This window comes from Brenneria izbisi, from assembly GCF_025840185.1.
In the GTDB taxonomy this organism is placed as follows: Bacteria; Pseudomonadota; Gammaproteobacteria; order Enterobacterales; family Enterobacteriaceae; genus Brenneria; species Brenneria izbisi.
Genome location: NZ_JAMPJU010000010.1, coordinates 1 through 115343 on the forward strand (window position 1 = coordinate 1; position 115343 = coordinate 115343).

101 protein-coding genes, 1 tRNA gene and 2 pseudogenes are annotated in these 115343 nt (G+C 52.5%); 59 read left to right on the forward strand and 45 right to left on the reverse strand.

The genetic code is table 11. The features are described from left to right. Positions 1 to 115 precede the first annotated feature (115 nt). Positions 116 to 637, reverse strand: a complete 522-nt coding sequence (gene mobB, locus NC856_RS12920; protein WP_264090844.1) for a molybdopterin-guanine dinucleotide biosynthesis protein MobB — start codon at positions 635 to 637, stop codon at positions 116 to 118. Beyond that, the gene (gene mobA, locus NC856_RS12925) at positions 627 to 1205 is read right to left on the reverse strand and encodes a molybdenum cofactor guanylyltransferase MobA (RefSeq protein WP_264090845.1); all 579 of its coding nucleotides are present in this window, start codon (positions 1203 to 1205) and stop codon (positions 627 to 629) included. Before mobA ends, mobB begins: the two co-directional genes overlap by 11 nt. A 122-nt stretch (positions 1206 to 1327) precedes the next feature. On the opposite strand from mobA, the gene NC856_RS12930 reads away from it, so the two are divergent. From NC856_RS12930 to NC856_RS17885, 5 genes are all read left to right on the forward strand, one after another. Then, positions 1328 to 1597 carry a YihD family protein gene (locus NC856_RS12930; RefSeq protein ID WP_264090846.1) on the forward strand — a complete coding sequence of 90 codons (270 nt, stop codon included), beginning with the start codon at positions 1328 to 1330 and terminating at the stop codon, positions 1595 to 1597. Between the two features lie 57 nt (positions 1598 to 1654). Further along, positions 1655 to 2641, forward strand: coding sequence for a serine/threonine protein kinase (locus NC856_RS12935; protein ID WP_264090847.1), 987 nt, complete (start codon positions 1655 to 1657; stop codon positions 2639 to 2641). A gap of 24 nt (positions 2642 to 2665) precedes the next feature. Continuing rightward, positions 2666 to 3289, forward strand: coding sequence for a thiol:disulfide interchange protein DsbA (dsbA, locus tag NC856_RS12940; protein WP_264090848.1), 624 nt, complete (start codon positions 2666 to 2668; stop codon positions 3287 to 3289). Positions 3290 to 3667: 378 nt separating this feature from the next. Continuing rightward, positions 3668 to 6451 carry a DNA polymerase I gene (gene polA, locus NC856_RS12945; RefSeq protein WP_264090849.1) on the forward strand — a complete coding sequence of 928 codons (2784 nt, stop codon included), beginning with the start codon at positions 3668 to 3670 and terminating at the stop codon, positions 6449 to 6451. 164 nt (positions 6452 to 6615) lie between these two features. Further along, positions 6616 to 6663 carry a spot 42 RNA, inhibition of DNA synthesis gene (locus tag NC856_RS17885; RefSeq protein WP_071892919.1) on the forward strand — a complete coding sequence of 16 codons (48 nt, stop codon included), beginning with the start codon at positions 6616 to 6618 and terminating at the stop codon, positions 6661 to 6663. A 100-nt stretch (positions 6664 to 6763) separates the two neighbouring features. Here the strand turns inward: NC856_RS17885 and yihA are convergent, their stop codons facing one another. Continuing rightward, the gene (yihA, locus tag NC856_RS12950) at positions 6764 to 7381 is read right to left on the reverse strand and encodes a ribosome biogenesis GTP-binding protein YihA/YsxC (protein ID WP_404802330.1); all 618 of its coding nucleotides are present in this window, start codon (positions 7379 to 7381) and stop codon (positions 6764 to 6766) included. Between the two features lie 297 nt (positions 7382 to 7678). Here yihA and yihI point away from each other — a divergent pair, with 297 nt between their 5' ends. Together yihI and hemN are read left to right on the forward strand one after the other, a co-directional pair. Continuing rightward, on the forward strand, positions 7679 to 8203 hold the full coding sequence (gene yihI, locus NC856_RS12955; RefSeq protein ID WP_264090850.1) for a Der GTPase-activating protein YihI: 525 nt from the start codon (positions 7679 to 7681) through the stop codon (positions 8201 to 8203). Between the two features lie 251 nt (positions 8204 to 8454). Then, positions 8455 to 9828, forward strand: a complete 1374-nt coding sequence (gene hemN / locus NC856_RS12960; protein WP_264090851.1) for an oxygen-independent coproporphyrinogen III oxidase — start codon at positions 8455 to 8457, stop codon at positions 9826 to 9828. 96 nt (positions 9829 to 9924) lie between these two features. On the opposite strand, the gene NC856_RS12965 is transcribed toward hemN, so the two are convergent. From NC856_RS12965 to glnA, 4 genes are all read right to left on the reverse strand, one after another. Further along, entirely contained in the window at positions 9925 to 10047 is a 123-nt protein-coding gene (locus NC856_RS12965; RefSeq protein WP_264090852.1) for a YshB family small membrane protein, read from the reverse strand. Between the two features lie 144 nt (positions 10048 to 10191). Further along, complete coding sequence (gene glnG / locus NC856_RS12970) at positions 10192 to 11604, reverse strand: nitrogen regulation protein NR(I) (RefSeq protein WP_264090853.1); 1413 nt, start codon at positions 11602 to 11604, stop codon at positions 10192 to 10194. 8 nt (positions 11605 to 11612) lie between these two features. Next, complete coding sequence (gene glnL, locus NC856_RS12975; protein ID WP_113868935.1) at positions 11613 to 12662, reverse strand: nitrogen regulation protein NR(II); 1050 nt, start codon at positions 12660 to 12662, stop codon at positions 11613 to 11615. A gap of 272 nt (positions 12663 to 12934) precedes the next feature. Further along, entirely contained in the window at positions 12935 to 14344 is a 1410-nt protein-coding gene (gene glnA, locus NC856_RS12980; protein WP_264090854.1) for a glutamate--ammonia ligase, read from the reverse strand. Between the two features lie 369 nt (positions 14345 to 14713). Between glnA and typA the strand changes: the two genes are divergently transcribed. The 4 genes from typA to fabY all read left to right on the forward strand — a co-directional run bounded on the left by typA (position 14714) and on the right by fabY (position 18846). Further along, the gene (gene typA / locus NC856_RS12985; RefSeq protein ID WP_264090855.1) at positions 14714 to 16537 is read left to right on the forward strand and encodes a ribosome-dependent GTPase TypA; all 1824 of its coding nucleotides are present in this window, start codon (positions 14714 to 14716) and stop codon (positions 16535 to 16537) included. Positions 16538 to 16720: 183 nt separating this feature from the next. Then, the gene (gene yihX, locus NC856_RS12990; RefSeq protein WP_264090856.1) at positions 16721 to 17332 is read left to right on the forward strand and encodes a glucose-1-phosphatase; all 612 of its coding nucleotides are present in this window, start codon (positions 16721 to 16723) and stop codon (positions 17330 to 17332) included. 78 nt (positions 17333 to 17410) lie between these two features. Next, on the forward strand, positions 17411 to 17848 hold the full coding sequence (dtd, locus tag NC856_RS12995; RefSeq protein ID WP_264090857.1) for a D-aminoacyl-tRNA deacylase: 438 nt from the start codon (positions 17411 to 17413) through the stop codon (positions 17846 to 17848). A gap of 56 nt (positions 17849 to 17904) precedes the next feature. Continuing rightward, positions 17905 to 18846, forward strand: a complete 942-nt coding sequence (gene fabY, locus NC856_RS13000; RefSeq protein WP_264090858.1) for a fatty acid biosynthesis protein FabY — start codon at positions 17905 to 17907, stop codon at positions 18844 to 18846. Between the two features lie 32 nt (positions 18847 to 18878). Here fabY and NC856_RS13005 read toward each other — a convergent pair whose 3' ends face one another. The 7 genes from NC856_RS13005 to gmk form a co-directional block, all read right to left on the reverse strand. Continuing rightward, on the reverse strand, positions 18879 to 20576 hold the full coding sequence (locus NC856_RS13005; protein ID WP_264090859.1) for an AsmA family protein: 1698 nt from the start codon (positions 20574 to 20576) through the stop codon (positions 18879 to 18881). 148 nt (positions 20577 to 20724) lie between these two features. Continuing rightward, positions 20725 to 22113 (reverse strand): nucleobase:cation symporter-2 family protein, encoded by a 1389-nt coding sequence (locus tag NC856_RS13010; RefSeq protein WP_264090860.1) that lies wholly within the window; start codon positions 22111 to 22113, stop codon positions 20725 to 20727. A gap of 151 nt (positions 22114 to 22264) precedes the next feature. Beyond that, the gene (recG, locus tag NC856_RS13015) at positions 22265 to 24346 is read right to left on the reverse strand and encodes an ATP-dependent DNA helicase RecG (protein WP_264090957.1); all 2082 of its coding nucleotides are present in this window, start codon (positions 24344 to 24346) and stop codon (positions 22265 to 22267) included. Beyond that, positions 24346 to 25038 carry a tRNA (guanosine(18)-2'-O)-methyltransferase TrmH gene (gene trmH, locus NC856_RS13020; RefSeq protein WP_264090861.1) on the reverse strand — a complete coding sequence of 231 codons (693 nt, stop codon included), beginning with the start codon at positions 25036 to 25038 and terminating at the stop codon, positions 24346 to 24348. Before trmH ends, recG begins: the two co-directional genes overlap by 1 nt. Before the next feature lie 5 nt (positions 25039 to 25043). Next, positions 25044 to 27143: a bifunctional GTP diphosphokinase/guanosine-3',5'-bis pyrophosphate 3'-pyrophosphohydrolase gene (gene spoT / locus NC856_RS13025; RefSeq protein WP_264090862.1), complete on the reverse strand. Its 2100-nt coding sequence runs from the start codon at positions 27141 to 27143 to the stop codon at positions 25044 to 25046. A gap of 18 nt (positions 27144 to 27161) precedes the next feature. Beyond that, positions 27162 to 27437 (reverse strand): DNA-directed RNA polymerase subunit omega, encoded by a 276-nt coding sequence (gene rpoZ / locus NC856_RS13030; RefSeq protein ID WP_113868913.1) that lies wholly within the window; start codon positions 27435 to 27437, stop codon positions 27162 to 27164. 54 nt (positions 27438 to 27491) lie between these two features. After that, positions 27492 to 28115 (reverse strand): guanylate kinase, encoded by a 624-nt coding sequence (gene gmk / locus NC856_RS13035; RefSeq protein ID WP_264090863.1) that lies wholly within the window; start codon positions 28113 to 28115, stop codon positions 27492 to 27494. A gap of 363 nt (positions 28116 to 28478) precedes the next feature. Between gmk and ligB the strand changes: the two genes are divergently transcribed. The 3 genes from ligB to NC856_RS13050 all read left to right on the forward strand — a co-directional run bounded on the left by ligB (position 28479) and on the right by NC856_RS13050 (position 32370). Continuing rightward, positions 28479 to 30176, forward strand: coding sequence for an NAD-dependent DNA ligase LigB (ligB, locus tag NC856_RS13040; protein ID WP_264090864.1), 1698 nt, complete (start codon positions 28479 to 28481; stop codon positions 30174 to 30176). Positions 30177 to 30483: 307 nt separating this feature from the next. After that, positions 30484 to 32163 (forward strand): kdo(2)-lipid A phosphoethanolamine 7''-transferase, encoded by a 1680-nt coding sequence (eptB, locus tag NC856_RS13045; RefSeq protein ID WP_264090865.1) that lies wholly within the window; start codon positions 30484 to 30486, stop codon positions 32161 to 32163. 130 nt (positions 32164 to 32293) lie between these two features. Continuing rightward, positions 32294 to 32370: transfer RNA gene (locus NC856_RS13050), tRNA-Pro, on the forward strand. A gap of 267 nt (positions 32371 to 32637) precedes the next feature. Here NC856_RS13050 and NC856_RS13055 read toward each other — a convergent pair. Both NC856_RS13055 and NC856_RS13060 read right to left on the reverse strand, forming a co-directional pair. Continuing rightward, positions 32638 to 34236 (reverse strand): EAL domain-containing protein, encoded by a 1599-nt coding sequence (locus NC856_RS13055; RefSeq protein WP_264090866.1) that lies wholly within the window; start codon positions 34234 to 34236, stop codon positions 32638 to 32640. Between the two features lie 298 nt (positions 34237 to 34534). Further along, a complete protein-coding gene (locus NC856_RS13060; protein WP_264090867.1) occupies positions 34535 to 35746 on the reverse strand; it encodes a BaiN/RdsA family NAD(P)/FAD-dependent oxidoreductase in 1212 nt (403 codons plus the stop codon). Positions 35747 to 36019: 273 nt separating this feature from the next. Between NC856_RS13060 and pitA the strand changes: the two genes are divergently transcribed. Further along, the gene (pitA, locus tag NC856_RS13065) at positions 36020 to 37525 is read left to right on the forward strand and encodes an inorganic phosphate transporter PitA (protein ID WP_264090868.1); all 1506 of its coding nucleotides are present in this window, start codon (positions 36020 to 36022) and stop codon (positions 37523 to 37525) included. 93 nt (positions 37526 to 37618) lie between these two features. Here pitA and uspB read toward each other — a convergent pair whose 3' ends face one another. Beyond that, positions 37619 to 37954: a universal stress protein UspB gene (gene uspB, locus NC856_RS13070; RefSeq protein WP_113869514.1), complete on the reverse strand. Its 336-nt coding sequence runs from the start codon at positions 37952 to 37954 to the stop codon at positions 37619 to 37621. 521 nt (positions 37955 to 38475) lie between these two features. Here uspB and uspA point away from each other — a divergent pair. Next, positions 38476 to 38913, forward strand: a complete 438-nt coding sequence (uspA, locus tag NC856_RS13075) for a universal stress protein UspA (protein WP_264090869.1) — start codon at positions 38476 to 38478, stop codon at positions 38911 to 38913. 118 nt (positions 38914 to 39031) lie between these two features. Here uspA and rsmJ read toward each other — a convergent pair whose 3' ends face one another. After that, the gene (rsmJ, locus tag NC856_RS13080; RefSeq protein ID WP_264090870.1) at positions 39032 to 39787 is read right to left on the reverse strand and encodes a 16S rRNA (guanine(1516)-N(2))-methyltransferase RsmJ; all 756 of its coding nucleotides are present in this window, start codon (positions 39785 to 39787) and stop codon (positions 39032 to 39034) included. Beyond that, a complete protein-coding gene (prlC, locus tag NC856_RS13085) occupies positions 39784 to 41826 on the reverse strand; it encodes an oligopeptidase A (protein WP_264090871.1) in 2043 nt (680 codons plus the stop codon). Before prlC ends, rsmJ begins: the two co-directional genes overlap by 4 nt. 243 nt (positions 41827 to 42069) lie before the next feature. Between prlC and NC856_RS13090 the strand changes: the two genes are divergently transcribed. The 6 genes from NC856_RS13090 (at position 42070) to NC856_RS13115 (ending at position 49370) form a co-directional block, all read left to right on the forward strand. Next, positions 42070 to 43251, forward strand: coding sequence for a uroporphyrinogen decarboxylase/cobalamine-independent methonine synthase family protein (locus NC856_RS13090; protein ID WP_264090872.1), 1182 nt, complete (start codon positions 42070 to 42072; stop codon positions 43249 to 43251). Between the two features lie 158 nt (positions 43252 to 43409). Next, the gene (locus NC856_RS13095) at positions 43410 to 44252 is read left to right on the forward strand and encodes a 23S rRNA (adenine(2030)-N(6))-methyltransferase RlmJ (RefSeq protein ID WP_264090873.1); all 843 of its coding nucleotides are present in this window, start codon (positions 43410 to 43412) and stop codon (positions 44250 to 44252) included. Positions 44253 to 44381: 129 nt separating this feature from the next. Then, complete coding sequence (gorA, locus tag NC856_RS13100; protein ID WP_264090874.1) at positions 44382 to 45734, forward strand: glutathione-disulfide reductase; 1353 nt, start codon at positions 44382 to 44384, stop codon at positions 45732 to 45734. A gap of 653 nt (positions 45735 to 46387) precedes the next feature. Continuing rightward, positions 46388 to 47299 (forward strand): EamA family transporter, encoded by a 912-nt coding sequence (locus NC856_RS13105; protein WP_264090875.1) that lies wholly within the window; start codon positions 46388 to 46390, stop codon positions 47297 to 47299. Between the two features lie 34 nt (positions 47300 to 47333). After that, positions 47334 to 49097, forward strand: coding sequence for a gamma-glutamyltransferase (gene ggt, locus NC856_RS13110; RefSeq protein WP_264090876.1), 1764 nt, complete (start codon positions 47334 to 47336; stop codon positions 49095 to 49097). A gap of 120 nt (positions 49098 to 49217) precedes the next feature. Further along, a complete protein-coding gene (locus NC856_RS13115; RefSeq protein WP_264090877.1) occupies positions 49218 to 49370 on the forward strand; it encodes a hypothetical protein in 153 nt (50 codons plus the stop codon). A gap of 87 nt (positions 49371 to 49457) precedes the next feature. On the opposite strand, the pseudogene NC856_RS13120 reads toward NC856_RS13115, so the two are convergent. Beyond that, positions 49458 to 49615 (reverse strand): annotated as a pseudogene (locus NC856_RS13120) (amino acid ABC transporter ATP-binding protein); the annotation flags it as partial. 323 nt (positions 49616 to 49938) lie between these two features. Here NC856_RS13120 and NC856_RS13125 point away from each other — a divergent pair. The 4 genes from NC856_RS13125 to NC856_RS13140 all read left to right on the forward strand — a co-directional run bounded on the left by NC856_RS13125 (position 49939) and on the right by NC856_RS13140 (position 54755). Then, the gene (locus NC856_RS13125; RefSeq protein ID WP_264090878.1) at positions 49939 to 51084 is read left to right on the forward strand and encodes a HAMP domain-containing protein; all 1146 of its coding nucleotides are present in this window, start codon (positions 49939 to 49941) and stop codon (positions 51082 to 51084) included. A 324-nt stretch (positions 51085 to 51408) separates the two neighbouring features. Then, positions 51409 to 52701 carry a dicarboxylate/amino acid:cation symporter gene (locus NC856_RS13130; RefSeq protein ID WP_264090879.1) on the forward strand — a complete coding sequence of 431 codons (1293 nt, stop codon included), beginning with the start codon at positions 51409 to 51411 and terminating at the stop codon, positions 52699 to 52701. A gap of 349 nt (positions 52702 to 53050) precedes the next feature. Beyond that, on the forward strand, positions 53051 to 54550 hold the full coding sequence (locus NC856_RS13135) for a M16 family metallopeptidase (protein ID WP_264090880.1): 1500 nt from the start codon (positions 53051 to 53053) through the stop codon (positions 54548 to 54550). A 64-nt stretch (positions 54551 to 54614) separates the two neighbouring features. Then, the gene (locus NC856_RS13140; protein ID WP_264090881.1) at positions 54615 to 54755 is read left to right on the forward strand and encodes a hypothetical protein; all 141 of its coding nucleotides are present in this window, start codon (positions 54615 to 54617) and stop codon (positions 54753 to 54755) included. A 93-nt stretch (positions 54756 to 54848) separates the two neighbouring features. Here NC856_RS13140 and NC856_RS13145 read toward each other — a convergent pair whose 3' ends face one another. Then, positions 54849 to 55172: a type II toxin-antitoxin system RelE/ParE family toxin gene (locus NC856_RS13145; protein WP_264090882.1), complete on the reverse strand. Its 324-nt coding sequence runs from the start codon at positions 55170 to 55172 to the stop codon at positions 54849 to 54851. Here NC856_RS13145 and NC856_RS17850 point away from each other — a divergent pair. Next, complete coding sequence (locus NC856_RS17850) at positions 55171 to 55371, forward strand: transposase (RefSeq protein ID WP_404802331.1); 201 nt, start codon at positions 55171 to 55173, stop codon at positions 55369 to 55371. The two genes, NC856_RS13145 and NC856_RS17850, sit on opposite strands and share 2 nt — an antisense overlap. A gap of 21 nt (positions 55372 to 55392) precedes the next feature. Then, positions 55393 to 55698 carry a DDE-type integrase/transposase/recombinase gene (locus NC856_RS17855; RefSeq protein ID WP_404802329.1) on the forward strand — a complete coding sequence of 102 codons (306 nt, stop codon included), beginning with the start codon at positions 55393 to 55395 and terminating at the stop codon, positions 55696 to 55698. A gap of 73 nt (positions 55699 to 55771) precedes the next feature. Here the strand turns inward: NC856_RS17855 and NC856_RS13155 are convergent, their stop codons facing one another. The 8 genes from NC856_RS13155 to yhjD form a co-directional block, all read right to left on the reverse strand. Continuing rightward, positions 55772 to 56167, reverse strand: coding sequence for a RhsIA family immunity protein (locus NC856_RS13155; protein ID WP_264090883.1), 396 nt, complete (start codon positions 56165 to 56167; stop codon positions 55772 to 55774). 2 nt (positions 56168 to 56169) lie between these two features. Next, positions 56170 to 60504: an RHS repeat-associated core domain-containing protein gene (locus tag NC856_RS13160; protein WP_264090884.1), complete on the reverse strand. Its 4335-nt coding sequence runs from the start codon at positions 60502 to 60504 to the stop codon at positions 56170 to 56172. 11 nt (positions 60505 to 60515) lie between these two features. Beyond that, positions 60516 to 60923, reverse strand: coding sequence for a DUF1795 domain-containing protein (locus NC856_RS13165; protein ID WP_264090885.1), 408 nt, complete (start codon positions 60921 to 60923; stop codon positions 60516 to 60518). Between the two features lie 10 nt (positions 60924 to 60933). Further along, entirely contained in the window at positions 60934 to 62787 is a 1854-nt protein-coding gene (gene tssI, locus NC856_RS13170; RefSeq protein WP_264090886.1) for a type VI secretion system Vgr family protein, read from the reverse strand. Between the two features lie 161 nt (positions 62788 to 62948). Further along, positions 62949 to 63467, reverse strand: a complete 519-nt coding sequence (locus NC856_RS13175; protein WP_264089050.1) for an Hcp family type VI secretion system effector — start codon at positions 63465 to 63467, stop codon at positions 62949 to 62951. A 377-nt stretch (positions 63468 to 63844) separates the two neighbouring features. Continuing rightward, positions 63845 to 64777, reverse strand: coding sequence for a 2-dehydro-3-deoxygluconokinase (locus tag NC856_RS13180; RefSeq protein WP_264090887.1), 933 nt, complete (start codon positions 64775 to 64777; stop codon positions 63845 to 63847). Between the two features lie 163 nt (positions 64778 to 64940). Then, the gene (locus NC856_RS13185; protein WP_264090888.1) at positions 64941 to 65138 is read right to left on the reverse strand and encodes a 4-oxalocrotonate tautomerase family protein; all 198 of its coding nucleotides are present in this window, start codon (positions 65136 to 65138) and stop codon (positions 64941 to 64943) included. A gap of 69 nt (positions 65139 to 65207) precedes the next feature. After that, on the reverse strand, positions 65208 to 66233 hold the full coding sequence (gene yhjD / locus NC856_RS13190) for an inner membrane protein YhjD (RefSeq protein WP_264090889.1): 1026 nt from the start codon (positions 66231 to 66233) through the stop codon (positions 65208 to 65210). A 246-nt stretch (positions 66234 to 66479) separates the two neighbouring features. Here yhjD and NC856_RS13195 point away from each other — a divergent pair, with 246 nt between their 5' ends. Together NC856_RS13195 and NC856_RS13200 are read left to right on the forward strand one after the other, a co-directional pair. Further along, positions 66480 to 67679 (forward strand): MFS transporter, encoded by a 1200-nt coding sequence (locus NC856_RS13195; RefSeq protein ID WP_264090890.1) that lies wholly within the window; start codon positions 66480 to 66482, stop codon positions 67677 to 67679. A gap of 217 nt (positions 67680 to 67896) precedes the next feature. Next, entirely contained in the window at positions 67897 to 69426 is a 1530-nt protein-coding gene (locus tag NC856_RS13200) for a flavocytochrome c (RefSeq protein ID WP_264090891.1), read from the forward strand. Between the two features lie 69 nt (positions 69427 to 69495). On the opposite strand, the gene NC856_RS13205 is transcribed toward NC856_RS13200, so the two are convergent. Beyond that, positions 69496 to 70062 (reverse strand): DcrB family lipoprotein, encoded by a 567-nt coding sequence (locus NC856_RS13205; RefSeq protein WP_264090892.1) that lies wholly within the window; start codon positions 70060 to 70062, stop codon positions 69496 to 69498. Positions 70063 to 70224: 162 nt separating this feature from the next. Next, on the reverse strand, positions 70225 to 70902 hold the full coding sequence (locus NC856_RS13210) for a 7-cyano-7-deazaguanine/7-aminomethyl-7-deazaguanine transporter (protein ID WP_264090893.1): 678 nt from the start codon (positions 70900 to 70902) through the stop codon (positions 70225 to 70227). Positions 70903 to 71170: 268 nt separating this feature from the next. Between NC856_RS13210 and tusA the strand changes: the two genes are divergently transcribed. Further along, positions 71171 to 71434, forward strand: a complete 264-nt coding sequence (gene tusA, locus NC856_RS13215; RefSeq protein ID WP_264090894.1) for a sulfurtransferase TusA — start codon at positions 71171 to 71173, stop codon at positions 71432 to 71434. A gap of 35 nt (positions 71435 to 71469) precedes the next feature. Here the strand turns inward: tusA and NC856_RS13220 are convergent, their stop codons facing one another. Together NC856_RS13220 and NC856_RS13225 are read right to left on the reverse strand one after the other, a co-directional pair. After that, on the reverse strand, positions 71470 to 73794 hold the full coding sequence (locus tag NC856_RS13220; RefSeq protein WP_264090895.1) for a zinc/cadmium/mercury/lead-transporting ATPase: 2325 nt from the start codon (positions 73792 to 73794) through the stop codon (positions 71470 to 71472). A gap of 91 nt (positions 73795 to 73885) precedes the next feature. Next, on the reverse strand, positions 73886 to 74515 hold the full coding sequence (locus NC856_RS13225) for a lysoplasmalogenase (protein ID WP_264090896.1): 630 nt from the start codon (positions 74513 to 74515) through the stop codon (positions 73886 to 73888). Positions 74516 to 74669: 154 nt separating this feature from the next. Between NC856_RS13225 and NC856_RS13230 the strand changes: the two genes are divergently transcribed. Further along, the gene (locus tag NC856_RS13230) at positions 74670 to 74990 is read left to right on the forward strand and encodes a DUF1820 family protein (RefSeq protein WP_264090897.1); all 321 of its coding nucleotides are present in this window, start codon (positions 74670 to 74672) and stop codon (positions 74988 to 74990) included. Between the two features lie 58 nt (positions 74991 to 75048). Here the strand turns inward: NC856_RS13230 and NC856_RS13235 are convergent, their stop codons facing one another. Both NC856_RS13235 and rsmD read right to left on the reverse strand, forming a co-directional pair. After that, the gene (locus NC856_RS13235) at positions 75049 to 75327 is read right to left on the reverse strand and encodes a DUF1145 family protein (protein WP_264090958.1); all 279 of its coding nucleotides are present in this window, start codon (positions 75325 to 75327) and stop codon (positions 75049 to 75051) included. Between the two features lie 43 nt (positions 75328 to 75370). Next, a complete protein-coding gene (rsmD, locus tag NC856_RS13240) occupies positions 75371 to 75946 on the reverse strand; it encodes a 16S rRNA (guanine(966)-N(2))-methyltransferase (protein ID WP_264090899.1) in 576 nt (191 codons plus the stop codon). Between the two features lie 253 nt (positions 75947 to 76199). Here rsmD and ftsY point away from each other — a divergent pair, with 253 nt between their 5' ends. The 4 genes from ftsY (at position 76200) to rpoH (ending at position 80185) form a co-directional block, all read left to right on the forward strand. Next, positions 76200 to 77450, forward strand: a complete 1251-nt coding sequence (gene ftsY / locus NC856_RS13245; RefSeq protein WP_264090900.1) for a signal recognition particle-docking protein FtsY — start codon at positions 76200 to 76202, stop codon at positions 77448 to 77450. A gap of 5 nt (positions 77451 to 77455) precedes the next feature. Further along, a complete protein-coding gene (gene ftsE / locus NC856_RS13250) occupies positions 77456 to 78127 on the forward strand; it encodes a cell division ATP-binding protein FtsE (protein WP_264090901.1) in 672 nt (223 codons plus the stop codon). Continuing rightward, entirely contained in the window at positions 78117 to 79085 is a 969-nt protein-coding gene (gene ftsX / locus NC856_RS13255; RefSeq protein WP_264090902.1) for a permease-like cell division protein FtsX, read from the forward strand. The genes ftsE and ftsX overlap by 11 nt, the downstream gene beginning before the upstream one ends. 242 nt (positions 79086 to 79327) lie before the next feature. Further along, positions 79328 to 80185, forward strand: a complete 858-nt coding sequence (gene rpoH / locus NC856_RS13260; RefSeq protein ID WP_264090903.1) for an RNA polymerase sigma factor RpoH — start codon at positions 79328 to 79330, stop codon at positions 80183 to 80185. A 110-nt stretch (positions 80186 to 80295) separates the two neighbouring features. On the opposite strand, the gene panM is transcribed toward rpoH, so the two are convergent. Continuing rightward, complete coding sequence (panM, locus tag NC856_RS13265) at positions 80296 to 80703, reverse strand: aspartate 1-decarboxylase autocleavage activator PanM (RefSeq protein ID WP_264090904.1); 408 nt, start codon at positions 80701 to 80703, stop codon at positions 80296 to 80298. A gap of 465 nt (positions 80704 to 81168) precedes the next feature. On the opposite strand from panM, the gene NC856_RS13270 reads away from it, so the two are divergent. The 6 genes from NC856_RS13270 (at position 81169) to NC856_RS13295 (ending at position 87316) form a co-directional block, all read left to right on the forward strand. Beyond that, positions 81169 to 82281: a branched-chain amino acid ABC transporter substrate-binding protein gene (locus tag NC856_RS13270; RefSeq protein ID WP_264090905.1), complete on the forward strand. Its 1113-nt coding sequence runs from the start codon at positions 81169 to 81171 to the stop codon at positions 82279 to 82281. Between the two features lie 124 nt (positions 82282 to 82405). Continuing rightward, positions 82406 to 83332 (forward strand): high-affinity branched-chain amino acid ABC transporter permease LivH, encoded by a 927-nt coding sequence (livH, locus tag NC856_RS13275; RefSeq protein WP_264090906.1) that lies wholly within the window; start codon positions 82406 to 82408, stop codon positions 83330 to 83332. Further along, a complete protein-coding gene (locus NC856_RS13280; RefSeq protein WP_264090907.1) occupies positions 83329 to 84600 on the forward strand; it encodes a high-affinity branched-chain amino acid ABC transporter permease LivM in 1272 nt (423 codons plus the stop codon). Before livH ends, NC856_RS13280 begins: the two co-directional genes overlap by 4 nt. Next, on the forward strand, positions 84597 to 85370 hold the full coding sequence (gene livG / locus NC856_RS13285) for a high-affinity branched-chain amino acid ABC transporter ATP-binding protein LivG (protein ID WP_264090908.1): 774 nt from the start codon (positions 84597 to 84599) through the stop codon (positions 85368 to 85370). The genes NC856_RS13280 and livG overlap by 4 nt, the downstream gene beginning before the upstream one ends. A 4-nt stretch (positions 85371 to 85374) precedes the next feature. Further along, positions 85375 to 86076 carry a high-affinity branched-chain amino acid ABC transporter ATP-binding protein LivF gene (livF, locus tag NC856_RS13290; protein WP_264090909.1) on the forward strand — a complete coding sequence of 234 codons (702 nt, stop codon included), beginning with the start codon at positions 85375 to 85377 and terminating at the stop codon, positions 86074 to 86076. A gap of 52 nt (positions 86077 to 86128) precedes the next feature. Further along, positions 86129 to 87316, forward strand: a complete 1188-nt coding sequence (locus NC856_RS13295) for an aminotransferase-like domain-containing protein (RefSeq protein ID WP_264090910.1) — start codon at positions 86129 to 86131, stop codon at positions 87314 to 87316. Positions 87317 to 87402: 86 nt separating this feature from the next. On the opposite strand, the gene NC856_RS13300 is transcribed toward NC856_RS13295, so the two are convergent. Further along, the gene (locus tag NC856_RS13300) at positions 87403 to 89067 is read right to left on the reverse strand and encodes a methyl-accepting chemotaxis protein (RefSeq protein WP_264090911.1); all 1665 of its coding nucleotides are present in this window, start codon (positions 89065 to 89067) and stop codon (positions 87403 to 87405) included. A 422-nt stretch (positions 89068 to 89489) separates the two neighbouring features. Next, positions 89490 to 91145, reverse strand: a complete 1656-nt coding sequence (locus NC856_RS13305; protein ID WP_264090912.1) for a methyl-accepting chemotaxis protein — start codon at positions 91143 to 91145, stop codon at positions 89490 to 89492. A 651-nt stretch (positions 91146 to 91796) separates the two neighbouring features. Between NC856_RS13305 and ugpB the strand changes: the two genes are divergently transcribed. From ugpB to NC856_RS13335, 6 genes are all read left to right on the forward strand, one after another. Further along, positions 91797 to 93116 carry a sn-glycerol-3-phosphate ABC transporter substrate-binding protein UgpB gene (gene ugpB / locus NC856_RS13310; RefSeq protein WP_264090913.1) on the forward strand — a complete coding sequence of 440 codons (1320 nt, stop codon included), beginning with the start codon at positions 91797 to 91799 and terminating at the stop codon, positions 93114 to 93116. A 63-nt stretch (positions 93117 to 93179) separates the two neighbouring features. Beyond that, complete coding sequence (gene ugpA, locus NC856_RS13315) at positions 93180 to 94067, forward strand: sn-glycerol-3-phosphate ABC transporter permease UgpA (RefSeq protein ID WP_264090914.1); 888 nt, start codon at positions 93180 to 93182, stop codon at positions 94065 to 94067. Further along, positions 94064 to 94909 (forward strand): sn-glycerol-3-phosphate ABC transporter permease UgpE, encoded by an 846-nt coding sequence (gene ugpE / locus NC856_RS13320; protein WP_264090915.1) that lies wholly within the window; start codon positions 94064 to 94066, stop codon positions 94907 to 94909. The genes ugpA and ugpE overlap by 4 nt, the downstream gene beginning before the upstream one ends. A 60-nt stretch (positions 94910 to 94969) precedes the next feature. Then, complete coding sequence (locus NC856_RS13325; RefSeq protein WP_264090916.1) at positions 94970 to 96043, forward strand: sn-glycerol-3-phosphate import ATP-binding protein UgpC; 1074 nt, start codon at positions 94970 to 94972, stop codon at positions 96041 to 96043. After that, entirely contained in the window at positions 96043 to 96792 is a 750-nt protein-coding gene (gene ugpQ / locus NC856_RS13330; protein WP_264090917.1) for a glycerophosphodiester phosphodiesterase, read from the forward strand. Before NC856_RS13325 ends, ugpQ begins: the two co-directional genes overlap by 1 nt. 115 nt (positions 96793 to 96907) lie before the next feature. Then, positions 96908 to 97864, forward strand: coding sequence for an AEC family transporter (locus tag NC856_RS13335; protein ID WP_264090918.1), 957 nt, complete (start codon positions 96908 to 96910; stop codon positions 97862 to 97864). Between the two features lie 6 nt (positions 97865 to 97870). Here the strand turns inward: NC856_RS13335 and NC856_RS13340 are convergent, their stop codons facing one another. After that, the gene (locus NC856_RS13340; RefSeq protein WP_264090919.1) at positions 97871 to 98176 is read right to left on the reverse strand and encodes a hypothetical protein; all 306 of its coding nucleotides are present in this window, start codon (positions 98174 to 98176) and stop codon (positions 97871 to 97873) included. A gap of 213 nt (positions 98177 to 98389) precedes the next feature. On the opposite strand from NC856_RS13340, the gene NC856_RS13345 reads away from it, so the two are divergent. Further along, positions 98390 to 98854 carry a tRNA (cytidine(34)-2'-O)-methyltransferase gene (locus NC856_RS13345; RefSeq protein WP_113865718.1) on the forward strand — a complete coding sequence of 155 codons (465 nt, stop codon included), beginning with the start codon at positions 98390 to 98392 and terminating at the stop codon, positions 98852 to 98854. A gap of 31 nt (positions 98855 to 98885) precedes the next feature. Here the strand turns inward: NC856_RS13345 and NC856_RS13350 are convergent, their stop codons facing one another. From NC856_RS13350 to cpxR, 4 genes are all read right to left on the reverse strand, one after another. Continuing rightward, on the reverse strand, positions 98886 to 99617 hold the full coding sequence (locus NC856_RS13350) for a DUF3142 domain-containing protein (protein WP_264090920.1): 732 nt from the start codon (positions 99615 to 99617) through the stop codon (positions 98886 to 98888). Next, on the reverse strand, positions 99587 to 101746 hold the full coding sequence (locus NC856_RS13355; protein ID WP_264090921.1) for a hypothetical protein: 2160 nt from the start codon (positions 101744 to 101746) through the stop codon (positions 99587 to 99589). Before NC856_RS13355 ends, NC856_RS13350 begins: the two co-directional genes overlap by 31 nt. 209 nt (positions 101747 to 101955) lie before the next feature. Continuing rightward, entirely contained in the window at positions 101956 to 103326 is a 1371-nt protein-coding gene (gene cpxA / locus NC856_RS13360; protein ID WP_113865715.1) for an envelope stress sensor histidine kinase CpxA, read from the reverse strand. Further along, positions 103323 to 104021, reverse strand: coding sequence for an envelope stress response regulator transcription factor CpxR (gene cpxR / locus NC856_RS13365; RefSeq protein WP_264090922.1), 699 nt, complete (start codon positions 104019 to 104021; stop codon positions 103323 to 103325). The genes cpxA and cpxR overlap by 4 nt, the downstream gene beginning before the upstream one ends. Before the next feature lie 152 nt (positions 104022 to 104173). On the opposite strand from cpxR, the gene cpxP reads away from it, so the two are divergent. From cpxP to aguA, 10 genes and pseudogenes are all read left to right on the forward strand, one after another. Continuing rightward, complete coding sequence (gene cpxP, locus NC856_RS13370; protein WP_264090923.1) at positions 104174 to 104656, forward strand: cell-envelope stress modulator CpxP; 483 nt, start codon at positions 104174 to 104176, stop codon at positions 104654 to 104656. Between the two features lie 247 nt (positions 104657 to 104903). Further along, positions 104904 to 105071 carry a hypothetical protein gene (locus NC856_RS13375; RefSeq protein WP_264090924.1) on the forward strand — a complete coding sequence of 56 codons (168 nt, stop codon included), beginning with the start codon at positions 104904 to 104906 and terminating at the stop codon, positions 105069 to 105071. Between the two features lie 152 nt (positions 105072 to 105223). Then, entirely contained in the window at positions 105224 to 105814 is a 591-nt protein-coding gene (locus NC856_RS13380; protein ID WP_264090925.1) for a HupE/UreJ family protein, read from the forward strand. A gap of 351 nt (positions 105815 to 106165) precedes the next feature. Beyond that, entirely contained in the window at positions 106166 to 107350 is a 1185-nt protein-coding gene (locus tag NC856_RS13385) for a sugar transporter (RefSeq protein WP_264090926.1), read from the forward strand. 46 nt (positions 107351 to 107396) lie between these two features. After that, positions 107397 to 108304, forward strand: a pseudogene (gene fieF / locus NC856_RS13390) (CDF family cation-efflux transporter FieF). A gap of 215 nt (positions 108305 to 108519) precedes the next feature. Beyond that, a complete protein-coding gene (gene pfkA / locus NC856_RS13395) occupies positions 108520 to 109482 on the forward strand; it encodes a 6-phosphofructokinase (RefSeq protein WP_264090927.1) in 963 nt (320 codons plus the stop codon). 196 nt (positions 109483 to 109678) lie between these two features. Further along, complete coding sequence (locus NC856_RS13400) at positions 109679 to 110176, forward strand: CesT family type III secretion system chaperone (RefSeq protein ID WP_264090928.1); 498 nt, start codon at positions 109679 to 109681, stop codon at positions 110174 to 110176. 42 nt (positions 110177 to 110218) lie between these two features. Next, the gene (locus tag NC856_RS13405; RefSeq protein ID WP_264090929.1) at positions 110219 to 111232 is read left to right on the forward strand and encodes a YopT-type cysteine protease domain-containing protein; all 1014 of its coding nucleotides are present in this window, start codon (positions 110219 to 110221) and stop codon (positions 111230 to 111232) included. Between the two features lie 303 nt (positions 111233 to 111535). Next, on the forward strand, positions 111536 to 112420 hold the full coding sequence (gene aguB, locus NC856_RS13410) for an N-carbamoylputrescine amidase (RefSeq protein ID WP_264090930.1): 885 nt from the start codon (positions 111536 to 111538) through the stop codon (positions 112418 to 112420). 3 nt (positions 112421 to 112423) lie between these two features. Next, a complete protein-coding gene (gene aguA, locus NC856_RS13415; RefSeq protein WP_264090931.1) occupies positions 112424 to 113512 on the forward strand; it encodes an agmatine deiminase in 1089 nt (362 codons plus the stop codon). A gap of 173 nt (positions 113513 to 113685) precedes the next feature. Here aguA and tpiA read toward each other — a convergent pair whose 3' ends face one another. Beyond that, on the reverse strand, positions 113686 to 114453 hold the full coding sequence (gene tpiA / locus NC856_RS13420) for a triose-phosphate isomerase (RefSeq protein ID WP_264090932.1): 768 nt from the start codon (positions 114451 to 114453) through the stop codon (positions 113686 to 113688). A 126-nt stretch (positions 114454 to 114579) separates the two neighbouring features. After that, positions 114580 to 115170, reverse strand: coding sequence for a YiiQ family protein (locus tag NC856_RS13425; RefSeq protein WP_264090933.1), 591 nt, complete (start codon positions 115168 to 115170; stop codon positions 114580 to 114582). Positions 115171 to 115343: the final 173 nt, after the last annotated feature.

Consider the following 115343-nt stretch of genomic DNA (forward strand, 5'->3'; position numbering starts at 1 on the left):
GGTCTCCCCATGTGAGAGTAGGGAACTGCCAGGCATCAACTAAGTGGAAAGCCCCATGCGACAGCATGGGGCTTTTTACGTTGTGACGGAATGAAATAAGATTTGGTTGTCTGATCTATTTTTTCTGTAACAACCACAGAGCTATAAACTGGGCTACTTGTTGAGGTTGATTGATATCTAACCTTGGAAGAGGGGCTGTTTCTATTTCTGTGTCTGAAGCAATAGCAATTACATATTCATCAAGTAAATCAGCAAGCTCTCTACCTAAAGATTGACGAAACAAGACGATCTTGCTGATCTCTTCATGTTTGAATCCTTCGACCAGGACAAGATCAAGCACTGAGGTATCCATTTTACTGGCTAATTCATGTAGATCAGGTGATTTCTGTTCCGCCGTTTCTGTCATCAATGCCCATCGTTGGTTACTTGCCACAATGGTTTGTGTCGCCCCCGCCTTGCGTAATTCATAGCTATCCTTGCCTGGCGTATCAATATCCATTTGATGATGCGTATGCTTGATTAGGCCCACTTTAATCCCGCGTTTTACCAGTTGTGGGATGACTTCTTTGAGCAACGTGGTTTTTCCTGTACCGCTATAGGCTGCGATGGCAAGCAGAGTTGGGGTATTAATATTCATTATGATGCCTCTGCCAGTTGAATAAGTCTTCCTGTGAGTTCAGGTTGAGGAAGGCATTGGGTTGATCGGCAAATGAAACTGCTTTGGCGCCTATCTGTTCGATAAAAAGCATCAATTTACGATCTCCATTATGAAGATAGGCTTTTAGTGGTTCGATGAGGCATCGATTGATTAGCAATAGTGTCGGATGATCCCGATGCCCATCGGTTACATAGACTGCGTTATTTCCCTCTTTCGCTTCACAGAGTCGACGGACAAGATCCAAGGGTAGGCCTGGAACGTCACAAGGAACAAACACAATCCATTCAGATGTCGCCGCCTGCATTCCGGTCAGGATACCGGCCAATGGACCGGCAAAGCCCTTATCAATGTCGCTGATGACTGGATATCCACTTTGCCGATAAGTAGAAAGATTACGATTGGCGCTGATGATGATGTCATCAACCTGATTTTTTAGTCGGCTCAGGACATGCTGGTATAGCGGTATGCCATGGAGCTCCATCAGTCCCTTGTCATTACCGCCCATTCGTGTTGACTGTCCACCAGCCAGAATGACACCCGTGATCATTTTTTGCCCCTGTAACCTGAGTTATATGTCATTTTCTGAAAACTTTTACGGAAGACCAAGTTCTTTCCACATATCGCCAAGACTGTTATTTTTGTCATAGTTTTACTTTCTGAGGATAAAAAATGAAATGCCATCGCGTTAATGAACTGGTCGAACTGCTGCACCCTGCCTGGCAAAAAGAGCCTGATTTAAATCTTATTCAATTTTTACAAAAACTTGCACAGGAGGCGGGGTTTGAGGGGCAGTTAAATGAGCTAACTGATGATATCCTTATTTACCATCTGAAAATGCGTGATTCAGATAAAGAACAGGTGATTCCTGGTTTGAAAAAGGATTATGAAGAAGATTTCAAAACAGCATTACTTCGTGCACGTGGCGTCATTAAAGATTAACAGACGACAGGTGCAGATAGTGCTCATATTTATCTTACATACTGATATGTGGTTGTTATGAACAGCTCGGTTTTTAATTTTCAAACGTTGTTCCCTGAATTAATCATGGATGCATTGCTGAACGCCGGATTGCGTGTCGATTCAGGTTTGACCGCTTTAAACAGCTATGAAAACCGGGTATATCAGTTTACAGATGAAGAACGGAAACGTTATGTAGTGAAGTTTTACCGCCCGGAGCGGTGGACGGAAGCGCAAATTCTTGAAGAACATGTGTTTGCCCAGGAACTTGCTGAAGATGAAGTCCCGGTTGTGGCTCCGTTAACGTTAAATGGCCGTACTTTGCATCTTTATGAAGGATTCCATTTTGCGGTGTTTCCCAGTGTTGGCGGGCGGCAATATGAAATGGATAATGAAGAACAGTTGGAATGGGTTGGCCGATTCTTAGGTAGAATTCATCAGACGGGCAGTAAATGTTCCTTTTCCGTGCGACCAACTATCGGGTTGAATGAGTATTTGTATGAGCCCTATCAGTTGTTGCAGCATTGTCCATTAATACCGAAAATGCAGCGAAATACTTTTTTACAGGCAACCAGTGGACTCATTGATATTGTTGAGTCTTATTGGCGTACTGATTGGCATTCGCTGCGTTTGCATGGTGATTGTCATCCGGGCAATATTTTGTGGCGCGACGGCCCGCTGTTTGTGGATTTGGATGATGCGCGTAATGGCCCGGCAATACAGGACTTATGGATGTTGCTGCATGGCGAGCGCCAGGAACAACGTAGACAACTGGATATTTTGTTGGAGGCTTACAGTGAGTTTGCTGAATTTCAGGGTGATCAGTTGGCATTAATCGAACCTTTACGCGCGATGAGACAGGTTTATTATCTGGCCTGGGTTGCTCGCCGTTGGGAAGATCCCGCTTTTCCCCGAAATTTCCCCTGGATGACTGATGCTGATTTTTGGCTTAAGCAGACATCAATATTTACCGAACAGGCTAAGCTGCTACAGGATCCCCCCTTGCAGTTAATGCCGATGTACTGAAATTAAATGGAGAGAGTATATTTTATGAAAAAACTATGGCTTGCGCTGATTGGTATTGTTCTGTCATTCAGCGCTTCGGCGGCTGAGTTTTCCAATGGCAAACAATTTGTCGAATTGGATAAACCGGCAACTCAGGAACCTCAGGTTCTTGAGTTCTTCTCATTCTATTGCCCGCACTGTTATCAATTTGCGCAGGTTTATCATATACCGGAAGCAGTGAAGAAAGCGCTGCCGGAAGGGACAAAAATGACTCGCTATCATGTTGATTTTTTGGGTCCTCTGGGTAAAAATCTGACGCAAGCCTGGGCTGTGGCCATCGCATTGGGCGTGGAAGATAAAATTACCCCGCCAATGTTTGACGCGGTTCAGAAAACACAAACTGTAAAAACGCCTGACGATATTCGTAAGATTTTTATCGACGCGGGCGTCAGTGCGGAAGAATTTGATGGTGCGCTAAATAGTTTTGTTGTGAAATCTTTGGTTGCTCAGCAAGAAAAAGCGGCGGCAGATTTACAATTACGTGGTGTTCCAGCCATGTTTGTTAATGGCAAATATATGATTAAGAATGATGGTTTGGACACCAGTTCAATGGAGGCGTATGTGAAACAGTATGCCGATGTTGCTAAATTCCTCATCGATAAAAAATAAGCGATAAATAAACCACGCCAGTTAAATTGGCGTGGTTTTATTCTGTGCTTTCTGCTTTTTTATCTCTCAATAACCCCCTTAGCTGCAATAATATTTTATTAAAGCAATTTTATATCCACAAAATGGATTGTCTTTTATCGATGCCTGCAAATAATCAAAATTATTTTAACTTTATGAATGATAGGGATATAAAGAGAATCACCTTTCCGAGCCAGTCGGTTGATAATTAATTTTGACATTTTATTCACAAACTTATCCACAAGCCTATCTTGCGATGAGCCATGAAAAAATGAGCAATATCTGACGTTAAGGATCGTCTCTTTCCTTCAGCTATGGCATGCTTAGCGTCATGACAGATGACAAAGATTACAGCAGGCTATGGCTCAGATTGCAGAAAACCCATTCATTCTGGTAGACGGCTCATCCTATTTGTACCGTGCTTATCATGCGTTCCCGCCATTAACTAATAGCGCAGGGGAACCAACCGGCGCGATGTATGGCGTATTAAACATGCTGCGCAGTTTGCTGGTGCAATATCGTCCCAGCCATGTTGCTGTGGTGTTTGATGCCAAAGGCAAAACGTTCCGTGATGAATTGTTCGAGAACTATAAGGCTCATCGTCCACCAATGCCGGATGATTTGCGTGAACAGATTGAACCCTTGCACCAGATGGTGAAAGCCATGGGATTACCCTTGCTTGCCGTTTCCGGCGTGGAAGCTGACGATGTAATTGGTACGCTGGCTTTGCAGGCTGAAAAAGCCGGAAAATCAGTATTGATTAGTACCGGTGATAAAGACATGGCGCAGTTGGTTACGCCCAATGTTACGCTTATCAACACCATGAACAACACTATCCTCGGTCCGCAGGAAGTGTGTGAGAAATACGGTATTCCGCCTGAATTGATTATCGATTTCCTGGCGTTAATGGGAGACTCATCCGACAATATTCCCGGCGTTCCCGGTATCGGGGAGAAGACTGCACAAGCGTTATTACAGGGTATCGGCGGTCTGGATAGGTTATACGCCAATCTGGATAAGATTGCGGGGCTTTCATTCCGCGGCGCTAAAACCATGGCGCCCAAGCTTGAGCTAAATAAAGAGGTTGCGTACCTTTCCTATCAGCTTGCCACCATTAAAACTGATGTTGAGCTTGAACTGAGTTGTGAGCAGTTAACGGTCAATGAGCCGGATATTGATGAACTGCATCGTTTATTTTCCCGTTATGAATTCAAACGCTGGTTAGCGGATATTGAATCCGGTACATGGTTGCAGGATAAAAAAGGTAATACTCCTGTGCCACAAGCGTTCAAGGCGACAGAGAAACGCGTCGACGAAGCCGTACCTGTTCTTTCTGCTGATGGCTATGTCACCATCCTGGATGAAAAAACGCTGTTGGAATGGATTGAGCGTTTAAAAAATGCCGAGGTTTTTGCCTTTGACACCGAAACTGATGGGTTGGATACGTTGACAGCCAATCTTATCGGGCTTTCATTTGCGGTAAAAACTGGAGAGGCGGCTTATCTTCCATTAGCTCACGATTATCTTGATGCGCCGGAGCAGTTGGATCGCACGCGAGTATTGGCGTTACTCAAACCTTTGTTGGAAGATGAAAAATGCCTGAAGGTTGGTCAGAATCTTAAATTTGATAAAGGCGTGATGAATCGCTATGACATCGAATTGAGGGGGATCGCATTTGATACCATGCTTGAGTCTTATGTTCTGGACAGTGTTGCCGGGCGTCATGATATGGATAGCCTCGCTGAACGTCACTTGCAGCATAAAACGATCACCTTTGAAGAGATTGCCGGTAAAGGCAAGAATCAACTGACATTTAATCAGATTGCGTTGGAGCAGGCTGGCCCCTATGCGGCGGAGGATGCGGATGTCACATTGCATCTGCATCAGAAACTGTGGGCGCAATTACAGCAGCATCCTGAACTCCGTCAGGTGTTCCAGACCATTGATATGCCGCTGGTGCCGGTGTTGTCCAGAATGGAGCGGACTGGCGTATTGATTGATCCCGGTATTCTGTCTGAGCACTCTAAAGAGCTTACGGTTCGTCTGGCTGAGTTGGAAACCCAAGCCTACGAGTTGGCTGGTGAAGAATTTAATTTGTCATCGACAAAACAGCTTCAAGGTATTCTGTACGAAAAGCAAAAGCTGCCAATCCTGAAAAAAACGCCAAAAGGCGCGCCCTCCACCAATGAAGAAGTGCTGGCGGAACTGGCATTGGATTATCCTCTGCCGAAACTGATCCTTGAATATCGCGGGCTGGCGAAACTGAAGTCTACCTATACCGATAAGCTACCGCTGATGATTAACCCGGCAACCCGGCGTGTGCATACTTCTTATCATCAGGCGGTAACCGCTACCGGTCGTTTGTCTTCCAGCGATCCCAACCTGCAAAACATTCCGGTGCGTAATGAAGAAGGGCGTCGTATTCGTCAGGCTTTTATTGCACCGAAGGGATACAGCATTGTGGCGGCGGACTACTCGCAGATTGAACTACGCATTATGGCGCATCTTTCCGGCGATAAAGGTTTGTTGAAAGCGTTCTCTGATGGGTTGGATATCCACCGCGCGACCGCTTCGGAGGTTTTTGGTATTGCGTTGGATAAAGTAACGTCTGAACAGCGTCGTAGCGCAAAGGCGATTAACTTTGGCTTGATATACGGTATGAGTGCATTTGGGCTGTCGCGGCAATTGAATATTCCCCGCTATGAATCGCAGAAATATATGAATCTGTATTTCGAACGTTACCCCGGGGTTCAGGAATATATGGAGCGTACCCGCCAACAGGCTGCGGAGCAGGGCTATGTTTCCACGCTGGATGGGCGTCGTCTTTACCTGCCGGATATTCATTCGCGTAACGCTATGGCGCGTAAGGCGGCGGAGCGCGCGGCTATTAACGCCCCTATGCAGGGCACTGCCGCGGATATTATCAAGAAAGCGATGATCGCGATTGATAGTTGGTTACAGCAGGATAAACCGCTCGTGAATATGATAATGCAGGTTCACGATGAACTGGTTTTTGAGATCCATGATGCGGCTCTGGAAGCATCGCAGAACAAAATCAGAGAGTTAATGGAAGGCTGCATGCGACTTAGTGTACCGCTGCGAGTGGATATTGGCACCGGCATGAACTGGGATGAAGCACATTAAACCAATATTTGGATCATAATTTTTTGTAATAAAATAACAGGATAGTGTGACCTGGTTTAACTTTGTGTAAATGGTCGCCGATTTTCGTGAAAGTAAACAACAAAAAAAACTTTGTTCCGATGAAAAAATAGGGTAGAGTTAAAGACGTAGGGTACAGAGGTAAGATGTTCTATCTTTCAGACCTTTTACTTCACGTAATCGGATTTGGCTGAATATTAGCTGCCCCGGTCATTTTTTGACTGGGGCGTTTTTTATTGGTGTTTAGTGACGGCTTAAGTCGCGGATGAGGCGTTACCCACCACAGATACGAAACTACTTACTTTCCTGTCCCTCTGTCTCTTCGGCCTGCGGCAGCGTGCTGAACCAGTTATCGAGTTTCTGACGTAATTTATCGACGCCCAGCTTCTTCAGTGAAGAAAAGGCTTCTACCTGAATATCACCCATGATTGGCAGTACCGCTTCACGTACCATATTGAGTTGGGCTTTACGAGCGCCAGATGCCAATTTATCTGCTTTGGTCAGCAGAACCAGCACCGGGATCTGTGCATCAACCGCCCATAGCAGCATTTGTTGATCGAGATCTTTCAGCGGGTGGCGGATATCCATCAGAACGATCAACCCTTTCAGGCTATTACGTTTCTGGAGATATTCGCCCAACGAACGTTGCCACTTGAGCTTCATGGCTTCCGGTACGTCGGCGTAGCCATACCCCGGTAAGTCCACCAGACGAATGCCTTCTGCCACTTCAAACAGGTTGATAAGCTGCGTTCTTCCCGGCGTTTTACTGGTGCGCGCCAGGCTTTTTTGATTGGTTAGCGTATTCAACGCACTGGATTTTCCGGCGTTAGAGCGCCCAGCAAAGGCAACTTCAATACCGCTATCTGTTGCCAGGTGGCGAATATCCGGGGCGCTGATGACAAACCGCGTCATGTGGTAGTTATATTGCTGGGTCACAATGATTATCTCTGTTTGGATCGATGTCTGGTTGGCGATTATACCTGTAACTGACCATAAAGGCGGTTTTATTGTGTTGGCTCGCTTTGTGGTGTGACGGGAGAGTCGTTGACTGGACGCCCTCCTTGCACCTTGAAAGACAATAGGTATAGCCTGTATCCATATCTGAAATTATGAAAATCAGGATCGGTACGGGCGAGTACTTTTTTATTGTCGGGCTTTCTGCTAGATTCCGCCGCAATTACCTTCACCTGTGTATCTGAGAACAACATTATGAGCCAAACAGTTAAAGGGTCTGCTAAACCCAAAATCAAAAGAAAAACCCGCGAAGAACTGGATCGGGAAGCACGTAATCGCAAGCGCCAGAAAAAACACCGTGGTCATGTTGCGGGTAGCCGTGCTCAGGATAAAGGCACATCAAACGAAACGAACGGACAGCGTAAAGCCGTTGATCCGCGTATTGGCAGCAAAAAACCGATTCCGTTGGGGATTAAGGAAACCGTCGCACCGAAACCGAGAACTATCGTCCATACTGATAAAGAGACGGCTAAGCTCGCCATTATGTCGCCTGAAGAAGAATTGGCGCTGCTGGAGAATGATGCCCGTCTGGATGCATTGCTGGATCGTATGGATAACGGCGAAACACTGAGTGCCAAAGAGCAATCATGGGTTGATGAAACGCTGGATCGTATTGATGCGTTGATGGAGCAGCTTGGTATCGAACTGGATGATGACGAAGAAGAACAGGAAGATATGCTACAACTTCTGAAGCGTAATAACCCGAAAGATGCATTCTAATTGATGAAAATACTGGTTTTGTCATTGTCGCTGCTGGTTACGTTTTATCTGTTTTGCCTGTTAGCTAAACTAGGGTTGTTGTCCAGGCGGAAAAGTCGATTGCAACGTACGGTCCGGCGCCCGCGGGCGCAGCAGGTTATCGCTCCGATCAGACCAAAACGCCGCACGCCGCTTTAGCTTGATACCGTAATGATTCGAAAAAGGAGAGCAGGGATTGCACACCAATAAAAATACCGGGAGGAGTGAGCAGCATGTCCGAACAAACCGTTGATTGGGATTTAGCCCTGATTCAGAAATATAACTATTCCGGGCCGCGCTATACCTCTTATCCCACCGCGCTGGAGTTTAGTGAACACTATGATGAGCCAGCTTTTCAGCAGGCGATTGCGCGTTATCCACAGCGAGCGCTGTCGCTCTATATTCATATCCCTTTTTGCCACCGACTATGTTACTTCTGCGGTTGTAATAAACTGGTCACGCGTCAGCAGCATAAAGCAGATGAATATCTTGATGTGCTGGAGCAGGAGATCCGCCAGCGTGCGATGCTGTTCGTTGGGAGGACAGTGACGCAAATGCATTGGGGCGGCGGTACGCCGACCTACCTGAACAAAGCGCAAATCAGTCGTTTGATGAGGTTATTGCGTGAGCAATTTTCTTTTTCGCATCAGGCTGAATTGTCGCTGGAAATCGATCCACGGGAAATTGAACTGGATGTTCTCGATCATCTGCGTGTCGAAGGATTTAATCGCCTGAGCATGGGGGTGCAGGATTTCAATAAAGACGTACAAAAGTTGGTAAACCGCGAGCAGGATGAAGATTTCATTTTTGCATTAATCGCACGCGCGAAATCCCTGGGATTCACGTCAACCAATATTGATCTGATTTACGGCTTGCCAAAGCAGACGTCAGAAAGTTTCGCTTTTACGTTGCAGCGAGTCGCTGAACTCAGCCCACACCGGCTCAGTGTGTTCAACTATGCGCATTTACCCAGCTTGTTTGCGGCTCAGCGGAAAATCAAAGAAGCTGATTTGCCGGATGCGGAACAGAAGCTGGAAATTTTGCAGCAGACGATCAGTACGCTGACGCAATCCGGTTACCAGTTTATCGGTATGGATCACTTTGCTCGCCCGGATGATGAACTGGCGATGGCGCAACGGGCAGGAAAATTGCATCGTAATTTTCAGGGTTATACCACGCAAGGCGATGGTGATCTGCTGGGAATGGGGGTATCAGCGATCAGTATGATCGGTGATAGTTATGCGCAAAACCAGAAGGAACTTAAGCGTTATTACGCTCAAATCCGAGACTCTGGCAATGCGTTATGGCGCGGGTTACGGTTGACGCAGGATGATTGTATCCGGCGTGATGTCATCAAGACGCTGATTTGTAATTTCCAGTTAGGCTACCACCAGATTGAAGCGGACTACGGTATCGATTTTCAGTCCTATTTTGCGCAGGATTTGCAGCAGTTGGCGCCATTAGCGGCGGATGGGCTGGTGGACATTCAAGAAGATGGTATTGTGGTCACAGCCAAAGGTCGTTTGCTGATCCGTAATATCTGTATGTGTTTCGATAAATACCTGCGAAACAAGGCGCAGACGCAGCAATTCTCGCGGGTAATTTAGTAAAAAAACCACCAGTCAGTTTTAACAGGACTGGTGGTTTTTTATGGTGAAACCTCTTTAATGAGGATTCCGATCATCATTCATATGAACGGCGGATTAACTAAAAAAGTTAATCAGAGCGGCACACAGGACAGCGGCGATAGCTGTTTGCGGTGAATGGCTCGCAGCGGAGCTTATTTCAGCGCTGTGTGACACGACGGAAATTAATGAATCCAGCATGGTACTCCTCCCGAATCAGCGACACGATCATACTGCTGGTCAGCGGTAAGTAAAGAACAAATTCGTGACAATTTCGTGCGCCAGATTGTATTTTTATCACCCGATTTGGTGTCGAACAATTGAGCAATAAAGGGGTAACCGATGCTACTCCATTCCCAGTTCTTTCAGCTTACGCGTCAGGGTATTTCTTCCCCAGCCCAATAAACGGGCCGCTTCCTGCTTGTGTCCCTGAGTATGCCGTAATGCGGTGGTAAGCAAGGTTCTTTCCATTTCGGGTTGCGCTTCTGCCAACAGGTTTTGATGACCGGAACGCAGCGCCCGATCTGCCCATTGCGCCAACAAGGTTGCCCAGCTGTCTGGCAACATCTGTACGGTGGAGTCGGGAGCCGTGGTTTCAAACAGTTCCGGCGGCAGATCCTGAATCAGTACTTCCTGACCGGCGGCCATCACCGTCAGCCAGCGACAGGTGTTTTCAAGTTGGCGCACATTGCCCGGCCAGGGCAGGCGGGTAAGTGCCGTTTCTGTTTCGGGATGCAGATTTTTCGGCTCAACGCCCAACTCTTTAGCCGTTGCCTGCAAAAAGTAACGCGCCAGACGGGGAATATCTTCGCGGCGTTCACGTAAAGGTGGCAGGTGTACACGAATGACATTCAGACGATGGAACAAGTCTTCTCGGAATTTCCCTTCCTGTACTCGTAGTTCAAGGTTCTGATGCGTCGCTGCGATAATTCGCACATCCACTTTAACCGCGGCATAACCGCCAACCCGATAAAACTGACCATCAGCCAGTACGCGCAATAAACGGGTCTGAACATCCAGCGGCATATCGCCGATTTCATCCAGAAACAGCGTGCCGCCATCCGCCTGCTCAAAGCGTCCCTGGCGAATTTGATTAGCGCCGGTAAACGCACCTTTCTCGTGACCGAACAGTTCTGACTCGATTAAATCTTTTGGAATAGCCGCCATGTTCAAAGCGATAAATGGAGCTTTGGCGCGCGGGCTATGGCGATGCAGCGCATGTGCCACCAGTTCTTTACCAGTGCCGGATTCACCGTTAATCAGCACACTGATGGAGGAGCGCGACAGACGACCAATGATGCGAAACACATCCTGCATGGCAGGGGCTTCGCCGATGATATCCGTTGTCGGGCCGCTGATCGGCTGGCTACGGACAGGCTGTTGCTGCTCCAGATAATGGCTGATGGCGCGTTCGACCAACGCAACAGCCTCATCAATATCGAAAGGCTTTGGCAGATAATCAAATGCGCCTTGCTGATAAGCGCTGACGGCGGCATCCAGATCGGAGTGCGCGGTCATAATGATGACCGGTAGCATCGGATGGCGCTGTTTTATCTGTTGCAGTAAAGCCAGCCCGTCCATTCCCGGCATACGGATATCGGACAATAGTACGTCTGGCGTTTGTGTCGCCAACGCATGCAGAGCCTGGTTTCCGTTATCAAACGTCGCACAGGTTAAGCCCGCTCCAGTGAGCGCACGTTCGAGCACCCAACGGATGGAGCTATCGTCATCGACAATCCAGACTATCCCTCGTTGCATTGTGAACCTCACTGGCGAATGGGCAGGTACACCGAAAATTCGGTATGGCCTGGCCAACTGTTAAATTCAATTTTACCGGAGTGCTGATCGATAAGACTGCGCGCAATAGACAACCCTAACCCCGTGCCTCCTTCCCGACCGCTCACCATTGGATAGAACAAGGTATCCTGTAGTTGGGCTGGTACACCTGGACCGTCATCTTCAATGTCAATACGCGCAGCAAGGCGATAACGCACACCATGTAAGGTAAGTTGAAATGCGGTGCGGGTGCGCAGCGTAATAGTGCCGCCTTCTTGACCTAACGCCTGCAACGCATTACGCGTGATGTTCAGCAAAACCTGTTCAATCTGATCCGGGTCGTGCGTAAGTTCAGGCAAGCTGGGATCATAATCCCTCACCAACGTCACGTTGTCCGGTTTTTCCAGAGAAACGAGCTTACATACTCGCTCTGCAACCTGATGAATGCTCTGGGTGACGTGCAGGCCGGGTTGCTGAGGGCCGAGCAGACGGTCAACCAGATTACGCAGGCGATCCGCCTGTTCGATGATCACTTTGGTGTATTCGGTCAGCGCAGGGTCGGGTAACGCCTTGGAGAGCAACTGCGCCGCGCCGCGTAATCCACCTAGCGGATTTTTTATCTCATGCGCCAACCCTCTGACCAGATCGCGCGCGGCCTGCTGTTGAGCATGTTGAAGCTGTTCCTGGCTAAGACGTCGTTGATTATCCATCGGCGCCATTTCCAGCAGAATGAAGTTATCCTGTACCCGTTGCGCGGTAAGCGACATGATATGCGCTTTGCCATCCACGACGATCGTCACTTCGTTATCCGTAAAACCTTGCCCTGAATCCAGACTCTCAAGCATCAAATCTATATTCAGAGAAAAATATCCCAACAGTTCAGGCAACGGTGTGCCTGATAATTTACGCGAGCTTTGTGCCAGTAATTGTTGTGCTGCCGGGTTGGAATAATGAATCGCCAGATCGTTATCCAGCAATAAAATGCTGTTTATCAAAGAATTTAGGATCTGCCCAGCATCGGGCAGCGTGCCTGTTGCCATAACGCAGACTCCCGCACTATCTTAGTGCATTGTAGTGTATATGATAGAAACGATGTAGCAACTTCAGTGCTCGTGGAGAAAAAAGCCCATCATGAGATGGGCTGAAAAGTTTCCACGGCAACAAAAAATTTTCAGGAAAATTTTTAATAACGCAAAGCGTTAGTCCATCGGCCCTTCCTTGGATAACAGGCATGGATAACCCATCACAAAAACAGACTTACGATTGACTGTCAGCAGCCCAAACGTCAGCACGAATGGGCCGCGGGTTACTATTACACGCTATAGTACAGTTCAAACTCAACCGGGTGCGGAGTCATGCGAACACGGTCATTCTCTGCTTTACGCAGTTCGATGTAAGCATCGATAGCGTCGTCAGTGAATACGCCGCCACGCGTCAGGAACTCGCGGTCTGCATCCAGTGCGTTCAGTGCCTCTTCCAGAGAACCTGCAACCGTTGGGATTTCTTTCGCTTCTTCCGGCGGCAGATCGTACAAGTTTTTATCCATGGCATCGCCAGGATGGATTTTGTTGATAACACCATCCAGACCGGCCATCAGCAATGCAGCGAAGCACAGGTACGGGTTAGCGCCCGGATCAGGGAAGCGAACTTCAATACGACGCGCTTTCGGGCTTGCCACAACTGGAATACGGATAGACGCAGAACGGTTGCGGGCGGAGTAAGCCAGCATAACCGGCGCTTCGTAACCAGGAACCAGACGTTTGTAAGAGTTGGTGGTCGGGTTGGACAAGGCGTTGATCGCTTTAGCGTGTTTGATGATACCGCCGATGTAGAACAGAGCCGTTTCGGACAGACCGCCGTATTTGTCGCCAGAGAACAGGTTTGTGCCATCTTTGGACAGAGACATATGGCAGTGCATACCGGAGCCGTTATCACCGAACATCGGTTTCGGCATGAACGTTGCGGTTTTACCGAAGGCATGGGCAACGTTATGTACGACGTATTTGTAAATCTGAATTTCGTCCGCTTTTTTGGTCATGGAGTTGAAGCGGGTTGCCACTTCGTTCTGACCAGCGGTTGCCACTTCATGGTGATGCGCTTCAACAACCAGTCCCATTTCTTCCATGGTCAGACACATGGTGGAACGGATGTCCTGTGATGAATCAACCGGAGGAACCGGGAAGTAACCGCCTTTGATCCCCGGACGGTGACCTTTGTTGCCGCCTTCATATTCTTTGCTTGAATTCCACGCGCCTTCAATGTCATCAATCGTGACATGGGAACCGGAGATGCTGCTGCCGAAACGAACGTCGTCAAACAGGAAAAATTCCGGCTCAGGCCCAAACAATACGGTGTCGGCAATGCCGGAAGAACGCAGAAAATCCTCAGCACGCTTAGAGATAGAACGCGGATCGCGGTCATAACCCTGCATGGTGCCTGGCTCCAGAATGTCACAGCGGATGATCAGCGTGGTTTCTTCATAGAAAGGATCAAGGACTGCGGTGCTGGCATCTGGCATCAATACCATGTCGGATTCGTTAATACCTTTCCAGCCGCCAATCGAGGAGCCATCAAACATTTTGCCTTCTTCGAAGAAGTCTGCGTCGACTTGATGAGCCGGAATGGTGACGTGCTGTTCTTTGCCTTTGGTGTCGGTGAAGCGTAAATCAACGAACTTCACTTCATGTTCATTCAGCATCGTCAAAACGTGTTCTGCGGACATACTTGATTCTCCCGATTGGTCATTTTTCGTCGTGGAACGAATATCGTTGTGGATTGATGTTGTTAGCGTGAGTAGACTAAAGCTAAAAGTGTGCCAACTTTTTAAATGTGTGCAATGTGTTGCTCTTCGGGGCTTTCCGTCGGAAGGCAACTGCACCATTATAGTTTGATGCACCATTAAGGTGCTTTATTGGTGAATTATAGCACCTTAATGGTGCATTGATTCACGCTTATCGCGCTTTTGCACCGTGAAAGGGATCACAAAGCAGGCAGCAGTAGGTTGTTTATCATAGATTCTTGTGATCTTGTTTAGTCCCTCGATTAATACGTGTACAATAGCGCGCTATTTCTAAATGCCTGAGGCAAAGCTGTGATCGAAAATTTGCGTAACATCGCCATTATTGCGCACGTTGACCATGGGAAAACCACCCTGGTCGATAAGTTGTTGCAACAATCCGGAACTTTCGGAGAACGTACTGAAGCAACCGAACGTGTAATGGACTCCAACGATTTGGAGAAAGAGCGTGGAATTACCATCCTCGCCAAAAATACCGCCATTAATTGGAAAGACTACCGCATTAACATCGTGGATACCCCTGGACACGCCGACTTCGGCGGTGAGGTAGAGCGTGTAATGTCGATGGTTGACTCGGTGCTGTTAGTTGTCGACGCAATGGATGGTCCGATGCCGCAGACCCGTTTCGTGACCAAGAAAGCATTTGCCAATGGTCTGAAGCCAATTGTGGTAATCAACAAGGTTGACCGTCCTGGCGCGCGTCCTGACTGGGTTGTCGATCAGGTGTTCGACCTGTTCGTGAACCTGGATGCGACAGACGAGCAACTGGATTTCCCTATCATTTATGCGTCCGCGCTCAATGGTATCGCAGGTAATGACCACACGGATATGGCGGAAGATATGACTCCGTTGTATCAGGCGATCGTCGATCATGTTTCTGCGCCAAAAGTAGAACTTGATGCGCCGTTCCAGATGCAGATCTCCCAGTTGGACTATAACAACTATGTCGGCGTTATCGGCATTGGCCGTATCAAACGCGGTAAAGTCAAGCCTAACCAACAGGTCTCCATCATTGATAGCGAAGGCAAAACCCGCAACGGTAAAGTCGGTAAAGTTCTGACCCATATGGGGCTGGAGCGTATCGAAGCTGCCGTGGCTGAAGCGGGCGATATCATCGCGATTACTGGTCTGGGCGAACTGAACATCTCTGATACGATCTGTGATGTGAACGCGGTTGAAGCGTTACCGCCACTGACGGTTGATGAACCGACCGTAACCATGTACTTCAACGTCAACACCTCTCCGTTCTGCGGTAAAGAGGGCAAATATGTGACGTCACGTCAGATCCTTGAACGCCTGAACAAGGAACTGGTGCATAACGTCGCACTGCGCGTAGAAGAAACCGAAGATGCCGATGCGTTCCGCGTTTCAGGCCGTGGTGAGCTTCACCTGTCGGTTCTGATCGAAAACATGCGTCGTGAAGGCTTCGAGTTGGCGGTTTCCCGCCCGAAGGTTATCAATCGCAAAATCGATGGCCGTATGCAAGAGCCGTTCGAAAACGTGACGCTGGATATCGAAGAACAGCATCAGGGCGCCGTTATGCAAGCCATGGGCGAGCGCAAGGGTGATGTCAAGGACATGATCCCGGATGGCAAAGGCCGTATCCGTCTGGATTACCTGATCCCGGCACGCGGTCTGATCGGTTTCCGTACCGAGTTTATGACCATGACGTCGGGTACAGGTCTGCTCTACTCCACCTTCAGCCATTATGATGACGTGCGTGCGGGCGAAATCGGTCAACGCCAGAATGGGGTTCTGATCTCCAACGGTCAGGGTAAAGCGGTGGCATTTGCTTTGTTCAGCTTACAAGATCGCGGCAAGCTGTTCCTGGGCCACGGCGCTGAAGTGTATGAAGGCCAGATTATTGGTATTCACTCACGCTCCAACGATCTGACGGTAAACTGTCTGACCGGTAAGAAACTGACCAACATGCGTGCTTCCGGTACGGATGAAGCCACCACATTGGTTCCGCCGATCAAAATGTCGCTGGAACAAGCGCTGGAGTTCATTGATGATGATGAACTGGTTGAAGTTACGCCTCTGTCCGTGCGTATTCGTAAGCGTCATCTGACGGAAAACGATCGTAAACGCGCTAACCGTGGTCCGAAAGAAGGCTGATTTTCATCTGCTATTTCTTTTGTGCGAAAGGGCATCTTCGGATGCCTTTTTTACGTGCATCGTTCTCTCGCCATCGTCTTTATCTACATCTCTGCTTGCATTTTTTCCTGCTCATCTTCCCTGTTCAGGTTTGCGATTTCCCGCTACAGTGAAAAACCAACGGTTACATCAGGAGGAGAGGCCATGCTTTATATCTTTGATTTAGGCAACGTCGTCATCGATATTGATTTCAACCGGGTGTTAGGCGTCTGGAGCAATCTTAGCAGTACGCCGCTGGCGACGCTGAAAGCGCGTTTTGTCATGGGCGAGGTATTTGAACAGCATGAACGCGGCGAAATCAGTGATGAAGCGTTTGCTGAGCAGTTGTGCCTTGATATGGGGATTTCGTTGAGCTTCGAGCAGTTTTCCGCCGGATGGCAAGCTGTATTTGTGGCGCTGCGGCCTGAAGTGATCGCGATCATGCGGCAACTGCGCAATGACGGACACCGCGTTGTGATCCTTTCCAATACCAACCGCTTGCACTGCGGTCATTGGCCGACGCTATATCCTGAGGTAGAGGACGCCGCCGATCGTCTTTATCTGTCACAGGACATCGGTTTGCGCAAGCCTGAGATGGCTATCTATCAGCATGTGCTGACTCAGGAAAGCGTCACGCCGGAACAAGCGGTCTTCTTTGATGATAACCCTGCCAATGTGACGGCGGCCCAAACGCTGGGGATCCGCAGTATTCTGGTAGCAGACCGTCAGGTAATCCCGGATTTTTTCGCCACTCAGTCAGCCTCCGTCAGTATGTGAGCCATTGTTTAGCCGACGCATCGCACATTTTTGCGATGAATTCGGCCAACATGATGAAAACAGGAGTAAAAACCTTCTATGATCGCGTTAATTCAGCGGGTTTCCAGCGCCAGCGTCACCGTTGACAATGAGATTGTTGGTGAAATCGGGCAAGGGTTGCTGGTTTTGCTGGGCGTTGAGCAAGGCGATGATGAACAACAGGCCGAACGGCTTTGCGAACGGGTTTTGGGTTACCGAATTTTCGGTGATGAAAATGGCAAAATGAACTTGAATGTCAGTCAGGTCGGCGGCGGCGTACTCGTCGTGTCGCAATTTACGCTGGTGGCCGATACCCAGAGAGGAATGCGCCCCGGCTTTTCTCGTGGCGCGACGCCAGCGGAAGCTGATCGCCTCTATCAATATTTTGTCGGACAGTGCCGTGAACGGGCCATTCATACGGAAACCGGACGTTTTGCCGCGGACATGAAAGTCGCATTGGTTAACGATGGGCCGGTGACATTCTGGTTACAGGTATAGCGTATTGTTCAGTGAGGTCTGGGTCTAAAGAGAACCGGGTTTAAAGAGGAATTGTCATGTATCACCTGAGAGTGCCTGAAAGCGCGGAAGAACTTGATGCGTATTATCAATTCCGCTGGGAGATGCTGCGTAAACCGCTGCATCAGCCGCTTGGCTCTGAGCGAGACGCCTATGATGCGCTGGCGCATCATCAGACTGTGGTTGATGAGCAAGGGCGGCTGGTGGCGATTGGCCGCCTCTCCATTAATGCAGATAATGAAGCGGCAATCCGGTTTTTAGCGGTGCATCCTCAGGTCAGGGGTAAAGGGTTGGGGACACTGCTGGCAATGACCCTGGAATCGGTGGCGCGTCAGGAAGGCGCGAAACGGGTGGTGTGTAGCGCGCGTGAGGATGCCATGGATTTCTTCGCCAAGCTGGGTTTTGTCAATGAAGGGGAAATCACCGCGCCCCAGACTACGCCGATACGCCATTTTCTGATGATTAAGCCGATAGCGACGCTGGATGATATTTTGCATCGCCCGGATTGGTGCGGGCAGTTGCAGCAGGCCTGGTACGAGCACATTCCGCTGAGTGAAAAAATGGGCGTGCGTATCAGCCAGTACACCGGGCAGAAGTTTATTACCACCATGCCGGAAACGGGTAATCAGAATCCTCATCACACCTTGTTTGCCGGGAGTATGTTCTCGCTTGCCACGCTGACCGGTTGGGGATTGATCTGGCTGTTATTGCGGGAGAGGCGCCTGGGGGGAACGATTATTCTGGCCGATGCGCATATTCGTTACAGCACGCCGGTGGCGGGCAGACCAAGCGCGATTGCCGATCTTGGTTCACTGAGCGGGGATTTGGATCGCCTCGCCCGTGGACGCAAAGCCAGAGTGCAGTTGAATGTAGACCTGTTTGGCGACGACAAGAAAGGCGCGTTATTTGAGGGTATTTATATCGTTTTACCTGCACATCCCGAAGAACCGCTGGAGCAACGTGGATCGACATTGCAGTGAGTGATGGCGTTAGCCATCACTCATGATAAGGCTTACTGCGCGTGGTGAGTCGTTAATGCGCCTTGTTGCATTTGCTGATTGATGGGCTGTCCGTTGCTGTCTGTGCCTTGCAGCGCACCGTTTAAGGTCGGCTTTAACGGTGTATCGGCAGCGAGTCGCCCGTGAAGCTGTAATTGCAGGTTCGCATTGCCTGGCGGGGTTGAGGACGGCGTCGGCCATCCCCAACGCGTCAGGATATCCATCGGGACGGAACGTCCGCTCATCGTCAATGAAAACGCGCGATCCGGTTGTTGGCTGATAGTGGCCTTAGCCTCCAGCAGACCGGTTTGGGTAAACGTACTGAGATCGGTGATGGAAATCTGGTTGTCATTGGCCGTCAATGCCAACGAAGGACGGCGGATATCCACCTTATTGAAGGTGGCATCGCTGGCGTTCAGATTCAGACTGCCGGCCCAAACTCCCCATTCATGGTTGCGCGCCAGCCGCAAATCGCTGCCGTATCCATCCAGTGCGGTAAGCTGGAATGGAAAATCCGGGTTGATATCAATCAGCAGATTGCGATTCGCGGTGAATTTTCGCACATTCACTTCCGCCAACCAGTCGGGCAGCGACGTTTGCCAGCGTTGACGCCAGTTGCCCGGCAGCGTGTATTCCATGCCTGCCACAACAAATTCATTCAATTCTAAGCGATGGTTATTACGCTGCCAGCTACCGTTGGTACGCAGTAAGCCACCTTCCCAGCGGGTAGTGAACTGTTTGATCTCCACGCCGTTCGGCGAGAGCGCCAACTCTACGATAGGATCGATGAGGTGCATGCCGCCGTTGACGATATCGGTGGCGTTAAAGGATAACTCGCCGTCCTCGCTTTCCCAGTCGCCTTTGGTAAAGGTGACATCCTGTAGCGTGACATCAAGATCGATAAACGCCCAGCCCGGCCCTTCAATACGGGCATTAATCAAATCGAAGCGATTGACCGCCACGGACGAAATAGCGATTATCGGCTGCCAGAAATCCTTTATAGCCCGTGGGGTTTGAAGACGAACATTGCTGAGCCGCAGGTTATCAATTTGCCAACTGCCATCTTCCCCACGGCTGGCGTTACCGGTGAGTTGGCCTTGTGCTACATTGGCGCCGAAATTACTGAGAATAAGCTGATTCTGGTTGATTTCACCCTGCATCAGCACCTGACTGGCGGGAATATCATTAATCCGCATCGAGCGGGCGCTAAGCTGGAAACGGCTCTGTTTACCCAGCAAATACCCCGCTTCTGGTCGCCAGGGCATAATCCCGCCGTTGATGACCTGACCATTCAAACGCCAGTCGCTGTCCTGCGCCTGTAACGCCATCGAACGTAATTGTAAAACGTCTGCTTCAATGGGCAGTTTAACAGCCGCAGACGACAGATTCAGCGTGCCGCCTGCCAGTTCCAGGCTGGAAAAGTGGCGCGGCGAGATGATCTGGCGCACGCTGAGTCCCGCCGAGACGGTGGGTGCGGAGAGCGTCGGGGGCTGATCCTTGTGACCGAAGATGACATCTTTGAGCTGAATACGGCTGGGAGAAGACCAGTCATGACTGATTTTACCTAACGAAAGCTGGTAATTGGTGTTTTGGTTTACCCAATTGCTGATCCAGCTTGTCGCCCATGCTGTTTGCAGTAATACGTACAGAATAACCAGCGCCAGTAACGCCAGCAGGAATACCGTCAGCAATAATTTCCCGAGAAATCTCATCGTATCTGTCCATGCCTATCGTCAGGGATACTGAGTTTATGCCGTAATTACCTATAAGGCTCAATAGATAATGTCGTTACAGATAGTAAAAAGCGACCCGTGTTGCATCACGTGTCGCTTTTGTTGGCACCGGTCAGACGTATCGGTATTATTTTTCTTCCTGGGGGAAAACCAGGTTCAGTACGATGGCGGTGATACCGCCTGCCGCAATACCGGAAGAAAGCAGGGTTTTCATCCATTCAGGCGCGAATTGCAGAATCAATGGCTGCTGTGATACGCCCAGTCCGACGGCCAGTGAAAGCGCAATAATCATGATCGCGCGGCGATTCAACGGTTCGCGAGACACAATCCGAACGCCGGATGCGGCGATCGTACCGAACATGACGATGGTCGCGCCGCCCAGCACTGGCTCTGGAATGTGTTGTACAAAGCCGCTGACCGCCGGGAACAGGCCCAGAACAATCAACATCAACGCAACCACGAATCCGACATAGCGGCTGGCGACGCCGGTAAGCTGAATAACACCATTGTTCTGCCCAAAGCAGGAATTCGGAAAGGTATTGAAGATTGCGGATAGACAGGAGTTCAGGCCGTTTGCCAATACGCCGCCTTTCAAGCGCTTCATGTACAACGGCCCGCTGACCGGCTGTTCTGATACGTCGGAAGTGGCGGTAATATCCCCAATGGTTTCTAGCGAGGTTACCATAAAGACCAGCATCAGCGGGATAAGCAGGTTCCAGTCAAATCCCAGACCATAGTACAACGGCGTTGGCACCATGATGAGCGCGCTTTCTGCCGTTGACGAGCTATCCGGCAGCATCCCCATCGCCCATGCGACCAGATAACCTACCGCCATGGCAATCACCAGCGACGCCACGCGCAGATAGGGGTTACGTTGGCGGTTCAGAATGATGATCACCACCAGAACAACACCCGCCAGCAACAGGTTTTTCGGCGCGCCGAACGTGTTGTCGTTCATGGCGGCATAGCCGCCGCCGATCGATGTCAAGCCAACCTGAATGAGCGACAGGCCGATAATCATCACCACAATGCCTGACACCAGCGGCGTGATAATCCGGCGCGCGAGGTGCAAAAAGCGGGACAGAATGATTTCTGCGCAGGAGGCGACCATCAGCGTCCCAAACAGGGCTGCCATCATGGTGGGAACATCCGCCCCCCCGTTTTTCAGCGCTAACCCGCCCATGATCAATGGCGTAACGAAATTAAAGCTGGTGCCCTGGATAGACAGCAGGCCGGACCCTACGGGACCCCAGGTTTTAATCTGTAAAATGGAAGCAAGGCCAGAGGCAAAAAGCGACATGCTGATGATATGCTGCGTATCTTGCGCCGGTAGCCCCAATGCCTGACAGATCAGCATGGCGGGCGTGATTACCGCGACAAACATCGCCAGCAGATGCTGACAGGCTGCAAACAGGGTTTGTGGCAGAGGAGGCCGGTCTTCCAGTCGGTAGATTAATTCGCTGCGCTTAGGCATCGACGTCAGATCTGGCTGAGGAATATCCGTGGTGGTGGTCATAGTAATTGGCGTATCTGAAATGACAAAGAGGGCATTTTAATGATCTGTCTGGTAAAAGCAAACGTTTGCGGAACACGGTTTCATTTGCCGCCAGAGAAAACATTATTATAAGCATGGTTATCTGACGCGAGGTTCTATCACGACGTGAAAATTAAGCATTGGTATAACGGGTTCGCTCCGGTAGCCACCGCTCAATCAATGCCTTGGCGTGTTCTGGGTAGTGTTGATGAAGGTGGCGGGCAACGCGTTGTATCTGCGGGATTAACGCTTGATCGCGTAATAGATCCGCGACTTTGAATTCAGCATTGCCTGTCTGACGCGTACCCAACAACTCACCGGGGCCGCGAATTTCCAAATCACGTTGCGCAATAACAAATCCATCGTTGCTGTCACGTAATACCTGAAGCCGTTTCTGCGCCGTTTTGCTGAGCGGGGTTTTATAAAGCAGCACGCAGTGTGAGGCGACCGCGCCACGACCAACCCGGCCCCGTAGCTGATGAAGTTGCGCCAGACCTAGTCGCTCTGGATTTTCAATAATCATCAGGCTGGCATTCGGGACGTCAACGCCAACCTCAATAACGGTCGTGGCGACTAACAGTTGTAATTTACCCTGCTTGAAAGCCAGCATAACAGACTGTTTTTCCTGTGCTTTCATTCGGCCATGCACCAGACCGACAGCAAGATCGGGCAGCGCCGCTTTTAACTCCGTCCAGGTGGCTTCAGCGGCCTGGGCTTCCAGAAGCTCGGATTCTTCTATCAGCGTACAAACCCAATAGGCTTGCCGCCCTTCCTGCTGACAGGCGTTGTTGACGCGCTGAATAACGTCATGACGGCGTGAATCGGGGATAGCCACGGTGGTTACGGGCGTTCTCCCCGGCGGCAGTTCGTCAATAACCGAGGTATCCAGATCGGCATAGGCTGTCATGGCCAGTGTCCTGGGGATCGGCGTGGCGGTCATGATTAACTGATGAGGGTGAAATCCCTGCTCTTCGCCTTTTTCCCACAGCGCCAGACGTTGGTGCACGCCGAAACGGTGTTGTTCATCAATAATCACCAGCGCCAAGCCATTGAATTTTACCTGTTGCTGGAAAATGGCATGGGTTCCCACCACCATGGAGACCTGACCGCTGGCAATGGCGTCTTGCTGTGTCTGACGGGCTTTTCCCTTTTGTTTGCCGGCCAGCCAGCCCACCTCAATTTCCAAGGGTTCAAACCACTGACGAAAGTTATGCGCGTGCTGTTCCGCCAGTAGTTCGGTAGGCGCCATGAGCGCCACTTGCTTGCCGTTCGCAATGGCGCGTAGCGCCGCGAGCGCGGCAACCAGTGTTTTGCCTGAGCCAACATCGCCTTGCACCAGCCGCATCATGGGAAAGTCTTTGGCCATGTCCGCTTCAATTTCGCTGACGACCCGCGCTTGCGCCGTAGTTGGGGAGAAGGGCAGGCTGGCAAGCAGGCGCTGTTTAAGATGGTCGTTGGCTGGCAGAGATAATGCCTGATAACGCTGCGCGCCAGCGCGAACCGCCAGCATACTCAGGTTATGCGAAAGTAACTCTTCCATAATCAGCCGCTGCTGCGCCGGGTGTTTGCCCTGTTCAAGTTCGCTGAGTTGCATATCGGGCGGCGGACGATGCAGGGTATGCAAGGCTTCCGGCAAACTGAGAAGCGTTCGACTCAGTTCTTCCGGCAACAGTTCATCAATGGGATTGGCATCCAGCAAAGCCAGAGCCTGATCGGTTAATTTGCGTAATGTGGCCTGACGAACGCCTTCCGTGGTGGGGTAAACCGGCGTCAGTGATTCCTGCAATTCAACCTGGGTGTTATCCCCTTGCAGCCGGTATTCTGGGTGGATAATTTCAGCGCCAATTTTACCACGCTTGATCTCACCATAGGCGGTGACGCGCTGGCCCGGCGCCAGACTGTTCTTCATTGCGGCATTGAAATTGAAAAAGCGCATGGTCAGCATGCCGCTGCCATCACTGATTTGGCAGGTGAGCATACGGCGACGGCCAGAGGTGATGTCATGACGCAAGACTTCGCCTTCCACGGTGGCGTACATCCCCGGCAGCAGATCGCCGATAGCATAAAGGCGGGTTCGATCTTCGTAGCGCAGCGGCAAGTGAAGCAATAAATCCTGAACGGTTTCCAGCCCAAGTCGAGCCAGTTTCGCGACCTGACTGGCACCCACGCCAGTCAGCGTACTCAGCGGTTGGGTATGCAGCAGGCGGCCTTGCATCAGGACGCCGACGTCTGCATCGCGGCCCACCAGGGGGCATCGGCCACAATTTGACCGTTATTATCGATATAAGGGCGGGGCAACCCTTTACGTTTAGCCACACGCGCCAGCACCGGATAGCCGCCTTCAAACAACAGGCGCTGTTGTTCTTCCTCTTCCAGCGGACTATTTTCGCGCTGGTACATGCCTGCCATCTGACGTTGCCGCTGAGCTTCATACAAAATCAAGGCGGATGCGACCGAGACATTCAACGATTGCACCATGCCCGTCATAGGAATGATGATATCCCGGTCAGCCAGTTTTAGCGCTTCCGCTGTAATACCGGTTTTTTCCTGTCCCAGCAGAATGCAGGTTGGACGCGTGTAATCAATGTCACGAAAATCAACCGCTTGTTCGGACAGGTGGGTTGCCAGCACTTGCATGCCTGCCGATTTGAGATGGCTGACGGCATCATGGATGGTGCGATGGGTTTTGACTTCGACCCAACTGTTGCTGCCCGCCGCGGAAGAAACCAGTGTTTTCATGCGGTTGGTGGGCCATACGGCGTGGACCTGATGAACGCCCACCGCATCGGCGGTACGGATAACGGCGGAAATGTTATGAGGCTTATGCACCTGCTCCATGCAAAGCGTCAGATCGGGCTGACGACAGGTCAGCATCTCTCTTATGCGTGCATAACGTTGAGGGGTCATAACAGTTAATTTCGGTTACGGTTAACTTTTATTACATCCGGCATTACGCGGATCTTACGCATAATATTCGCCAGATGAACGCGATCGAGCGTAGTGAGGCGGATAAACGCGCTATATACGCGCCCGTCTCTTTCTTCCGTATTGATGCTTTGAATATTGGAATTCGCGGCGTTGATCGCCGCAGTCAGGTTAGCCAATGCGCCCTGATGGTTAAACATATCCACTTTGATTTCGGCAATAAACTCTTGCTCGGTCGCTTTATCCCATTCAACCGCCATGAACTTCTCCGGTTCTTTCTGGTAACCGCGGATGTTACGACAGGATTCGTGGTGGATCACCAGCCCCTTGCCGGGGCTGACGTGGGCGATAATCGGATCGCCGGGGATGGGACGGCAGCATTTCGCGAAGGAAATCATCACGCCATCTGCGCCTTTAATTGGCAATTTGCGCAGCCCGGTAGTCCCTGTCGGCGATTGTTCATTGAGCAGGTTTTTCGCCACCACCACACTCATGGCATTACCCATGCCGATTTCCGCCATCAGATCATCCAGCGTCGCAAGTTTCATTCTGTCCAATTCCAACTGAATGCTCTTTTGTGGAATATCCGACAGTTTATGGCCGCTACCCAGTGCGTGACTTAGCAAACGTCGTCCCAGACTGACGGAGTCATCGCGTTTGAGGTTTTTCAGCATTTGCCTGATTTTGGCACGCGCACGGGAACTGACGACGAAATTCAGCCAGGCGGCATTCGGTCTTGCGCCCGGCGCGGTAATAATTTCAACGGTTTGTCCGCTGGTCAGCGATTGAGATAATGGATAGGGCTGCCGATCGACTCTGGCCCCGACGCAGGCATGGCCAATATCCGTGTGTACGGCATAAGCGAAATCCACCGGCGTCGCGCCTGCTGGCAATTCCACAATCCGGCCTTCCGGCGTGAACACATACATTTCGTCTGGAAACAGATCAGACTTAACGCTTTCGATAAACTCAAAGGAGCTACCCGCGCTCTGCTGTAATTCCAGCAGGCTTTGCATCCAGCGTTGCGCACGAACCTGCGCGGTGGTGCTGCTTTCGCCTTCCTTGTAAGCCCAATGCGCCGCCACGCCCATTTCCGCCATTTGATCCATATCATCGGTACGGATTTGTACTTCCACCGGCACGCCATGCGGACCAATTAGTGAGGTGTGCAGCGATTGGTAACCATTGGCTTTGGGGATGGCGATATAGTCTTTTACTCGTCCGGGACGCGGTTTATACAGACTGTGTACCTGGCCCAACACGCGATAACAGGTATCCACTTCTTTAACGATCACCCGAAAGGCGTAAATATCCATAATCGAATGGAAACGCTGTTCTTTCAGGTGCATTTTGCAGTAGATCGAGTACAGGTGCTTTTCACGACCGCTGACGCGACAGGTGATCCCGGCTTCGGTCAGGCGCCCCTCAATCTCGGCGAGGATTTTCTGGATCATCTCTTTACGGTTACCGCGGGCCGCTTTGACGACTTCTTTAATCACGCGGTAACGGTTGGGATAGAGCGCTTCAAAACCCAGTTCTTCCAACTCGGTTTTTAGATGATGAATACCCAGACGGTGCGCCAGCGGGCTATATATTTCCAGCGTTTCGCGGGCAATACGGCGCCGTTTGTCCGGGCGCAGTGAACCCAGCGTGCGCATGTTGTGGGTACGGTCAGCCAGTTTGATCAGAATGACGCGGATATCCTGCACCATCGCCATGATCATTTTGCGAAAGTTTTCAGCCTGCGCTTCTTTCTTATCGCGGAACTTCAGCTTATCCAGCTTGGAAACGCCCTCCACCAGTTCAGCAACGCTTTTACCAAAAAGCTGTTCCATATCCTGATAGGTGGCGGGTGTGTCCTCTATCACATCATGTAATAACGCGGCCATCAGCGTTTCATAGTCGAGACGCATCTCGGCCAGGATACAGGCCACCGCGACCGGATGAGTGATGTAGGGTTCACCGCTGGAGCGAGTCTGCCCCTCGTGAGCATCACGTGCGACGAGATAAGCCTGCTGTAAACGTTTTATCTGGTCTTCCGGCAGATAACGTTGAATCAGCAGATTAAGGCTTTCAAAAATGTACAAAGGCGACTCGTGGTCTAATTAACGACGGCCTTCAGCAATTGCGGTAACCGCCTGAATTTCCGCGGCTTCCTGCTCTTGCTGTTCCTGACGGTCACGAACGTCCAGAATCTGGGCGTTGATCAGACCTTCTTCGATCTCGCGCAACGCGATCACGGTGTACTTATCGTTTTCTTCCGGGACCAGCGGTTCTTTACCGCCAGTTTGGATCTGACGGGCGCGACGAGCAGCGACCAACACCAGGTCAAAACGGTTACCAATTTTCTCTACAGCGTCTTGAACAGTTACGCGTGCCATAAATGTGCTACTCCACAGGAAATAAAATGACTGCGCATCATACTGAAAGAGGCGTCAGTCTGCCAATAGTTTGGTGATTAATGCATCATGCCGTATTTTTTGTCTGCCTAAACGCAGACGTTCAGCGCGAATAATGGTTTTCAGATCCAGCAAAGCCAGATCGAAATCGTCATTCACAATTAAATAATCATACTCGCCGTAGTGCGTCATTTCAGCCACCGCCTGCGCCATGCGGCGGGCGATCACGTCTTCGCTATCCTGACCACGGCCACGCAGTCGGCGCGCCAGTTCCTCTTTTGACGGCGGCAGAATGAAAACACTGCGCGCTTGCGGCATCTGGGCGCGAATTTGCTCAGCACCTTGCCAGTCAATATCCAGGAAAACGTCTACGCCTGTCGCGAGTATCTGTTCAATGGCAAGCCGTGATGTTCCGTAGTAATTGCCGAAAACTTCAGCATATTCCAGGAATTCGTTCGCCTGAATCATACGCCTGAATTCATCAGCCGAGACAAAGAAATAGTGCTCGCCGTGATTCTCTCCCGGCCTTTGGGCGCGAGTGGTATGTGAAATCGATACCTGCGTGTCATAAAGCGGCTGCGTTTTTAATAGCGCCTGAATCAAACTTGATTTTCCGGCCCCACTGGGAGCGGAAACGATATATAACGTTCCTTGAGCCATAGTGACGTTTTGTTACTTGCGATTAGTGGAATATACCCATCAACTTTCAGGCTGACGATGAGCAGCACATTGAAATATATTGGATACAGATGCGACGGGACGCGCATTTCTCATATTATACACACCGGGACGCCCCCAGTCGCGCTGCGATAAATCTCATCGCCCAATGTTTTTCTTTTATGCCACCTGATTTCCTTTCTGCCAACAGGTTTACTTCGATTTGCGTGGCGGATTCCGGTGATTTTCCCCTTGTTTGCAAGCCATAAATCATCTTGCGAGGCGCTTTGCATTTTTCCTTTTTCGCGCTCGTTTTACCTTTATCACTGCGTTTTACTACGGCTCTTTCTTACGGAGGTGTATGTGATGCGTTGCTGGCTCAGGCAGTTATTCCTTTTCGTGTTGTCCGGTTTTACCAGTTGCGCCCTGGTCGCCGCCCCGGTTTGCCCGGATTGGCCGACGGCGCGAGTGGATAACGAAATCGATGCATTGCGCAAGCAGTTGGAACGCTGGGATGACGCTTACTACCGGTTGGGCCAGAGCCAGGTTGAGGATGAGATCTATGACCAACTCAGAAAGCGGTTGAACCATTGGCAAATCTGTTTTCAACCTGATGCCGAGGCCGCTCGTATCACCCTGCCCGATAACGGTAAACAAGTTCATCCGGTGGCGCATACCGGTTTGAAAAAGCTGTCCGAACGCGGACAACTGACGCAATGGATACAACAACGTAAGGAGGATGTCTGGATCCAGCCAAAAATAGACGGTGTGGCGGTAACGCTGGTTTATCGGCAGGGAATACTGCTATCAGCCATTAGCCGGGGAAATGGCCTGCAAGGTGAGGACTGGACAGCCAAAGTGCGTGATATTCCAGATATTCCGCAAACGCTGGAAAACTCGCCTGAGTCAATGGTGCTGCAAGGTGAGCTTTTTCTTAAGGCGACTGATCATAGACAACAAATACAAGGCGGAATTAATGCCCGCTCGTTGGTCGCCGGAGAAATGCGGCGACGTCAACCCTCGCCGATACGATCGCGCATCGGCGTTTTTATCTGGGAATGGCCGGATGGCCCGCCGACGTTGCCTGATCGTTTAGCAGGGTTACGCGTCATGGGATTTGGCATGGCTGCCGGCTATACCCATCGCATTTCATCATTCAGGGAGGCTGAGAAATGGCGGGATGTCTGGTATCGCAGTCCCTTGCCTTTTGTGACCGACGGCGTGGTGATGCGGCAGGGCAAGACGCCGGAGGGACGCGCTTGGCGCGATACGCCAGGCGATTGGGCCATAGCCTGGAAATATCCGCTGGTGCAGCGGGTGGCTGAGGTAAATGGCGTGACATTCTCGGTTGGCCGGACAGGGAAAATTACCGTGGTGCTGAAACTTAATCCGTTGCAATTGGATGACAAGTCTGTGCGCCGGGTCAATGTGGGTTCTCTATCGCGCTGGAGGCAATGGGATGTGTTGCCGGGAGATCAGGTCACGGTGAGTTTGGCAGGACACGGGATCCCCCGCCTGGATGGTGTGGTCTGGCGAACCGTGGAACGCCAGACCATTATCCCGCCGACAGAAAGTGATTTTCATCCCTTCAGTTGCTTTCATTACAGCAGGGGGTGCCAGGCGCAGATGATTGCCCGGCTATCCTGGCTGAGTGGTGATCATGGGCTCAATCTTGGCGGTATCAGCGCGGGCATATGGCAGCATCTGGTACAACAAGGCATGCTGAGCGATGTTTTATCCTGGCTCAAGCTGACGTCAGAACAACTCAAATCAGTGGCGGGAATGGGGAACAAGCGGGCTGATGACATTTATGAGCGTCTGCAAATGGCTCGTCGCCAACCGCTGTCACGCTGGTTATTGGCGCTGGGAATACCTGTACCGAAATCCGCCGGAAAAGCGCTGGAAAATGCCAGTTGGTTGCAGTTACAACAGCGTACTGTATCGCAATGGCAGCAGTTTTCAGGTATCGGCGCCAAGCGTGCTGAAGAGATCATGGCTTTTTTGCGGCATCCGATCATTGTTGAACTTATTGCACGTTTGCGTCGTGAAGGGATCAAAACATAGCGTGTTAATGATGAGCAATAGCGCTTGTTAAAGGAAGTGAAATGGGGGTCAGCGTTTTAACGTCAGGAGAGTAGAGTTTTGAAACCAAAAATAGCGGTGTGCGAGTCATCCCCCGACGTTATCCCTTTATGGATTTTAATTCTGACAATTAAAAACTTTGTTTTGCTATTATCTAATATTTTATTTTTTTATGGTTAATTATTCTATGTAAAGAAAAAATTCCTCTTTTGATGGTGTGAACTCCAGAATAGTGCCGCTGTCCTATAGCTTCAGATAATAAAAGAAGTTTACTGGAGCGCTTGCTGCAATGAAGTTTGTTCACTCTTTATCACACCAGAAGCTATCAATTGTACTGGCAATTTATATCGGCTTTTTCCTTAACCTTTCTGTTTTTTATCGGCGGTTTGACGTTTTTTCCATTTCGGCGGGTAAAACGCTCCCGATGTTTATTCCCGCTCTGATAGAACTGACCGCCTGTATATTGTTCACCTTTTTTCTGATGCGCATCCTTTCTCTTGGCGGACGCTCTTTTTATCGTGTGGTCGCATCGCTGTTGGTATTGATTTCTGTTGCCGCCAGCTATTACATGACGTTTTTCAATGTCGTTATTGGCTACGGTATTATCGCTGCGGTAATGACAACTGATATTGACCTCTCGAAAGAAGTGGTTGGATTAGATTTTGTGCTGTGGATGGTCGCGGTCAGCGCGTTGCCGATGTTTCTGATCTGGAAGAATGGATTGCGTCATACGTTGATTGAGCAACTGGCTTCGCCCGGAAAACGCCTGATGCCAGTGGTGGTTTTGGCGGTGGTGGTGGCGCTTGTCTGGTTGCCAATTCGCTATATGGACAAGGTTCAGTCGATATCGGAAAAACTCGCCAATGTTGATCTCCCCAGTTACGGTGGAGTGGTGGCTCACTCTTATCTTCCTTCCAACTGGATATCGGCATTAGGTTTGTTCGCCTACACCAAATATGACGAAACGCAGGACTCTTCAAACCTTTTCGATCCTGCTAAGAATTTTACGTACATTCCGCCCAAAGGGATTGAGGATACCTACGTGGTTTTCATCATTGGTGAAACAACCCGCTGGGATCATATGGGGTTACTAGGATACGAACGGGATACGACACCCCAGTTATCCAAGGAGCGGAATCTGGTCGCTTTCCGCGGTAAGTCTTGTGATACCTCAACCAAACTTTCCATGCGCTGTATGTTCGTGCGCGAAGGGGGGGCGGAAGATAACCAGCAGCGGACGTTGAAAGAGCAAAATATTTTTGCCGTACTGAAAGAACTGGGGTTCTCCTCTGAGCTTTTCGCGATGCAAAGTGAAGTGTGGTTCTACAACAGTATTGAGGCGGATAACTACTCTTTCCGCGAAATGATTGCGTCTGAAAAGCAGAATGACGGAAAATCCGTGGATGATATGTTGCTGGTGGATGAAGTAAAAGAGTCACTGGCGCGCTATCCGAAAGGTAAGCACCTGATTGTGTTGCATACCAAGGGTTCTCATTATCTTTACTCCATGCGTTATCCCCGCAGTTATGCGCGCTATCAGCCGGAATGTATGGGCGTGGATGCGTCATGTACGCGTGAACAGTTGATTAATGCATTTGATAACAGCGTGCTGTATACCGATAACTTTATTAAGCAAGTCCTCGATCAGGTCAGGGATAAAAAAGCGTTGGTATTTTATGCCGCCGATCACGGTGAATCCATTGATGACAATTACCACCTGCATGGTACGCCGCGTGATATGGCGCCACCGGAGCAGTTCCGTTCGCCGATGATGGTATGGGCATCAGACAAGTTTCTGGCTGAATCCGATAATATGCGTGCCTTTGATCAACTGAAGGCTCAGCAACGGATTGGTAAAATTCATCGGCACGAAGAGTTGTTTGATACCATTTTGGGATGCCTGGGATATACCTCGCCTGATGGTGGTATCAACCCGAAAAATAACTGGTGCAGCAGACCATCCCGTTGATGATATCCTCGACAGGGATGTCGGTTTAACGCGGATAGCGGGCGGCGTGAACACTTAATAAACAGGCATAATCCTTTTTCTAAAAAGGGATTGACGCTTCAATAGGGTAGCAGTAATATGCGCCCGCACTCGGTGAGTGGCGCAGCCTGGTAGCGCACTTCGTTCGGGACGAAGGGGTCGGAGGTTCGAATCCTCTCTCACCGACCAAATCGACTTTCGGTAGGTATCAGATACCACCGGAAAGTACCAAGAAACCCGCATCCTGTCTGGATTGGCGGGTTTTTTATTGCCTGTTATCTATCGGTGTACCTCGTTTACCGCCGGAAAGTTTAGTTATACGCGTCTATGATGATGCGATGAAACGATTACGCTAATCCATCCCTTATCATGGCTGGCCCCTCTTATTGTTTCCATGATATTCCAGCATGTATGGGGTGGCGGGTTATTATCCTCCCGCCCTTTGTAATCAGCGGGTTAGCGTTGTTGATCGTCGGGGGGATTTTTCATTATCAACGCTTCAAGCGGCTTATGACCGTTGTAATGCAGCCAGACGTTCAACGAGTCGTTATCCATAGGTTTGGCATACAGAAATCCCTGCATGTAAACGACGCCGCGTTGCCTCAGATAAGCCAACTGCTGGAGGGTTTCCACCCCTTCGGCGAAAATTTTAAGATCCATGCGATGGCTCAGGTTGATGATGGCGTCAAGTATCGGCGCTTCCTCGTCCAGCGAGGAAATCGCACTGATAAAACCACGATCGACTTTCAGATAATCCAGCGGAAAATTTTGCAGATAAGAGAGGGAGCAGTGTCCGGTGCCAAAATCATCAATCGCTATCATGAATCCGTTCGCCTGCAATTGATGCAGTCGCTGGATAACCTCAGGACCATTGCTGATAAGACTCCGTTCCGTCAGTTCCAGCGTAATGCTGAGTTGATGGCTGGAAACCGTTTCTTTGAAGGCGTTTACATCTGCAATAAAGTCAGGATGTTGTAAGTGCTCTGCGGCGACATTCAGGCCCAGGTGAAAGCCGGGCGTGACGCACCAACGGGTGACGTCTGCGGCAACCAGTTTAAATAAATGCCGGGTTATAGGAATGATCATCCCTTCTGTTTCGGCGGCGGCAATAAAAATATCCGGTTTTATCCATTGTCCATTACTGCGTCGCCAGCGCATCAGCGCTTCGACGCCAATACAGGATTGCGACGTTATGTCGTAAATCGGCTGGTAGTAAACCGAAAACTCGCCTTTGTCGATACCCTTACGAATTTCGTCGCGAAAAAGAAGTTTTCGTTTTTGCCGATACCAGATGGTAGCGGTAAAAAATAGCGAAAGCATGAGCGCCATGGGCAGGAAGGTGGAAAACGTCCGTTTCCAGGAGCGAACGGATTCTGTCTTTGGCGCCACAACTCGGATGGAAATGGGAAATTGCTCCGACTGCATTTCAAGTTCGGAAGTGGAAAACACGCCGGACTCCAACGGGATAGTGGGGCCAGCCTGTATCGGATAGCCGTTATCCACCGTTAGGGTGATCTGGTAGCCCCGTGCATCGCCAACCGCCAGCATCAGGTCAATCATATACTGGGCATCAATCATCACGTAGGCGCCGTAACCAGTGGACGGCATTTGAGCGAAAAGCACCCCCGGTCGGTTTACCGTATTGGCTATCGACATGCTCCATTTCTCTGGTCGTGTTGTCGGTAGGGGATATTGCAGCAATGTCGCCATTGATGTGTTCACATCGCCAAAAGTCGATGAACAGTAAATGTTGGTATCCTTAATAACGCCAATGGAGCGAAAGTAGGAAAATGTGGCGTCTAGGCGTTGTAGCTTTATACCTATTTGATCACAGCTTTGCCCTTTGAAGCGCAGAAGATGATCTATCATGCCCCAGGCTTGTCGTGAGATGTTTTCTGCGTGATGCAAAGAGATGAGAGCGGTGGATTCGAGATCTCGCTTGACCATCACCCTCGATTCAACAAACGTGAACAGTAATCCGAGTAATAAAGGTAATACCACAGCGACCAGTAGCGGCAATCCTTTGTACTGGCATGCTCCCTTTCTTAATTTCATCCGCATCTCCTTTTTGGGCGGCTCCTGTCCTTTGAGAATACGTGAGCCGATAGCAGTGGCAAGCTTGTCGATGCGATAAGAAATGTTACATATTCTTAATGCGTCACGGATTTGAATTCAATCACTTTTTTCGAATTTTTCACTATATGGTCTTTTTATGGATAAGGGGGTCATGGGTACGCTATAAATAGTCCCTCCCACTAAGTGGAAGACTTTCTGGTTCCGATTATACGTACAACAGAAAATATTCGTCATATAGCGGATGGTATTGCTGATGATGAATGGAGGCGTTGTTGCTTTAGTTCTGAGAGAATTTGTGTTCCGCCAGCGCTTGCGCACAGGCCCAGGCTGAGCTCCATGCCCACTGGAAGTTGTAGCCGCCGAGCCAACCGGTGACGTCGACAACTTCACCAATGAAATAAAGTCCTGGTACTTTATGGGCTTCCATCGTTTTGGAGGAGAGCTCGCGGGTGTCTACGCCGCCCAGTGTGACCTCTGCTGTCCGATAGCCTTCCGTTCCGTTGGGTTGCACCCGCCACTGCTGGAGGTTGGCTTCAATTTGCTGCTGCTGGGCGTGATTTAACTGTTTCAGCGTGACATCAGGCAGTTGTCCCAGTGTTTGCAGGCATTCCACCAGACGTTTAGGGAGCCACTGCGCCAGTGTGTTCTTCAGGCTTTGATTCGGGCGGGATAGCCGTTCATCATTAATCCGCGCGGATAAATCCTGATCGGGCAGTAAATTAATGGTGATGAATTCACCGGGCTGCCAATAGCTGGATATTTGCAGCACCGCCGGGCCGGAGAGACCGCGATGGGTAAACAGAATATTTTCCCGGAATGTTACTCCGTTTTCTTCAGTGATCAGGGCAGGGACAGAGACGCCCGATAGCGTCTGCAAGTGCGCCAGCAAGGGCTTGTGCAGCGTAAATGGCACCAAAGCGGCGCGGGTAGGCAAAACAGTCAACCCAAATTTCTGCGCCAACTGGTAGCCGAATGGCGTCGCGCCCAGTCCTGGCATGGACAGACCGCCGCTGGCGATGACCAGTGCATCACTGTGCAGGGTGACGCCGCTGGCTAATTGCAAAATAAAGGTTTGGTCTGATTTTTCCACCGAGCTCACTTCGCTGCGCAATCGTATCGTCACGTTGGCCTTTTCGCATTCCGTCAGCAGCATATCGACAATCTGCTGGGCGGAATCATCACAAAACAGTTGGCCGAGAGCTTTTTCGTGATAGGCGATCTGGTGGCGGTTCACCAGGCTGATGAAATCCCATTGGGTATACCGCGCCAGCGCGGACTTGCAGAAATGCGGATTTTGCGACAGATAGGCCGCAGGTTCGGCGTACAGATTAGTAAAGTTGCAGCGTCCGCCCCCGGACATCAAAATTTTGCGCCCGGCTTTTTTCCCATTATCGAGCAACAATACGCGCAGTCCGCGCTGCCCTGCCTGCGCCGCGCAGAATAACCCGGCTGCTCCGGCACCAATAATGACGACGTCGAACTGTTCCACGATGCTTTCTCCGGTTAAGGCTTGAGTATTTTCTCACGGAGCGGGTGACCATGAGGGGCGGCAAATTGTAATGTCCGTTTTTGGCGGATGCCAGTGTAACAATTTGCGCGTTTGGGTAAAAATATGTAACACATTGATTCTTATTGGTTAAAGGCTTACTGTGTTGTGATGTATTAACGACTAAGTCAAAAAAAAGTCATATTTCCCTTTTCCCAACCCCTGCTTGTCGCAGATAATGCGCCGCGTTCATGACCACTAAATGGCCTAACGCTTATGCTACATTTATTTGCCGGACTAGATTACTACACCGGCCTGATGTTAATTCTGGCTTTACTGTTTGTCTTATTCTACGAAGCTATCAATGGCTTCCACGATACAGCAAATGCTGTCGCTACCGTTATCTATACCCGCGCGATGCGCGCGCAGTTCGCCGTTGTGATGGCTGGCCTGTTTAATTTTTTAGGGGTGTTGCTGGGCGGATTAAGCGTTGCTTACGCAATTGTCCACCTGTTGCCTACCGATTTATTACTGAATGTCAGTTCCGCGCATGGTTTGGCGATGGTTTTTTCCATGCTGCTGGCGGCGATCATCTGGAATCTCGGAACCTGGTATTTCGGTATTCCGGCGTCGAGTTCACACACCTTGATCGGCTCTATTATCGGCATCGGTTTAACCAACGCGCTACTGACGGATACGTCGGTGGTGGATGCGCTTAATGTGCCTAAGATGATCAGTATTTTTCTGTCGCTCATCCTGTCGCCGATTGTAGGGATGATCGTTGCCGGACTGATGGTGTTTTTATTGCGCCGTTTCTGGAGCAACAGCAAGAAACGCAAACGCGTTCACCTGACGCCGGTCGATCGGGAAAAGCAGGACGGTAAGCGCAAGCCGCCTTTCTGGACGCGTACCGCGTTGATTTTATCCGCTATTGGGGTGAGTTTTTCCCACGGCGCGAATGACGGTCAGAAAGGTATTGGTCTGATCATGCTGGTGCTTATCGGTGTGGCGCCCGCCGGATTTATTGTCAACATGAACGCGTCCGGCTACGACATCAGCCGAACCCGTGACGCGGTCATCAATTTGCAGGAATACTATCAGCAGCATGGTGAAGCGCTGGCGCATGTTATCGATCTTTCGCCGCCGCTTATCCCCACGCCGGAAAAAACGATTCCGGCAAACGGGCAGACTGAATTTCATTGCGACAGTTCACGCGTCATGCTGGCGATTGACCATACTCAGGCCCTGTTGAGCAACCTGAAAAGCTATGATCAACTGAGTGCGGACGATCGCGGCAAGGTACGCCGGCTATTGATGTGTATTGCCGATACCATGGACCGCATTATCAAGTTGCCGGAAACCCCGTCGGAAGATAAACGTTATCTGAGCAACCTGCGTAAAGATCTGTTGCATACCATCGAATACGCGCCGATCTGGATCATCATTGCGGTCGCGCTGGCCCTCTCGCTGGGTACGATGGTGGGTTGGAAACGTGTCGCCACTACCATTGGCGAGAAGATTGGCAAGAAAGGCATGACCTATGCGCAGGGCGTTTCCGCACAGGTTACCGCTGCGTTGTCGATTGGTGTGGCGAGCTACACCGGGATGCCGGTTTCGACGACTCACGTCTTATCATCGGCGGTTGCCGGGACAATGATTGTTGATGGCGGCGGCGTTCAGAGTAAAACGGTGAAAAACATTCTGTTGGCCTGGGTGCTGACATTGCCGGTTTCGTTGATGCTGTCCGGCACGCTGTATTGGCTGGCGTTAAAGCTGATCTAATGTGAGAAAAAGCATGACATATAAAAAAGGCGATTCTGCAACGGATCGCCTTTTTGCTGTTTGTCGGTTCATTATTTCATTACCAAATTGGCTTCAGTACCAAATCAGCATCGCAATTAAACTGATGACGACCAATCCACACAGCGCGGTTGTCAGCAGGAACTGTCCCCTTACCCTTTCGCAGCGGCGTATAAATTCAGGATCATGATGTTCAAGATAACGTTGTGCGTAGATATAACGTACCAGCCTGATTTGTTTGCTTGGCTGACCATGTGATGTAAAAAAACCACCCCCATCGACGTATTGATAAAGCAGCGGATCGCAATCACGCAGAACCAGCAGTAATACGCGTAATGAGGAATAATATCGCGCCATATTGATGATACAGACAACACATAAAGCCCAGAAAAGCGCAAATGTACTGATCATGCTCCCCTCCCGGTTGGTATTATTCGTCAGGGGTCATCGCGCACGGCATATTTGTCGGCGATGAACCTGCGAATACTTATGCCACACGTTTTCACGCGATTTTATCGTATCAGGCGAATCAACTATCCCGATGTCTCGCCTTATTGCCATTTTCACCTGTCGAGCGTGACGGAATAAACTTGCCACTCTCTTTTTTATTGTAGAAGAGGAACGCCTTTTTTTACCATACCCGCAGGCACTATCGTGCGACTAGGCTATTTTCTCCAACGTAGTGTCCGTTTTGAAAGAAGAACTCCGGTGATTTAATGACGAAAAGAAGCGATTTCTACTACACTTATCAATAATATTAAGAAGATTGAAAGGTATTGCGCTATGGGTTTTTTGTTAAAACCCGGCGTTGTGATCTGTTGAACATATCCATGAGACAGCGAAGTGCTATCATATAATCCGCTGTTAAGTATCAGATTGGCAGGAGAAATATCTGCTGACCATTAATTAGTCTTTATGGAAGGAGTCTCATTATGGCTTACAAACACATCCTTATTGCTGTCGACCTTTCCCCTGAGAGTAAAGTGTTAGTGGAAAAAGCGGTCTCAATGGCAAGACCGTATAACGCCAAGGTTTCTTTAATTCATGTCGATGTGAACTATTCCGATCTCTATACCGGTCTGATTGATGTCAATCTGGGGGACATGCAGCAACGAATCTCTGAAGAAACGCAGAGTGCGTTGATCGAACTATCACAGAATGCGGGCTATCCCATTACTGAGACGCTCAGCGGTAGCGGCGATCTGGGTCAGGTACTGGTCGATGCGATCAGAAAATATGATGTGGATCTGGTGCTGTGCGGTCACCATCAGGATTTCTGGAGCAAACTGATGTCTTCCGCGCGTCAGCTTATAAACACCGTCCATATCGACATGCTGATCGTTCCGCTGCGCGACGAGGAAGACGACTGAAAGTTAACATTGTTTAATCATTTTTTAGCAGACAAACAGGCATGGCCGACAAGCGATGTCTGTTGTTATTTCATGCAGTCAGATGGTTATTTTATGCCGTCAGACGTGGAACGTTGCCTTATTCCATCGCCTGCGGCAGATAAAAATCGAAACGATGGCTTTTGGTTTCGAGCGTTGACTGCGCCGCAACACCCGCCAGCGGCGGCGCGTAATCTGGCCGTTTCACCACGACGCGTTTCTTTGCCAACGCGCGAGCCGGCGCCAGCAGCGCATCGGCGTCTTCATCCGCACCGACCAGTGACTGAAACACCCGCATCTCTTTTTTCACCAGTGCGCTTTTTTGCCGGTGGGGAAACATTGGGTCGAGATAGACCACGTCCGGCGGCGGCGTGATATCACTCAGCGCGGTCAGGCTGGAGGCGTGCAACAGCGTCAGCCGCTCGCGCAGCCACGGGCCGATCTCCGCATCCTGATAACCCCGTCGCAGCCCGTCATCCAGCAATGCCGCGACCACAGGATGACGTTCCAGCATCCGCACATGACAACCCAACGACGCCAGCACAAACGCATCTCGCCCCAATCCCGCCGTAGCGTCCACCACATCAGGCCGGTAATCTTTTTTGATGCCCACCGCTTTGGCGACGGCCTCGCCGCGACCGCCGCCGAAGCGACGGCGATGCGCCATTGGTCCGCTAACGAAGTCGACATAAATGGCGCCGAGTTTGGGTTCATCCTGTTTACGTAATTCCAACCGCGCGGGCGTCAGCACCAGCGCCATCATCGCGGAGGGATCGCAAAGCAATCCCCAGCGGTCAGCCAGCAGGGATAAGGCGCCGGAGTCGGCGCCGTCCTCTGCCATCAGGCAAATATTCATTCTTTAATGCCGTAATGGTGCAGCATGGCATCCAGTTTGGGTTCCCGGCCCCGGAAGCGTTTGAACAGTTCCATCGGCTCTTCGGAACCGCCGCGCGACAGGATGTTATCCAGGAATGACTGACCGGTGCCGCGATTGAAAATCCCTTCTTCTTCGAAACGGGAATAGGCATCTGCTGCCAGCACGTCAGCCCACAGATAGCTGTAATAGCCTGCGGCGTAACCGCCCGCGAAAATATGGCTGAAAGCGTGCGGGAAACGGCCCCAGTCAGGACTTGGCACCACGGCGACCTGCGCCTTGATTTCGGCCAGTGTCGGCAGGATTTGCGCGCCTTGGGCGGGATCAAACTCGGCATGCAGACGGAAATCGAACAGGCCGAACTCCAACTGACGCAGGATAAACAACGCCGCCTGATAGTTTTTCGCCGCCAGCATTTTATCCAGCAATTCCTGCGGTAGTGGTTCACCGGTTTCGTAATGGCCGGAAATAAAGGCCAGCGCTTCCGGTTCCCAGCACCAGTTTTCCATGAACTGGCTCGGCAGTTCGACGGCATCCCACGGTACGCCGCTAATACCCGCTACCCCAGCGGTATCGATCTGCGTCAGCATATGATGCAGCCCGTGACCGAACTCATGGAACAAGGTGATGACTTCATCGTGAGTGAACAACGCTGGCTTGCCGTTGACCGGACGGTTGAAGTTGCAGGTCAGGTACGCGACCGGCTTTTGCAGATCGCCATTGCCTTTACGCAATTTGCCAACGCAGTCATCCATCCAGGCGCCGCCGCGCTTATGTTCGCGGGCGTAGAGGTCGAGATAGAAGCTGCCGCGCAGTTCGCCGCTTTCATCAAACAGATCGAAGAAACGCACCTCTGGATGCCAGACTTCCACATCTTTGCGCTCTTTTGCCGTAATACCATAAATACGTTTCACCACCTCAAACAGACCCGCTACGGCGCGTTGTTCCGGGAAGTATGGGCGTAGTTGCTCATCGCTGATGGAATACAGATGCTGTTTTTGCTGTTCGCTGTAGTAGGTGATATCCCACGGCTTTAATTCATTCACACCGTAGTTTGCTTTGGCGAAAGCGCGTAGCTGCGCCAACTCTTCTTCAGCCTGGGGACGGGCGCGTTTTGCCAGATCGGTCAGGAAATCGATAACCTGTTGCGGACTTTCCGCCATTTTCGTGGCCAGAGATTTATGCGCGTAGCTGTCGAAACCAAGCAGTTGGGCCAGTTCATGACGCAGCGCCAGTTCTTCCGCCATGATGTCGCTGTTATCCCATTTCCCGGCATGCGGGCCTTGATCGGATGCGCGGGTGGCATAAGCGCGATACATTTCTTCGCGCAGCGCCTGATTGGAGCAATAGGTCATTACCGGCAGGTAACTGGGGATATCCAGTGTTAGCAGCCAGCCATCCTGCTCTTTGGATTCAGCCAGCGCTTTGGCTGCCGCCAGCGCGCTTTCCGGCATACCGTCAAGTTCAGCGATATCCGTCACCAGCTTGCTCCAGCCCATGGTGGCATCCAGCACGTTGTTGCTGTATTGCGAACCCAGTTCCGACAAGCGGGCGGCGATTTCACCATAGCGCTTCTGTTTTTCTGGCGGCAGACCGATACCGGATAATTCAAAATCGCGCAATGCGTTATCGACGGCTTTCTTCTGCGCAACGCTCAAGGCGGCATAATGTTCGCTGTCTTTCAGGCTGCGATAAGCCTGATAAAGTCCGGCGTGCTGACCTACCCAGGTGCTGTATTCAGATAACAACGGCAAGCACTGTTCATAGGCGGCGCGTAATTCCGCGCTATTTTTTACTGCGTTCAGGTGGCTGATGGGCGAAAAAATGCGGCTAAGATGATCATCGCTGTCTGCCAGCGGCTGACAAAGGTTGTCCCAGGTGAACGCACCCGACTGTGCAACGACGCGTTCTACCGTTTGACGGCAGGCTTCCAGCGCGGTTTTTATCGCCGGGACAATATCTTTGGTTTTAATTTGGGAAAACGGGGGCAAGGTGAATGGAGTCAGTAATGGATTCGTCATGGCGCAGTCCTGATTATCGTGTCGGTGATTGGTGCATCTTGATTATTTAAGATGAGGTCTGGTGTCGGGAAAATCAATGGTTAACCATGCCGACCGGTTTGTTTTCAATGCGTCGCATTCATGATGAATAAATTTCATGTTTACAAACGACGCTGAAGAGGATTCAACCAGTAAACACCCTGTGACGTGGTAATCTTTCTCTACTAACGACATTAATTACGCTGAAAAAAAGAGATGAATCACATGACCACATTACATCCATCGATCCCGCCGTTTCGCGCTGACGTTGTTGGCAGCTATCTGCGGCCTGCCTATCTTCATGAGGCGCGCAGCCAGTTTGCCAGGGGCGAACTGACGGCGGAGGCATTGAAAAATATTGAAGATAAAGCGATTACGGAACTGGTCGAAAAACAGAAACGAGCCGGCTTACAGGTTATTACTGATGGCGAGTTCCGCCGTAGCTGGTGGCATCTTGATTTTATGTGGGCGCTGAACGGCGTCGAAAAGACATCGATCTCAAAAGGTTATGTGTTTGCGGATAAGGAAACGCGCGCTGAAACCGCCAGGCTTACCGGCAAGATCTCTGGCGAAAAACACATTTTTGTCGAGCATTTTAAATACCTTCTCAAGTTTGCCGAGCCGGGGATCACGCCGCGTATGACCATCCCGGCACCCGCGCAATTTCTGGCGGAGTTACAGCGTCCTGATAATAAAGCGTTGACCACATCCATTTACCCGTCTGAAGACGAACTGGTGGCGGACATCGCCAGCGCCTACCGTACTTTTATCCAAGAAATTTATGCCGCTGGTTGCCGCAACCTGCAACTGGACGACTGTACATGGGGCATGCTGGTCGATCCGAAGTTTGCTGGCGCGGGCGCGGCGGATACGCCGAAATCCACCGATGACGGATGTGGTTGCGGACACTCGCACGTCGAGGCGCCGAACAATAACGTCAGCGCGCTGGCTGAGTTGTATCTGAAGGTCAACAATGCCGCTATTGAGGGCGCGCCAGCGGATTTGGCGCTGACGACCCACGTTTGTCGCGGGAACTATCACTCCTCCTGGGCGGCAAGCGGCGGTTATCAGCCGGTGGCCGGGGTTCTGTTCGCGCGGGAAAATGTCGCGGCGTACTACCTTGAGTTTGATACGGAGCGTTCGGGGGATTTCTCCCCGCTGGCGCAGGTTTCCGGGAATAAGCAGGTTGTTCTGGGGCTGATCTCCTCCAAGGTTGGCGAACTGGAAGATAAGCAGGCGGTGATCGAGCGTATCCATGAAGCGAGCCGCTATGTTCCATTAGAACGTTTATGTCTCAGTACGCAATGTGGCTTTGCCTCGACGGAAGAGGGCAATATTTTGACCGAAGAACAGCAGTGGGCGAAAATCGCGTTGGTAAAAGCGATCGCTGATGAGGTGTGGGGCTAAGCATTTCTTAACGCGGAGCGGGTGGTGACCTTAACGCCTGCTCCGTATCCATCATCGGGCCTTATGTGCTTCTCTTGTCAGTCGGTTAACTTTTTATCGGCCAGACGGTTTATACTGGCGACCATAGAGCCGTATTTTTCAGACAGCAAGAGAACCCAATGCTAAGTTACCGCCATAGTTTCCACGCTGGCAACCACGCCGACGTGCTGAAACACACCGTTCAGAGCCTGATCATTACCGCGCTGAAAGAGAAAGATAAACCTTTTCTGTATCTGGATACCCATGCGGGCGCCGGACGTTACCAGTTTCGAGGGGCGCACGCCGAACGGACAGGAGAATATCAGGACGGGATTGCAAAAATCTGGCAGCGCGATGATATTCCGGTTGAACTCGAACCTTATATGCGGGCGGTGCGTACCTATAATCATAACGGGCAACTGCGTTATTATCCCGGTTCTCCGCTGATTGCCCGCCAGTTGCTGCGTGAGCAGGACAAAATGCATCTGACGGAACTGCATCCCAGTGATTTCCCGTTGTTACGCAATGAGTTTCAAAAAGACGTGCGTTGCAAAGTGCTGCGCGAAGACGGCTACCAGCAGTTGAAATCACAACTGCCGCCGCTTTGCCGTCGCGGTTTTGTACTGATTGATCCGCCTTATGAACTGAAAACCGATTATCAGGCAGTGGTGAAAGGCCTTCAGGAAGGACACAAACGTTTTGCCACCGGCGTATATGCACTGTGGTATCCGGTGGTATTGCGTCAGCAAATCAAACGGCTGCTGAAAGAACTGGAAGCCACCGGCATTCGTAATATTCTGCAAATTGAACTGGCTGTAAGGCCGGATAGTGATCGGCACGGTATGACCGCTTCCGGGATGATTGTCATTAATCCGCCGTGGAAACTGGCCGCGCAGATGAAAAGCATACTGCCCTGGTTGCATAGCGTGCTGGCGCCGGCGGGAACAGGCCACACGCTGGTGGAGCAAATCGTCCCGGAGTAAGCGGCGGCGTCGTATCGGTTAGCGTGATTTGATTTTTCCTATTATAACCATAGGCATAATCTTTATAGGCTGCGGTGCGGCAGCGTTACACTCTAGGCAAATTTTACTCACTTAAGCATGGATACTCTGATGACCAGACACTATGACTACCTTGCCATCGGCGGCGGCAGCGGCGGCATCGCCTCGATTAACCGTGCGGCGATGTATGGGCAAAAATGTGCGTTGATCGAAGCAAAATATCTGGGCGGAACCTGCGTCAATGTCGGCTGCGTGCCGAAAAAAGTGATGTGGCATGCGGCGCAGATCGCGGAGGCGATCCATCAGTACGGGCCTGATTACGGGTTTGATACCACGGTGAATCAATTCAACTGGGATACGCTGGTAAAAAACCGTAGCGCTTACATTGATCGTATCCATCAGTCTTACGACAACGTGCTGGGTAAAAACAAAGTCGATGTCATTCAGGGTTTTGCCCGTTTTATTGATGCGCATACGGTGGAAGTAAACGGTGAGCAAATCACCGCTAATCATATTTTGATTGCCACCGGCGGCCGCCCGACGCACCCGGATATTCCGGGCGTCGAGTATGGCATTGATTCCGATGGCTTCTTTGAACTGAATGCGTTGCCGAAGCGTACTGCGGTGGTTGGCGCAGGCTATATTGCCGTGGAAATTGCCGGGGTGCTGAACGCGCTGGGTTCAGAAACGCATCTGTTCGTGCGTAAGCATGCGCCACTGCGCAGCTTCGATCCGCTGATTGTCGATACACTGACAGAGGTGATGAATAGCGAAGGGCCGACGCTGCATATTGAGTCCATTCCTGAAAGAGTAGTAAAAAATGCCGATGGCAGCCTGACGCTGCAACTGAAAAATGGTCGGTCACATACAGTCGACTGCCTGATTTGGGCAATTGGCCGCGAGCCGGCAACGGATAATCTGAACCTTGAGGTGACCGGGGTTGAGCTAAACGACAAAGGCTATATCAAGGTCGATAAATTCCAGAACACCAGCGTACCGGGGATCTATGCGGTGGGCGATAACACCGGCGCGGTCGAGTTAACACCAGTTGCTGTGGCGGCGGGGCGTCGTTTGTCCGAACGTCTGTTCAACAATAAGCCGGATGAGCACTTGGATTACAGCAACATTCCAACTGTCGTGTTCAGTCACCCGCCGATCGGCACGGTCGGGCTGACCGAGCCGCAGGCGCGCGAACAGTACGGCGACGAGCAGGTGAAAGTGTATCAATCCTCTTTCACGGCCATGTACACCGCGGTCACCCAGCATCGCCAGCCGTGCCGTATGAAGCTGGTTTGTGCAGGCAAGGACGAGAAAATCGTGGGTATCCACGGTATTGGTTTCGGCATGGATGAAATGCTGCAAGGCTTTGCGGTGGCGCTAAAAATGGGCGCGACCAAAAAAGACTTCGACAATACTGTTGCTATTCATCCAACGGCAGCGGAAGAGTTTGTGACCATGCGTTGATCTCCATTCGAGAGGTTTCCTGGCGAATAATCTAGGCAGGAGCCTCTTAATTATGGTTGGTTGTTTTTTGACATATTTATTGTGATTATTATTATCCTTATATTGCCAGCAGGTTTTTATCATTGTTAAGATTTTTATCCACACAAAATTTATTTTTATACTCACTTAATAGTTCTTATTCCTTTTAAGCTAGCTTTATCTCTGCTAGTGTGATTTTTAAAACAATCTATACCTGAAATATTTCCTTATCGCTTGATGGCTACAAAAGTGATGTCATTCAAATCACATGAATAACCCAAGGAATGATGTTATGAGCTATAAGGCGCCCCAAAAAATACCCGCCATTATAATCCAGCAGAATAGTATTGGCAGACGGCAGATTTGCCGGCGTTTCTTCACTGCCCTCAAAGATCATACCGGGTTTGACTTCCCCGGTATCGGATCAAACGAAAGAGTAATTGATTTTAGTTATACCCGTTATCATGCATTCTCAGCTAAGAATCGTGTGAAGGGATTGCCCTTTCTTTTTTGATACACAGGAAGACGTTATCTGTCCTTGGTTGTCACCCTGATTTTTTTGAACTGTCCGTATTCTCTGACTGGTTTGGGTTGTACAGTAGCTAATTGCTGTCTGATTGGATGAGAGAGTTCTTATGTCGGTAAAAGATTGGCTGCTTGCGCTTTGTGTGGTGATTTTATGGGGGGTAAATTTCGTCGTAATCAAAATCGGCCTGCATGATATGCCGCCTTTCTTGCTCGCCGGATTGCGTTTTTCGCTGGTGGCGTTGCCGGCGATCTTTTTTATTCCGGCGCCCCGTATCCCTTTTCGCTGGCTGCTGGTGTATGGCATGACCATCAGCTTTGGTCAGTTCGGTTTCCTGTTTTTCGCCATTAAACTGGGTATGCCGGCGGGGATCGCGTCGCTGGTGCTACAGGCACAGGCGTTCTTTACATTACTGGTGGGGGCGGTGCTGCTGTCGGAAAAACTGCGCTGGAATCATGTTGTCGGTATTCTGGTGGCGGCAGGGGGGATGTTTGTGCTGGCGGAAGGACGTACCGACGGGCAAATGGCCTCCGGCATGACGGTCACCACGCTGTTGCTCACGCTGGCCGCCGCATTGTCATGGGCGTTCGGCAATATCAGCAACAAAATCATCATGAGCAGCAACCGCGGCGTAAACATCATGTCGCTGGTGGTGTGGAGCGCATTGATTCCCATCCTGCCTTTCTTCGTGTGTTCATGGCTGTTTGAAGGCCGGGAAGTGATGGTCTCCAGTCTGGTTGGTATCCAGCTTCCGACTATTCTGGCGCTTATCTATCTGGCATTTTGCGCTACGATTATCGGCTATGGCATCTGGGGAAACCTGCTGGCGCGCTATGAAACCTGGCGGGTTGCCCCGTTGTCGCTGCTGGTGCCGGTCACGGGGCTGATAAGCGCCGCTATTTTTCTTAACGAAGGATTATCGTCGCTACAGATTGTCGGCGCAGTGATGATTATGTTGGGGCTGGTGATCAATGTATTTGGCTCTCGTCTGTGGGCGTTGATGCCGGCTAGACAACGGTGATATGACATCATACGAACAGGGTAAAGGAGTGGCAATGGCATTAGGAAAATGGCTTTTTTCGTTAAGCGTGGCGGCACTGTTGCTCAGCGGCACGGTACAGGCGGCGTCCGCGCCTGCGGTAGAGGCGAAAAACGGCATGGTGGTCAGTTCGCAATATCTGGCCTCACAGGTTGGCGTCGATATCATGAAGATGGGTGGGAACGCCATTGATGCCGCGGTTGCCGTCGGATACGCGCAGGCAGTGGTCAACCCGTGTTGCGGCAATATTGGCGGCGGCGGGTTTATGACCATCCATCTGGCTGATGGAAAAGACATTTTCATCAACTTTCGTGAAATGGCGCCTGCGGCGGCCAATGCAGACATGTATCTTGATGCCGCGGGTAACGTGAGGAAAGAGTCGAGCCTGTATGGTTATCTGGCGGCCGGCGTACCGGGAACAGTGCTGGGGCTGGACACGGCGCAGAAGAAATATGGCAAGCTAAGCCGCGAGCAGGTCATGGCGCCAGCCATCAAGCTGGCGCGTTACGGTTTTGAACTAACACGAGCAGACACGGATATTCTGGATACCACCGTCAAACGTTTCAAAGATGATCCTGAAGCGGCGCGCATTTTCCTGCGTTCAGATGGCAGTCCGTTACAGCCAGGCGATAAACTGGTGCAGCGTGATTTGGCGAACACGTTGCAGGCCATTGCGGATAACGGCCCGGACGCTTTCTACAAAGGAAAAATTCCGCAAGCAATAGAGCAGGCGGCGCGGCAGGGCGGCGGGATTCTAACCGCGGCGGATTTTGCCAATTATCGTATCGCTGAAACCGTACCCGTCAAATGTGATTATCGCGGTTATCAGTTTATCTCTGCGCCGCCGCCGAGTTCAGGCGGGGTGACGCTGTGTGAGATCCTCAATATTGTGGAAGGCTATGATCTGAAAGCGATGGGGTTCAATTCCGCGGCCTCGGTACATGTGCTGACTGAGGCAATGCGCCATGCTTATAGGGATCGCAATACGTATCTTGGCGACCCGGATTTTGTCAGTAATCCGTTAAAACAGCTGCTCAGTAAAGATTACGCCGCCGAGATCCGCAAAAAAATCGAACCGGAAAACGCCACGCCCTCGCAGCAGGTTCAACCCGGCATCGGACCACACGAAAGACCGGAAACCACGCACTATTCCATCGTGGATAGTCAGGGAAATGCCGTCTCCACGACTTATACGGTCAATGGGCGTTTTGGTTCGGTGGTGATTGCGCCGGGAACCGGTTTTTTCCTCAACAACGAAATGGATGATTTCACTACCAAAGTGGGGACACAGAATCTGTATGGGTTGGTGCAGGGGGAACGGAATGCCATCGCCCCTGGTAAGCGCCCACTATCATCCATGAGCCCTTCGTTGGTGACAAAAGACGGCAAGATCTTTTTAGTGCTGGGTTCACCGGGCGGATCGCGCATTATCAGCATCACCTTGCAAACGGCGCTGAATATCATTGATCACGGTATGGCGCCGCAGGAGGCGGTGGATGCGCCGCGTATTCATCATCAATGGCTGCCGGATGAAGTGTATTATGAGCAGCGCGGGCTTTCCGCCGATACGCTGGCGTTGTTAAAGCAGCGTGGTTACCAGATGGTGGAGCAAACGCCGTGGGGCGCGGCGGAGTTGATTATGGTCGGTTTGCCGGGCGCCGTGGGCGTGACGCCAGCCAACTCCGGCAACGATTCCGCAGTTTCCGGCAAGGTGCGCGAAGGTTATCTGTACGGCGCCAATGATATTCGGCGTCCGGCAGGCGCGGCGATCGGTTATTGATGTCTGCGCGCGGGTTTGCCCGCGCGCGTTAATGATATGAGAAAGATTTTGATATCAATAAGATACATATTAAGATTTCTCGATGGCGATTGGCGCAGAGTAAAGTGGCATTGATTCGATATGCAGTTCAGCCTGACCAGCGGTATGAACTTTATTGACATGCGCGGCTTTAAAACCTGCAACGAGACCTTCATTCAGATCACTATAGGCTTTGATTTTCTGAGCGCCGGTGAAATCGCCGGCTCCCCTTTTCTGAGCTTTTTCCGCCGATAAACCCGATGACGTACCCCATATCTTTCATGTCAAAAGCCAGCGTTGAAACGTTGCCGACGCGTTGCTACTGCCCGCCTGACAGACATGATCATAGGCTTCCAGAAAGTTCATACAACGCAACGTGGCGGTTTTCCCCGCGCCGGATCGATCAATGTCACAATTTCGCCAGTCTCAACGGCCAGATTGATGTTCTTCAGCACCAGGTTGCCATCAAATAACTTGCCGATGCCGCGCAGTTCATCCATAACGTTATTCTTTAGAAGTCTGCCCGTTGCTAAGCAGGCGAATACTCAGGCCAACCGCCGGCGCTATGCCGCTACGAAAGACGGCTTAGGATTAAGATGAAATCCAGTGGGTATCAACATAAAACAGCATTGAGGCATAGATAAGCTACCTTATACTAGCGGGGCGCTTGCATAGACGTATTACAGGTGAGCAAATAAGGTATTTTCAGCCCATAGTTAAGTTAAATTGCGGCAAATTAGCGTTTTTCAGGCAAAATACAGCAGCAATAGAGGATTGATGGAGAAGATGCTTGCGGCTCAGACGTTCATTAACGATTAAGCAGATGACAGCCGTGTCCGCTGTGGCACTGGTCACCATCAGCTTGTTTATCGTGATACAGCTTTTTCACTTCGTGCATCAACGTCGTGAAGATTATGCCAGGCAACTGGAGAACATCGCTTACTCTGTACGCCAGCCTTTGACGGAGGCGGTTTTGCAAGGTGAAGTGCAGCGCGCCGAAGATATCCTCAATACGCTGTTGCCGGTCGGCTTTCTCAGTCGGGCTGATGTGCTGCTGCCGGGCGAGTTCCAGACGTTGCATGCTGATTTTCCCACCGAACGCCCGGTGCCAGGCTGGATTGCCCGCGTATTCAAATTGCCTATCCGCATCGCTGTGCCGCTTTATTCGCCACCGCAAACGCAGAATACGACGCCGCTGGCGAACCTGGTGCTACAGGCGGACTCCTATCGTATGTTTCAGTTTATTGTCAGTACATTTTCGACTCTGCTGGCGACATATCTGCTATTGGCGCTGATCCTGTCGATTGCCGTTACCTGGTGTATCAACCGGTTGATGGTGCATCCGTTGCGCGACATTATCGCCGAGTTGCAAAATCTGCCGCCGGAGGCGATCCCTCGTCACCCGTTGACGTTACCGGAATGGCATCAAGATGACGAGCTTGGCGCGTTGGTTCGCAGCTATAACCGTAATCAGCAGTTGCTGGAGCAATCCCTGGTTTCGGTAGAGAAACGATATGATTTAGCGGGGAAAAATGATTTTTTAATGCAGTTACAGCAACATTTATCGGAAAACAAGCCGCTCAGCCTGATGGTTGTTGGGGTCGGGCCAGCATTGGCGACCCAGGACGGTGCGCTGCATACATTGGTGGAGCAACTGAAAGCGGCGATTGCATTATGCGAAGATCCGGTCCTGCTGGCTTGTCTGGGCAATGATGAGTTTGCGATGCTGAGCGCGACGTTACCCGCGGAGCAGGAGCAAAACTGGGCGCAGAATATTGTGCTACAATTCAATAAACCGTTTGCTATTATCGGTCAGTCACCACTGGCGGCGGGGGTGGGGATCGTCCATCTGGTCCCACCTTTGACAGGAGAAATGATGCACGCACCGTTGTTGCTTGCTCAAGCTCAATTTGCGATGCAGATCGCCCGTCACGAAGGTAAAAATGGCGTTTATCTCTTTACATTGTGATGCGAAAATTTTCCTAAACTAATAACCTTATAATTAATACTGTTTTTTGGTTTTTCCCCTTGTAAGCCATGCTATTACTGCCCTCGTCAGTTTTTTATGGTGATATTTCATCGGATGTAATGGGTTGTTTGTTACAAATAAATTGCATATATGTTTATCATTAACAATAGCTGAAGCGATTCTGCTCTTATTTTTAACCTTGCGTTCACAAACTAAAGTTATAAAACATTTCCAGGTTGTTATTGCAGTGTTACTTTCCCGCGCAATCACAGGGGGCGTCTGTACCTTTCTATCACCTGTGTTTCCTCATCATAGGACGCATATATGAAACTATCTATTGTTAAAAGTCTTTATTTTCAGGTTCTTGTCGCGATTACGGTAGGGATACTGCTGGGCCATTTCTATCCAGAACTCGGCGCTCAGATGAAACCGCTAGGTGATGGGTTTGTTAAATTAATTAAAATGATCATTGCGCCAGTTATCTTCTGTACGGTTGTCACGGGTATAGCTGGCATGGAAAGCATGAAGTCCGTAGGCCGTACCGGTGCAGTCGCGCTGTTGTATTTTGAAATCGTCAGCACCATCGCCCTGATCATCGGTCTGATCGTGGTGAATATAGTAAAACCCGGCGCGGGAATGAACATCGATCCGAACACATTAGATGCTTCTGCCGTTGCGGTTTATACCCAGCAAGCTTCGCAGCAGGGGCTGATCCCGTTTCTGATGGATGTTATCCCGGCCAGTGCGGTGGGTGCGTTCGCCAGCGGTAACATTCTGCAAGTGCTGCTGTTTGCCGTTATGTTCGGTTTTGCGCTGCATCGTCTGGGCAGCAAAGGCAAAATGATTTTTGATGTGATCGACAGTTTCTCCAAAGTTATCTTCGGCATCATCAACATGATCATGAAACTGGCGCCGCTGGGAGCGTTCGGTGCGATGGCGTTCACCATCGGTAAATATGGTGTAGGGACGCTGGTGCAATTGGGGCAGTTGATCATTTGTTTCTACATCACCTGCCTTCTGTTCGTTTTTCTGGTGTTAGGCAGCATCGCCAGAGCGACCGGGTTCAGTATCTTCAAATTCATTCGCTACATTAAAGAAGAACTACTGATCGTACTGGGTACTTCGTCGTCTGAATCTGTCTTGCCACGTATGCTGGAGAAGATGGAGAAAGTCGGCTGTAAGAAATCCGTTGTCGGTCTGGTTATTCCTACCGGATATTCATTCAATCTGGATGGCACCTCCATCTACCTGACGATGGCGGCAGTGTTTATCGCGCAGGCAACGAACAGTCAGATGGATATCTGGCATCAGATCACTCTGTTAGTGGTATTGCTGCTCTCTTCCAAAGGCGCGGCGGGTGTGACAGGCAGCGGATTTATCGTGCTGGCGGCTACGCTATCAGCCGTCGGTCATCTGCCGGTGGCAGGTTTGGCGTTAATCCTGGGCATTGATCGTTTCATGTCGGAAGCGCGCGCCCTGACCAACCTGATCGGTAATGGCGTGGCAACGATCGTAGTGGCGAAATATTGCCGCGAACTGGATGAGAAGCAACTTGATGCCGTGTTATCCGGTAAGGATAAAGGAAATAACACGACGGCACCGACCACAATGTCGTAAGAATTCCTGCGTTTTCTCATTCCTCCTTCCCCACCGCGAAAGACGCCGTGGGGAATTTTTTAGCCGCCATCGCTTAATGCGCGACATTTTATTGTTCCTTCCCGCCCGCCCTGATGCGTCAAGATGACGTAAAAATATTGTTAAATATGAGTTTTTTCGCCTTTTTTGACGTTAATTTCGCCCGTTTGGGTGACATAGATAAAAGCGTGTGGTCTAAGGGAATGGTACACTTCGCCTTTACTATTTTTCCGTGATGTATCCACGAGAGAGTTCGGTGGCAAACGCAAGGCCACTATTATTATCAACCACCGCCACATTATGTTGGATAGTTATATAAGTAGGGGTTCACATGCAGGGCACCAAAATTGGCCTTTTAGTTGGTGGAGTGTTGCTGGCGGTTATCGGCAGCAACGTGCAGGCTGAAACACTACAACCCGACCCCGCCTGGCAGCAGGGTAAACTGGATAATGGTTTTACCTGGCAATTACTCACCACACCACAACGCCCTGGCGACCGGGTAGAACTACGTCTGATGGTGAATACGGGTTCGCTGGTGGAGAATGCTCAACAAATCGGGTTCGCACATTTTCTTCCTCGTCTGGCGCTGGCGCCTGGCGAGACGCTATCAGCCGCGCAATCGCCGTCAATGTGGATACAGGACAATAACGGCATGCGTCCTCTGTCGCCGGTAATTACTTCCTATGATTTCACGTCTTACAATCTGAGTTTGCCGAACAACCGACCAGAATTGCTGAAAGAGGCGCTGGGTTGGCTGGCAGAAACCGCAGGGCAAATGACAATCGATGATACCAGCATTCAAGCCGCGCTTGACACTCCCGATCAGATAACCACCTATCCACCGGACCCGCAAGATCCCGTCTGGCGCTATCGGCTCAAAGGATCGACCTTATTAGCCCATGATCCCGCTCAGGACGTCAAATTGCCGCTGAGCAGCGAGCAATTGCAGCAATTTTATAAAACCTGGTACACGCCTGATGCGATGACGCTCTATATCGTCGGGCATGTGGATAACCGCGCGATTATTGATCAAATTGGTAAAGCGTTCTCTGCCTTGCAAGGCAAGCGGGAAGTACCTGCGCCAGTGCCGACATTAAGCCCGCTGCCGCTTCAGGCCATCAGTCTGATGAATAAAGAGGCGCGGCAGGATACGTTGTCGCTGGTATGGGATATGCCTTGGCACCCGATTCGTGAATCGCAGGCATTGGCGCGTTACTGGCAAAGCGATTTGGCGCGGGAAGCGCTGTACTGGCATTTAAAGCAGGCGCTGGAAAAGCGTTCGCAGAAAGACAATAACCTGCGGTTTGACTGTAATGTGTTTTATACCCGCGCGCAGTGTGCGATCCACCTGGATATGCCAAATGATGGCGGTGTGATGCCGGGGATGACATTTCTGGCTCAGGCGCTGGCGGCGCTGAAAGATAACGGACTCACGCAGCAGGAATTCGATGAACTGATCGCACGTAAAACGGATGAATTGAACAAACTGTTTGCCACCTACGCGCGTACCAGTACCGATATTCTGATGTCGCAACGCTTGCGCTCTCAGCAGAATGGGGTAGTGGATATTGCCCCTGAGCAATATCAGAAATTGCGGCAGGCTTATTTGTCCACGCTGACGCTCGATATGCTCAATCAAGCGCTTCACCAGCAACTTTCGCAGGACGCGACGCTGATGTTGGTGCAGCAACAGGGCGAACCGGAGGCGGATATGAAAGATCTTCAGGCGGCTTATAATCGGATCATGACGCCGGCGGCGGATACCGCGCCTGAACCTGTCGCAGAAACGCTACCGTTGCAAAGCGACGCACCGGCGCCCGTCGTTCAGTAGTCCAAATCGTAGTGGGGCCGTTAAGTGGAGGCCGTCAGGCCGACAACCCATTCTCTGTGGATGTTTGCCGAAAGCTGACGCCGAAGCCTGCGCCGCCAGGGAAGGCGGCCACACCGTGGATACTGAAGAACAGTTGCCGCTGCCGACAGCAGAGGGCGCAGCCCTGTGCGCCACACCGGGCGAAGTGCCCAACCCCGGCGGCTAGCCGCTCACCGTTGTCTGACGCTGGCCGGGCGGCATTTACCGCTGGCGCGCTTTTTGCCCTGCGTCTTACCCCGGTAGCCTCAAAGAGAGCGGACTACTTTTTCTGTCGCGTCTGGTATTTCGCCGACACCTTGCGCGAGGTATATAATATCCGCAGGATATGCACTTCGTTTATCTTTCGTTTCAGCGCATAGATAATGATGAACGGGAACCTTGTCAGCACCAGTTTTCTTCTCTCTCCTGACTTGCCTATATCGATCCCCGCTTCCGGCGTGGCTTCCAGCAGCGATACGGCTGACTCGAACCTGTCATCCGCCCCATTCGCCCCATCCAGTCTGGCTTCTTTATACAGGTAACGATAGATACCTTCACGATCTGCCAGCGCCCGTTTTTCTCCCGAATTCAAACTGGAAGCCATTGAGCAGGTCGTTAAATATCAACAGACTGCTGCCGAGGTTGCCCGCGCGCTGGCGCTCGACCCCAGCCAGTTGCGTAAATGGATACGCCAGTACAACGCTGAAATGAGCAGGGTAATACCTGACAACCCGACTGACGCCGGAACAGCGCGAAATCCCCATCAAATCTGTGCGCTAATCACACGGCTGAAAGCAAAATGACCGGTGGTGGAACTTTGTCGTTTGCTGAAAATAACACGCAGTGTTTACTATGCCTCGCTGAATCCGCCGATGAATACCAATCTGCTGAAACGGCGCGTTATGCCATCAGAGCCGAATCGGATGTGGCGCGGGGATATCAACTATATAAAGGTAAACGGAGACTGGGTTTACCTGGCGCTGGTGATTGACCTCTATTCCCGACGAATAGTGGGCATTAAAAATGGCGAAAAACGGCCAACAATCTTGGCGTTGACAGAGTACGCCGTCACCCACTGGCTTAACCGCTTTTCCGGTGGACTGAATCTGGCGGGGATAATGAATCAGTAAATAACTGCGACTGAACGACAGATAAAATAAAGCCGGAAGGATCGTTTAGATCACTTCCGGCTGTCATTTATATCTACAAACTATCTTTTATCCATTTATCTTCAACTGGGCTAAATCGTTCTTTTTTATCAACGCGCCACTCATCATTTTTATAATGAAGTGTGTAACGGTATTTATTTTTAAATCCAGTATGTTTTTGCACAGTGATAGACGTTTTATTTTTTACAACATCTTCATCGAGTATTTCATCATTTTCAGGATCATAATCAGGTGGAAAGCTAACCTTCATGGATATTTGACGCCCCTGCTTTCTCTCCTTAACAGTGCACCACTTTTTGAAAATACTATTCAGTTCAGCTAGATATGGCTCCTTGTTCACGCTATGATCGGCCATAAAAGCATCACGATAACTATTTTCCCAGTTATTCATGTCTTTCATAAAGGCAATCAGTGTTTCTTTTGCATTCATAATTAATTCCCAAATACAGAGTAAAGAACTGTTTTCCCATTTTGGGATACGTTGTAAATAATGTCAGTAGGCCGCAATCCACCGTTGGCATATTTAAACGTCCATTCAATATCTACGGCACCATGTTGGCTAATATAATCCCTGACCGACTTCTCAAAAATCCGATAATCGCCACGGTTAATTTTTGATAGCTGAGGAAACAGATTTCCCTTGCCGCCTTGACCACCCAGTACTTTACCAAGGATATGGCCAGCATCGTCGCCCGGCAGACCTATAGCTTTAATAGCATCCCTCGCACTGGAGTTTACGGCTGTACCTGTTTTTAAATCTGCTGGCGATACAGTAGCCCGGGCTGACGCGATCTCACCATTTGCACCACGCGTAATGGTTGGACACTTCGCCAGCCCCAGCGGATCGATCCACGTTAGCGGATTCGGCGCGTACTGATAGTTATTATCACCCCCCAACACCCCTATCGGGTCCGGCGAAACATAACACCCACCCGCCGGATCATAATAGCGAAATCTGTTATAGCATAGCGCACTTTCACTGTCACGATACTGTCCGGCGAACGCCAGGCCGGGGTCGGGGCTTTCGGAGGGTTCTGTATGCCGCTGGCCCCACAGCGTGGCTTTCGGCGCCTGCCAGCGTAATTCGCCGTCCGGTTTGAACAGCGCCAGTGGCTCCCCGTTCTGACTGCTGGTCACAAAATCCGTTTCCCAGCCGCCATCGGCTTTTTGCCGTTGCTGCACCACCAGTTCCCAGCCGTTATGTACCCAGTGGCGGCGGTGGGTAAGTTCGCCATGGCGATAGTGTCGTACTTCGGCGATCTGGTCGCCGTCCCACAGGTAGCGCACCGTTTCATGTCGCTGTTCGCAGCGCTTGCCGATGCGACGGCCAAACGGGTCGTAGCGGTAGAGCCAACGCTCGCCCGTGGGCGTATCCACGACCCGCAGCTGGTTGCGGCTGTCCCAGCGGTAGTGCCACACCTGCGGCCGGTAGCCCGGCTGCACGACCTGTTTTCTGATCAGCCGTCCGGCCTTGTCGTACTGGTAATGGGTATCGTCGCGCTGGATAAGCCGCCCAGCCTGCCACTCGGTCAGCCGTCCCGCTTGCTGCGGCAGGCCGCCACGGGTATAGCCATACTCCGCCACTGTTTCTACCTGACGGCCCACGCCCCCCGACAGCACTGACAGCACCCGGCCTGTCGCATCCAGCCGATAGCCTTCAGCCTCGCGGTTGCGGCGCACCCCGGTCAGGTTGCCCGCGCCGTCATACAGGTACTCCCGCGTCAGTTGCGCCTGCAAACGCCCGTCCTTCTGTTGTCCGCTCATCTCGCGCGTCAGCCAGCCCATCACGCCGTACTCCCGGCACTGCATAAATCCACTGCCGCCCGTGCGGGCCGATTCGCGTCCAGCCGCATCGTGCGTCAGCGTCAGTTCCGCCCCGTCCGGCAACTGTACCTGTTGCAACTCCCCAGTGGTGCTGTAGCGAAAGGCGCTGGTCAGCGTCTTGCTCTCCTCCTCATCGTCCCAGCAAAGCGTGCGGGTAACGTTTTGGGCTTCTCCCTGGTATTGGCGCCTTACTTCCGTCCCGTTGCACCATTCGCGCACCACGCGGTCACGGGCGTCATATTCCCGTTGCACATGGCTGGTTCGGGAAACCACCTCCGTCAGCCTGCCTGCCGCGTCATAGCGGTAATGCACCATATCGTCCGGCGCCGTTTCTTTTATCAGCAGCCCGCGAGCATCGTACAAAAAGCGACGGATTTCCCCCTCGCCATTACGCACCTCGATGCAGTTGCCGTCCTCGTCATAGCGGTAATGTGTTTCTGTTCCGGCCATGTCCCGTTCGCGGGTAACCCGGGCGTCCGCATCCAGCCACCACTGCCAGCGGTCGCCGTCCGGGGCAATCACTGTGATCAGTTGCTGACTTTCCCGATCGTACTCGTAGCGCCAGGTACGCCCCTGTGCATCCGTGCGCGCGGTCAGCAAATCAAAAGGCCCCCAGGTTTGCTGCCAAACGGCGCCGTTGCCATCCACGTAGCTCAACAGATTATTGTGCTGGTCGTACTTGCGCTGCTCTTCCCTGTCGTCCGGGCGTATCAGTTGTTCCGGCAGTTTCCAGCTTGCCCGGCGATAGCCCAGCCGGAATTGCGCCCCGTCCGGGCGCTGCCATTGCACTATCCGGTCTTGCTGGTCGTAACGCAGTTGCTGGGTACGGCCTTCGCCATCGGTGGCGCTCAGCAGCCGCTTGCGATGGTCATAGTGCAGGCGTGCCTGCACTTCCCCGGTCTGTGCGCTGACCTGGGTGAGCAGACCGTAACGGTTCCAACTGAAACACATTTCGCTGGCATCCGGCCCGGTCAGTTTTTCCGGGTTGCCGGCCTCATCGTAAGTCCAGTGCCAGGTGCGTCCCAGCGGATCGGCGATACCGCACAGCCGTTGCGCCTCGTCGTAGTCGTAAACCCAGACATGACCGCTGCCGTCGGTGAACTGGCTTACCAGCCCGCTATCATCCAGGTAGCTGAAGGTGACCACCCGTCCAGCGGGAGAAATTTCCCGTAGCAGATTGCCGTACTCGTCGTAGTCATAGCGGGTGACATGACCCAGCGGCGTTTTTTTCCAACTCATCAGAGAGAGGTCATTGAAGCCGAACTCGCTGCGCTGGTTGTGGCCGTCGAGCATCACCACCCGGTCGTCAAGATATTCGAAGCGGGCGGTCAGAAAACCGTCGGCGCAGGTGGTGTAGACGCAGCGGCCCTGCGCGTCATACTCGTAACGCGCCCAGGTCTGGTCGTTGTCGTGCCAGCGCGTCAGACGATTGGCGGCGTCATACTCGTAGTACAGGTGATAGGCATGCGTGGCATTCGCTTGCACCAGCCTGCCGCGCTCATCCTGCTGGTATTCCGCCAGCCGTGTTTTCTGACCGCCGTCGATACGCTGGATCTCGCGCAGGAATTCGCCCTGCCACACGAGCAGCAACTCGATGCCGTCGCTGTGCCGTACCCGTCGCAGATAGCCCTTCGGTGTGCGTATCAGGTCGATGCGGTTGTCGTGGGGATCATAGATAGCCGACAGCAGCAGCCTGTCCGCCTGCGATACGGTGAAGGCCCGCCAGGTGCGACTGTCACGGTGCCAGAGATAAAAGCCGTCGTCGCGGCGGTGCAGGGTGAACTCGGGATAGTGCGGGCAGAACACTACCTTTACGTCCTGATGGAATGTGAAGTCAATGTCATATCCCTGCGCCAGGGAGATCACCACGTGAGTGTTGAGACCGTCCCGGTTGACTCTGGCGACTTCGCTCCAGGTGTCATGCCAGCCATGTCCCAGCAGTCCGATGTGTGTGGCAAGGGAACGGTAGGTGCGCTCAAAGCGCAGCGGCAACGTCTGGCCGAGCTCGAAATCCTGCCGGAATTCAATCACCTCGCCGCTGGCGATATACACCGGGTCTTTCAGAAATCCCCGGCCCGCTTCCTTGAAACGTGCGAGTCCTTTGTTGTTTTTGAACCCTTTACTGGCACAGCGGGTCGCACGCCGAAGTCCCACTAATGTTCTCAATGCGCCAGCGCGCATGCCTTTAAGTACGGCAGTCGGCCCGCGCGTGAACAGCTTCGCCAGTCCTTTGAACATGCCCCGACTGGGCGGCACCAGAAATTCGACCGCGATAAGCAGCGCTTTCTCCCACCAGCTGAACTCGTCGGCAATCTCCAGGCAGGTGGCCTGACCGGAACCGAAGAATACCGTGGCGGCGCCCTCCTTGATGGTCGCGCCGCATACCGTCTTATCGTCGATCCGTGCCGCGGGCGCGCCGTTGACAAACACCGTTTCACTGCCCTGGGCAATCAGTTGCGGCGAGTTGTGCTTGGTGCAGGCTACCGTATCCATCGTGGCCCGCGACACCGGTTGTTTTTCCACGAACACATTGCCGGAACCGCTGGATACTGGTCCGAATGCTGGCGCCCCACTGTCAACCATCGCGGAAACCTTGTTGGACACGTTGCTGATATGCTCGCCCAACAAACTCACCGCACCGAATCCGACGGCCAGTTTGACCGCCCCGACAACCAGCGCCGCGCCCATTCCCCCAGTACCGATAACCGCTACCGCCATGGCGCCCACCACAGCCGCCGCGACGGTAAACGCGGCAGCGGCCACCAGTGCGCCAGCCACAGCCCCCGCCAATGCTCCCAGGAAGCTTTTGTGTTTGATGGTCTTGCCCGGCGAGGTGGGCGGCTTGCCCTGGCAGGGTTGCGGCCTTCCTGCCGGTGGTTGGGGACGGTTGCCCGTATGCATGGCACCGACACGGGCCACGCGCGTCAGAATATCGTTCAGCATGAGACCTCCGTTCAGTCTGTTGCCCGGAACGTCTCAATGACGGCCAGCAGCGCGGTTTTCTGCTCTTCCTGCAACTTTCCCGCCGCTGTGATGGTGAACGTCAGCAACCGTTCGCCGCGAACCTGCATTACCACCAGTTGGTGCATTGACCCCTCCGGCGATCGCCAGGTGTACTCCAGGCCGCGTGCTGGCTGACCGCTCAGCGTCAGTTCCCAGCCGGCGCGTTCCTCATATCCCTTGAGGTGGGCGGAGAACTGCTCCAGCGTCTGCTGGTAGACCGTTTCGGCCGACAGGCCAAACTCAATCGGTGTGCGGTTTACCACCAGATTGGCCGTGTCGCCCGGCAGGACAAAAACGTGGAGGGATTCATCACGCCAGTCATCCGGTATCGCCAGCGTTCCTTCGTTCATCTGGTACATAAGTGGTCCTCTAGTTCAAATCGATACGGGTGCCATTCATCACAATGCTGTTGCCAGTGATATTGATGTTGCCGGCGTTGTCGATAGAGATATAACCGCCCGCGGTCGCGATCAAGATTTCGCCCGCCTGCGACTGAATGGCGATATTGTTTTTTACCTGCAACGAGTTGTTGTCATCTACCGTCGTATTGCGGTTTCCGGTGACGGCGATGGTCTGTTGCCCCTGAATTTCGGTCACCTGATCCTGGATGACCGAGACGGTCTGATTACGCTGTACCGAGATGGTCTGGTCCTGACCGATGTTTTCGCTGTGATCGACATTCACCGCCGTGCTGCGGTTGTTGAGCACCACCGTGTTCATGTCCTTCTGCGCATGGATAAATACTTCTTCCTGCCCGGCCTGATCTTCAAAACGTAGTTCGTTGAACCCGGATCCTTTGTGGGTGGTGGTTCGCAGCGTGGTGCGGGTCTTATTTTCCGGCAGCGGATACGGCGTCGGATTGGTAGCATGAAAGGTGCGACCGGTGATAATCGGCTGGTCCGGGTCGCCCTCCAGAAAACTCACTATTACCTCATGCCCGATGCGCGGGATGGCTATCATCCCGTACTGACCGCCCGCCCAGCCCTGACTCACCCGCACCCAGCACGAGCTCTGGTCGTCGCTTGCGCCGTAGCGGTCCCACGGGAACTGTAGCTTCACCCGGCCGTATTCATCGCAGTAGATTTCTTCTCCCGCCGGGCCCACCACGGTGGCAATCTGCGGACCGTCCACCATCGGCTTGTACGGCATCAACGCCCGCCACGTCGTTTTGCCTTTCACCACGCTGAAACTGTTGCTCAGCGTCGTCGGCTCGCCCCCGCTTTCCTCTTCCAGCGCCTGCGGCTGTTGCCCTACATGCGTTACCCCGACTATCTGCCACGCGATATTCAGTGCCGCGTTCGGATGCTCCGTCAGCGAGAACGCGCAGCCCGGCATCAGCCCCGCGCAGTTCGATTCCCCTTCGCCCGTCACCGCCCCGGCGCGCAGCGCATCCAGACGGTAGCCGCTGAACGCTTTTCCGCTCGGGTCCTGTTTGAAACGCCCCGGATAGTCATAGTGCTGGTAGCTCTCTCGCTGATGCTCAAGCTCGCTGCCCGTCTTCTGGTGCGACAAGCCGTAGGCCGGGGTCTTGAAGCTGTAGTCCTTCAGTTCCACTTCCGCCGTGCTCACCCGCTCCGCATAGTGGAAACGCCTGACATACGCCCCTTCCGACAGCCCCTGCGTCGCCAGGTTGAAGAACAGGTCCGGCCCTTTTCCCAGCGCCCCCGCGTCATCCGCGAACACCAGCCGGTGCTTGCCTTCCTCGTATTCGTGGAAGTAGTACAGCCCTTCCTCCGCCGCCAGCCGGTTGATAAACGCCAGGTCGCTTTCCCGGTACTGCACGCAGTATTCCCGCTGCGCATGCTCGTGACGCAGCGCGAACGCGTAATCCGTGATGCCCGCCTCATCCAGTAGCGTGGCGATAATCTCTTCCGGCTTCTGCGCCTGAAAGATACGCGCGTTGCTGCGCAGCCCCAGCCGCCACAGCGCCGGATGCACTTCCGCCTGATAACGCGTGCGCCGAAAGCCGGTATCGCCCTGAGTGAAGCCGCTGACGATGCCGCTCACCCGGCGTTGCAGTTCCCCCTCGTACCACACCAGCAGTTCGCACGGCTGGTCCAGCACCGCGCCGAAATCAATATCCGGCTGCGCGCTCGCCAGACTCAGCGACAAACTGAATGGCCGGTTCAGCCCCTCGTCCAGCCTGAAATCCACCACCGCGAACGTGCCCGCCGGCAACGCGCCGAGCGTCACGGTGAACTGTAATCCTGTGCTGTTTGCCACCTTGTTCCTCCTCCCTCTGCCACGGCTACCGCACGCCCCGTTACCGCCCGGTGCGACATGCAATTATCTGATGAAAAAATGACACCGCTGTATTGTGGTCTGAGTCCGCCCACACCGCAGCACAGCAAAAAACCCGGCACGCTGGCCGGGTTGAACAGGGATTACGCTTCGACCGGCGCGCGCCAGTCGTCGGAGCCGGACGTCCCGGCGACGGTGTGTTCCCAGTCGATTTTGCGGTAGGACAGAGACACCTGAATCAGCTGGGTGTAGTCCAGTTTGGACGGGTCCTGGCAGTGCGGCATCTGGCAGTCGATGTCCACGATGGTGGCGTCGGTCAGGATGGTGGAGAAGAAGTGCTCCTGCTTGCCTTCAACGGAGGTGCGATACCACTTCAGGGTGACGGTCGGCAGCATTTCGCCGGAGGCCAGGGCGTTGTACATCAACGGCACCGCCTTGTTCAGCGCCACGGTGAATTTGAAAGGTTTGTGCACGCGCTGACCGGAAGGCTGACCGGACTGCGGGTCGGTCGGCACGGTGACGACGTGTTTAAATTCCTGCACCAGCATTTCGTCTTCGTGGCCCTGCACGTAGATGTTACCGACAGAGTCGGACGTGAAGGCGCCGGCAGTGATATTGCCCTGAGTTTTTCCTTCGATGCTGATATAGCATGGGGTTGGCATGGTCTTGCTCCTTGTTGATGAAAACAGTTGATTGAAAACAGTTAATTAAAGCCGTTAAATGAACATGTTTTTGACTTCACTTGCTTGTTCAGCAATGACCATGCCAGTTTTTATATTATTGTTTTTAAAGGAAATTAACTTAAGTCAAATTTTCCCTAAGTAAAATTTGAGCAAAAAGTTGCGCAGACTGCGCATTTCGTTTGCAAGCATTGCGCAAAAAGTGATTTATGCTGGAAAGCGAGCAAGAAGTTGCGCAGATTTTGCATTTATTCTGAAGTTTTTACTTAGGGATAAATTCATCTGGCAACCGGCGGTCAAAAAACAACGGCCGGTTGATTTATTCGTGGGGGAGCGCTTGCGCGGGTGGGAGCTTATTATTACATCGGCATGGCTTCCGGCGGGATAATCGCGCCACGGTACTGAATAACGGTACTGGCGGTCAGATGACCGCGCTGAGCCGCTTCCTGAGCGCTGCCACCGCTCAGGCGGATAGCCAGATAACCGGCGCTGAACGAATCGCCTGCCGCAGTGGTATCGATCACTTTTTCTTGCGCCAGTTTCACTGCCGGTACGTCGATGAGCGCGTGTCCGTGTTCTGATACCAAACAGGAATCCGCGCCACGCTTCAGCACGATCTCTGCCACGCCAAAGCCGTGAGTCCGTGCCAGCACCGCTTCAACCGGCTGTTCTCCCCACAACATATCTTCATCATCCAATGTCAAAAATGCGATATCCGTGCAGGACAGGATCGCGGTGTAAGCCTGCTGCGTTTCTTCTTTGCTTTGCCACAGACGGGGGCGGTAGTTGTTGTCAAAAATCACTTTACCGCCGTTGGCACGACAGGCGCGCAGCAACGAAAACAGACGCTGGCGGCCTTGCGCGGTGAGGATCGCCACGCTGATGCCGCTGAGATAAAGATAATCAAAACGCGCCAGATGCCGACAGATTGTTTCTGCTTCAGCGCTATCCAGCCAGTAACGGGCGGCGGCATCGTTGCGCCAATAATAGAAGGTGCGTTCACCGGCGTCGTCCGTTTCAATGAAATATAAACCAGGCAGTTTGTTATCCATACGCTGGATCAGATCCGTTTTCACTCCTTCTTTCTGCCATGCGGCAACCATCTCTTCACTAAAGCTATCGGTGCCAAGTGCGGTAACGTAGTGCACGCCAAGCACATCGGCCTTGACCTGACGAGCGATATAGATAGCCGTATTCAACGTATCGCCGCCAAACCCACGGTTAAGATCCGTGCCTTTTTGCGACAGTTCAATCATGCATTCGCCGATCACGGCAATGTTATTCGTGGTCATCACAGTTGGCCTGTTAAAAGAAGTTGCTAAAACGAGGAGGTCAGCATCAGTTTCAACATAACCTGAGAGTGAGTCAATGATTTTGAAACGATGTTTTATTTTTTCATGATATGGATCGGAAAATCCCAGTTTTCCGATCCTTTATTATCGAGGGGAAACGAGGCTACTTATGGCGCAAATTGGTCACGCTTTCACCGCCGATACCCCAATTGTCAGTATCGACTTCATCAATGACCACCACAGTGGTGGCCGGGTTTTTCCCCAGCGTATCGACCAGCAATTGCGTCACCCCGGCGATCAGGGTTTTCTTTTGTTCCGCGGTCGCGCCTTCGCGGGTGATTTTGATATTGACGTAGGGCATACATTCTCCTGTCTGGATATAACAATTTATTCATGACATTCATGCGGGCGTCAGCCATGCAAGACTAAGTCAGTTGGTTTTTTTCAATGCAATATCTTCCTGTTCCTGCCGGCCAGACTCAGTATCGCCTTTATAATTTGCGGTGGCGATCCAGGCGGCGCAGAACAGGGTTAACCGGGCGAAGAAGTAGAAAAAAGCCATTAAGCCGATCACCGAGCCAAACGCGGCGCCGGAGGGAGAACTGGCGAGCTTGGGTAACGCGACGGTCATGGCGAATTTGATTATCTCGAAACCAATGGCGGCAAGCAGAGTTCCCCGAAACAAGGCTTTACGTTTGGGTTTGTGGCGCGGCAATACAAAGAAGATCCACAGAAACAGCAAATAATTGGCGAAGATTGAAATCGACAAGGCGATCAGCGTCAGAGCCGGACGCAACCATTCGATGCCGCCCAGCCCCAGCGCGTTCACAATCATATCCTGCGCGGTGCCTGCCACCGAGGTCAGGAATAAGGTTACAACCAGCGCAATCATCAACCCGGTGAGCGACAGAAAATCGCGGGTGTACTGGAAGTAAATCTTCTCTTCATCCTGCGGATTGCGCTCCCAGACATCGCGCGATTGGGCGCGGATTGCTTCGCGCAGATTTCCCATCCAACTGATACCGGAATACAGCGCGATCAGTAACCCGGTCAACCCGACGGTAGTACGTTGCTGAATGGCGGTATTAACGGTATTTTTCAGCGTGTTGGCCAGATTGGGGTCGCTGATGCTGTTGACGATTTTGTTGATAAGCCCGGTAAGCATATCCGGGTTGGATGCCAGCACGAAGCCGACCGCCGCGAAAGAAACCATCAGAATCGGGATCAGCGACAGAAAGGAAAAATAGGTGATCGCGGCGCCAAATTGATTGCCCATACGGTCATTAAAGCGCTCGCCCGCGCGGATCATATGCGCCACGCTGGGGATGGCCCGGATGCGTTTTACCAAATGTCTGGCCCGGATTAAAAAAGCGTATTGTTTTTTTACTGCGCTGCTCTTTTTTTCGGCGCTGTGGGCTGGTGGTGAATGGCGATCCGACTCTGCCGGTTCAGGCATTGAATTCCTCCTGCGGGTCTGATGTGGGTGATAGGGAACAGATCTGATTATAACCAACAAGATGAGAATGTTATGTTTTTCATCACTGGGGCGCTTCGGTAAATTAATAGTGACGTCCGTGATAATTAATCGTGAAAGCTGACTGGCGCTTGCTTATACTGAAAAGCTTGGATGCCAATTACCGGATTGCCCGGTTAACACTTTTGCTCAGCCTCAAGTGATGATGTTAAGTGAGAGAAATCCCCGATGTCAGTTCCTTCTCCATCAGAGCCTGCCGTTGGCGCATTGCGCCTTAATTTGCGTATTGTTTCTGTCGTGATTTTCAACTTCGCCAGTTACCTGAATATCGGTCTGCCGTTAGCCGTGTTACCAGGCTATGTACACGATACGTTGGGCTACAATGCGTTCTGGACTGGGCTGGTGATCAGTATGCAATATTTTTCCACGCTGCTGAGCCGCCCTCATGCCGGACGTTACGCGGATGAGAAAGGGGCGAAGAAGGTGGTGGTGTGGGGGTTGGCGGGGACGCTGCTAAGCGGTCTGTTTTATCTGCTGGCGGCCTGGAATGACGCTTCTCCGCTGATCGCGCTATTGTTGCTGTTTGTCGGACGGCTGGTGCTGGGCGCCGGACAGAGTTTTGCCGGAACTGGCGCGACCTTGTGGGGTATCGGCGTGGTCGGATCGCGGCATATCGGGCGGGTTATCTCGTGGAACGGTATTGCGACCTATGGCGCGATGGCGATTGGCGCGCCGCTTGGCGTCTGGCTGAATCATATCGGCGGACTGCAACTGCTGTCTGTGGTCATTATTCTGGTAGCGACGATTGCCATCATCTGCGCCTTGCCGCGTGCGGAAGTGAACGTCACGCCCGGTAAGAAAATCCCCTTCCGCGAAGTGTTGGGCAAGGTTTGGATGTACGGCATTATTCTGGCGCTCGCCTCGGCGGGATTTGGGGTGATCGCAACCTTCATTACGCTGTTTTACGCCGACAGAAACTGGGAAGGCGCCGCGCTAACGCTGACCATTTTCAGTTGCGCCTTTGTCGGCGCACGTTTGGTGTTTCCCAACAGCATCAATCGATTCGGCGGCTTGCGCGTGGCGCTGGCGTGTTTTGTGGTCGAAGTGGCGGGCCTGGTGCTGATCTGGTGCGCGCCACAACCCTTTATGGCCGAACTTGGCGCTTTTCTTGCCGGAGCCGGCTTTTCACTGGTGTTTCCGGCGCTCGGCGTGGTGGCGGTCAAGGCGGTCTCACCACAGAATCAGGGCAGCGCGTTGGCGACTTATACCATCTTTCTCGACTTATCATTGGGCGTCGTCGGCCCGCTCGCCGGGGTGTTGATGAGTTATGCGGGCATCGCCTCCATCTATCTGGCGGCAGCGCTGCTTGGGGTAGTGGGTTTGCTGCTGACCTTGCGTTTGAGCCTGCGTCCTGACGCATCGGCGTAAAATACCCTGTATCCGCCGCTGTGCGGTATAACCGTCCGGTGGCGGGCCGGAAAGGATCGCCACAGTGCGAGTGGACTCACGTTTAACACCTCGCTTTTTGTGTTGAAATGATTTCAGGTACTTATAACTCCAACACGTACCGCTTCAATTATCACCTGCCATCGTTTTTCTATCGTTTGTATCGTCATTCATCCATTTTGGATATGGAGGTAATGCAATGAGTAACAAACCGATAAATGATCCACAGAGTCGTCGACAGTTTTTGAAATCAACCGGTATGGTGGTGGGGGCGCTCGGCGGTATGGCGTTGTCTCGTCCGGCGCAGGCGGTGCCAATACCCGCGCCTATTCCGCAGCAATGGGATACGACGGTTGATGTCCTGATCGTCGGCACCGGGTTTGCAGGGCTGGCGGCGGCGATTGAAGCGCGTAATGCGCAGGCCGAGGTCTTGGTCATCGACAAAATGCCGTTGTTGGGCGGGAATTCGGTGCTGAATGGCGGCGATCTGGCGGCGGCTGGCTCCAAAATGCAACAAGAGATCGGCATTGAGGATTCGCCGGAACTGATGTATCAGGACATGCTCAAGGCGGGCAGCGGACTTAATTATCCCGAACTGGCCAGAACCGTTGCGGAACATTCGGTGGAAGCGCTGGAATGGGCGCAAAGCATCGGCGCGCAATTTAATGTCGTCAACTATCACGGCGGTCATTCGGTGAAGCGCGCCCATCAACTGGTACAGCGCTCAGGATCAGGGTTGATTATCAAACAGCAGCAGAAAGCGAGAGAACAGGGGGCGGTGATTGAACAACGCGCCAAGTTGCTGCGGTTGATCGTCGAGCCGGATGGCCGGGTGATCGGCGCGGAAGTTCGGCGGCGCTACAAGTTCCCCGATGAAAACTCAGGTGAGATTGCCTATATTCGCGCCCGTAAAGGCGTGGTGCTGGCATCCGGCGGTTTCTCGCAAGGCGTGGCGATGCGCCAGATGTACGATCCGCGTCTGACCGACGCTTTCACCTCGACCAATCATCCCGGCGCCACCGGCGAGGCGATTATGGCAGCCTGTATGATTGGCGCTTTGGATACGCAGATGGACTGGATCCAACTGGGACCCTGGACCAGCCCGGATGAAAACGGTTTCGGCTATGTCCCGCAGTTTGTCGAACGCGTGGTCGGCTATGGATTGATGGTCGACCCGGCGACCGGCAAGCGTTTTTTTAAAGAGACGGGCAACCGTAAAGAGCGGGCCGACGCCATTATTCAATTAGGGCACCCGGCCATCATCATTGCCGATAAAACCAATACCCTGAATATGGTGGACCCAGGACAACGGGAAGGGGCGCTGAAAAACGGTTCGCTTAAGCCGTATGACTCGCTGGAGGCGTTGGCGAAAGCCTATGATATGCCGGTTGACGCCTTTGTCGCGCAGGTAAATCGCTGGAACGAGTTTGTCAGCCGACGCAATGATGCCGATCTTGGTTGTATGATTTTCAAGGATGCGGTGCCGAATGTGACGCCACCGTTTTATGCCGCGCGTTTATGGCCGCGAGTCCACCACACCATGGGCGGTCTGGCGATTAACAAGGATGCACAGGTGATTGGTTTTGACCTGAAACCAATCCCCGGTCTGTATGCGGCGGGGGAAACCGTCGGCGGCGTTCACGGCGCCGTCAGGCTTGGCAGCGTCGCCATGACCGATTGCATTGTGTTTGGTCGCATCGCCGGAAAAAATGCGGCGGCATCCGCCTGAAAACCAGCTAAAAAACCCAGTCGCGGGCAGAGATTGCCCGCCATAAGAAAGATCATCCGCAGTTAACGTTTATTTCAGTTTCAGCGTCTGGATGATGCTTTCCGCTTCGGTCTGAGCCTGCTGTTGATTATCCGCAGGCAGGGTAATCTGCAAGGTCAGCAAGCGGTTATCCACTTTCCCCAACACCACTGAGGAGTAAGCCTGCTGTCCGCTGCTGGTGATGATGCTGTCCAACTGTTGCAGCTTCTGTCCGTCAATATCGATGGTTTTGTTGGTCACAACCTGAAGGTTGGCGTCGCGTGTGCGCTGCTGATCTTCCAGACGTTGTGTCAGCACGGAAAGTTCTTCCGTGGTGTTATCGCCCAGGATCACGATAACCGCTTTTTGTCCGTTGTCGTTGGCGTACACATGCATGTTGTTGGCCTGCGTCCCCAACTTACCGCTTTGATCCTGCATGTCGGCTGGCAACGTAAAGACGACTTTGCCGGATAATAATTCTACCGTCTTGCTGGCCGCGGCTTCTGCCGCCGGGTTGTCTGATGCGGGGGCGTTTGCGGTATCGTCCGTTTTGCCATCGCAGGCTGCCAGCATGGTCACCAGAAGGCTGACGCCCAGGTATTTTACTAAATTGGACATGGGTTCCCTTTCTCTCATTTTTCAACAGGTGATAACAGTATGGCACCCTATTCAGATAGCAAAAACAAGCATTTTGTTGTTGCAAACCATTGGCGCCGCAGGGACGATTTTTACACATGCCGTCGTTGGTTTGTCGCCGACCTTGCCGACATGCGGCGGCGCTCAGCTTCTGTTTTCGACCGACCGATAGGAAACCGTCTCTTGCTGTTCACTCAGCCGTTTCAGCGCCATATTCAGCATAACGCCATACATCGGCAGGAAGAAAAGCAGGCTGATCAGCAACTTGAAGATGTAGTCCACCAGCGCGATTTCAACCCAGTTCGCGGCCATGAAAGGATCGGCGCTGCGATAGAAGGCAATAAAGAAAAAGGCCAACGTGTCGCTGAAATTGCCGAACAACGTGGAAACCGCCGGTGCGACCCACCAGGCATTGCGCTGGCGCAAGCGGTTAAAGACATGCACATCCAGGATCTGACCCAGAACGTAAGCCATGAAACTGGCGCAGGCAATGCGGGCAACCACGATGTTCACCTGACTCAGCGATGCAAACCCTTGCCATGCGCCCTGATAGAACAGCGCGGAAATGAAATAGGAAATCACCAGCGCAGGCGCCATCACGGTCAAAATAATACGGCGTGCCAGCGGTGCGCCGAAAATCCGCACGGTCAGGTCGGTTGCCAGAAAGATAAAGGGAAAGGTAAACGCGCCCCAGGTGGTATGAAAACCGAAAATGGCAACCGGAAGCTGGACCAGATAATTACTGGAAGTAATGATCAGAATATGAAACAACGACAGCCAGATCAGCGCCGTCAGCCGCTGCCGGGGAGTGAAACGATACATAATGTGACCTTTTTGGTTATTGGGGTTAGGGAACCCAAGAAATCATCGTACGCCGTTTTTTTCAGCAACGCGGCGGCATGATACGCAATTGCTTTGGGAATGCAATTTTTTTGGTAACGCAATCGTTTTGCTAACTGAATTGTTTCGCTAACTGAATTGTTTCGCAGAAAAAATGGTTGTTCTTTGCGTAAAGATTGTCGTGGCTTGCGTCACAGAATCTCCGGCGTAAACTAAGACGGTTTTATAACCCCTACCACAGAGAACGTTGATGACCGATCCCTTCGCCAAACCTGATAAAACCCTTGATGCTCAGGGACTGCGCTGTCCCGAACCGGTGATGATGGTGCGTAAGACGGTGCGCGAGATGGCGTCTGGACAAACGTTGCTGGTGATTGCGGATGATCCCGCGACGACCCGTGATATTCCGGGCTTCTGCCGTTATATGGAGCATGATTTGCTGGCGCAGATGACCGAACAACTTCCCTATCGCTATCTGCTGCGCAAAGGCGGCCCGCAAGTCAAAGGCGGTTAAGTCAACGCCCTGTCGTACAGGGCGTTGAACGGTCTTTATTCATCCTGTTTTTTGAGCAATCGCAATGCGTTGGCGGTAACCAACGCCGTCGCGCCGGAATCCGCCAATACCGCCAGCCATAGTCCGGTAATGCCCAGAATGCTGGTGATCAGGAAGACCGCTTTCAGCCCAAGGGCGATGGTAATATTCTGCCGGATATTCAGTTGCGTCGCCCGTGACAGCCGGATCATGCCGGCTAATCCGCCGAGGCGACTGTGCGTCAAGGCGGCGTCAGCGGTTTCCAGCGCCACGTCGGTGCCGCTTCCCATCGCAATACCGATGGTTGAGGCTTTCATGGCGGGCGCATCGTTGATGCCATCACCGACCATGGCGACCGGATGCTGCTGATTAAGCTCGCTTACGGCGGTCACTTTGTCGGCGGGCAGTAAACCCGCCCGGTAATCGATACCCAAATCGGCAGCGATTGCCGCCGCCGCACGCGGATTGTCGCCAGTGAGCATGATACAGCGTATATTCATGGCCTGTAACGCGGCCAGCGCTGCGCGGGCGTCGTTGCGCAGGGTATCGCGCAGAGCCAGCAAGCCTTGTACATGGCCATCTTCCTGTACCACAACCACCGTCTTGCCCGCGCTTTCCAGCGTATCAACCTGCTGTTGCCAGCGGTTGTCCAGCGTCCCCGCGGTCAGCCGGGCGGGTGAACTTACCTGAATCCGCCTGCCCGCAATGGTGCCTTCTACCCCGATACCGGCTAATGCGCGGCGATCTTCCGCGATGGGCAGAAACGGGTTGGTGGCCCGCGCATGTTGCACAATCGCCTGTGCCAGCGGGTGGTGCGAACCGGATTCGATCGCCGCGGTTCGCGCCAGCAGCGCGGCTTCACTCACGCCATCCGCCGGTAAAACATCGGTAACCTGTGGTTTGCCTTCGGTCAGGGTGCCGGTTTTATCAAAGGCGATGGTGCGGATGCCGCCCAGCGCTTCCAGGGCCGCGCCCCCTTTGATCAGCGCGCCCTGACGGGTTGCCGCCGCCAAACCGGAGGTAATCGCGGCCGGTGTGGAAATCACCAGCGCACAAGGACAACCGATTAGCAGCAGCGTCAGACCGCGATAAATCCATTCCTGCCAGGGTTGCCCCATCAACAGCGGTGGGATGACGATCACAAGTAGCGATAGCAGCATGATGGCTGGCGTATAGTAGCGGCTGAAGCGATCGAGGAAACGCTCGATCGGCGCGCGGCGCGTTTCGGCTTCTTCTATCAATTGCAGAATACGATCGATGGCGTTGTTGCCCGGCTGCGAAATGACGCGCAGTTGCACCATTTTATCGACACACAGGCTACCGGCGGCGATCTTGTCGCCCACGGCGCGTTCAACAGGCACCGACTCGCCGGTCAGGGCGCTTTCATCAAAACTGGCTTCCGCGCGCAGTAATTCCGCATCGGCCGGTAGCCGTCCGCCGGGGGCGACTTCAATTACATCACCGGGTAACAGGCTGGCGATTGGCACCTTAACGCGTCGTTCGTTTCTGATGACGATAGCGTCTTCGGGCATCAGGGCCATTAATGCGGTTACGCCTTGTCGCGCACGGTTGGCGGCATAGGCTTCCAGCCGTTCGCCCAGCATAAACAGTAGCAGAACCACAGTGGCTTCAGTTGTCGCCCCGATCAGCAGCGCCCCGATGGAGGCTACGCTCATCAGCGTTTCAATCGCGAACGGTGTGCCGGAGCGGGCAAGTTGTACGGCCTTTTTCAGTACGGGAATGAGGCCCACAATGGTGGTGGCGATAAACGCAATCTCGCCGAGCGAGTCATTAAATAACGATACGCCCCAGCTTATTGCGGTCAGCGATATAAAGAGGATCAGGAAGCCATATTCATGAAGAAAATTGCCGGGGGTAAAACGGCGTTGCTCCGCAGAAGGCGGCGTATTGGGCGCAATGTCCAGCAAGGAGAAACCCACTTGCGAAACCGCGTGTTGTACTTGTGAACGTACATCGTGGCGGGCGGCGACCACCAGTTTTTCGGTGGCGAACAATACATTGGCGTGTTCGATGCCCTGGAGATTTTTTACTGCATTTTCAATTTTACGAGCGCAGCTTGGACAATCCATGCCGCTGATTTTCCAGCTAAAACGCTGATGAGAACCGGGATGGTCGCTGTCTCCGCCGTCGGGGTCGTCTGAATCGGCGTTATCACCGCTTTCCGATGCGCTGTTATCAGGGCCTCGCCCGGTATTGATCACGGAGCCGGGCGCCTGTTTTACCGCGCAGCAGCTTTTTTCCGCATGCGATACAGGTTTTGCGTGAGTGTGGCAACAGGCTGATTTTTCGCCGCTGTGATGATGGTGCTGATGAGAATGCATACCTTCCTCCTGTGTTGATGATAGTGATTCTCATCAGGAACTTTACACCGTTATAGGCGGTGACTCCAGTATTTCACATGCGTTGTCAGCGTTAAAAATAGAGCGAGCGAACGATAAGGAAATGTCCGCCAAAATAGCCAATCGCCACGATGACCTGATGCGCGCGGAAATTGATCCGGTAATGGTGGATCAGCCAGGCGGCATGGGCGATAAACAGCAGCGCGCAGCCAGCCAGCAAGGAGAAGTTGTGGTCGCTTCCCAGTGCGAAATAACGCTCCCCGGCAACCCAGACCATCAGGATGGTCATAAGAATAAACGCACAGACTGGCCAGCGTTGATCATTGAGCTTGCTCCAGATAAGGGCGATCAGAATAGCGGCCAGCAGCACCAGCGACAACGCCAGCGGCCAGAAGAACGTCAGCGCCATCTGGCTGGTAAAAAAGCTGAGGGTGTAAAGCAGGTGAGCGGCGAAATAGGCGGCGAAGGCATATAGTAGACGCTGCGTCGGCAGTAACAACAGCATGTCGGCGACTAGCGTAGCCAGTAATCCGGCGACGATCAGATAGCCTGATACGCTCAGAAACGGCGTTTGCCAGGCCAGCGCCAGCAACAGCAATATTGTGACCGGCTTGAACAACCAGCGTTGCCACGCCGGACCACGATAGCTGGCGTCAACGTATAACCAGCCGGAGAAAAGCACGGCGATAAATGACCAGAGCATAGCCTATCCTTTCTTTATTTGGCGTAAGGGGTTGCTGTGAGTATAAACAACATCGGGTGAGACAGATGCGAATACCTGTGCTTCATGTTATTTTATCGACCTGTTTTTACTGCTGATGAATGTCGTAACGTCTCTTGAAGGAGAGTAGTGTTGAATGAGTAATGAACCTGCACTGTATCGTATTCAATTCATTAATAACGGTAAGAACTACCAGCTTTATGTGCGTGAATTAGTGTCGAGCAGTTTGTTCGGTTTTATTGAAATTGCCGACTTCGTCTTCGATAGCCAATCAACGGTGCTGGTTGATCCTTCGACAGAAAAGCTCAAAACGGAATTCTCCGGCGTTAGCCGCAGTTTTATTCCTTTGCAGGCGATTATCCGCATTGATGCGGTGACGGAAAAAGGCAGCGCCCGGATTTCCGAACTGGGAGATAACGTGATGCATTTCCCCTATCTTCCCGGTAAGAAGCCCTGACAAATAGACGCGTTTCCGCGGTTGTTGTCAGGGGGGCCTTGATTCTGCTTGTTGAACATCAGAGCTTGGGGGGCTGCCTGGGCTGTTTCTTTTGCCAAGCCAGTAACTCAAACACGCCAAACAGAAAAATGCGTGCTTGCAGCGCCTGGCTGAGCGATGGGCCGTCTTTGGGCTGGCTGGATTTCAACAACAGCAGTTGAAAGCCATGCATCAGGATCATAAATATCATCGCCACCGTCATGAAAATGTTCAGTGGCCGGGGAAACGGCTGGAACAGGTTAAAAACCAGAAAAGCCCACACGCCCAGCATCAGCAATCGTCCCAGATTAATCCATATCATCATCTACCTCTTAATGTCATTGCGCGGCTTGCTGAGAAGATCATTGGCGGATGTACAAGCGGTAAGCGACCTGACCAGCGATCTTTTCGCGGTGAAGCCGCCAGTTACCTGGGATCGCCAATTGTGTATTTTCCGCCTCGGTTTCCACGTAGATCCATGCCTCCGGCGTCAGCCAGCCTTGTTGTTCCAGCAGAGATAGCGTGAGGTTCAATAAATCTTTGCGAAACGGCGGATCAAGAAACACCACGTCAAAGGGCTGTCCCGGTTGCGCCAGCCAGCGCAGCGTGTCCGTATGCACGACTTGCGCGTTTTCCGCCCGTAGCAGCGCCAGATTGTGCGTTAATTGTTGCGCTACCGCTCGCTCGGTTTCCAATAATGTGGCATGGGCCGCATAACGCGATAAGGCTTCCAGGCCCAGCGCGCCGCTACCGGCAAAACAATCCAGGCAACGGGCTTCCTGAATAACGGGAGCCAGCCAGTTGAACAGCGTTTCGCGCACCCGATCGGTGGTCGGTCGTAAGCCCGGACTATCCGGGACCGGAAGTTTTCTGCCGCGCCACTGACCGCCGATAATTCGGATCTGGCCGGCGGCGGGCGATACGTTTTTTTTAGCCATAACTCACAGGTTCGTTGGTGTGCCGCGTCAATACAGTCATGGCGCGGCCAGAAAATTTCTGGCGCTATTCTAGCGGCGGTTACGTGTAGAGGGAATGTTAAGATCGGGGCTGACATACTTCGTTACGGAGATTGTCTGCTATTGCGCCCGCTGGCTGCGTGTTGCTGTCGGCAGGAAAGTGTTAAACTCATTGGTTAACTATGATTTTCATTGATTGATTCGCTGCACTGAGCGGCGTGGAGCGCGATTGCACATGACAAAAGAAAAGAAGCGCGGTTTTTTTTCCTGGTTAGGATTGGGGCAACAGGAAGAAGAACAAAAAGAGCAACCGCAGGAGAAGCCGGTCGTCGAGGAGGCGCCCGCCGCGCCGTCTGAGACGCAGGCCCCGGGCCAACAGCAGGTTGAAATCGTTGAAAAAGATCCCGATCCGGCGGCTATCGCGCCAGCGGACGTGACGCAACCATCGCCGCCGCCCGCGGCGGCAAGCGAACCAATCGTTGAGACTGCGCCGGACGTAATTCATCAGGAAGCGCGTCAGCAGGATGAATCACCCGTGGCGGCGCAGGAACAGGAACGTCCGACGAAAGAGGGATTTTTCGCGCGCCTGAAACGCAGCCTGGTTAAAACCCGTCAAAACCTGGGTTCAGGATTTATCGGATTGTTTCGCGGCAAGAAAATCGACGACGATCTGTTTGAGCAACTGGAAGAACAGCTACTGATTGCCGATGTGGGCGTGGAAACCACGCGCAAGATCATTACCGGCCTGACGGAGCACGCCAATCGTCGACAACTGAAAGATGCCGATGCGCTGTTTGTTAAGCTGAAAGAAGAAATGGCGACCATCCTCGACAAAGTTGAGGAACCGTTGAACATCGACGGCAAAACGCCGTATGTGATCCTGATGGTCGGTGTAAACGGCGTCGGTAAAACCACCACGATTGGCAAGATGGCGCGTCAGTTTCAGGCGCAAGGAAAATCCGTGATGCTGGCCGCGGGGGACACGTTTCGCGCCGCGGCGGTGGAGCAACTTCAGGTCTGGGGCCAACGCAACAATGTCGCGGTGGTGGCTCAGCATACCGGCGCTGATTCCGCGTCGGTGATTTTTGATGCGATTCAGGCGGCGAAAGCGCGGGGCGTCGATGTCCTGATTGCCGACACCGCAGGCAGATTGCAGAACAAAGCGCATCTGATGGAAGAATTGAAAAAGATTGTGCGCGTGATGAAGAAGCTGGATGAGGATGCGCCGCATGAAGTGATGTTGACGCTGGATGCCAGCACCGGACAGAACGCCGTCAGCCAGGCGAAACTGTTTAATGAAGCGGTCGGCTTGACCGGGATTACCCTGACCAAGCTGGACGGCACCGCCAAGGGCGGGGTGATTTTCGCTATTGCCGACCAGTTCGGCATTCCCATCCGCTATATTGGGGTGGGGGAAGGTATCGAAGATTTGCGGCCATTCAAGGCTGACGATTTTATTGAGGCACTTTTTGCCCGAGAGGATTAAAACGGATGATTCGTTTTGAACAGGTCAGTAAAGCGTATCTCGGTGGACGCCAGGCATTGCAGGGGGTGGATTTTCATCTACGTCCGGCAGAGATGGCGTTTCTGACCGGTCATTCTGGCGCGGGGAAAAGTACCCTGCTGAAACTGATTTGTGGCATTGAACGTCCCAGCGCGGGGCAGATTCTGTTTAGCGGACATAACATCAGCCGCCTGAAAAAACGTGAAGTCCCGTTTTTGCGCCGTCAGATCGGCATGATTTTTCAGGATCATCATCTGCTGATGGAAAGAACCGTCTATGACAACGTGGCGATGCCGCTCATCATTGCCGGCGCCAGCAGCGAAGATATTCGTCGTCGGGTATCGGCGGCGCTGGACAAGGTAGGGTTGCTGGATAAAGCCCGCAATTATCCTATCCAGCTTTCCGGCGGCGAGCAGCAGCGGGTCGGCATTGCGCGCGCGGTGGTGAATAAACCCGCCGTTTTGCTGGCGGACGAACCGACCGGTAATCTGGATGATGCGCTGTCCGAGGGGATTTTGCGTTTGTTCGAAGAATTTAACCGGGTTGGCGTTACTGTACTGATGGCGACCCACGATACCGGGCTGATTGCCCGTCGCAATTACCGGGTTCTGACGCTATCCGATGGCCGCATGATTGGGGGAAATCATCATGGCGAATAATATGCGTAATGCGATAAAGCCCGGAACGAAAGCGAAGGCGCTGCGCGGCGGCTGGCAGGAGCAGTGGCGTTACGCCTGGACCAACACGCTGGACGATATGTTGCGTCAACCGTTGGCGACGCTATTGACGGTAATGGTGATCGCCATTTCTCTGGCTCTGCCGAGCATCTGTTATCTGGTGTGGAAAAACGTCAGTCAGGCGGCGACCCAGTGGTATCCCTCGCCGCAATTGACGGTTTATCTTGATAAATCGCTTGATGACAATGCGGCGCAGGCGGTGATCACCCGGCTTCAGTCTGAAGACGGCGTCGATAAAGTGAACTATTTGTCGCGGGATGAAGCAATGGGGGAATTTCGCAACTGGTCGGGTTTTGGCGGCGCGCTGGATATGCTGGAAGAGAATCCGCTGCCTGCGGTTGCCATCATTACCCCTAAAATGAATTTTCAAAGCGCCGACGTATTGACGACCTTGCGCGACCGCGTGGCCGCCACGTCAGGCGTGGATGAAGTCCGCATGGATGACAGTTGGTTTGCGAGGCTGGTTGCGCTGACTGGTCTGGTCGGCCAGATTGCGGCAACCATTGGCATATTGATGGTTATCGCGGTGTTTCTGGTGATCGGCAACAGTGTGCGTCTGAGCATCTTCAGCCGCCGCGAAACCATTAACGTCATGAAGTTGATTGGCGCGACCGACGGCTTTATTTTGCGCCCGTTTCTCAACGGGGGAGCCGTGATGGGGTTTGGCGGCGCGGTGTTGTCTTTGATCCTGTCTCAGACGCTGGTGTGGAAGCTTGGTTCCGTCGTCGCTCAGGTGGCTTCGGTGTTCGGTACGACCTTTACCGTCATGGGGTTAAGCTGGGACGAATCCCTGTTATTGTTGCTTGTCGCCGGGATGATAGGTTGGCTGGCCGCTTGGTTGGCGACCGTTCAACATTTACGTCGTTTTACACCACAATAGGCTTTTTTTGATATACTCTTTTTCTGCTGTATCCAGCTTGATATGTGAAATAAGATGAATAATATTGTTGGAACTTATGAGAGAAATCACACTCTAAGTTTAGAGACACTGGGCCGAACTGTTAGCGTGTATATGGCGCGAAACAGTATGCTGGAGCAAGGCCGAATATAACGACTTGTCAGTGACGGGCGTTTAAGCGGGCTGGTAAAGCGCCGCGCAACCGTGGTAATGAGAGGGATTGAATGACCAAAGATATGCAAACTTTCACCTTAGTTCCCCAGGGCAGTCTGGAGGGTTACATTCGAGCCGCCAATGCCTATCCGATGCTGACGGCAGAGGAAGAGCGGGCGCTGGCTGAACGGCTGCATTATCAGGGCGATTTGGAGGCGGCGAAGCAACTCATTTTGTCGCATCTGCGTTTCGTTATTCATGTGGCCCGTAATTATTCCGGCTATGGCTTGCCGCAGGCAGACCTGATTCAGGAAGGCAACATCGGTCTGATGAAGGCGGTACGTCGCTTTAATCCTGAAGTGGGCGTGCGTCTGGTGTCTTTCGCCGTCCATTGGATCAAAGCTGAAATTCACGAATATGTGCTGCGCAACTGGCGTATTGTGAAAGTCGCGACCACCAAAGCGCAACGTAAGCTGTTCTTTAACCTGCGTAAGTCCAAAACGCGTCTTGGCTGGTTCAATCAGGATGAAGTTGAACTGGTTGCCCGAGAACTGGGTGTGACCAGCAAAGATGTGCGTGAAATGGAATCGCGTATGGCTGCCCAGGACATGACCTTTGACCCGACGCCGGATGAAGAGACGCATGATGGCAAGGCCATGTCCCCCATGCTCTATTTGCAGGATAAGTCTTCCGACTTTGCTGATGGCATCGAAGAAGATAACTGGGATAACCATGCGGCGGACAAACTGACGGATGCGCTGCAAGGGCTGGATGAGCGCAGCCAGCGTATTATCCGCGCTCGTTGGCTGGATGATGACAACAAGTCAACATTGCAGGAACTGGCCGATGAATATGGCGTATCCGCAGAGCGGGTAAGGCAGTTGGAAAAGAACGCCATGAAAAAGCTGCGAGCGGCGATCGAAGCCTAAGCGACAGCACATACAAGAAAGAAGGGTCGGACAAGTGTCCGACCTTTTTTTTATGCGCGTTATCCTTGCTGGTCGTCGCTTGATGACGTTTAACAGTGCTTCCGGCGTTTTTATCCTTGTTTACGGATATAACGCCAGCCGCCGGATACTGGCGAAAAGCCGCAGCTAATCATGAATTTTGCCAGCACGTCCTCTTTGACGGCAGCGTGATCGGCTGTCGCCAACCACCACTCTTTCACGCCTGGTAACTGCTTGCGAGCTTCATCTATCAGATATAAACCAACGCCACGGCGTCGGGTGGTGTCACGCACCAGGAGATCGCTCAGTTCGGCATAGTCGCCTTTAATCTCAACCATGACGGCAGCCAGCAAGCGATCGTTAAAACGCGCGGCGAACAGCCGACGCTCTGCGTTAAGACTCTCTTCCAAAAGTTCCAGATTCTGGTGCGGCCAAATTGTAGCCAGATCAATTTTATCCTGCTGGCTGAATTGGGTGAGACATTCAACGGTTAGTTTCATTTACGAGCACTCCATCAAGTGAGTGAAGAATCATGTCATTGTTTTGCAGTGGAACAGTGATGCCATTTTTATAGCGAGCTTCCTGCTTACTATCCTTCGGGCCGATGTCGCAAGCGACATGGGCATTTTTTTATTTAAAGTCAACAGTGAAAATGTTTTGCACTGTAAGTATTGTTCGAGTAATACATTAATAATCAGCACATAAAGTAGCATAACTGACTATATATAAATCAAACATCGATGTTTCAGACTGGTGTTTTATGCTGAAAACATAAATCGCCGCTACTGATGTCGGTTGATTTGCAGCATAATATTCCTGTTTAATAATATGAAAAATAAAGCCTTATTAGAAACTATTACTAATAATAACCCTAACCCGTTCTTACATATAAGAAAAAGGTTATGTTATGACGCAAGGCGGTCATGTTTTCAGCAATATCCATAATAAAAGATGGGGTAAATCGAATGAAATTTAGTAAAAGCAAAACATTGCTGATGGGTTGTATGGCTGTTGCATTCAGCCATGCGGCGAGTGCCGCGGATATTAAGGTTGCTGTTGTAGGCGCCATGTCCGGTCCGGTTGCGCAATATGGTGATATGGAGTTTATTGGCGCGCGTCAGGCCATTGCCGATATCAATGCTAAAGGCGGCGTCAACGGCAATAAACTGGTTGGCGTCGAATATGATGACGCATGCGATCCGAAACAAGCGGTGGCCGTGGCGAATAAAGTCATCAACGACGGTATTCGTTATGTTATTGGCCATTTGTGTTCCTCCTCCACGCAGCCTGCTTCCGATATTTACGAAGAAGAAGGCGTGATCATGATTACGCCAGCCGCCACCAACGCGGATTTGACCACCCGCGGCTATGAGCTGGTACTGCGTACCACCGGCCTGGATTCCGATCAAGGCCCAACGGCGACGAAATATATTGTCGAGACGATTAAACCTCAGCGCATCGCCGTTATACATGATAAACAGCAATACGGTGAAGGTTTGGCCCGCTCTGTTCAGGATAGTCTGAAAAAAGCCAATGCGAATGTGGTGTTGTTTGAAGGTGTGACCGCGGGTGATAAAGATTTCTCCTCGCTGGTGGCTCGCCTGAAAAAAGAAAACGTGGATTTCGTTTATTTTGGCGGCTATTACCCGGAAATGGGGTTACTCATGCGTCAGTCCCGTCAAAGTGGCATGACCACTAAATTCATGGGGCCGGAAGGCGTGGGCAACGCTTCGCTGTCCAATATCGCGGGTGAGGCATCGGAAGGCATGCTGGTCACATTGCCGAAACGTTATGATCAGGTGCCAGCCAACCAACCAATTGTCGATGCGCTGAAAGCCAAAAAACTGGATCCGACCGGGCCGTTCGTCTGGACAACGTATGCCGCATTGCAATCTCTGACCACCGCCATGCAACGCAGCGGCAGCATGGAGCCGGAACAACTGGTCAGCGATCTGAAAGCCAAATCGGTGGATACCGTGATGGGGCCACTGAGTTGGAATGAGAAAGGCGACCTGAAAGGGTTTGAGTTTGGCGTATTTGAGTGGCATGCAGACGGTACTTCCAGCGTAGCGAAGTAATGGCTGCGCGGTAATGATTTCAGCCTGCATGAGCTTTGGCTGTCATCAATCGATGCTGTAATAATTCCTCAATACCGATGCCTCCGTTGCCGCAAGGCGCGGGGGCAGAATCTAAGGTTAAGGTATGTCCGAGCAGTTCCTCTACTTTTTTCAGCAGATGTTCAACGGTCTGACGTTGGGCAGCACCTATGCGCTGATCGCCATTGGCTACACCATGGTTTACGGTATCATCGGCATGATTAACTTCGCCCACGGCGAGGTTTACATGATCGGTAGTTACGTCTCCTTTATTGTTATTGCCGGGCTGATGATGATGGGTATTGATGCGAGCTGGCTGTTGATCAGCGTCGCTTTTGTCGCAGCCGTCGTCATTTCCAGCGCTTACGGCTGGAGTATTGAACGGGTCGCCTATCGACCGGTGCGCACTTCCAAGCGCCTGATCGCACTGATTTCCGCCATCGGCATGTCTATTTTTCTGCAAAACTACGTCAGCCTGAACCAGGGCTCACGCGATGTCGCGCTCCCCAGCATGATTACCGGACAGTGGGTGTTGGGCGAAACCAATGGTTTTGCCGCGACAATCAGCACCATGCAGTTGACCATCTGGATCGTGACGTTCCTCGCTATGCTGGCCCTGACGCTGTTTATCCGCTATTCGCGCATGGGACGCGCGTGTCGCGCCTGTGCGGAAGATCTAAAAATGGCCAGCCTGCTGGGTATCAGCACCGACCGCGTTATTTCCTTGACCTTTGTCATCGGCGCGCTGATGGCGGCGGTAGCCGGAGTGCTGCTAGGGCAGTTCTACGGCGTGATTAACCCCTACATCGGTTTTATGGCCGGTATGAAAGCCTTTACCGCAGCGGTGCTGGGCGGCATCGGCAGCATCCCCGGCGCGATGATTGGCGGGCTGATTCTGGGCGTGGCGGAAGCGTTGACATCCGCCTACCTGAGTACGGAGTACAAGGATGCGGTATCGTTCGCGTTGCTGATTGTGGTTCTGCTGGTCATGCCTACCGGTATTCTTGGCCGTCCAGAGGTTGAGAAAGTATGAAAAAGCTCAATCTTTTCAATGCTATTATCTCCGCGTTTATGTTGCTGGTGCTGGCCGCGTTTTTAATGGGCATGCAACTGGGTCTTGATGGGACCAAACTGGTGGTGCGCGGCGCTGATGAGGTGCGCTGGTACTGGATCGGCGCGGGTTGCATCGTGGTGTTCTTCTTTCAGTTGATTCGTCCGTTTTTCCAGGCGGGCCTGAAACGGTTTTCCGGCCCGTCGCTGGTATTGCCGAGTTTTGATGGCAGTACGCCGCGCCAGAAGTTGCTGGCGGCTTTGCTCATTGTCGCGGCGGTTGCCTGGCCTTTTCTGGTGTCTCGCGGCACTGTCGATATCGCGACCCTCACGTTGATATATGTGATGCTGGGACTGGGGCTGAATGTGGTTGTCGGTCTGTCGGGGTTGCTGGTATTAGGCTATGGCGGCTTTTATGCCATCGGCGCTTACACCTATGCCTTGTTGAATCACTATTACGGTCTGGGATTTTGGGAAAGTCTGCCGCTGGCGGGCATGGCTGCGGCGCTGTCCGGCTTTCTGCTGGGGTTCCCGGTATTGCGTCTGCGCGGGGATTATCTGGCTATCGTCACGTTGGGATTTGGTGAGATTGTTCGTATTCTGTTGCTTAACAATACCGAAATCACCGGCGGCCCGAATGGTATCAGCCAGATCCCGAAACCGACCCTCTTTGGTCTGGAATTCAGTCGTAACGCTCGCGACGGCTGGGATACCTTCCACAATTTCTTCGGCCTGAAATACGATCCCAGCGATCGCATCATTTTCCTGTATCTGGTGGCGCTGTTGCTGGTGGTATTAACGTTGTTTGTCATCAACCGTTTATTGCGCATGCCGCTGGGCCGGGCCTGGGAAGCGCTGCGTGACGACGAGATTGCCTGCCGTTCGTTGGGCTTGAGCCCCACTCGCATCAAGTTGACCGCGTTTACCATCAGTGCGGCGTTTGCCGGGTTCGCCGGTACGTTGTTTGCGGCGCGTCAGGGGTTCGTCAGCCCGGAATCCTTCACATTCGCCGAGTCCGCGTTTGTGTTGGCGATTGTGGTGCTGGGCGGCATGGGTTCGCAGTTCGCGGTGATCCTGGCGGCTATTCTGCTGGTGGTGTCCCGTGAACTGATGCGTGATTTGAATGAGTACAGCATGTTGCTGCTGGGCGCGTTGATGGTGCTGATGATGATTTGGCGGCCACAAGGCTTATTGCCGATGAAACGTCCGCAAATGAAGCTGAAAGTCGCTAAGAAGGAAGAGCAGGCATGAGTGAGACGCAGCCATTATTATCGGTCCGCGGCCTGATGATGCGTTTTGGCGGCCTGCTGGCGGTCAACAATGTTGAACTGGATATTCATTCGGGTGAAATCGTTTCATTGATTGGCCCGAACGGGGCCGGGAAAACCACGGTATTCAACTGCCTGACCGGTTTTTATCGTCCGAGCGGCGGCGCCATCCTGTTGCGCGATCGCCATATTGAAGGTTTGTCGGGACAGGCGATTGCCCGTATGGGCGTGGTGCGCACGTTCCAGCATGTGCGTTTATTCCGCGAAATGACCGTGGTCGAAAACCTGCTGGTGGCGCAGCATCAACATCTGAAAAGCGGCGTGTTCGCCGGGCTATTGAAGACACCGGCCTTCCGTCGCGCGGAAGCGGATGCGCAGGATCGCGCGGCAGCCTGGCTGGAACGCATCGGTTTGCTGGATCTGGCGAACCGGCAGGCAGGCAATCTGGCCTATGGGCAGCAGCGCCGGTTGGAAATTGCTCGTTGTATGGTCACGCGCCCTGAATTGCTGATGCTGGATGAACCGGCGGCGGGCCTTAACCCGAAAGAAACCGAAGCGTTGGATCAGTTGATTGTGGAACTGCGCGACAGCCATCAGGTGTCCGTCCTGCTGATTGAGCATGATATGAAGCTGGTGATGGGGATTTCCGACAGGATTTATGTCGTTAATCAGGGTACGCCGCTGGCGCAAGGCACCCCCGCTGAAATTCGTAATAACCCGGATGTGATCCGCGCTTATCTGGGTGAAGGATAACGTTATGCTGTCATTAAATCAGGTTTCGGCTCACTACGGTAAAATTCAGGCGCTGCATCAGGTAAGCCTGCACATTGAACAGGGCGAAATTGTTACGCTTATCGGCGCCAACGGCGCCGGTAAAACTACGCTGTTGGGAACACTCTGCGGCGACCCGCGCGCCAGCGAAGGCACCATCATGTTCGATGGGAAAGACATTACCCACTGGCAAACGGCGCAGATTATGCGCGAGGCGATTGCCATTGTTCCTGAAGGACGGCGGGTTTTTTCCCGTATGACCGTGGAAGAGAATCTGGCGATGGGCGGTTTCTTTGCCGATCGCCAGCAATACCAGCAGCGCATTGAACGCGTCTACGCCCTGTTTCCGCGATTGTATGAGAGACGCGCGCAGCGGGCCGGCACCATGTCCGGCGGTGAGCAACAGATGCTGGCGATTGGGCGGGCGCTGATGAGTCAACCACGTTTATTGTTATTGGATGAGCCTTCTCTGGGGCTGGCGCCGATTATCATTCTGCAAATTTTTGATACCATCCAGCAATTGCGTGAAGAAGGCATGACCATCTTTCTGGTGGAGCAAAACGCCAACCAAGCGTTGCGTTTGGCTGATCGCGGTTATGTACTTGAAAACGGTCATGTAGTGTTGGAAGACACCGGTGCGGCATTGTTGGCAAATGAAGCGGTACGCTCGGCCTATCTGGGCGGGTAATTGATATCGGGTCGGTTATCCGGCCTGTTTTTGTAAGAAGGGTTGAAAAAAGATGGCCAACGAAGGGTTACTGGCGCAGCGCATTGCTCAGTTGAAAAGTTCCGCTATTCGTGAACTGCTTAAACATAGCAAGATGGACAATATTATCTCGCTGGCGGGCGGGATCCCCTCTGATGCACTGTTTGATTTTGTCGGGTTGAGTCAGGCGACGCAGTTAGCCATTACCGAGCAGCCGAAAACGGCTTTCCAGTATGGGCTGACAGAGGGCAGCGGCGTGCTGCGCGAACGTATCGCCGATCTGTGCGCCTTACGTGGCGTGAAAACACAGGCGGAAGATATCGTAGTGACGGCGGGTTCGCAGCAGGCGCTGGATTTGATTATGCGTTCCATGGTCGATCCAGGCGATGTCTTTGTCGTTGAACGCCCGACCTATCTCGCCGCGCTGCAAACGCTGGAACTGGCGCAGGCGCAGGTGATGTCTGTCGCGTCCGACGAGCATGGCATGGTGGTGGATGAACTGGAAGAACTGTTGCAAAAACAGCGTATCAAGGGTGTCTATATCGTCCCGAATTTCGGTAACCCCAGCGGCGTCACATTGAGCTATGAGCGGCGTAAGCAACTGATAGCGCTGGCTGCGCGTTATGGGTTTGTCATCATTGAGGATGATCCCTACGGCGAGTTGCGTTTTACCGAAGAGCGGAACCCGACATTGTTCCAGTTGGCGCTGGAGCAACTGGGCAGCACGGAATACGTGCTTTACACCTCCACATTCTCCAAAGTGCTGGCGCCGGGATTGCGTCTGGGCTGGGCGATCCTGCCGCAGTGGTTGCTGCATAAAGTCGCAATTATCAAACAGGCGGCGGATTTGCATGCCAGCACACTGTCGCAAACGGTGGTGGAGTGCTATCTGGGGTTGGGACGTCTGGAAGCGCAGATCGAGAAGATTCGTTACGCCTATAAGCACAAAGGCGAGTTGCTGGCACGGTTGGTTGAACAGGCGTTGGGGGATGTCATTACCTTTAACCAACCGAAAGGCGGCATGTTCCTGTGGGCAAAATTCCGTCACGAATTTAATACCACTGAATGGTTGAAACAGACGCTTAATCAGGGCGTGGTGTTCGTTCCCGGTGAGTTTTTCTTTTCTGACCGGCCTGATTATTCGACGCTGCGTCTTTCCTTTGCGACCGCGACGGATGAACAGATGCGCGAGGCGGTGGCCCGCCTGCGCCGCGCTCTGTAAACGACGTCCAGGGGTTACCTGATAAAAAACCGCGTCCTTGCTGACGCGGTTTTTTAGTGGATATTAATTTTAGGAATCTTTGTTTCTTAAAACGTTTCCCAATCTTTATTGGACGCGTTGGTTAGCGCCAGAGCAGTACGCGGGGGCTTTTGGGCGGTCTTTGGTGCGGCGCGTTGCGGTTGTCCGCCTGCAATGGTGAAGGCTTTCATCAGTTCTACCAGATGGGCAGCCTGATCGCTCAGACTATCCGCGGCGCTGGCGGATTGCTCCACCAGTGCGGCATTCTGCTGTGTGACCTGATCCAGTTGATTCACCGCGTCATGAATTTGGGAAATGCCGGATTCCTGCTCCTGAGTGGTGACGCCAATTTCGTTGATCAGATCGGCGACATTTCGCGCCTGACGCACCAGTTCTTCGATGGTGCTGCCCGCGTCAGCCACCAGTGTTGAGCCGACTTCCACCTTCTCGACGCTGTTGGCGATCAATTCTTTGATTTCTTTGGCGGCGGTCGCGGAGCGCTGCGCCAGTGAGCGCACTTCCCCTGCCACAACCGCGAAACCACGTCCTTGCTCACCGGCACGCGCCGCCTCCACCGCAGCGTTGAGCGCCAGAATATTGGTCTGGAAAGCGATGCCGTCAATCACGCCGATGATATCGCCGATTTTATGCGAACTGTCGGTGATGCCTTTCATGGTCACCACGATATTGTTTACCGCGTCTCCGCCTTTCGCGGCGGTGGCGCTGGCTGCTTGCGCCAGTGTGGTGGCATTGCGCACCGTATCGGCATTCTGGCGCACGGTCTGGCTCATCTCTTCCATCGATGCCGCGGTCTGCTGTAGGCTGGCGGCCTGTTCTTCGGTGCGTTGGCTGAGATCGGTGCTGCCTGCCGCAATCTGGCTGGAGCCGGTGGCGATGGATTCACTGCTTTCGCGAACCTGTTCGACAATGTTGCTCAGACTTACGCGCATGCTGTTCATGGCGGCCAGCACGCTGTGGCTATCGCCTGGATGCAAATCGACCGCGACGGCCAGATTGCCCTGCGCCACCTGGTGGGCGATCTGCGCTGCGTAAGCCACTTCACCGCCTAGTTGCCGTTTGATGGTGCGGGTGATTAATATGGATACCAGAATTCCCACCAACGCCGCGATCGCCGACAGGACCAACATGAAATTACCATCGGATTTCGCTTCGCTCATTGAGCTATTGGTTAGCGACAGCGTCAGCTTTTCCTGTTGCTCCACCATGTTGTCCAGCGCCGCGAACACCGGGCCCTGTGCATCCTGCATGTCGTTAACCATTATGTTTAACGCCTGCGCCCGTTGTTCCGGCTGTTCGGAAAGCCCTAGTTCGATAGCGCTTTTGACCGCCTGCATATAGGCGGGACGAGCGGCGGTGAGGCTATCGAGCGATCCGCGGGTTTCCGGTTCGGACAATCGCTCATACAGTTGCTTGAGCGTTTCCGTGTTGCGGACGATCTGCTTATCAATCAGTAATTTCTCTTCCTGCATGCGATTTCGGTCGGTATGCAGACCAATGTTGCGCACCGAGCGGGCAACGGTATCAAAGCCGTTTTTAGCGTCCTGTATCAGCATCAGGTTGGCCAGATTTTTTTCAGACAGAGATTCAATGTTATCTCCCAGCGAGACCAATTGCACCCGGCCAAAAATGGCAACCAGCAACCCGATAATGATAACGGAGGCAAAGCCCGTTCCCAGCATCGTTCCAAGCTTCATTTTTTTCATAAAGTTCATAAATTATCTTGCTCTCCTTTTTCTACTGATGGGCAACGTGGTATTCCAGAGGTTAGGGAAAATACCCGTTATTTTTCAGGTTGCGATGGCGATTGCTGCCGCTGACTTGAATAGCTTATGGGGATACATTCGGCTACCGCCTTAAAACCTATTAAAAATAGTGTAGATGCCGAATTGATAGTCGATCGGTTTTACTGAAAGATGGACATGAACGTCATGCTCTAATAGAAGTAATATTAATTAATTAAATAGGCATGATAAAGGGTATGCACCTTTCGCCGCGGGCAGAACAAGGCTATAAATTGATGGCATTTATTCGAATCGGGACTGATGTTGTCTGAGAGGATATCAAGGGAAGGGCATAGAGCCGTGAGAAACTAAAGGCCGCGTACGCGACCTTTAGCGATTGGATCGTGATTGGTTTAGAACGCTTCCCAGTCTTGCTGCGCGGGGGTGTTACTGGCTAATTTCAGCGTCTGAGTCGGGCGAGGCGCCTTCTGTTGACTGGGTTTGCGCGTGTTTTCGTCAAGCTGGAAAACACTCATCAGTTCGACCAGTCGTTTGGCCTGATCGCTCAGGCTGTCTGCGGCGGTAGCGGATTCTTCCACCAGGGCGGCGTTCTGTTGCGTCACTTCATCCAACTGATTGACCGCATCATTAACCTGCGAGATACCATGAGACTGCTCGCGGGTGGTTACCCCGATTTCGGACAGCAATTCGGCCACGCGACGCACCTGATCGACGATTTCGCTCATTGTGTCGCCCGCTTCATTCACCAGAAGCGAACCGGCTTCCACTTTTTCCACGCTTTCGCCAATCAGTTCTTTAATTTCTTTGGCGGCGGACGCGGAGCGTTGCGCCAGTGAGCGCACTTCCCCTGCGACAACCGCGAAGCCACGACCTTGCTCACCGGCGCGCGCCGCTTCCACCGCGGCGTTGAGCGCCAGAATATTGGTCTGGAAGGCGATACCATCAATCACCCCGATAATGTCGCCTATTTTGCGTGAACTGGAGGTGATTTCGTCCATGGTATTGACGACATTGTTGACGACATCGCCGCCTTTACCCGCGGTAACGCTGGCGGATTGCGCCAGTTCCGACGCCATATTGACCGTATCGGTGTTCTGCTTAATGGTCACGTTCATCTGTTCCATTGACGCTGCCGTTTCTTGCAGACTTGAAGCCTGCTCTTCCGTCCGCTGGCTTAAATCGGTGTTGCCGATGGCGATTTGGCTGGCGCCGGTGGCGATGGATTCGCTGCTCTGACGTACCTGATCGACAGTGTGGCTCAGGCTATCGCGCATGGATGTCATGGCGGCCAGCACGCTGGTGCTGTCGCCTGGGCGCAGCGCAATTTTCAATGCCAGATTTCCCTCTGCCACCTGCTGGGCGATCTCAACCGCATAGGTGGGTTCGCCGCCAAGCTGTCTTTTGATGCGCCGCGTGATGCTCCATGCAATTAATGAACCTAACAGCGCCGCGATAACAACCGCAATCAGCATCATTGTTCCGGCGGTTATCGCCTGACGTTCTGATATATTGGCTGTCTCCACCGTCAGGCTTTTCTGATAGGTTACCATCTCATCCAGCGCGCTGAACACGTTGGCCTGCGCGTCACGCATTTCACCGAACAACATCGCGCGCGCTTCTTGCATTTGCCCAGAAATGCCTAAATTGATCGTCTTATTCAGCGTCTCACGGTAGGTAGGGCTCAACTGGGCAAGTGCCTGCACAAGTTGACGCGCTTCAGGCGATACCGCAGTATTGCGCAGTGTGTTGAGATGTTCGGCATTGCGTGACAGCAGTTCATCAATGCGATTCTTCTCGCTTTCCTTTTCCTGATTGTTTTCCATCAGCGTAATGTTGCGCACGGAGCGGGAAATGGTATTGATATTGTCTTTTACATCTTGCATCAGCAACAGGTTGTTAATGCGCACCTGTGACAACAGTTGAATATTGTTGCCCAATTCAGCTAGTTGCATGCGGCCAAATAAAGCGACAAGGCAGCCTATCAGGATGACGATAGCAAAACCGGAGCCGAGCATGGTTCCCAGTTTCATATTTTTTAACATATTCATATGTTCCTTGGTGGATAGAGACCAGCAGATAAATGCATTTACTGGCGAGAGATGAAAAATGCCTTATAAATCATTTTATTATTATGCGTAGTCCAGAGGGTGGTATTTTTGATTCATCCACTTGCCTGACTGAAAAACCGGCGTGAAAGAAGATGATTACCCATTGTAAAGGGTGATGGGGTAAATTGATTACCAGATAAGTGGGCAAAAAGTGTGCTGATTGTTGCCATTTGATAGCGTGAGACTATTGTAAAATGTAAAGGCAATTTATTTAGCTATCAATTGAGTGGTTGGTGAGCGAAGGTTAGTGAATAATGCCTGGCGTTTTCCTGCCGCGTTCATCCGGTTACCGCAAGGTTTATTTATCGTTATTGGCATAATTTGCGGCATTCATACATCCTTCTGTCCTGCGCGGGCTTACTGCCACGTGAGTCAGAGAGGTTCAGTTCGGTAAGTCTCGTTGTCATTCTTCCGTCATTTCCCGGTTATTTTTCTGTCATACGCACATGTCATGTTACCTGCGCCATAAAAAACACAAGGCGTGTTTTTCAACGTTGCCCGGCAACGGCCCAAAAGGGCGCGGACAGGACGCCCGCCATAAAAAAAGCGTCTCTCTGATGCAGGCGCGTCTATCTATTGCAGGAGACTGGCATGTTTAACTCTGATATCCGTAAAACGACAGCGTGTGTGGTATTAGCGCTGGCTTGTAGCGCCAATGCGCAGGCCGCCACCGAAATCCTTTTCTGGCATTCGATGGAAGGCGAGCTTGGAAAAGAGGTCAATTCCCTGGTCGAACGTTTTAATCAGTCCCACGGCGATGTGAAAATTGTCCCGGTCTATAAAGGCAACTACGAACAGAGTCTGGCCGCCGGGATCGCCGCTTATCGCGCCGGGAATGCGCCTGCGATTTTACAGGTTTATGAGGTCGGCACCGCCACCATGATGGCCAGCAAAGCGATTAAACCGGTTTATGAGGTGTTCAAAGATGCCGGTATTCCTTTTGATGAGTCAGTTTTTGTGCCGACCGTATCCGGTTATTACACCGATGCGAAAAGCGGCCATCTGCTGTCGCAGCCGTTCAATAGCTCGACGCCCGTTCTGTACTACAACAAAGATGCTTTCCAAAAAGCGGGATTGGATCCCGAGCAGCCGCCAAAAACCTGGCAGCAAATGGCTGAGTACACCGCGAAGCTGCGTGCGTCCGGCATGAAGTGCGGCTATGCCAGCGGCTGGCAGGGCTGGATCCAGATTGAAAATTTCAGCGCCTGGCATGGTTTGCCGGTCGCCAGCAAAAATAACGGTTTCGATGGCGCCGATGCGGTACTGGAATTCAATAAACCGACGCAGGTTAAACACATTCAGTTATTGCAGGACATGAACAGGAAAGGGGATTTCACCTATTTCGGGCGTAAGGACGAACCAACCGAGAAGTTTTATAACGGCGATTGCGCGATTACCACTGCATCGTCGGGTTCACTGGCGGATATCCGTCAACACGCCAAATTCAATTACGGCGTAGGCATGATGCCTTATGACGCCGAGGTGTCCGGCGCACCGCAGAACGCCATTATCGGCGGCGCCAGTCTGTGGGTGATGAATGGCAAAGACGCTGCGACGTATAAAGGCGTGGCTGAGTTTATGCAGTTCCTGGCTCAGCCTGAAATGGCCGCGGAATGGCATCAGAAAACCGGTTATCTGCCGATCACCAAAGCAGCGTATGCGTTAACGCAGCGGCAGGGTTTCTACGAGCAGAATCCGGGCGCGGATATCGCCACACGTCAGATGCTGAACAAGCCGCCGCTGGCGTTTACCAAAGGCTTGCGACTGGGCAACATGCAGCAGATCCGTAGCGTGGTGGATGAAGAACTGGAAAGCGTCTGGACCGGAAAAAAAGCGCCGCAGCAGGCGCTGGATAGCGCGGTGACGCGAGGTAACGCCTTGTTGCGTCGCTTTGAGCAATCAACCCGATAACCTATGTCCTAAGGAGCTGAATGACATCGGCTCCTTCCCTTTCTGATCGCAATGAGTTAGCGCATGACATCATCCCGTCCCGTTTTTGGCCGCAGTTGGCTTCCCTATCTTCTGGTTTTGCCCCAGTTGCTCATCACCGTTGTTTTCTTCATCTGGCCCGCGGGTCAGGCGTTGTGGTATTCGGTGCAAAGTCTCGATCCGTTTGGTTTGTCCAGCGAATTCGTTGGCATGGAAAACTTCCGCCAATTGTTCAGCGATAGCTACTATCTGGATTCGTTTTACACCACGCTGATATTCAGTTTTCTGGTGGCGGGGTTTGGTCTGCTGATTTCGCTATTTCTGGCCGCGTTGGTAGATCATGTGATGCGATGCCGCCGCCTGTATCAGACGTTGATTCTTTTGCCGTATGCAGTGGCGCCGGCGGTCGCGGCGGTGCTGTGGATGTTTCTGTTTAATCCCGGCCTGGGGTTGATCACCCACTTCCTTGGGACGCTGGGCTACTCATGGAATCATGCGCAGAACAGCGGGCAGGCGATGTTTCTGGTGGTGTTGGCGTCCATCTGGAAACAAATCAGCTATAACTTTTTGTTTTTCCTCGCCGCCCTGCAATCCATTCCCCGCTCGCTAACCGAAGCGGCAGCCATTGACGGCGCCGGACCGGTGCGCCGCTTCTTTAATCTGGTGCTGCCGCTGATTTCGCCGGTGAGTTTTTTCCTGCTGGTGGTGAATCTGGTTTATGCCTTCTTCGATACCTTTCCGATTGTTGACGCCGCTACCGCGGGCGGGCCGGTGCAGTCAACCACCACGCTTATCTACAAAATTTACCGGGAAGGCTTCGCGGGTCTGGATCTGTCCAGTTCGGCGGCACAGTCGGTGGTGCTGATGCTGTTAGTTATCGGACTGACGGTGCTCCAGTTCCGTTTTGTTGAACGTAAGGTGAATTACCAATGATTGAGAACCGTCGCGGACTGGCTATTTTCAGTCACCTGATGCTGATCGTCGGGATTGCCGCCGTGTTGTTCCCGCTGTACGTGGGGTTTGTGGCTGCCACGCTGAATAATCAGGACGTCTTTCAGTCGCCGATGTCGCTGATGCCTGGTTCGCACCTGTGGGAAAATCTGCGCGATATCTGGCTGCATGGCGCGGGCAACAGCCCGACGCCGTTTGGCCGGATGCTGTTGAACAGTTTTGTCATGGCGCTGGCGATTACACTGGGCAAAATCACGGTTTCGATCTTATCCGCTTACGCCATCGTCTATTTTCGCTTTCCGCTGCGCAGTCTGTTTTTCTGGATGATTTTCCTGACGTTAATGTTGCCAGTGGAAGTGCGTATTTTCCCCACGGTGGAAGTGATCGCCAGGCTGGACATGATGGACAGCTACACCGGGTTGACGCTGCCGCTGATGGCATCGGCCACGGCGACCTTTCTGTTCCGGCAATTCTTTATGACCCTGCCGGATGAACTGCTTGAGGCGGCGCGCATTGATGGCGCAAGCCCGATGCGTTTCTTTTTCGACATGGTGCTGCCGCTGTCGAAAACCAATCTGGCGGCGCTGTTCGTGATTACCTTCATCTATGGCTGGAACCAGTATCTATGGCCGTTGCTGATCATCAGCGATGCCAATCTGGGGACGGCGGTCGCCGGCATCAAAAGCATGATCGCTTCTGGCGACGGCGCGACCCAGTGGAATCAGGTAATGGCCGCAATGCTGCTCACCCTGCTGCCGCCGCTGTTGGTCGTGTTGTTGATGCAGCGCTGGTTTGTGCGCGGTCTGGTGGATAGCGAAAAGTAACGGGCGAGGCTGGCTCGCCGATCAACATGCGCTGCTGTGCGGCGTTAAAAAGGTTTTTTTATGGCATGTTTAAAACTTCAGGCCGTCACCAAGTCCTATGATGGCAAAACGCAGACGATCCACCCCATCGATCTGGATGTCGCCGATGGCGAATTTGTGGTGATGGTCGGGCCGTCGGGTTGTGGGAAATCAACGTTGCTGCGCATGGTGGCGGGGCTGGAACGCGCCACCAGCGGAGATATCTACATTGGCGATCAACGTGTGACCGAACTGGAGCCAAAAGATCGCGGGATTGCGATGGTGTTCCAGAACTACGCGCTGTATCCCCATATGAATGTGTATGACAATATGGCCTATGGGCTGAAAATCCGTGGCTTTGGCAAAGTACAAATCCGTCAGCAAGTGGAAGAGGCGGCGCGTATTCTGGAACTGATGCCGTTGTTGCAGCGCAAACCGCGCGAGCTTTCCGGCGGGCAGCGTCAGCGTGTCGCGATGGGGCGGGCGATTGTGCGCGAACCCGCGGTATTTTTGTTTGATGAGCCGCTATCGAATCTGGATGCCAAGCTGCGCGTACAGATGCGTCTGGAGTTGCAGCAACTGCATCAGCGGCTGAAAACCACCAGCCTCTACGTGACGCACGATCAGGTGGAAGCCATGACGCTGGCGCAACGCGTGATTGTGATGAATAAAGGCATTGCCGAGCAAGTGGGGGCGCCGTCGGAAATTTATCGCCGTCCGGCTACGCGGTTTGTGGCCAGTTTTATCGGTTCCCCGGCCATGAATCTTTGGTCGGGGCGGATCAGCGATGACGGTTGCCGCTTTGAGATTGGCGGCGATATCGCGCTGGCGCTGCCGACGGCGAAACCGCAATGGCGCGGACGGGAATTGACGCTTGGGGTAAGACCGGAGCATATTCAACTGGCAACGCGCGAAACCGGCGGTATCCCGCTACAGGTTTCGACATTGGAACTGTTGGGCGCGGATAATCTGGCGCATGGACAGTGGGGCGGACAGAACGTGATCGCTCGTCTGTCTTATGAACATTGTCCGGCGGTTGGAACGACGCTCTGGCTGCATCTGCCTGAGCAGGCATGGCACTTGTTTGATTCGCAAAGCGGATTACGGATGAAATAATGACCACTTTCTGGCCTTACCCGAATATTGTCGCCCATCGCGGCGGCGGTTCACTGGCACCGGAAAACACGCTGGCGGCGATTGATATGGGCGCGAGTCTGGGCCACAGGATGATTGAGTTCGATGCCAAGCTATCGCAGGATGGCCAAATCTTTTTATTGCATGACGACTCGCTGGAACGAACCAGCAACGGCAGCGGGATCGCGGGTGAGCTAGCGTGGGATCAATTGATTGGTCTGGATGTCGGCGGCTGGTTCGGGGAGAAATTCGCCGGCGAGCGATTGCCGCTGCTCTCTGAAGTGGCAAAACGCTGCGCGCAATATGGCATGGCGGCCAATATTGAAATCAAACCGACCACCGGTCAGGACGCGCAGACCGGGCGGGTTATCGCGCTGGCCGCACGCCAATTGTGGGCTGATGAGCCGATAGCGCCGCTGCTCTCCTCCTTTTCTGTGGCTGCACTGGCAGCCGCTCAGCAAGCCGCGCCGGAATTGCCGCGCGGCTTGCTATTGGATGAGTGGGACGAGAATTGGCAACACCTGACGCAGCGTCTCGGATGCGTGTCCATTCATCTTAATCATCAGCTGCTGACGGCGGAACGGGTCGCCGAATTGAAAGCAGCCGGTCTGCATATTCTGGTCTATACCGTCAATCAACCGGACCGGGCGCAAACTTTGCTGGGTTGGGGCGTTGACTGCATCTGTACTGACCGGATAGATTTAATTGGGGCGGATTTCGCAACCGGCTGAAATTTGCCCGCTTTATCCCAAGCCGATCTTGCCTCGCGGGATGCTGACGCGTCTGTGGGGCGCAAGTGACGGGTATAGGCTTTCCGCCAGTGCCGGTAATTAAGGAAGTGGCTCAATGCCCGCATTTGTGATTTCTCTCTGGCATCAAATTTTTCTGTCGTTACCGCTGTTTGTGCTGATCGCGCTGGGCTACTGCCTGATCCGTTACGGCAAGTGGCCGACCGTGATTACCGATGGCATGAGTCGTTTTGTCTTTTCCGTGGCGATGCCGGCCATGCTGTTCCGTTTGATGAGCGATTTTTCCAAGCGCCCGGTGGTGGACACCCGATTGTTGATCGCATTTTTCGGCAGCTGTCTGGTGGTCTTTGTGCTGGGCCGTATCGTGGCGCGTAAAATCTTTCGGCTTGATGGCGTTTCCGGTTCTATTTTTGCGCTCAGCGGTATCTTCTCCAACAACGTGATGCTTGGGTTGCCGATCGCCACGCTGATGCTGGGGGAAGAGGCTATCCCATCCGTCGCGCTGGTGCTGGTATTCAACGGTCTGATCCTGTGGACGCTGGTGACGGTATCGGTGGAGTGGGCGCGCAACGGGGCGTTGTCATTGCAGGGTTTTACCAAGACTGCGCTGGGCGTGCTGAAAAATCCGCTGATCATCGGCATCCTGTCTGGTACGGCTTTCAGCCTGACCGGGCTGTCGCTGCCGAGCTATGTCGATCAGCCATTGAGCATGCTGGGGCAGATTGCGGTGCCATTGTCGCTGATTGCGCTCGGCATGGGGCTGGCGGAATACCAAATCCGCGACGGCTGGCAAATCAGCAGCGTGATTTGCGTCATCAAGCTGTTGGTGCAGCCGCTGGTGGTGTGGGGCCTTGCGGTTGCGCTGGGATTGCCGGAAATGGAAACCCGTGTCGTGGTGCTGCTTGGCTCAATGGCGGTCGGTGTGAATGTGTATCTGATGTCGCGCCAGTTCAACGTGCTGGGCGGCCCGGTGGCTTCCAGCCTGCTGATGTCAACGGCGCTGGCCGCGGTGACCACGCCGTTGATACTGACTTTGTTGGGCGTGCGGTTATAAGCGAACTCAGGGTGTTTGTCGTTGCGGTATTGGTTGCGGCGTCGCTTGCTGTGTCCGCATCTGATTTTGCTGTAACTGCTGCTGGCGCTGTTGTTGCAACTGCGTGTTGCGCTGCTGTAGCTGCTGATTCAACTGTTGTTGCTGCAATTGTTGATTCTGCTGCATGCGCTGTTGTAACTGGCGCTGGCTGCTGATGCCGTTTTCGTATTGCTGCTGGCGTGCCGATGGCGCTTGTACCGTATTGGCCTGCGCCGTCCACGACAGACTAAACAACGTGAGCAGCACGGTCGCCAGTGTGAATGCATACTTCATCATGTCCTCCACGGCACCTTATGTGCCAAGACCGTGATATCTTGCGGATGAACCGGAATGCCGGTAACGGTTATTTGCCCCGATACTTACAGTGTAATCGCCACGGGGTAAAACGTCGCCATGAGTTATCCTATTCTGGCCCTCAGCTTTTTGGGGTGCTCTGGAGGAATGTTATATACTGGCGCTGAATTTTTCTTTGCGGCTAATTATCCCATGTTTCATATTGCGCTCTATGAGCCACAAATCGCCCCGAATACCGGAAACATTATCCGTCTGGCCGCCAACAACGGCTGTAGCCTGCACCTGATCGAACCGCTGGGTTTCGATTTCGAAGAGAAGAAGCTGCGCCGTGCCGGGCTGGATTACCACGATCTGGCCAATGTCAGTCGTCACCGGAACTACCAGGATTTTCTGGCGGTGGTGTCCGGCAAACGTATTTTCGCCTGCACCACCAAAGGCAGTCGTCCTTACGACCAGCCCGCCTATCAACCGGGGGATGTGCTGCTGTTTGGCTCAGAAACCGCCGGTTTGCCCGATGCGATCCGGGACGGCTTCCCGCCGGATTTTCGTATTCGTATTCCGATGCAGCCTGATAGCCGTAGTCTGAACCTCTCGAATGCCGTGGCGGTCATCAGCTATGAAGCCTGGCGGCAGAATGGTTTTGGCGGACGCGCCTGACGCGGGCGCCTTCCGTTGACGGTTACGTTTTTCACGGCGGATTGACCAGAAAAACCACCTCGCCGCGATAATAGGGCGAGCGCGTCAGACGTTGCTGCCACAGCGTGTCCCACTTGCCATGCTGTACCAGCCCCAGACGGAAAGGCAGTTTCAGTTTGAGTAGGGCGGGAAGATAATCGGCATAATTGGTGACGGTATTACGTCCCTGGTAGGTCTGCACCACCAGTTCATCCACGCTCTCATGCAGGCGGTTCAGTTGTGTAACATCGCCCGTTTTTGACCAGTCGAGCAAACCGGTGATGCTGATTTGGCAATCCGCTGGCAATCTTTTGCGTAGTTGTTGTAAAAATGCGACGTAACCTGCCAGTTGATAGCTTTTCGCGTCAAAATCGATTTGAATCCCTTTAATCTGATTACCGTGGCTGCGCCAGTTCTCGCGCAATTTAAGCATGCGGTTGAGATGTCGGTCTGAAAGATCCAGCGTGGTCATACGATAAGAGAGCCAGATAGCGCCAACGCGCAGTTTGCTGGGCGGGAGTCCCTGACGTAGAAAGACCACTTTTCCTTGTCGGCGGGCGATTTCTCCCTGATGCAGATAAAGCGTCTGAGCATGATGCAGAACCGGCTGAGGCCGGACGGCGGCCCATAGCCAGAAAGCCTGATAGCGGCTGGCGTCAACGGTGGCGGCCTGGGCGCTGAATGACAGCGCCCAGGCCAGTATCCACGCCGGCGTTACCAGTAATATTTGAGCCGGTCTGCCCACACACTGCCTTTGAATTCGGTTTTCAGCCGGGTAAACCAGGCCTTGCGGGTGGCTTTGCCGATGTCTTGTTGACCGCAATCGTTATAGCCGCTGGGCGCATAGCAATAGACTGCCCGGTAAAGGGCATAGCTCTTGTCTTCCGATAGGGCATTCGCATCGGCAATCACTTGCATATAGCCATCCAACCTGTTGTATTCGCGCCCTTTGAACTGTGTCGGCGCGTTGGTCAGTCCGTCCAGCATGTTGCTTTCCCCCCAATCGAATCCGACGCTGTTGCCGGTACGCAGGAAGAACTCACCGAGGCAGTTAATCGCGCGGGCATCTTTCGCATGCTGGTTCAACGTATTCACCACGCTATCCAGCGTCGGACACTGATACCCTGATTCCGTGTCGCTGCCGTCCCAGTCAAACACGGCCAGATTTTCCTGATCCCAACGGCTGTTTTCAGCACTTTTCAGCGGCGCGATAGCTTTCCTGAGCGCGCTGTCTTGCAGGTAGCCGGCGTAATCGCGGTGGGTGAGCGATTTGGTCAGAAGCGTATGCAGGGCGATAGCCCGCTCCTCATGGGTTTGTTGCGGGCCGGTCTGTTGCCGCAGTAAATCGGCGTCGGCGCTGACTTTGAGGATGGCCGAACGGAAGCGCAGGTTTTTGACCGGGCTGTCGGCGGCGAAAATCCGTTCAGGATGACCCGCATTCACCCACGTCTCGGCCAGCGCCAGTTGCAGAAATTGCTGCTGGGTATAGTCCGTTTTCAAGGTCAGCAGACGACGCCAATGCGTTTCGGCTTCATCCCAGCGTGACTGTCGCTGAAGCGCCTGACCGCGCAATACCTGTAAACTAAAGCGGATGGTGTCCGTGAGATCGCGCTCGTCAGTCACCGGGATAAGATTGACCACGGCGGTATAATCTTTCTGACCATAGAACTGCAAGGCGGCCTGCAAATAACGAAACTCGGTTTGCATGTCGGCATTATCAAATAAAGGTTGCTGGGCCGACAACGCGTCTGCGGATAACGCTGGCAGGTTCGTCCTGCCGTCATTGGCCCGCAGACGTTTAAGATCCTGCACCAACATCAACATCGGACTTTCCGCTGTAGTGATGAATGTCGAATTTTCCAGTAGTTTATTATCAATTTCGTCGCTTAATGCCTGTAAATCGGCGACGTTATCGGTTTTTCCCAATGCCTGCTGATAGGTTTTGGGCAGGGCGTTCACATCGCCGATGATCCAGTAAGCCCGGCGATAAAGTCCTTGCGCCGAATCGCGGTACAGACCCCGCGGGTATTGCTTCAGATAGTCGTCAATGCGCTGTATCGCGGCCAAACCCGCTTGCTTGTCGGCTTTGCTGGCATCGAACATGTTGTATTCGTCCAATGCGTGTTGCATGGACTGATTGATCTTCACGCGTATCAGCATGTAGCGCGCGGTTTCGGCAACCCACGGCTGTATGCCTTGCGTCAATGACTGGAAGCCGTGTTCCGCCTGATCAAACTTGCCTTCATAGAAAGCCTGCGCATTGACCAGATAATGCTTCAGCGATCCGGCATGACCCTCATCCGGCACACTGGCAAGCTCAGCGGATAAGGCGGATGCCGTATAATCGGGCGACAGCATGTTCATTCGCGCCAGCGCCAGCGGGGTACGCTGGCTATCGGTCAGTTGTTGATCGGCCAGCAGCACGTCAAAAAATGCCTCGACGGTGGACACATCATTCGATATTTGCCGACCCTCACCCTCGCCGGGCATTAGCGCGCCCAGCGTATTCTGTACGGCTGGCGACAGGTGAAGCCGCTGAGCCTTTTGCTGCAATGGCGTGATGCCTGGCGCGGGTGTGACAGGCTGGCTGGGGCCTTCTGTCGCCGCCAATCCCATCACACGGTAGGCCGTGAAGGGATCAATGCGCGTATGGGTTTGATCGGGCAGCGGCTGAGGCAGTGGTAATTCAATAGGGCGGCGGCTGCTTTGCAATAACATCAAATTGACGCGCGTGTCATTATCCGGCAAGAGGTAAGGAAGGGCGGGTATTCCGCATTCCGCGTCGGAAAAACCGCAAAGACCATCGGCGGAACTGAAAGCAGGGCTGCTAAATAATACGCTTAGCACACCTGCCAGCAGCGTTACTCCTTTCATCGGTGTGTTCCTGTTGGATGAGGTATCTGACAATAAGACGAGTCTGCCGATTTCGGTCATGACATGGTTCACTTTACGCGAAATTCAACTCAGAACTAAGCCGGATGCAGTGGATGTTGCGGCTCAGCATCCCTAGAGAATAGCACCGGAAAGAACAACCATGAGTGAATCAAGTGCAGGCGGGCGATTTACCGCCGTACTGACGTCGCTCAGCGCTGGTCTAATGGAAGCCAGATAATTAACCGCAGGCCACCTAACGGGCTGTCTTCAGCTTTCACCCAACCTTTGTGTTGGGTTACGGCGGTCTCGACAATCGCCAGCCCCAATCCTGTGCCGCCGGATTCGCGGTCGCGGGCTTCATCAGTGCGATAGAATGGCCGGAAAATCTGTTCGCGATCTTCCGGGCTGACGCCTGGGCCGTCGTCGTCAACTTTGATGGTGATACCCTGATTATTGACGGCGAATGCGACAGCAATGTGATGATGGGAATAACGCAGCGCGTTGCGCACGATATTCTCCAGCGCGCTCTCAAGCGCGTTCGGGTTACCGAAGAGCGTCCACGGGCCAGGCGGATAAGTGACTTCCAGCGTTTTCCCCATTTGCTCCGCTTCAAACGCCGCATCGTCCAGCACATCGCCCCACAACTCATCCGCCCGCAGAAATTCACGGGTTAGCTCATTCTTATGCTGGTTACGTGACAGAACCAGCAGATCATTGATCATGCTGTCGAGCCGCTGGGTTTCTATTTCGATGCGATTAAGTTCGTTTCCCTCGCCTTGCCGCCTGCGCAGGAGCGCGGTGGAAAGCTGTAAGCGTGTAAGCGGGGTGCGCAACTCGTGCGAAATATCTGATAGCAGACGTTGCTGTGCCGTCACCATGCGCTCAAGCGCGCTGACCATCTGATTAAAGCTGACGCCTGTCGCCTGAAATTCCTGTGGCCCCGATTCCAGTTCAGGATGTTGACGCAAATTGCCCCGCGCCACCTCGTCAGCCGCGTTTTTCAATTTACGGGCGGGTTTGGCGAGACTCCAGGCAAGCCACAGCAACAAGGGGGAACTGATTAACATGGTAAAAATCAGCAACAGTAGAGGCCGGTCGAACAACAGGCTGATAAAGTCTGACTGAAGGCTGCTGGCCGGACGTATCAGGTAAAGTTGATAATTGTCTTCACCGTCCCGGATGGAGAACGGCCCCAGTAATTCAATGCGTCCATACTTTTTCTTTTGCGGATGATCGGCGTTATCCGACAGGCCGATAAAGTTGCGTACAATTTGCGTTTCGTTCTTCTGAGCGCCCAATACTCGCCCTTCGCTGGTAACCAGCAAAAGGCGCTGTCCCGGCGGTGCCCATTTCTCAATGACCCAGAACAGCCTTAACCACCAACGTAAATCGTTGGCCGGGGTATTGGCCAGATCGGTTTCAATATGCTGTTCCAACATAAGCCCTTGCCGCTGCTCATTTTCCAGTAGTGCCGTCAACTGGCGGGAATCCAGTTTGGGCACCATCAATACCAGCATGAGAACCAGCGCCAGCGTTAGCCAGAAAATAGCGAAAATTCGTGCGGTCAGGCTACTTATCATGCAGCGGATACCATCAGATAACCCCGCCCACGCAAGGTTTTAAACCAGGGCAACCCATCTTTGCGCTCTGGTAATTTACGCCGCAGATTGGAGATGTGCATATCAATGGCACGGTCAAAGGGCGTCAGGCGTTTGCCTAACACTTCCTGGCTCAGATGTTCGCGCGAAACCACCTGACCCAGCCGCTGGGCCAGCAGGTAGAGCAGGGTGAATTCCGTTCCTGTCAGATCCAGCACGGTATCGTCAAAGCTGGCTTCCTGACGTCCAGGGTTGAGCCGCAGACCGTCAACTTCCAGCGTCGGCGCCGTGTTTTCGCCGCTCTGTTGCTGATCCGTCCAGTTTGAACGACGTAAAATGGCCCGGATACGCGCCACCAGTTCACGATCGTTGAAAGGTTTCGGCAGATAATCATCCGCGCCTAATTCCAGGCCGAGTACCCGATCCAGTTCACTGCCACGCGCGGTCAACATAATAACCGGCGTCTGATGTTGCTGACGGAGTTCCTTTAATGTGTCGATACCGTTCTTTTTCGGCATCATCACATCCAGCAAAAGCAGGTCAATTGTATTATCCAAAGCGTTTAATGCCTGCTCGCCGTCATAGGCGACCACGACATTAAATCCTTCCATTTCGAGCAACTCTTTTAGTAAAGACGTCAACTCTTTATCGTCATCAACCAGCAGGATCTTATTCATGTTTTATCTACCTCCAGGGGCAAAATACGCCATAGATTAGTGGTATTCCATGACTTTACGTAGTTTTACATCCTCTGACGCATGTTTGCAGCAAGACAATTAGACTGATGCTCATTGATTCACAGAACAGTACACCAAAAGGGGAGTTATTGATGCAACAGGCCGCAACGTTATCTCTTGCTTCACTGCTGATGCTGAGTTCTCTCACTGCATTTGCGGCAGATGCTGGGAGTGCGACTGTGAATGGCTGGCATCATGATGACTCCGTGATGAAACGTCTGCCCGATCAGCAGTCAATGTTTGACGGCGTGAAGCTAACCGAGCAACAACGCCAACAAATGCGCGATCTTATGTATCAAGGGCGTCAAGATGTGACGCCGTTTAATACGCAAGATGTTGAAACCATGCATAACCTGGTGACAGCTAACGCGTTTGATGAAGATGCGGTTCGCAAACAAATTACCAGGATGATGGAAGTACAGATTGAACGTCAGGTACAGATGACGCGCGTGCGCAATCAAATGTACAACCTGTTGACACCGGAACAGAAAAATATTCTGGAGCAGAAGCACCAGCAACGAATGAAGCAAATGGAACGGCAGATCTCATTGTTAAATCAGATGCCGTCGCCATAGTCAGGTACCCTTGTCAACCCTGAAGTAGTCGTGTGAGTAGTGTGTTGTTTGAGTAGTAATAAAGTAGATACACCCTGTTTTCCTTGCCATAGACACCATCCCTGTCTTTTCGCCCTCCATGATGGAGGGCTTTTTTTTGGCGGTTTTGCGGGTAAATACTTTAAAAACAATGGAGTGTTGGGTGATCGCAAGCGGTTAAATATCATTCTGCCAATTGAATATTGGGTGTCGCGTCATCAACGGTACAATGCTTGATGGTAAAAAAGCTGATATTTCGCCTGAAATGGCGCTTCGTTTAGCGATTGTTTGGGGGGAACCGCTGATGTATGGCTGGGAATACAACAAGATTTTGACCTGTGGCATGCTCGGCAATCGCCGGATCTTTCAGTTCTTACTCCGTTTAGAAGTCGCATAATCTCCTCTATCCTGCCCTTCACAAGATCATATTTTTTGGCTTTCCTCGCCTGCTTTTCATAAAAAATTAATTTAAATCATAATGCAGCGCTTGAATATTGAGCTAAATAGCGAGACGACAAACATTACAACATCACTATTCTGGTGGAAAATATGAGCATAAATGTCAAACGCACATTGGTATTGGTAGTGGCTTTGTTCCCCACGCTGGTGTTTGCGCACACGGGCAACGATGGAGGGACACATCATGCATTGGGGTTTATCGAGGGATTCACTCATCCATTTTCTGGTTTGGATCACTTGTTTGCGATGACGTTGGTTGGCGTATGGAGTGCGATGAATACGCGTAAATGGTGGATAGCTCCTCTGTCGTTTGCGTCCTTGTTGCTGGTTGGGGCGCTGATCGGCATGGCGGGCGTGGTGATCCCTGCAACAGAGCAAATCGTTGCAGCATCTTTACTGGGTGTTGGTTTGATGGTGGCGATGCAACTGAAGTTGTCCTCAACGGCAGTCGCATTGAGTATCGGTACTTTTGCGATATTTCATGGTCTGGCGCATGGGGCGGAACTTTCCCATTCGGTCTCGGCACTTTCAGGGATGGTGATCGCCACCGCACTGCTACACATTTTGGGGCTGGGGATTGGATATTTGCTGGTCTGTTCAAAATCGACGGTATGGTGGCCACGTCTGATCGGCGGTTGTTCTTCCGTATTGGGCTTGGGTTTGCTGAGTGGTTTGATTTAATTCCCGCTTGTTATCGGTTTATCTTGAAACCAGCCTGCGACGGCTGGTTTTTTATTATGTCGGCATCAAAGCAGAAAGGGCAGGAGGCGAATGTGAACCCCCGCAAGATAGAATGGCACGAAAAAAACAGCATAAGGAATGGCTAAGGCGTAGAATATAAGTTATGAAAATGATGCTTGCGAGTGTTCTCTTACTGATTTTCTGAAACCTCATAAAAGCACGCTAAAACACCTTTGACCGCCGTATTTTATCCGGTGATGTCATACTTTCCTGTACCCTCGCTTCGTTGCGCCAGGCTCTGTTAAAGCAGGGCGGCGTATTCCTTTATGTTAACTTTTGATTATCAATATCATGACCCGTTCTTCCCGCTCGACTGCCTGGATGAGAGTGATCAGCCTCTCTCTGGCTGCTTTTATTTTTAACACCGCTGAGTTTGCTCCCGTTGCTTTGCTGTCTGATATCGCGGCCAGTTTTTCAATGAGCGCCGCGCAAGTTGGGTTGATCATCACCATCTATGCCTGGGTTGTCGGGTTGATGTCGCTGCCTTGCATGTTATTTTCCAGCGATATGGAGCGGCGTGGCCTGTTGATCAAAATCTTTATTCTGTTCGTTGTCAGCAACATATTGTCCGGCTTGGCCTGGAACTATTGGGTATTGGTGATCGCGCGCATCGGCGTGGCATTGGCGCATGCGGTTTTCTGGTCGATTACCGCATCTCTGGTCGTGCGCCTGGCGCCCGCGGATAAAAAAGCGCAGGCGCTGAGCCTGCTGGCGACAGGCACGGCGCTGGCGCTAGTGCTGGGGCTACCATTGGGGCGCGTGGTGGGCCAATATCTGGGCTGGCGAACTACATTTGCGATAATCGGCGTAGCCGCCGCCGCGATTATGCTGGTGATGATGAAGTTACTGCCAGAATTACCCAGCAGCAATTCTGGCTCACTGAAAAGTTTACCCTTATTGCTCAAACGGCCCGCGTTACTGTGTATTTACGGCCTGACCGTGATGATTATCACCGCACATTTTACGGCCTACAGTTACATTGAGCCGTTCATTCAAAAAGTAGCTCTGCTGAGTGAAAATTTCACCACCATGCTATTACTGCTCTTCGGCGGTGCCGGAATTATCGGCAGCATGTTGTTCAGCCGCTACAGCAGCCAATATCCTTCCGGCTTCCTGGTGGCCTCGTTCGCTTTGCTGACGATGTGTCTGCTGCTACTGACGCCGCTGTCATTCAGCGGCTGGAGCGTATCGATGTTATGCGTCGCGTGGGGGATAGCGATTATGGCGTTGAGTCTGGCGATGCAGGTCAAAGTGTTGACGCTGGCTTCGGATGCGACGGATGTCGCCATGGCGCTCTATTCCGGCATTTACAACCTTGGTATTGGCGGCGGCGCGTTGCTGGGCAACCAGGTGATTACATACCTGGGGCTGGCGGACATCGGCTTTATGGGCGCGGCGTTGGGATTGGTGGCGCTGGTATGCTGTATTTTTACGTTTAGCCGCTATGCCCGCGTGTTAAATGCGTCGATGAACTGAATTCCGGCATCCACTGGGCGTTCCTTTCCTGAGTGATGAGGGCATTATGAATTCACACTATGCTCGCCTGGTTACGCTGGCGGCATTTAGCGCGACTGCCGTCGCCATGATCCTGTTCGTGATGAAGGTGTTCGCCTGGTGGCATACCGGCTCAGTGAGTCTCCTGGCTTCCCTGGTGGATTCGTTGGTCGATATCGCCGCCTCGCTGATTAACCTGCTGGTGGTTCGTTATTCGCTTCAGCCTGCGGATCTTGAACATACGTTTGGTCATGGCAAAGCCGAATCATTGGCAGCGATGGCGCAAAGCATGTTTATTTCCGGTTCCGCGCTGTTTCTGATATTGACCGGTTTGCAACATACGCTGACGCCTGGGACGCTGAATTCGCCGGAAGTGGGGATGGGCGTGACGGTGGTTGCATTGCTGTCAACGTTGCTGTTGGTATCGTTCCAGCGTTGGGTGGTCAAGCGAACGCATAGTCAGGCGATACGAGCGGATATGCTGCACTATCAGTCTGATCTGCTGATGAATGGTGCGATCCTGATTGCGTTGATATTGAGCTCGAAAGGCTTCACTCGCGCCGATGCGCTATTTGCGCTGGGCATCGGTATCTATATTCTGTACAGTGCATTACGCATGGGTTATGAAGCGGTACAGTCTTTATTGGATCATGCGCTGCCGGATGAAGAGCGGGAGGTGATTGTCGAGATTATCTCCAATTGGCAGGGGATCCGCGGCGCTCACGATTTACGAACCCGACGTTCCGGGCCGACACGTTTTATTCAACTGCATCTGGAGATGGATGACGCTTTGCCGCTGGCGCAATCGCATCAAATTGCCGATGACCTGGAGCAGGCGCTGCTCAAACAATTCCCCGGCTCTGATATTATTATCCATCAGGAGATCCGGTTTCGGCGGTGCCGAAAAAACAGAAAGGGCGATTGAAGATGTCGTAACAGCTTGAACCTGATACGGTGGTCGTCTGTTTATGGTTAAAATGCGTATGTCATAAATATTTAAGCGCAATCCAGCCTGACCTGAATCAATTCAGCTGCGTGTATTTGTTATATTATGCTAATAAAAGATGAGAGGTTGCTGTCGGAGAAATAAGCGGCAACCCGTTTATGATAGAAGAATCTGCGAAATTACATCTACAAGTCCAGAGGTTGTCATGATTAAAAAAATCGGAGTATTGACGAGTGGTGGTGATGCGCCTGGAATGAATGCGGCAATTCGTGGCGTGGTACGTGCCGCACTGACAAAAGGGCTGGATGTGTTCGGCATCTATGATGGCTATCTGGGCTTGTATGAGAATCGAATGGCTCAATTGGACCGCTACAGTGTGTCAGACATGATAAACCGTGGCGGTACGTTTCTGGGTTCAGCGCGTTTCCCTGAGTTCCGTGATGAAAAAGTGCGTGAAGTCGCCATTCAAAACATGAAAAATCAGGGATTGGACGCGCTGGTGGTGATCGGCGGCGACGGTTCCTATATGGGGGCTAAGCGGCTGACTGAAATGGGATTCCCGTGTATCGGTCTGCCTGGCACCATTGATAACGACGTGGCCGGAACAGACTACACCATCGGTTATTTTACGGCGCTGGAGACGGTGCTGGAAGCGATTGACCGCCTGCGTGATACCTCTTCATCCCACCAACGTATCTCGATCGTTGAAGTCATGGGGCGGCACTGTGGTGATTTGACGTTGGCGGCGGCGATTGCCGGCGGCTGTGAATTTATCGTATTGCCGGAAGTGCCGTTCAGCCCGGAAGATCTGGTGAGTGAAATCAAAGCCGGTATCGATAAAGGTAAAAAACACGCGATTGTGGCGATCACCGAACATATTTGCGATATCAACGAACTGTCGAAATATATCCAGAAAGAAACGGGCCGCGACACGCGCGCCACTGTGCTGGGCCATATTCAGCGCGGCGGTTCCCCGGTAGCGTATGACCGTATTCTGGCTTCCCGGATGGGCGCGTATTCCATTGAACTGTTGCTGCAAGGCTACGGTGGACGTTGCGTTGGTATCCAGAACGAAAAACTGGTGCACCACGACATTATCGATGCCATTGAGAACATGAAGCGCCCCTTCAAAGGCGATTGGCTCGAAACCGCTAAAATGCTGTTCTAATCCCCTGGTCAGCCGCTTGCATGGCGCAATGACAGCCTACTGATAAACCTCCGTTTTTCGGGGGTTTTGTTTTTTTTCGCTCAAAGCGGGGAACGCGGACGTTTTTTCTGACACTTACCCTATAGGCTTTACTATGGCACGGATGCCGTCACTACTGGTAATTCAGGCGTGCTTGATATCGTTAAGGAGGGAGTGAATGTCTGAGCCGAATTATGCTAGATCGCTGTTGCTGCGTTGGGTTGAGAAGCAGCCATCCGCAGATGGAACGCCCAACGTTGAGACAGGCATTCCGGTCACGTTTAACGGGCAGGAACTGATTATAAGATTGCCTGGATCGCGGGAAACCCTGTTTGTTTTTATGCCGCTTTATTCGCTGGATTTCGAGCGCGATGGTGATCTGCTTGCGTTGGGCCTGATGCTGAATCTGGAGCCAGGCCTGATGTGTGGAGCGGCGATCGGGCTGGAAGCGCAACAGCGCAGTCTGGTGCTGGCGGCCCATCAGTCCATTACATCGTTTGATGAGCGAGCGTTGAATGCGTGGCTGGAAAATGTGGTGAGCCTCGGTCTGCGCATCCGGGAGGATCTGACTTCGGTTGCCGGGGGACGCAAGGTATCGTCCAATAGTAAAACATCGTCCTTGTCCGGGCTTAGCCGTTATCGGCCTCACCCGTTTCATTCGCCGTTGTCGCGGTGAGCCTGTCCTATAGATTTATTTAAACATCACGAGATCGTTACTATGCGTATTCATCAGACGACTTTACCTGAGATAACCGCTTCACTATCGCCCGCCAAAAGCAAGGCGCCGCAAACGCCCCATTTGGGCGTCATGCAGGAGCAGGCGGCATTCACGCCATTGAGCCAGAAGGCGGGACACGCCGATTTTTCGTTGCATGGGTTACTCAATAAGCTGCCCTCCATGCCTATTTCTATTTCACTGCCTTCCATGAGCCAGCTTTTTGCCAGTGGGAAGGATGTGGGCATCGATATGTTGGGTAAGAAACCGAAAATGTATGAATCGAATCTGGAAATATCGTGTAAAGACAATGGAGGGAAAGCCCTCATGATGGAGCAGGATGACTACCTGCAAGCGTTGAAAACGCAACTGTCCAGTAAGAAAAAAGAGGTACAAGATATAATGGGTGGCGCCTGTTTTGGATTGTCGATGGTTTGGTTGCTGGGACGGCACAGTGGTCTGGATGATAATACGGTGACGAGTAATATGCTGGGCTATGATGTGGATGAAGATGAGATCACATCACAAACCAAGGCGAAACACGGCGTCGAGCAAATCCACTTCATCCAGAAAACGGTTCAAAGAGACATTGGTATGGATGGTCATCTGGATGACAAGCGATTTAGCGGCGTCACGCCAGTCATTCGACATTACGATGTCATGCAGCGTATGGCGAATGCGATAAAGATGTCCGTCGTTCCGGTGGCTGGCGAAACACCGTTTGTACTGCTTAGTCGCCAGTCGGGGCTTGGTTATGGCCTGGCGCGTGATGCATTGCGAGACGGGCATGAACAACTTTTTTCGGTGCAGTCTGATAAGCATGCTATGGCGATCTACTCGAATGGTCGCGATCAGTATGCGTTTTACGATCCTAATAACGGCATGTTCAGTTTTCAGAGTAAAGACAACTTTTCTAATTTTATGAACAAGATAGGGAAAATGCTGGAAGTATCATCCGAAAAGTTGGGCGACGGCGATCCGAGTCAACTGATGATTATGGAACTGAAAGTACATTAAGTGATGGTGAGGCGGAAATGCCTTTCGCCTCTCATGTTGTTCGCTTATCGCCTGAGATAGCAGGCAACCCTGTCGTCCCGCTTTTATGGCGGGATTTCTTATTATTACCCTCAGCCGAATAACTGGCATAATGCGCCTGTCATTGCCGGTGAATACCTGGCTGGGGTATTCCTGATCGCGCATGAGATGGCTTGTTGACCTAAACTCGTTATGGTTGCGCCCGTCGCCGTTGGATCGTACATACTGCTGATATCCGCGCTGCGTAAGCAGGCGGGTATACATAGATATTATTGAGGTTTTCGCATGAAAAAAGTTACCGTTGCCGCAACACAAATGGCGTGCTCCTGGGATCTGCCCAGCAATATTGACAACGCTGAAAAACTGGTGCGACAAGCGCATGCAAAAGGCGCGCAGATTATCCTGATCCAGGAACTGTTTGCCGCGCCCTATTTCTGTATCGATCAAAGCCCGGAACACTACGCATTGGCTGAGGTGCTGGAAACCAGCCCGCTGATTAAACATTTTTCCGCATTGGCGGCGGAACTGGAAGTGGTGCTGCCGCTGAGCTTTTTTGAGCGCGCCAACAATGCTTACTACAATTCGCTGGTGATGATCGACGCGGATGGTTCCGTACTCGATCTGTACCGCAAAACCCATATTCCGAATGGTCCGGCATATCAGGAGAAGCAATTCTTTATTCCGGGCGATAGCGGTTTTAAAGTCTGGCAAACCCGCTACGCGAAAATCGGCGTGGGCATCTGTTGGGATCAATGGTTCCCGGAAACCGCGCGCAGCCTGGCGTTGCAGGGCGCGGAGTTGATTTTCTACCCGACAGCCATTGGTTCGGAACCGGCTTACCCGGAGATCGACAGCCAACCACACTGGACGCGTGTCCAGCAAGGCCACGCAGCGGCGAATCTGGTGCCGGTGATTGCCTCTAACCGTATCGGCACTGAAGCCAGCAAATATATTGATGGTCTGGAAATGACCTTCTACGGATCGTCTTTCATTGCCGATCAAACTGGGGCGCTGGTGGCGCAGGCCAATAAAACCGATGAAACCGTATTGGTTCATGAATTTGATTTAGATGCCATTGCCGCGCAACGCGCATCCTGGGGGCTGTTCCGTGATCGTCGACCAGACATGTATGGCGTGATCGCTAGTTCTGACGGCAAGACCCGGAGATAATTCATGTCACAATTAACCACCCCGCATCAGGATGGCTTTGTTATGCCTGCGGAATGGGCGCCGCAGGACGCGGTATGGATGATTTGGCCCTATCGCCGGGATAACTGGCGTGAAGAAGGTGTTCCCGCGCAGCAAACCTTTGCCCAGGTTGCACAAGCCATTACGCAGACCACGCCGGTGATCATGGGCGTACCCGCGCACTGTATGGCGGATGCGCAACGTGTGATGCCTGCGAGCGTGACGTTGGTCGACATGGAAAGCGATGATGCCTGGATGCGTGACACCGGGCCGACGATGGTCGTGAATAAGAGCGGGGAGCGCCGTGGCATCGACTGGCAGTTTAATGCCTGGGGCGGTGAGAGGGGCGGTCTGTATGAAGACTGGCGGCAGGATGAAAAGGTGGCGGCGCAGGTGTTGGCTTATCATCAGAATGCACGCTATGCCGCGCCTCTGATTCTGGAAGGCGGCGCAATTCATACGGATGGCGAAGGGACTTTGCTGACCACGGCAGAGTGCCTGCTGAATCCAAATCGCAATCCGCATCTGAGCAAAGCGCAGATCGAGCAACTGATGCGCGATTATCTGGGCATATCGACGATTATCTGGTTGGAAGAAGGCGTTTATAACGACGAAACCGACGGTCATATCGACAATATGTGCTGCTTTGTTCGTCCCGGCGAAGTTGCGCTGCACTGGACGGATGACGAAAGTGATCCGCAATATGCACGTTCAATGGCGGCTTATGAGGTGCTTTCCCGCGTCAAGGATGCGCAAGGGCGGCAGTTGAAAATCTGGAAGTTGCCAGCGCCGGGGCCACTGTATGCCACGGCGGAAGAAGCGCAAGGCGTGGATAGCGGCAATGCGGTTGAGCGTCTGGCGGGCTCGCGTCTGGCGGGCTCTTACGTTAATTTTCTGATTAGCAATGGGCAGATTATTTTTCCACTGCTGGATGAAAAAACGGACGACATTGCCCGCGACCGACTGCAACAAATGTTCCCGGATTATCGGATAAGCGGCGTACCCGCACGCGAAATTCTGCTGGGCGGCGGTAATATCCACTGTATTACGCAGCAAATCCCCGCGGTGCAGTAAAAAATCGCCGGGAGCGATTTTTAACGCAGCAACGCGGCGGCCCGAAGGGGAAAGGCAGGGATAGCCTTTTATAAAAAATCGCCGGGAGCGATTTTTAACGCCGCAACGCGGTACTCAGAACAATTAATATGGCGAACATTGTTGTCCGCCATGATTCTCATGCCGACGCAAACTTATGCGCGTTTGGCTTGCGCTGCGGCCTTGACGATCACCGCGAAGGCATCCGCTTTCAGGGAAGCGCCGCCCACCAGTGCGCCATCGATATCCGGCTGGGTAAAGAGCTCTGCGGCGTTGGCGGCGTTAACCGAACCGCCGTACTGGATAATCACTTGTTCGGCAACCGCCGCGTCCTGTTTGGCGAGATGATCGCGGATGAATTTGTGGACAGCCTGAGCCTGAGCCGGGGTTGCTGATTTGCCGGTGCCGATAGCCCATACGGGTTCATAGGCGATAACGGCGTTTTCAAACGCTTTGGCGCCCAGCGTATTCAGCACGGCGTCCAATTGACGGGCGCATACGGCTTCTGTCTGTCCCGCTTCATTTTCCGCTTCGGTTTCGCCAATGCACAGAACCGGGATCAGACCGACATCTTTCAGTACGCCAAATTTTTTGGCAATGAATTCATCGCTTTCTTTGTGATAAGTACGACGTTCCGAGTGACCGATGATGATATATTTCGCACCAATATCCTTCAGCATGTCGGCGGAAGTTTCACCCGTAAACGCACCGGACAGGTTTACGTCGACGTTCTGCGCGCCCAGGGCAATACGGCTGCCGGCCAGTTGATGATTGGCCTGATCGAGATAGATGGCCGGTGGCGCGATAGCCACGCCACAGCCATCAACGGTGCTTAATTCTTTGCGCAGACCAGCGATCAGTTCGTTAACCATGCTGGTACTGCCATTCAGCTTCCAGTTACCCATAACTAATGGATGTCGCATCTTTTTCCTCCAAACGGGATAGCGAATAAATCAATATATAACTGTCTGTCGACAGCGTAACCTGCCCACAGTATAAAGACGAAATGTGATCGTGACTCTGTTTTTCGTCATTAATTGCCCTGTTGATCACGGTTCAGATAGCGTTAGCTTAATCGGTTCAACAGCAAACGTTAGCCCTTTTTCGGCGTTATCTGCCACAACGTAACGCATTGCTCCCTCCGTTTGTTGATAAAAGTGCTGGCCTGTGCCTTTTGTTATCAGTTCGGTGACTTTGGCGATGCTCTGCTCTTCCGTCAATGACGGAGAAAACGCGCGCGACAGCGCCGCCATATAATTGATGGCCAGTGTACGCGTCGCGTCGTTTTCTTCCTGTTGCGGCAACCAGGTAATTTGCAGCGTTTTGATCTTCCCTGTGCCTTTTTCCAGCGCTGTTGACGCATACAGGTGATCGTTGATTTTACTGGCGGCGCGCGTCAGCAGGCTGGCGGCGTTGCCGGTATCGACAACCCGAAATTCCCCAATGGGCAGCGTCGGATTGCTCAGGTTATAACGTGTGCGAAATTGGGCGATGGTTTGATCAAATGTAGGGGCGCCTGCCAGCAGATAAGGGGCGGCGGTTGTGGTGTTTGAGGGCAAGCGCGGCTCGGGCCACGCAACGGACGGGTAGATCATCAGGGCGGAAAACGTAAAAATTACAGCGATATGTTGTCGTGTCATAAGGATTTTATCAGGCAAACCGTGGTAATCAGTTTAGGCCAAAGGCGGCGATAACGATGCATGTCTGATTAAAGCGGCATTCGTGAGTGATTGTCAAAAGTCGTATCAAGATTACCACCCGGTTAATGTAAACTCAGCAGGAGAGGCCGGCGGGAAAAACGTCGTTGGCCGCA

What these genes read in the sequence shown, in the direction of transcription:
- mobB (WP_264090844.1), bottom strand. Translation starts at nt 637, where the DNA reads ATGAATATTAATACCCCAACTCTGCTTGCCATCGCAGCCTATAGCGGT.
- mobA (WP_264090845.1), bottom strand. Translation starts at nt 1,205, where the DNA reads ATGATCACGGGTGTCATTCTGGCTGGTGGACAGTCAACACGAATGGGC.
- NC856_RS12930 (WP_264090846.1), top strand. Translation starts at nt 1,328, where the DNA reads ATGAAATGCCATCGCGTTAATGAACTGGTCGAACTGCTGCACCCTGCC.
- NC856_RS12935 (WP_264090847.1), top strand. Translation starts at nt 1,655, where the DNA reads ATGAACAGCTCGGTTTTTAATTTTCAAACGTTGTTCCCTGAATTAATC.
- dsbA (WP_264090848.1), top strand. Translation starts at nt 2,666, where the DNA reads ATGAAAAAACTATGGCTTGCGCTGATTGGTATTGTTCTGTCATTCAGC.
- polA (WP_264090849.1), top strand. Translation starts at nt 3,668, where the DNA reads ATGGCTCAGATTGCAGAAAACCCATTCATTCTGGTAGACGGCTCATCC.
- yihA (WP_404802330.1), bottom strand. Translation starts at nt 7,381, where the DNA reads ATGACGCGGTTTGTCATCAGCGCCCCGGATATTCGCCACCTGGCAACA.
- yihI (WP_264090850.1), top strand. Translation starts at nt 7,679, where the DNA reads ATGAGCCAAACAGTTAAAGGGTCTGCTAAACCCAAAATCAAAAGAAAA.
- hemN (WP_264090851.1), top strand. Translation starts at nt 8,455, where the DNA reads ATGTCCGAACAAACCGTTGATTGGGATTTAGCCCTGATTCAGAAATAT.
- NC856_RS12965 (WP_264090852.1), bottom strand. Translation starts at nt 10,047, where the DNA reads ATGCTGGATTCATTAATTTCCGTCGTGTCACACAGCGCTGAAATAAGC.
- glnG (WP_264090853.1), bottom strand. Translation starts at nt 11,604, where the DNA reads ATGCAACGAGGGATAGTCTGGATTGTCGATGACGATAGCTCCATCCGT.
- glnL (WP_113868935.1), bottom strand. Translation starts at nt 12,662, where the DNA reads ATGGCAACAGGCACGCTGCCCGATGCTGGGCAGATCCTAAATTCTTTG.
- glnA (WP_264090854.1), bottom strand. Translation starts at nt 14,344, where the DNA reads ATGTCCGCAGAACACGTTTTGACGATGCTGAATGAACATGAAGTGAAG.
- yihX (WP_264090856.1), top strand. Translation starts at nt 16,721, where the DNA reads ATGCTTTATATCTTTGATTTAGGCAACGTCGTCATCGATATTGATTTC.
- dtd (WP_264090857.1), top strand. Translation starts at nt 17,411, where the DNA reads ATGATCGCGTTAATTCAGCGGGTTTCCAGCGCCAGCGTCACCGTTGAC.
- fabY (WP_264090858.1), top strand. Translation starts at nt 17,905, where the DNA reads ATGTATCACCTGAGAGTGCCTGAAAGCGCGGAAGAACTTGATGCGTAT.
- NC856_RS13005 (WP_264090859.1), bottom strand. Translation starts at nt 20,576, where the DNA reads ATGAGATTTCTCGGGAAATTATTGCTGACGGTATTCCTGCTGGCGTTA.
- NC856_RS13010 (WP_264090860.1), bottom strand. Translation starts at nt 22,113, where the DNA reads ATGACCACCACCACGGATATTCCTCAGCCAGATCTGACGTCGATGCCT.
- recG (WP_264090957.1), bottom strand. Translation starts at nt 24,346, where the DNA reads ATGCAAGGCCGCCTGCTGCATACCCAACCGCTGAGTACGCTGACTGGC.
- trmH (WP_264090861.1), bottom strand. Translation starts at nt 25,038, where the DNA reads ATGACCCCTCAACGTTATGCACGCATAAGAGAGATGCTGACCTGTCGT.
- rpoZ (WP_113868913.1), bottom strand. Translation starts at nt 27,437, where the DNA reads ATGGCACGCGTAACTGTTCAAGACGCTGTAGAGAAAATTGGTAACCGT.
- gmk (WP_264090863.1), bottom strand. Translation starts at nt 28,115, where the DNA reads ATGGCTCAAGGAACGTTATATATCGTTTCCGCTCCCAGTGGGGCCGGA.
- ligB (WP_264090864.1), top strand. Translation starts at nt 28,479, where the DNA reads ATGCGTTGCTGGCTCAGGCAGTTATTCCTTTTCGTGTTGTCCGGTTTT.
- eptB (WP_264090865.1), top strand. Translation starts at nt 30,484, where the DNA reads ATGAAGTTTGTTCACTCTTTATCACACCAGAAGCTATCAATTGTACTG.
- NC856_RS13055 (WP_264090866.1), bottom strand. Translation starts at nt 34,236, where the DNA reads ATGAAATTAAGAAAGGGAGCATGCCAGTACAAAGGATTGCCGCTACTG.
- pitA (WP_264090868.1), top strand. Translation starts at nt 36,020, where the DNA reads ATGCTACATTTATTTGCCGGACTAGATTACTACACCGGCCTGATGTTA.
- uspB (WP_113869514.1), bottom strand. Translation starts at nt 37,954, where the DNA reads ATGATCAGTACATTTGCGCTTTTCTGGGCTTTATGTGTTGTCTGTATC.
- uspA (WP_264090869.1), top strand. Translation starts at nt 38,476, where the DNA reads ATGGCTTACAAACACATCCTTATTGCTGTCGACCTTTCCCCTGAGAGT.
- rsmJ (WP_264090870.1), bottom strand. Translation starts at nt 39,787, where the DNA reads ATGAATATTTGCCTGATGGCAGAGGACGGCGCCGACTCCGGCGCCTTA.
- prlC (WP_264090871.1), bottom strand. Translation starts at nt 41,826, where the DNA reads ATGACGAATCCATTACTGACTCCATTCACCTTGCCCCCGTTTTCCCAA.
- NC856_RS13090 (WP_264090872.1), top strand. Translation starts at nt 42,070, where the DNA reads ATGACCACATTACATCCATCGATCCCGCCGTTTCGCGCTGACGTTGTT.
- NC856_RS13095 (WP_264090873.1), top strand. Translation starts at nt 43,410, where the DNA reads ATGCTAAGTTACCGCCATAGTTTCCACGCTGGCAACCACGCCGACGTG.
- gorA (WP_264090874.1), top strand. Translation starts at nt 44,382, where the DNA reads ATGACCAGACACTATGACTACCTTGCCATCGGCGGCGGCAGCGGCGGC.
- NC856_RS13105 (WP_264090875.1), top strand. Translation starts at nt 46,388, where the DNA reads ATGTCGGTAAAAGATTGGCTGCTTGCGCTTTGTGTGGTGATTTTATGG.
- ggt (WP_264090876.1), top strand. Translation starts at nt 47,334, where the DNA reads ATGGCATTAGGAAAATGGCTTTTTTCGTTAAGCGTGGCGGCACTGTTG.
- NC856_RS13115 (WP_264090877.1), top strand. Translation starts at nt 49,218, where the DNA reads ATGCAGTTCAGCCTGACCAGCGGTATGAACTTTATTGACATGCGCGGC.
- NC856_RS13125 (WP_264090878.1), top strand. Translation starts at nt 49,939, where the DNA reads ATGACAGCCGTGTCCGCTGTGGCACTGGTCACCATCAGCTTGTTTATC.
- NC856_RS13130 (WP_264090879.1), top strand. Translation starts at nt 51,409, where the DNA reads ATGAAACTATCTATTGTTAAAAGTCTTTATTTTCAGGTTCTTGTCGCG.
- NC856_RS13135 (WP_264090880.1), top strand. Translation starts at nt 53,051, where the DNA reads ATGCAGGGCACCAAAATTGGCCTTTTAGTTGGTGGAGTGTTGCTGGCG.
- NC856_RS13145 (WP_264090882.1), bottom strand. Translation starts at nt 55,172, where the DNA reads ATGGCTTCCAGTTTGAATTCGGGAGAAAAACGGGCGCTGGCAGATCGT.
- NC856_RS13155 (WP_264090883.1), bottom strand. Translation starts at nt 56,167, where the DNA reads ATGAATGCAAAAGAAACACTGATTGCCTTTATGAAAGACATGAATAAC.
- NC856_RS13160 (WP_264090884.1), bottom strand. Translation starts at nt 60,504, where the DNA reads ATGCTGAACGATATTCTGACGCGCGTGGCCCGTGTCGGTGCCATGCAT.
- NC856_RS13165 (WP_264090885.1), bottom strand. Translation starts at nt 60,923, where the DNA reads ATGTACCAGATGAACGAAGGAACGCTGGCGATACCGGATGACTGGCGT.
- NC856_RS13175 (WP_264089050.1), bottom strand. Translation starts at nt 63,467, where the DNA reads ATGCCAACCCCATGCTATATCAGCATCGAAGGAAAAACTCAGGGCAAT.
- NC856_RS13180 (WP_264090887.1), bottom strand. Translation starts at nt 64,777, where the DNA reads ATGACCACGAATAACATTGCCGTGATCGGCGAATGCATGATTGAACTG.
- NC856_RS13185 (WP_264090888.1), bottom strand. Translation starts at nt 65,138, where the DNA reads ATGCCCTACGTCAATATCAAAATCACCCGCGAAGGCGCGACCGCGGAA.
- yhjD (WP_264090889.1), bottom strand. Translation starts at nt 66,233, where the DNA reads ATGCCTGAACCGGCAGAGTCGGATCGCCATTCACCACCAGCCCACAGC.
- NC856_RS13195 (WP_264090890.1), top strand. Translation starts at nt 66,480, where the DNA reads ATGTCAGTTCCTTCTCCATCAGAGCCTGCCGTTGGCGCATTGCGCCTT.
- NC856_RS13200 (WP_264090891.1), top strand. Translation starts at nt 67,897, where the DNA reads ATGAGTAACAAACCGATAAATGATCCACAGAGTCGTCGACAGTTTTTG.
- NC856_RS13205 (WP_264090892.1), bottom strand. Translation starts at nt 70,062, where the DNA reads ATGTCCAATTTAGTAAAATACCTGGGCGTCAGCCTTCTGGTGACCATG.
- NC856_RS13210 (WP_264090893.1), bottom strand. Translation starts at nt 70,902, where the DNA reads ATGTATCGTTTCACTCCCCGGCAGCGGCTGACGGCGCTGATCTGGCTG.
- tusA (WP_264090894.1), top strand. Translation starts at nt 71,171, where the DNA reads ATGACCGATCCCTTCGCCAAACCTGATAAAACCCTTGATGCTCAGGGA.
- NC856_RS13220 (WP_264090895.1), bottom strand. Translation starts at nt 73,794, where the DNA reads ATGCATTCTCATCAGCACCATCATCACAGCGGCGAAAAATCAGCCTGT.
- NC856_RS13225 (WP_264090896.1), bottom strand. Translation starts at nt 74,515, where the DNA reads ATGCTCTGGTCATTTATCGCCGTGCTTTTCTCCGGCTGGTTATACGTT.
- NC856_RS13230 (WP_264090897.1), top strand. Translation starts at nt 74,670, where the DNA reads ATGAGTAATGAACCTGCACTGTATCGTATTCAATTCATTAATAACGGT.
- rsmD (WP_264090899.1), bottom strand. Translation starts at nt 75,946, where the DNA reads ATGGCTAAAAAAAACGTATCGCCCGCCGCCGGCCAGATCCGAATTATC.
- ftsY (WP_264090900.1), top strand. Translation starts at nt 76,200, where the DNA reads ATGACAAAAGAAAAGAAGCGCGGTTTTTTTTCCTGGTTAGGATTGGGG.
- ftsE (WP_264090901.1), top strand. Translation starts at nt 77,456, where the DNA reads ATGATTCGTTTTGAACAGGTCAGTAAAGCGTATCTCGGTGGACGCCAG.
- ftsX (WP_264090902.1), top strand. Translation starts at nt 78,117, where the DNA reads ATGGCGAATAATATGCGTAATGCGATAAAGCCCGGAACGAAAGCGAAG.
- rpoH (WP_264090903.1), top strand. Translation starts at nt 79,328, where the DNA reads ATGACCAAAGATATGCAAACTTTCACCTTAGTTCCCCAGGGCAGTCTG.
- panM (WP_264090904.1), bottom strand. Translation starts at nt 80,703, where the DNA reads ATGAAACTAACCGTTGAATGTCTCACCCAATTCAGCCAGCAGGATAAA.
- NC856_RS13270 (WP_264090905.1), top strand. Translation starts at nt 81,169, where the DNA reads ATGAAATTTAGTAAAAGCAAAACATTGCTGATGGGTTGTATGGCTGTT.
- livH (WP_264090906.1), top strand. Translation starts at nt 82,406, where the DNA reads ATGTCCGAGCAGTTCCTCTACTTTTTTCAGCAGATGTTCAACGGTCTG.
- NC856_RS13280 (WP_264090907.1), top strand. Translation starts at nt 83,329, where the DNA reads ATGAAAAAGCTCAATCTTTTCAATGCTATTATCTCCGCGTTTATGTTG.
- livG (WP_264090908.1), top strand. Translation starts at nt 84,597, where the DNA reads ATGAGTGAGACGCAGCCATTATTATCGGTCCGCGGCCTGATGATGCGT.
- livF (WP_264090909.1), top strand. Translation starts at nt 85,375, where the DNA reads ATGCTGTCATTAAATCAGGTTTCGGCTCACTACGGTAAAATTCAGGCG.
- NC856_RS13295 (WP_264090910.1), top strand. Translation starts at nt 86,129, where the DNA reads ATGGCCAACGAAGGGTTACTGGCGCAGCGCATTGCTCAGTTGAAAAGT.
- NC856_RS13300 (WP_264090911.1), bottom strand. Translation starts at nt 89,067, where the DNA reads ATGAACTTTATGAAAAAAATGAAGCTTGGAACGATGCTGGGAACGGGC.
- NC856_RS13305 (WP_264090912.1), bottom strand. Translation starts at nt 91,145, where the DNA reads ATGAATATGTTAAAAAATATGAAACTGGGAACCATGCTCGGCTCCGGT.
- ugpB (WP_264090913.1), top strand. Translation starts at nt 91,797, where the DNA reads ATGTTTAACTCTGATATCCGTAAAACGACAGCGTGTGTGGTATTAGCG.
- ugpA (WP_264090914.1), top strand. Translation starts at nt 93,180, where the DNA reads ATGACATCATCCCGTCCCGTTTTTGGCCGCAGTTGGCTTCCCTATCTT.
- ugpE (WP_264090915.1), top strand. Translation starts at nt 94,064, where the DNA reads ATGATTGAGAACCGTCGCGGACTGGCTATTTTCAGTCACCTGATGCTG.
- NC856_RS13325 (WP_264090916.1), top strand. Translation starts at nt 94,970, where the DNA reads ATGGCATGTTTAAAACTTCAGGCCGTCACCAAGTCCTATGATGGCAAA.
- ugpQ (WP_264090917.1), top strand. Translation starts at nt 96,043, where the DNA reads ATGACCACTTTCTGGCCTTACCCGAATATTGTCGCCCATCGCGGCGGC.
- NC856_RS13335 (WP_264090918.1), top strand. Translation starts at nt 96,908, where the DNA reads ATGCCCGCATTTGTGATTTCTCTCTGGCATCAAATTTTTCTGTCGTTA.
- NC856_RS13340 (WP_264090919.1), bottom strand. Translation starts at nt 98,176, where the DNA reads ATGAAGTATGCATTCACACTGGCGACCGTGCTGCTCACGTTGTTTAGT.
- NC856_RS13345 (WP_113865718.1), top strand. Translation starts at nt 98,390, where the DNA reads ATGTTTCATATTGCGCTCTATGAGCCACAAATCGCCCCGAATACCGGA.
- NC856_RS13355 (WP_264090921.1), bottom strand. Translation starts at nt 101,746, where the DNA reads ATGAAAGGAGTAACGCTGCTGGCAGGTGTGCTAAGCGTATTATTTAGC.
- cpxA (WP_113865715.1), bottom strand. Translation starts at nt 103,326, where the DNA reads ATGATAAGTAGCCTGACCGCACGAATTTTCGCTATTTTCTGGCTAACG.
- cpxR (WP_264090922.1), bottom strand. Translation starts at nt 104,021, where the DNA reads ATGAATAAGATCCTGCTGGTTGATGACGATAAAGAGTTGACGTCTTTA.
- cpxP (WP_264090923.1), top strand. Translation starts at nt 104,174, where the DNA reads ATGCAACAGGCCGCAACGTTATCTCTTGCTTCACTGCTGATGCTGAGT.
- NC856_RS13375 (WP_264090924.1), top strand. Translation starts at nt 104,904, where the DNA reads ATGCTTGATGGTAAAAAAGCTGATATTTCGCCTGAAATGGCGCTTCGT.
- NC856_RS13380 (WP_264090925.1), top strand. Translation starts at nt 105,224, where the DNA reads ATGAGCATAAATGTCAAACGCACATTGGTATTGGTAGTGGCTTTGTTC.
- NC856_RS13385 (WP_264090926.1), top strand. Translation starts at nt 106,166, where the DNA reads ATGACCCGTTCTTCCCGCTCGACTGCCTGGATGAGAGTGATCAGCCTC.
- pfkA (WP_264090927.1), top strand. Translation starts at nt 108,520, where the DNA reads ATGATTAAAAAAATCGGAGTATTGACGAGTGGTGGTGATGCGCCTGGA.
- NC856_RS13400 (WP_264090928.1), top strand. Translation starts at nt 109,679, where the DNA reads ATGTCTGAGCCGAATTATGCTAGATCGCTGTTGCTGCGTTGGGTTGAG.
- NC856_RS13405 (WP_264090929.1), top strand. Translation starts at nt 110,219, where the DNA reads ATGCGTATTCATCAGACGACTTTACCTGAGATAACCGCTTCACTATCG.
- aguB (WP_264090930.1), top strand. Translation starts at nt 111,536, where the DNA reads ATGAAAAAAGTTACCGTTGCCGCAACACAAATGGCGTGCTCCTGGGAT.
- aguA (WP_264090931.1), top strand. Translation starts at nt 112,424, where the DNA reads ATGTCACAATTAACCACCCCGCATCAGGATGGCTTTGTTATGCCTGCG.
- tpiA (WP_264090932.1), bottom strand. Translation starts at nt 114,453, where the DNA reads ATGCGACATCCATTAGTTATGGGTAACTGGAAGCTGAATGGCAGTACC.
- NC856_RS13425 (WP_264090933.1), bottom strand. Translation starts at nt 115,170, where the DNA reads ATGACACGACAACATATCGCTGTAATTTTTACGTTTTCCGCCCTGATG.